Source organism: Lacipirellula sp., from assembly GCF_965279485.1.
In the GTDB taxonomy this organism is placed as follows: domain Bacteria; phylum Planctomycetota; class Planctomycetia; order Pirellulales; family Lacipirellulaceae; genus Lacipirellula.
In genome coordinates this window covers 631792-747134 of record NZ_CBDIIC010000002.1, presented here as the reverse complement: position 1 = coordinate 747134, position 115343 = coordinate 631792, and the positions used below count along the sequence as shown (strand labels likewise).

The window sequence follows — 115343 nt, the reverse complement described above, 5'->3', positions numbered from 1 at the left end:
GTCGAGGGCTTGCCGCTGCTCGCGAGCGAGCCCTACGGCGCCACGAAGGTGTCGTGCGAAGCGATGTTGCGGGCGTTCAACGCTCAAGAAGATATCGACGCCGTGTCGCTGCGGATCAGCATTGTCTACGGCGCGGGGCGGACGGCTTACTGCGGCATTAGCGAGATGTTCAAAGCGGCTTTGGCTGGGCAACCGATCGTACTCGATGCAGGTTGCGACGTGCCGCTGCCGTGGGTGTACGTCGATGACGTGTGCTTTGCCCTACAGCGAGCGTTGAGCGTGCCGCGCGAGCGCATCGGCGAGGTCGACACGCTGGCCTACAACGTCACGGGGCCCGGCTTCCCGACGTTCCGCGAAATTGCCGAGTTGGTGAAAGAGTATGTGCCGACGGCAACGATTCAGCCGACTAGCGATCCCGACAAGTACGCGATGAACGCGCGGAAGATGTCGCTCGTCGCCATCGAGCGAGATCTCGGCTGGAAGCCGCAGGTTGATATTCGCCAAGGGGTGAAGCTACTGTTCGAAAGTTTCGTCGGCGAGCACGAGCGAAAACAGTCGCTGGCAACGGCTGGAGCGTAGGACGTGATATTCCATTTTTGTGATGAGAAGAGAATCGCCCCGCGCTACTGAGGCGTTGCCGGGCCAACCGCGTGGAGAGTAGCCATGGATCGCTTTGTTTGTGATTGCGTCGTCATCGGCGCCGGTTACAGTGGCTTGGCCGCCGCGACTAGGCTGCGGGCGTTAGGCGTCAACGCGATTCTGATCGAGGCTCGCGATCGGGTGGGCGGTCGGACGCTCGAACTGCCCGTCGCCAAGATGCCGCGGCTCGAACTCGGCGGGCAGTACATCAACGATGCGCAAGTGCGCGTGAATCGCCTCGTTCGGGAGGTTGGTCTTCAGGCCGTGCCTGCCTGGACGGAGGGGGATTCATTCCTGTGCGTGGGCGATCGCGTGGCGCGGTACACCGGCACGCCAGCGAAGTGCCTCACCGAAAAGCTAAACTACCCGACCGAGGTCGGCGCCGAGATTGAACGGACGCTCGATGAATTGAATCGGCTGTTCCCGCTCGTTTCCGCGGCGGAGCCTTGGATTGGCGGCGACGCGGAGAATTGGGACTCCATCACCTTCCAGAGTTGGTTGGAAACGCGCGTGCAGTCCGATATGGGGCGTGAGTTCTTCAAGTTCCTCACGAATCAGGCGTACTCCACCGAGCCTGGCCAAGTCTCGCTGCTGCAGATGCTGTGGTTCATCCAAACCAGCCACGGTTTGCCGCCATGGGCGATTGGCGGAGCCCAAGCGAATCGAGTCGCCGGCGGGACGCAACTCGTGGCCCAGCGACTGGCTGAGCGGCTTGGCGACGCGCTTCATCTCAACCAGGCGGTTCAGGCCGTTGTGCAAACTGAAGCGGGCGTTTGCGTCGAGACTGGCGAACGCGATTACTTCGCACAGACTGCGATTATCTGTTTGCCGCCGCAACTCGTGCCGGGGTTGATCTTTAGCCCGGCGTTGCCGCCTGATCTCTACCGTGCGTTCGCTGCGATGCAGACGGGCAACACGATGAAAGTGCAGGCGGTGTACGATCGTCCCTTCTGGCGCGACAAGGGACTGTCGGGGAACGGCATCAGTTGGGATGGGCCGCAAACGTTCACCTACGACAATACGCTCGGGGATGGGCCGGGCGTGCTGCTCGGATTCTTGACGGCACGTCGTGCGACGGAAGCGTTGCGTTTACCGCTGCACGAGCGGAAGCAGGCGGTGCTTCAAGCGTGGGCCGATGTGTTCGGGCCAGAGGCGCTTGAGCCAATCGACTACATCGAGCACGATTGGACTGCCGACCAATTCACGCGCGGCGGCTACGGCTGCCACTTTCCACCCGGCGCGTGGTGTGAGTTTGGGGCTGCGTTCGGCGGCGAATCGATGCCACGATTCCAGAACGTGTGGTGGGCGGCGTCTGATCTAGCCAAAGACTGGAACGGCTACCTCGAAGGGGCGCTGTTCGCTGGCGAGCAGGCCGCGGAAGAAGTGGCGGCGTCGCTGACTTGCGCTGCGGTTGGCTAACGCGAACTTGGCTGGCGGCTGTTTTAGCCGCGGCTGGAGAGAATCTGAGTCTGGCTGACGACATGTGCCGCTTCCGCGAGCGGCTGCCTGCATTCTGACTTCCGGAGCGGCCGCGAGCCGAGTTCCCTCGCCGCCCCCTGTCCCGGGCTTTTTTTATGCACCGGGCGTGACGTTTTGGGCGGCTTTCGGCCTCACATTCTTGGAGACGCGCGCGGCGGTGTAACGCCGGTGGGCGGGGATCCATTTCCAGCGGAGTTACTCGTCCGGTGGAGGGAACCGTCGCCGCCGTTTTTCGGCTTTTTTCCACCTGTCCAACCCGTGCGATCTGCACAACGGGACATTTTGGGCGTCTGGGAAACGAGTTCGGACGCTGGAGCACGCCGATTTGTTGTGGCCTCGGAAATCCGTACTTAGGATGGAAATTGGCTCGCGGGCAATTGACGGGTTTGGCCAGCGGGAAAAAATCTCCCATCGCTCGTCTCGTAGATCCGGAACAGGCATCGACGAACTTCCTCGCTAGGGCGGGGGCATCGACTCAGGCAACTATGAAGAAGCACCGATCGCAGATCAGCCGCCGCGAGCGCCGGCGTCGCCAAGCTCAATCTCTTCGTCAGCAAGGCGTTCGCGCGTTGGGGCTTGAGTCGCTCGAATCTCGCTACGCGCTGTCGAGCGTGCCGATTCTGGTCGATCTCAACCTCACAGGGGCGTCGACGCCAACAGACTTCACTCAAGTCGGCGGCGTGACGTACTTCGCTGCGAACAATGGAGTGAATGGTCGGGAGCTCTGGAAGACCGACGGTACGCCGCAAGGGACGTCGATGGTCGTCGACATCCGCGCCGGCGCGGGATCGTCGGAGCCTTCGAGCCTCGTGAACGTCGGCGGCGTACTGTACTTCGCGGCGAACGACGGCGCCAATGGCGTCGAACTGTGGCGCACCGACGGGACCGTCGCGGGGACGCAGATGGTGAAGGATATCTTCACCGGAACGTACGCGGCGAACTATCAGGCGATTCCCAATTCGTCGCTGCCGACGCAGTTGACGAACGTCGGCGGGAAGCTGTTCTTCACCGCGCGCAACGGCGTCTCCGGCATCGAGCTATGGACCTCCGACGGAACGGCGGCCGGCACGACGATGGTGCGCAATATTCATGCAGACGGTGGAGGAACTCCTTCGTCATCCAATCCGTTGCAACTCACCAACTACAACAGCCAACTATTCTTCACCGCCGACGACGGCGTGAATGGTCGCGAGTTGTGGAAGTCGGACGGGACCGAGGCGGGCACCGTCTTGGTCAAAGACATTCGCGTCGGCACCTACGAGTACACGCCGAGCGGCGGCGGTTCTGCGCAGACCCGCCCTGCGCCTTCGAATCCCGGCCTGCTGCACGTGATGAACGGCACGCTCTACTTCGTGGCCAACGACGGCACGCATGGCGCCGAGCTCTGGAAAAGCGACGGCACTGCCGCTGGCACGTCGCTGGTGAAGGATATTCGCTCGGGAGCAGATAGTCCGTTCACGACTTCGAGCGTGATGGAAGTCGTCGGCAATCTGCTGATGTTTACCGCCAACGACGGCACGCATGGCGACGAGTTGTGGAAGAGCGACGGCACTGAAGCTGGCACGACGCTGGTAAAGGACATTACGCCCGGCGCCACGGGGTACCTTTCCGCGTTCGCTGGGTTCGAGGTGATCGACGGTGTTCTCTATTTCGCCGCCGATAATACCGTGAACGGCAAGGAGCTCTGGAAGTCTGACGGCACCGAGGCGGGAACGGTGATGATCGCCGACGTGTTCCCCGGCACTGCCGCGAACTCGAGCTTTCCGATTTACATGACGCAGGCGAACGGCACGCTGTATTTCTCGGCGTTCACGTCGGCGGCTGGTCGTGAATTGTGGCAGTATACACCGGCTGGAGGTGCGAAGATCGTTGCCGACGTCGTCACTGGCGTCGATTCATTCGATCCGAATCAACTCGTCGCAATCAACGGCAAGCTGTTCTTCTCGGGATTGGTCAACAGCGGCCGCGAACTATTTACGCTGGTCGATGCGGAGCAGTATCAGCTTTCGATTTACGTCGACGGCGTTGCTGTGACAATCCCGTCGACGATCGGCATCAAAAGTAACGGCGTCACTACCAGCAGCTTCACGTCATCGCAGGGCGGGAAGATCAACTACACCGGAGGCGCCGGGACGACGCTGGGGCAATTTTTCGACATTTGGCGGACCGATGCTGGCCTCGCGGGAAACAACGCTAATGCGGTTTTCAGCGCGACGCAAATCCTCGGCAACGTCGCGACTTCGCAGAAGACGGTGCAGATGTTCGTCAACGGCCAGGTAGTGCGCGACTTCGCAAGCTACCAGGTCCAAGCGGGCGACGACGTCGTTATCATCTACGGTTCAAATCCGGTCGTTTCGCTGAATACGACGTACGGTTCGATTTTGATCGAGTTGTACGAGACCGATACGCCGATTACCGTTGCGAACTTCCTCAACTACATCAAAGACGGCGACTACCTCAATTCGCTGTTCCACCGGGTCGATAGCGACTTCGTGATTCAGGGCGGCGGGTACAAGACGTCTTCAACGACGTACTCGGGCTCCGGAACTTCGCAGTTCACTGAGATTCCGACCGATCCGCAGATTCAGAATGAGTTCAAGCTGTCGAACGTGCGCGGCACGATCGCGATGGCGAAGCTTGGCGGGCAGGTTAACAGCGCGACGAGCCAGTTCTTCGTCAACTTGAGCGACTCGAACAGCTTTCTCGATCTACCGGCAAACAACTCGTTCACCGTCTTCGGCAAGATTTTGTCGATGGCGACCGTCGACGCGATCGCGAGCTTGCCAATCAATACGAGCAATGCGTCGCCATTTGGCGAATTGCCGGTCGGCGCCGACGGGAAACTGGCAGTGGTGCAGTCGATCGAAGGGCTCGGCGACGTCTCTGGCGTGCGGTTCGTCGATCTCAACGGTAACGGAACGCAAGATTCCGGCGAAGAGGGCTTGGCCGGCGCGGTGATTTACGTTGACGCCAACAACAACGGCGTACAGGACAGTAACGAAGTGTTCACTGTCACCGACGACGACGGCAAGTATCGCCTGCAGCTTGAACCGGGAACGTACACGATCCGCATGGTCGTGTCGGCGCAGGGGACGCAGACGTCGCCGGCGGCAGGCGCTGCTCATACAGTAACGGTTGAAATCGGCGTCGATCTCAACAACCGCAACTTCGGCGAGTCGATTATCCTGGCGCCCACCGGCGTGACGCTTGCAGCGCCCAGCGACACGGGTAGCTCCGACAGCGACCGTATTACGACGCTCAACAACTCGGCCGGACGCCAACTGACGTTCGTCGTTAGCGGCGTCGCTCCTGGCGGCGAAGTGCGGCTGTACGCCGGCGATACGCTGATCGGCTCTGCGGTGTCGACGGGATCGACGGTAACGATCGTCACCAACGGAACCGTTACGCTGACGGATGGCGTGCACGAAATCTCTGCTCGGCAGACCCTAAGCGGCTCTGAGAGCTCCGCCAGCAGTCCGCTCTCGGTCACGATCGATACGACGGCGCCGGCTCCGATCTCGACGACGCCTGGAGCCACGGTCGCCTTCGGCGATACATACGAATACGACCCGGCAAGCACCAGCGAAGGGCTTACCGGCGTCACCTATTCGTTGCTCAACGCTCCCACGGGAATGACGATCAATGCGGCGACTGGTGCGATCCAGTGGACGCCGACGGCTCAGCAGGCAATGACGCACCAATTCGTGATCCGCTTGAGTGATGTCGCGGGCAATGCGGCGCTGCAGACTGTCGTGCTCACGGTGACGGGCGATATCGTCGTGATGCCCGACAACTATACGGTCGCTGAGGATGGAACGCTGACCGTTCCGGCGGCAACCGGCGTTCTCGACAACGATGGCAGCGGCGAGACGTTGACGGCTGTCTTGGTGACCGAGCCAGCCAACGGGACGTTGACGCTCAACGCAGACGGCTCGTTCACCTACACGCCCGATGCCGATTTCTTCGGGACCGACACGTTCACCTACAAAGCGAAAAACGGAGCCATCGAAGGCAACGTGGCGACGGTAACCATTAACGTCACTGCCGTGTCGGATCCGCCTGTCGGAGTCGCAGACAACTATACGACCAATGAAGATACGCCGTTGACCGTTCCGGTCGCGGACGGCGTGTTGAAAAATGACAGCGATCCGGACGATGAGACCCTCACCGTCACTGTCAATACGGCCCCGGCGCATGGCACGCTGGCGCTCAATCCGGACGGTTCATTCGTCTACACCCCGGCGGGGAACTACAACGGAACCGACACCTTCACCTATCGTATCTCCGACGGCACGAACACTTCGGATCCGATTACGGTTACGATCAACGTCACGGCAGTGAACGACTCGCCCGTTGGGGTCGCGGATCAGTACACGGTGAACGAAGAGACGACGCTTACCGTGAACGTCGCTGACGGCGTGCTGAAGAACGATTCCGATCCCGAAGGGGACGCCATGACCGTTGTCGTGGCGGAGAATCCGTCGTCGGGCACGTTGACGCTCAATGCCAACGGATCGTTCACTTACGTGCCGGCGGCGAACTTTCAGGGAACAGTAACGTTTAAATATCGCGTTAAAGACGCCACTGGCCAGTCTGAGCCGGTGACGGTGACGATCAATGTCGTCAATACGAACGACGCGCCGACGGCAACTGCTGACGCCAAAACGGTGGCTAACGATGGAACGACTCAAACCGTCGACGTTCTGGCCAATGACACTGATCCCGACGGCGACGACTTGAAGGTCACCGCGGTGACGCAGGGCTCTCAAGGTGGCGTGGTTGCGATCGGCACGAACGGGGCAAACGTCACCTACAAACCGGCCAGCGGTTTCACCGGGACGGAGACTTTCACCTACACGATCACCGACGAAGGCGGCGCGACGAAGACAGCTACCGTGACGATGACGGTCACCGCTTCCACGTCGACGGGCGTCATTTCTGGATTCGTCTACTTCGACGCCGACAATGACGGCGTCAAAGACACGGGCGAAACGGGCGTCCCCGGCGTGCTCATCACGCTCACCAGCACCAGCACCGGCACCAACATCACCCGCACGGCGATCACGAAAAACGATGGCAGCTACTCGTTCACCGCGTTGCCTGCCGGAACCTACAAGGTCGTTGAATCGCAGCCGGCGGCGATGAACGACGGCATTGAGAAGAGCGCTGATACGGGAGCGACGATCACGAACGACTCGATCGCGAACATCGTGCTGACTGCCGCTGAAACGGCCGCTAACAACAATTTTGGCGAGCGATTGCTGAAGTCGGAGCATACCTCGATCCGCTGGTTCTTCGCTTCCAGCTATGCAACCAACGACTACTTCCGCCAAGTGATCGCGCGAGGCGAAGATGCGGCAGGCAACGGCGAACTTGCCACGGCCATCCGCAACGGCGACACGACGTTTACGCCTAGCAGCGCGAGTGCGGCTACTCTGACTTCGGCGTCTCTGCTCGCCGAGGAAGAGGCGGCGAACGTTGCTGAGGATAGTAGCTCGGATGAGTCGCTCGCGGGGCTCGCCTTCGCGTCGCTAGTCGGCGCGGATGAAGACGGCGACGAAAGCGATGTCGTCGCGGAACGGACGTTGGATGAGTCGGCGGCTGACGATTCGAGCAGCGACGAATTGCCACTGTCGTTGCATGAGGAAGGCGCGACGAGCGGAGATCTTATCGACGCGGCCAATGAGTCGACGGACGGCGAGATTGACGCGATCGACGCAGCGTTTGCCGAGTTGCAAAGCGGGCTCGCGGCTTAAGGTCGCAAGCGACTGTTCGACTTAGAAGCGAGACTCAAGCCCGACGCTAATTCCCTGCGTCCAGAAGCTCGACTTCTCGCCGGGGAACGCCGGTCGGGCTAAACCGCTCAGGTTGCCGGGCGGGATTTGCGAAACATTGACCGCGAGGTCAATCTGTTCGCCGGCGCGTTCGACGTGGCTCAGCAAGAACCAGGTGTAGCCGATCGTAAACGACGTGCTGCTCGTCAGCTTGCGGCGCGCTCGGAGTCCGAACTCCCACGCGGAACTGACGTACCCTTCGCGATGAATGCCGAGGTTGGTCGTCTGCGTGAGCAGGCCGCCGGGGTTCGTCGTGGTCACGTTGTTGAGCGTTGTGGCCGTCTCGCCGGTGATATTGGTGCTGCTGGCCACGCCGCCGATCGATCCTTTGCCGTAGACGTCGCCGGTCCAATTCTCGTTTAGCTGCTCGTGCGCCGCGAGCCCGAGGAGCGCTCCGTGGAACGCGTTGGACGAGTCAAAGGCGTCGTACAGGTTGATCGCCGTTCCTTGCGTGACGCCGGAAAGCGACAGCGTCGAATCGCGGATGGTGATGTTCTCATCGAGCTGCGCGAACTGGTATCCGAACAGCCAATCAATTTTGTAACGGCCCGAGTTAATCGCCCGGCGGCGGTATTCGACTGACGCGGCGTGAAAGTTCATTTGCGAGGCGATATCGACCGTGCCTGTCACTAGATTCGGGTAAGCGATGAGCCGCGCGTCGCCCGCTTCGTCTTCCACGTTGTAGAATGGGCGCGCAATGATGCCGTTCTGCGCCGGATCGACATGGTAGCCGGACGACCCCTCGCCAATGAAGAAGTACGTTGCAGCGATCGAGTCGAGTTGTTCCGAGTCGAGCCAGTAGCCAAATTCAAACCGGGCGCCGGAGCGAACGTCGCCGTTGAAGTGCGATTCGCCTTTGAGAAGCGTTGTCGACGAGCCGTCCAAGACGCCCGCTTGGCCGGACGCAGTCCCAATCGGGCTAGTACTGACCAGGGCCGGGAAGTACATCCCCTGCGTCCCCCACAGCAAGTACTCCGCGGTGAACCAGAAGCGCGAGTTCATCGGCGCGAGGTTGCAGCCGTCGGCGCACTCAGGCGATTCCGAGAATTCCTGAACGAGCGTTTCATCGTAGTAATCCGTTGGCTCCATCGCCTCGCCCGCGAGAGGCGTTGCGTTGCTCGTAGTTTCCAATGGTGCTTCGAGCGGCGCCTCGAGTGAGAGCGTTTGAACCGTCTCTTGGTCGTCGGCGTCGATCGGCACGTCGCTGCCGTACGCGCGGCCGCCGATGGCGGTCGCCGCGAGGGCGAGCATCAGCAGGCGGATTATCGGCGGCGAAAGTCGCGACATGCCGTTGCGTGGAGAAGAGGGATCGGACCGAGACCGTCGGCGAAGGAGGCTTCGCCCCGATCATTATCGAGCGTTCGGATCGCAATCATTAAACTTTATGCAGTCGAAGCAGTTTGCCCGACAGGAAAATTCGCATTCGCGAACGCGGCAAGTGCTAGCGTTGCCGGCGCGTCGGCAAAATTGCCTCCGGGAGCGGCCGGCTAAGAACGCCGACGGCGCTCCATGGCGGCCGGCCGCTCACTCGGCGGGGGCGTCGCTCGAAGTGGCCGCTGATTGCCGCAGCGAGATGGGGGGCACGCCGAAGCGGCGCTTGAACGCGCTGCTGAAGGCCGACACCGACTCGTAGCCGACCTGAGCGGCAATTCGCTTCACCGGGGTATCAGTCAGTTCGAGCAGTTCCGCGGCCTTCTGCATACGGATTTCGGTGACGTACTGCAGCGGCGGTTGGCCTACCACGGTGCGGAATCGATCGGCGAACGCGGAGCGCGAGAGGCCCGATTCGCGGGCCAGCGAATGGACGGTCCAATCGCGGTGTGGTGAGGCGTGTACCAGTCGCATCACCGGACCGAGACAAGCGTCGAACGTTGCCTGATAGGCGCCCTTCGACGCTGGCGCTTGAGCGGTTTCGAGACTGTTGCTGGAAGCGAGGTAGTCCCGCAAGAGGTCGACTAACAGTGACTGCAGGAAACGGCTCGCGACTGCAATGTTGCCCGGGGCGTTCGACGTCGCCAGGGTCGACAGCCAACTCAGCAATCCCGAGTCGCGAAGTGGTCCGGGCGAATTGCGACCGGCCGATGAAACGCAAGGCGGCAGCAAACCGGCGAGCGGCAGTCCGACGGCACTAGCGTCGAAACGAGCGAAGAGCAGCGCTGGCCACGCTGCATGGTGTTCGTAGGTTGGGCCGGTGGTTGCCAGCGAAGCCCGCAACGACCCACTCGCCGACAAGAGAACAAGTTCGCCTGGCTTGAGTTGTAGTCGAGAATCCCCCGCGGATTCGACGTCGACCGAGCCGCTCATGACAAGCGCGATTGCCGTTGCGCCAGCATCGACCAGCACGACTGATTCCGGCAACAGCGTCGTCGTTTCGCAACGCCAGCCTGGGAAATGGAGCCTTGCCAAGAACTCGCTGAGCGGGTCGCCGCCGCCAGCACCGCGACACGGCGCTAAATGAGCTGCGGAAGACCGCAGGGGCGGATCAAGCGCAGCCGGAGCGTGTAGCCGGAAAGGCGTCGACGGGTTGGCGCCTTGCGGCTCGGCGAATGTGGTTTGGGCGCGACTCACTATCTAGCAAGATCGAAAAACGAGGTCTGCGCAACGCTGCAAGCGTGGAAATAATTAGAAGTAACTCCGCCAACAGACTCTTGGCGTCGGGGATTACTGAATTGTCAGCGAATTCGACGGATGCGACGAAATTTCGGATTGCCCGATATGCGGTCTGCGATCGATCTCGACCGATAGTTAGCCGAGGAATCTTATCTTTTGCACTCTGTTCTGGTTTTTTCTTGGGAGGGCTCGTCATGGCTGGGCTCGGCAGCGTCGGCTCGACGCCGAATCTATTCTCGTACCTAAAAACCTCGTCAGAGGGGACTGCTGAGAGCGCACTGCCCGAGATGCCGACGGTGGATGTAGAGTCGTTGCGTCAAGGGGCGCTGGAAGACCGCCTCGATCAGGCGCTCTCTGCGGCGGGCGTCGACGAAAAGACCGCCGACGCTCTGAAGAGCGATTTGCAAGAAGCGTTCGACAAAGCCAAATCGGAGGGGAAGCTATCGGATCCGGAGTCGATGAAGTCGACGATCGACGCGATCTTCGCCGAGCACGGGCTCGATGCGAAAGAGATTCTGGGCGGTAAGTTCGGGCCACAGGCTCTGAACGAGGCCGTCGGCCCGAAGGAAGGCGAAGATAGTCGTAAGACGCTGCTCGATCTGCTCAACCGGATGGCAAAAGAGGGAAGTAGCTCCGCCGACCTCTCGGAGCTGCTGCTCGATGCGGTCAAGGGATTCGACCAAACGGCTTGAGTTTGAATTACGTCTTGCTGCTCCACTCAGCCGTCCCGACCGCGACCTGATTTCAAAGGAGGCTTGCCGTCGCGACGTTAGCCGCGGAGAATCGGGGATTCAACGCATGGCAGACAACTGGAGAGCTGAATCGTGACGACCGCAATCGGAAACATCATCGCCGACTCGCTGCAACTGGGCCTAAGCAAAACGAAAGGCCTGCTCGTCGGCGTCACGGAGGAGATGTTCGCACGACTGGCATCCCCAGGCGGCGTGGTAGTCAAGTCGAACCACGCTTCGTTCGTGCTCGGGCATCTGGCGATCTACCCGGCGCGGATTGTCGAACAGTTGGGCGGCGATGCGACGGCGTTGAAATTGCCGGAGAGCTTTGTCGAGGCCTACTCGCCGACGGCGAAATGCCTCGACGATCCTGAGGGGACGATCTACCCGCCGATGCAAGAAGTCGTCGATCGCTTCTTCGCCGGCTACGAGGCGGCGCTCGTGCAGTTTCGCCGGAGCGACGACGAACTCTTTCTGCGGCCGAACCCCACGGGCGGTCGGTCGACGGAACTCTTTCCGACCATCGGGTCGATGCACGCATTCTACGCGGGCGGCCACATGATGCTGCACTTGGGGCAGCTGAGCGCGTGGCGGCGGATGTCGGGACTGGGCGAAGCTTGATTCAGCGTTCAATTTTGCTGGCAATCGGCATGCGAATCGGTTACGTTCGGGCCTGACTTTTCCGCAATCAGGCCAATCAGGGGCGTTCCGTCGTAAGCTCGATGACCGTCAGTTGGAAGCTTCACAATGCGATGGGCCCGGGTCTCGTCGGCAAAGAGCCAGGGACCGATCACCCGCCGATTTCGCTGGAGCGGATGCTCGATCTCACTCGCGGCGCTGCGGCGGGGACTCGTCGCTTCGACGGGGTCGATCTCTCGCTCTACGCGCCGCACGTCGACATGGATGCCGACGACGGCGCATTTCAGGCGCTGGTCGACGCCCTAAAGTCACGCGGGCTGGTTTGCGGATCGGTGGTCGCACCGGTCTGGGGCGATCTCGGCGGTGGCAGTGCGATGGGCGATGCCGAGCAGCGCAAACGCTTTCTAGCTGCGGTTGAAAAGTCGTGTCGGTACGCAAGTCGCCTGCGTGAGGCGGGCGTGCGGCCGTACGGCGCCGTGCGGATCGACTCGGCAGACAATCCCACGCGCTGGGCGGAGAGCCCGCGCGAGAATTCACGGCGGATTGCTGATACATTTCGCGAAGCGGGCCGGATTGCCGACGGCTGCGGCGAGGTCCTCGCGGCCGAGGGCGAAATCTGCTGGGCGGGGATGCACTCGTGGCGTCACATGGCCGAACTGCTCGAGGCGATCGATCGGCCGGGGCTCGTTGGGTTTCAAGCCGACCTGGCCCACACCTACCTCTACATGCTCGGCTACAACGCGCCTGAGCACCGCCTGCTGAATCGGGATTACTCAGTCGACGAATTCTGGGAAGCCTATGGCGCCATGACGCGAGCGCTGGGCCCTTGGACGCTCGACGTGCATGTCGCGCAAAGTGATGGGACGGTGTTCGGCAGCGGCGCTCACGACAAGACGGGCCGGCATTGCCGCGCCGATGATCCGCGCGGCAAGCTGAACGTCGCGAAGTGCGCGCGGTACTGGCTGCTTGATGGCGACGGCGTGCCACGCCCCGCGATCAAGCATATCTGTTGGGATGGATGCATGATTTCTAACGAGGTGCTCGAAGCGCCCGCGACTTGGGACAAGATTCTAGCGCTGATGGTCGAGGCTTCCGACAGCACGGCTGCCGTGGCAAAACGAGGCTAGGCCCGACTGGCCGGTTCGCCGCGACCCACTTATCTACACTCTTGTGAGTTCCCAATTGCGGGTCTCGCCTAAACTCAATCGCTATGTCGACGAACCCCCTCTCCTTTCGCTTCGGCAACGAGTGCTACACGTGGTTCATGAGCGGCGCGGGCGCCACGCATGCGAACCGGCTGGAGCACATGATCGAGATCACCGCTCAAGCCGGCATGACGGGCATTGAGCCGATTCACTTCTGGATGGGCGATTTGGCCGATCCGCAACGGCTGACGGAGGCATTGCAAAAGTATCAGGTGCAGTTGGCCGCTATCGCGTTGGTTTTGGAGTGGAATCATCCAACAGAGACCGAGCACGAACGAGCCGAGGCAGATCGCGTGATCGACCTGCTCGCGCAGTTCCCCGGGGCCCTGCTCTGCACGGTGCAGATGCCGACCAGCCGCGATGATTTGTCGCAGCGGCGAAAAAACCTTGTCGCGAATCTCAACGCTGTCTCGCGCCGTGCCGCAGAACGCGGCGTGAGAGCGTCATTCCATCCCAATTCGCCGCCGACGTCGATCAATCGCACGGCCGAAGATTACGAGGTCATCCTCAACGGTCTCGATTCGCAGGCGACCGGTTGGACGCCCGATGTGGGACACATCATCAACGGCGGCATGGACCATCTCGCGACGATGCAGCAGTGGCAGCCGCTGATCAACCACGTCCATTTCAAGGATTGGGACGGCCAGCCGGAGTTTGCGCTGATGGGTGCCGGCAAGGTCGACCTTGTCGGCGTGACGAAGTGGCTGAAGTCTTGGAACTACGGCGGTTGGATCATTTGCGAAGATGAAGCGGAACAAGCGGTCGACGACCCCGACGGCGTGACGCTGCATGATGGCCGTTGGATTCGCGAGACTCTCATCCCTGCGATTGCGTGAACGATTGGTGATCCCGAGTAGATCATGCCATCTAGCTTGGAACGGTACACGATGCCTCACGTAAAAACTAACGGAATCAAGCTCTACTACGAAGAAGCAGGCGCCGGGCCGCCGCTCGTCTGCATCATGGGGATCACTGGGCCGGGAAGCGTTTGGTCCAACCATACAGCGCTGTGGAGCAAGCGCTTTCGCTGCATCCTGGTCGACAATCGCGGCGTCGGCCAAAGCGACATGCCGCCGGGGCCGTATTCGTCGGCAATGATGGCCGACGATTATGCAGGTCTGATGGACGCGTTGCAGATCGATCGCGCTCAAGTGATCGGCTGTTCGATGGGGAGCGCGATCGCCCAGCAACTCGCCATTCGCCATCCACAACGGGTGGAGAGCCTCGTGTTGATGTGCCCCTGGGCGCGGTGCGACCGCTACGCCCGCGATGTGTTCGAGCATCTCCGAGTTGCCAAAGCGAAGCTGACGGCGGCCGAGTTCGTGCGCTACATTCAACTCCTCATCTTCACCAAGCCGTACTGGGACAGCGACGCCGGCTACCAGACGCTGCTGGATGGCCGCCTGCTCGCGACCGAAGACCAGGCGCCGCAGCCGCTGCATGCCCTCGAAGCGCAAGCGGACGCCTGCGTAACCCACGATGTGCTGGGCGACTTGGGCCGCATCGGCTGCCCAACGCTCGTTATCGGCGGCAAGGACGACATCTTCACGCCGCGATGGATGGCTGAAGAGGTCGCCGCAGCGATTCCGAACTGCGAACTCTACCTCTACGCCGACGCGGGGCACGCCTTCCACTGGGAACAGCTCGAGGATTTCAATCCCCGCATCGTGCGGTGGTTCTCGACACGCTAGCATTCGACCTTCTGAGCGTTACCGCTGCTGAAAATCAGCGTCGACGACGTTGCTAGCAATTGCTACTCTCCGCACGCTTGTTGCGCGTGTCGCAACGTCATGCGGAGATGCGAGCGATGGAACAAAAGCGACGATGGTGGACGATCGGCGGCGGCGTGCTAGGCGTGTTGCTGCTGGGCATCGCTGCCTACAACTATTGCCGTTGCTACTGCGGCGGGCCAACACGACTTTCCATGAGTGCCGGCAATGTCTGTCCACTGCGCTCGGAAATGGCCAGCCAGATAGCCGCAAGCATCAGCGGCGACGTCGAAGTCGCCGTCTGCGCGGGAACGAACTCCGATGGGATCTGTCAGGCGGTGAATGAAGGCAAGCTCGACATGGGGCTCGTCCTCGGCGGATTGCCAGCGACCCAGTTCAGTAATGTGCGACAGGTGGCGGCACTCGGCGTCGAGCCGCTTCATCTGGTCGTGCGGCGCGAAATCGCCAGCGCGTCGGAGGGGCCGTCGTTGGAAATGCTTCGCGGCCGGCATATTTCCCTCGGAGAAGCAGGCTCCAACGGTTGCCGACTCGCACTCGATCTGCTTCGGTTGGCGGGGCTTGAGGCCGGCTCGGCGACAACGCCGGCTGATTTCGGGGCCGACTACGCCACCGAGCGTCAACTGCACGATCAGGCAGTCGCGTGGCGCTCGGCGTCGGTCGGCGAGCGTTTGAAGCTTGAGAAGCAGCTTCCCGACGCGGTGTTCATCGTTGATTCGTTGCCGTCGGATCTTGTGGATGAATTGGTTCGGCAGTGCGACTATCAACTCATTTCGTTGCCGTTCGCGACGGCGTTGCACCTCGATAGTCGTCGACACCACGGAGCAGAAGCGGGCGGGCTGCGGAACGATCGCGTCGAGAAGGTCGTGATTCCAGCGTTTTCGTACGGGATTCATCCCGCGATGCCGGCCGGCGATTGCGAAACGATTGGGCTGCGGTTGCTGCTCGTCGCCAACGAAGCGACGCCGAGCGACGCGTTGCGGGACGCCTTAAGATCGTTCACCGACGCCGTCGCTCGACACGCGCAGATCAAACTCGACGTGACGAACGCGAATCCAGAGTTTCCCGTTCATCCTGGCGCCGAGGCATTCTTGCGAGCGCGGCGGCCGATCAACGTCGACGAGATTTTGGGGCCGACGACTGATGCGCTAAGCGTTTTCGGCGCGACGATCGCCGGATCTCTAGCTATCTGGGGATTCGTTCGCGGGCTGCGGGCAGTGCCTCCCGACGTCCACATGCGGCAGGTCCAGCGGGTGGAACGACTGCTGCACGGCAACGAGCTCGACGAAGCGGCGCCCACGCTCCCCCGTGAGTTTTTGGATTATTTGGAGTCTCGACTGGCGCAAGTGAAGCAGGCGGCCATCGAAGATTATACCGCCGGAAAAATGCACGGAGATGAAGCGCTAGTCGGCATCCTCACGCTCGTCGCCGATACGCGGCATTTGCTGGCGATGCGCCGCAAGCAGCTCGTCGGCGCCAGCCCGGCGGTGGAACTAGGACTGGTGCGGCGCACCGGAGCCGCGTGAGTGTTCGCGCGAGGCGCCGGCGCTGCTAGCTGGCAAAGCCTCTGGAATCGTTAAACTCCGCCAGCTCGACGGGACGAACTAGAGCATGAGATCGCAGATCGTGCGATCATGCCACGCGCCTCGTCGGACAGCTGCTTAACGTGCCACGCCTCATCCCCATCTTGCGCCGCCTGGCGGCTCGCTTGTCGCGCCGCGGCGCGCCGTGGGCATTGGCGGCGTGGAGCCTCGTCTGGTTCGCTGCTGCGGGATCGGTTCGCGGCGAAGGGACGCTGCTGGAGTACTTACAAGGGGCCGAGTCGCGGTCAGTGAGCCCAGCGTCTGCGAATATGGAAACCATCGTCGAAGGCGAGCCGACGCCGCTCGCCGACGAGATCGCTCTCGAACAGCCGCTCAGTGCGGCGAGCAGCGTCGCCGGCTCGCCATACTACGACGATCACGAACCGCCGTTCGGCGTCGGTCCAGAGGACCAGCCGAGCTACCTGCCGGGGAACATGCCGATCAACTGGATCTCGGGGCCGTACCTGCGGTACGGCGTCGACTTCACCATCGGCGAGGGGATTCTCGAAGGGGGCCAAAAGCTCGGTTGGGGCGTCAACGGCGGCTTCCGTCAGGCGCTCGCCCCCGGACTCGCGCCGGGCAACATGTTCTTTGATCTCGGCGGCGGCTACCTTTCGGCGGTCGGGCAGACGACGCGCGTGGTCGACGGCGTGGAGACGAACACGATCACCAATACAAAAACGCCGGTCGCCGATGCGTTCACCGTCAACCTGCTCGAAGTGAAACGCTCGTCGGTGAATCTCGCTCTCGGTTGGTATTGGGGCGACGTCGTGGACCGCCGCGGCCAAGATCCGCGGCTGCGGTTTGCGACGCGGTTCGGCGGTCGGATGGGCTCGGTGCGCGGCCGCTTCATCAAGCATCTCGACGTCGTTCCCTCGGCGAACAGCAACATTCAGTCGACTTTTCTGAATACGGACACCTTCGGCGGCCTGCTGTTAGGTACCGAGGCAATCCTGCTCAGCCGCAGGTATGACACCTGCAACATTCTGCTGACCGCCGACGTTGAGTTCGCCAACGACTGGATTGAATTCGGCGGGTTCGACTCCGGCAGTCTCGGCACGGCGTCGCTGATGACGGGCTTTATGCTGACGCGGTAGAGCTAGCTGGCGGAATTTCTGGTTTCCGCCCCGCGGCGATGGCGGTTCCGGCGGTTCCGGCTGTGCCGGTTCTACCGATTCAACTCGGCCATTTCTGGCCTGAGCGTCCTGATTTCATCACTTTGCGCAATCGCCGTCTTCGCCAGCGTTTTTCACGCGGCGTGGCCGTGGGGAGTGCCGCAATCGTCGCGTGGCAAGTCGATCTCGTGGCCTATGGTTGCCGGTCAGGCGACCGAAGGGCGCCTTCCACGATGATTGGCACTGGCTCGATGAGCACACTTACCTACGAACTTTACGGCGACGCCCTGCTTGCGACGTTCAGCGGCGCGATCACGCGGCACAACGCCCCCGGCTATCAGGAAGAACTCGCGGCGGCGCTCGAACCGGCGCAGAGCCTCGTGCTCGATATGTCGGAAGTTGAAGACGTCTCCGGCACGGGCTTTCGAATGATGCTCCACCTCTACCACCTCGTCTGCATTCGCGGCGGCGAGCTGGCGCTGGTAGGCATGAATGGCGACCTCCGCGACACCGTCGAAGCGACCGGTTTCGGCGAGTTTTTCGTCGTGTGCAAGACGCTCGACGAAGCGATTGAGCGGGTCTGCCGCGACTCGCAAGGCCACGCGAGCGTGCGGTAGTAACGCCGTCACGCCATGATGCCGTCGACCACGTGGCCGGCGACGTCGGTGAGGCGGAAGTCGCGGCCTTGGTAGCGGTAGGTGAGCCGCTCGTGATCGATCCCCAGCAGCCGCATCATCGTGGCGTGGAGATCATGAATGTGGACCGGGTTTTCGGCGGCGTGGTATCCAAGCTCGTCAGTCGTCCCGTAAGTGACGCCCGGCCGAATGCCGCCGCCGGCGAGCCACATCGAGAAGCCGCGAATGTGATGGTCGCGGCCGACCATGGGGGCCTCGACGTCGCCTTGGGCCATCGGCGTGCGGCCAAACTCGCCGCCCCAGACGACGAGCGTATCTTCCAGCATGCCGCGCTGCTTGAGATCGGTGATGAGCGCTGCGCTCGGCTGATCGCTGGAGAAGCAAGCCTCGGGGATGTATTTCTTGATGCCGTTGTGGTGATCCCAGCCGCGGTGGTAGAGCTGAATGAAGCGCACGCCCCGTTCGGCCATGCGGCGCGCTAGCAGACAGTTGTAGGCGAAGGAGCCGTCGGCGCCTTTCACTCCGTACATGTCGAGTACATGCTGCGGCTCGTCGGAGATATCAACGAGACCCGGCACGCTCGCCTGCATGCGGAACGCGAGTTCGTACTGGGCGATCCGTGTGGCAATTTCGGGGTTCTGCTCCGAGAGGTCGCGAAATTTGTTGAGGCCGTTGATCGTCTCGACCACGTCGAGCTGGCGCTGGCGATCGACGCCCGGCGGATTGCTGACGAAGTGGACTGGATCGTTCTGCGAGTAGACCGGCACGCCTTGGAAGCGACTCGGCAGGAAGCCGCTGTGCCACTGCCGCGAGGAAATCGGCTGCGGCGGCCGGCTGTCGGAAAGGCTCTTCATCACGATGAAGCCGGGCAGATCGTCGCTTTCGCTGCCGAGGCCGTAGTTGATCCAAGCGCCCATGCTGGGGCGGCCCGACACGCTGGTGCCGGCGTTGAGGAACGTTTGGGCCGGGTCGTGATTGATTTGCTCGGTCTGCATCGAGCGAATGATGCAGATGTCGTCGGCGATTTTCGCGGTGTGCGGCAGCAGGTCGCTGATCTGCTGGCCTGATTGTCCGTAACGCTGGAACTTCGCTTGCGGCCTCAGTGCCAGGAGTGCGCTCCCCTGCAACTGCGCGATTGGTTGGCCCTTCGTAAACGACTCCGGCATCGGCTGGCCGTGGAGTTCGGCGAGCTTTGGTTTGTCGTCAAACGTTTCGAACTGCGACGGACCGCCCGCCATGCAGAGGAAGATCACCCGCTTCGCCCGCGGAGCGTAGTGGAGCGGATTGACGACGCCGCGCGATGTCGCGAGCGGCGCGGCGCCCCCCTGCCCTGCATCAACGCGAGCGGCCGACGCCTGTCGCTGCAGCAAACCGGCCAGCGCCATCGTTCCCAGCCCGAGCGAGGCCTGTCCCACGAAGGTACGGCGGTCAACCAGGCGTTCCCAGGCTTCGAAAGGCGTTGGCTTCATGGCAGTCGGTTCGTCAATCGGAACAGCGCGTTCATCAGTTGCGCGAGATGGTTTCGTTGAGGTTGAGCAGCGCGCGACTCACCGAGGTCCAGGCAGCGAGTTCTGCCGGGACGAGCTTCGGATCTGCCTCGGTCATGCCGACGCGAAGGAGCGCCGCGGCCTCGTCCGGGTTCGCAGCGAAGTGGTTGCGATGCTTCGTCAGCAGTTGCTGCAGTAACTCCAACTCTTCGACCTGCGGCGCGCGGCCGACCGCGGTTCGCCAGGCCCATTCCAGTCGACCGGCTTCATTGGCGGCGTTGCTTGTGAGCACGCGCGTCGCGAGGGCTCGAGCGGCTTCGACGAACGAGGGATCGTTCAGCAGCACGAGCGCGGCGCTCGGGGTGTTCGAGATCGGACGCTGAGCCGTGCATTCTTCCCGCGTGGGGGCGTCGAACGCCAGCAGCCACGGGTGCAGAAACTGCCGCTGCCAGTGGACGTAGACCGAACGGCGGAACTGCGCCGAGTCGAGGGTTGGCTGATATTCCCGCTCGGGGAAGTTGAGCGGTGCGTAATATCCCGCCGGCTGGTAAGGCCGCGAAACGCCGCCACCGGTTTGCATCACCAGCAATCCGCTGACGGCCAGGGCATTGTCGCGAATCTCTTCGGCGTCGAGTCGGAACCGCGACTGCCGTGCGAGGAGGCGGTTTTCGGGATCGATTGCCTCCAACTCTTCACGCGGCAGCGACGACTGCTGATACGCGGCTGAAGTGACAATCAACCGCATCATGTGCTTGACGTCCCAGCCGCTCTCCATGAACTCGACGGCTAGCATGTCGAGCAACTCCTGGTTCGCGGGCCATTCGCCTTGCGAGCCAAGATCGAGGACCATCTTTGACAGGCCGACGCCGAACAGCCGCTGCCAGAGGCGATTGATTTCGACGCGGGCGGTGAGCGGGTTCTCGCGCGATACGAGCCAACGAGCCAAGTCGAGCCGGCTCACCCGGCGGCCGTCGGTCTCGATTTCACCCATGAACGCCGGCACGCGCGGCGTTACGACTTTGCCCGATTGATCCATCCAATTGCCGCGCGGCAAGATGCGAACTTCGCGAGGCGTCGTCGCGGCGGTGATCATGGTGGGCTCGAACTCGCCTTCAAGCTTGGCACGTTCGGTCCGGAGCTTCACCAGCCGCTTTTGCTGCTGCGGCCACTTAGCGTCGACGTTGCCGGTGAGTTGCTTCTCGACTGAGCTAATTTTCGCGTCGACCTCAGCGATTTTCCGATACGTCGGCAACGTCCAAGCCAGCATTTCAGGCGGACGTTCGGTCGGGGTCGTATTCTTGGAAATCTTGTCGAAGGCTCCCCAGTGGTCGACGTCGGCGAAGATAGCGCCGAGACTGTAGAAGTCTTCGGACGTGTAGGGATCGAACTTGTGGTCGTGGCACTCTGCGCAACCGACCGAAGCGCCCAGCCAGGTTTCCGAGACGTTGCGAACGCGATCGGCGAGATGCTTCGCACGGTATTCGGCGTCTTGGGCGCCCCCCTCGTGCGTCGTTTGCAGGAGCCGGTTGTAGCCGCTCGCAACCTGCTGCCACATCGTGGGATTGGGGAGTAAGTCACCGGCAAGCTGTTCGACGGTGAACTGGTCGAACGGCAAGTTGTCGTTGAACGACTTAATCACATAGTCGCGATACGGCGTGATGCGATGCTCCTGGTCGCCGTGGTAGCCCACGGTGTTGGCGTATCGCACCAGGTCGAACCACCACGACGCCATCCGTTCGCCATAGGCTTCGGAGGCGAGCAACCGGTCGACGAGTTGCTCGTACGCGTCGGGACGGGCGTCGTTGACGAACTCATCAACCTGAGCCGGCGTTGGCGGCAGGCCAGTGAGATCGAAGTAGACGCGGCGAGCTAGCGTCGCGCGGTCGGCAGCTGGCGAGGGGGAGATCCCTTCGGCTTCGAGCCGCGCCAAGATAAACGCATCGATCTCGTTGCGAGGCCAGTCGCCCTGCTTCACGGCGGGCGGTTCGCGGCGAACTGGCGGGACGTACGCCCAGTGAGGTTCGTACTTGGCGCCGGCGTCGATCCAGCGGCGGAGGACGTCGATCTCACGCTTGGTGAGCCGGGGCTTCTTCGCATCCAACGGCGGCATCTGCAGATCGGGATCGTCGGTTGCGACGCGGTTGATTACCTCGCTCGAATCGGCGTCGCCAGCCATGATCGCCCATTCGTGGGCGCCCTCTTCGGTGTCGAGCCGCAGCTCGGCCGCGCGGTTTCCTGAATCGGGGCCGTGGCAAGCAAAGCAGCGGTCGGAAAGAATCGGCCGCACGTCGCGGTTGTAGCTGGGGGCTTCAGCCGCGATGGCCGCAGAGCCGCAGCAGGCGAACGCCAGCGCAGCCGCCCAGTTGCTGATCGTGAGCAGCTTGCCGCCTCCTGGGGCGCGGTGTTCTCGGGTCCGTGTGCCGTCTGCTCCCAACGTCGATTTCCCCAACTAAGACAAGGTCAGCACCATCCCCGGCGGGCGTGGCGGCGACAGTAGCCATGATACTCGATTCCGCTAAAACGCGGCGAGCGGCACGGCTCCATCCTTAATGCCAGTTTGTGGCCGATCTCCCCGCGAAAAGTGGGCGATTTCCCGGATTTTGCGGCTCGTGGAATGCCCGAATCGCCAGCCGCGACTGCGCTAGCGGGGTCTGCCGCCTTCCTCGCGGTGTTTCCGGCGGCTTGCGAAGGCCTTCAGTCGCGCCAGCTGCTACAACCGGCCTGCATCATCCCGCGGCCTCCGATTGCACCGAAGTGACCTACATTTTCGAGGTTTCCCGCCCTCCGCGGCGATACCGCCCGCCGCCCGAGTGCGCCGCGGGGTCGTCCATTTGCTAGACGCGGCGCCAGCCGGAATTGAACAGCTAAGCACCAACGCCGGCGGCGGGATTAGGACTTCGAGATGATCGTCATTGTGGGATGCATCGTGGTGGTGGGCGCCGTGCTCGCCGGCTTTACTTGGGCCGGCGGCCATATTGGCGCGCTGATCCATCCGTCGGAAATCGTCACGATCGGCGGCGCCTCGCTCGGCGCGCTCATCGTCATGTCGCCGAAGAAGGTGCTCATCGACTTGATGAAGGGGATCATGCAAGCCATCAAAGGCTCCCCCTTCAGTAAAGCGATGTACGGCGACCTGTTTCGACTGATGTACGACTTGCTACGCACGGCTCGCCGCGAAGGATTGTTGGGCCTGGAAGTCCACGTCGCTCATCCGCATGAGAGCTCGATTTTTACCAAGTACCCGCGCGTGGCGAACAACCACCACGTCTGCGACTTTATCTGCAGCGGTCTAACGCCACTTGTGGAAGGCACGGCGCGCAAAGAGCAATTGCCGGCGCTGTTCGCCGCAGACCTGAAGGTGATCGAGGAAGAACATCACTTGCCGACGCATGCGTTGTCGAAGACGGCCGACGGTTTGCCGGGCTTCGGCATCGTCGCGGCGGTGCTCGGCATCGTCATCACGATGGGGCACATCGACGGGCCGCCGGCTGAAATCGGTCACAAGGTCGGCGCCGCGCTCGTCGGAACGTTCCTCGGAATTTTGATGTCGTACGGCTTCGTCGCTCCGCTGGCGGCTCGTATGGAGTTGCTCGGCCTCGCCGAGATCGCGTTCTTCCGGACGATTGCGACGATCATCACCGGCTTTGCGAATGACTTGCCGCCGAAGGTGGCGATCGACCAAGCTCGCCGCGGCGTCGCGTCGGAAAATCGGCCGAGTCGGGAAGAGCTAGAGACGATGTTCCAGGAAGTCGACGCGACCTAATTTCGTTCACCACGAAGGCTGTAAATCACGAAGAACGGCACGAAGAGCATCTAAAATCGCAATTCACCTTTGTGAATCCTTTGAGCCTTCGGGACTTCGTGGTTCGCATTCAACCACTCAAAAAAGTAAAGCAGAACTTCAATGGCAGCTGGCGGCGGTGCATGGAAAGTGGCCTACGCGGACTTCGTGACCGCGATGATGGCGTTTTTCATGGTGATGTGGCTCACCAGTCAGAAGCCCGGCATCAAGGAAGCCGTCGCCGGCTATTTCCGCGAGCCGTTCGCTACCTACAAGAGTCATCAGAAGGGCGCCGCGGGCACCGCCAAGCCGATCATCGATCCGATGTACGGCCACACGGCTCAACCGCAGAAGCGGCGGCTGGCGATCTCCGGCGACGTCACCGACTACCAGTTCACCCTGTTGTTTCCGGAAGGCTTAGCCGACCTTGAGCCAGAGCAACTGAAGGCGATCCAGGAGTTCGCGCCGATGATGGCCGGCAAGCTCAATCGGATCGAAATCCGTTCCCACTGCATCCGCAGCCCGTTGCCCTCGGATAGTCCCTTCGGCGATCACTGGGATATGTGTTTCGCGCGCTGCCAGCGCGTACGCGAAGAGTTGCAGATTCTGGGTATCGAGCCGGAGCGGATTCGCCTGAGCCAGGCTGAAGGCAACGAACCGTTAGCAATCAATCTGTCGCCGGAGGAATTGAAACTCAATTCTCGCGTCGACGTGATCTTGTTGCCCGACCTGGCGGAGATTCCCTGGGAGCGACGACAAGCCGAACAAGAAGCCGTGGAGGAATCGACCGAGCCCGCCGCGACTGAGCAGCAGGCGAAACCCGCGTCGCACAACGCCCACGATGTGGCTCCGCCGCAGTCGGTGGAGCACGATGCGCATGCCGTGCCAGACGAGCATGCGGTCGAACACCACGAATCGACGAGTGACTCTGGTCACGGCGAACAGCACCATGCGGATGCTGAGCCGGCGGTTGAGCCAGCTCACGATCTCCACGCCAGTGAGGCGCGCGGGGACGAACATGAAGACCAGCACGATGCCCATGCCGACGAGGCGGTAGAAGCAAATCACGGAGCAGCAACTGCTACTCCTGCACCAGCGACCCCGCACTTGCCGGGACACGAAGCTCCGCCACACTAAGTCGCGCTTACTACGGCGTGGAAGTCGACGATGTAGTCGCGCCATTTGCTGGCTGCGCAGGCGGCAGGTTTCGCGCCGCTTTCGGCGGAACAGCGAGGTTCTGCAGTGCCGCCAGATCGTCGTCCGACGGGACGTCGCCGGTGATCAGCCGCGCCGAGCGGTCGTGCGTGAAGTAGTTCCACGACCACTGCGTGAGCACGAGCAGTCGGTTACGGAAGTTCGCGATGTGCATCAAGTGGACCACCAGCCACAGCCACCAGGCGATGAAGCCGGAGAAGTGGACGCCCTTGATGTCGGCCACCGCAGCGCTCCGGCCGATCGTGGCGAGGTTGCCGAGGTCGTGGTAGTGGAACTCTGGCAGCGTCTTGCCGCGTAGCTTCGCATTAATTAGCCGAGCAACGAAGCGTCCTTGCTGGATCGCCGGCTGCGCGACCCCCGGCAGCGGCTTGCCTCCTTGGTGCGAATAGCTCGACATATCGCCGAGGACAAATACCTCGGGCCGGCCGGCGAGCGAAAAGTCCTTCTCGACGATCAACCGCCCGGCCCGATCGAGATCGGCGTTCGACGACGAGGCGAGCGACTTGCTGAGCGGCGACGCCTTCACGCCGGCCGCCCACAGCACGGTGCGAGTCGGCCAATGCTCGACGCCGGTCGACGATTTCATTTCAATGCCTTTGTCGTCGATGGCCGTCGCCATGGTCTTCGTACGAATATGAACGCCGAGTCGCTGCAGCGTGGCGTGCGCTTTCTCTGAGAGGTCTTCAGGAAACGAGCCAAGCACGCGGTCGCCGGCCTCGACGAGCGTGATGCTTGCTTCAGACGGATCGATCTGGCGGAAGTCGTGCTTCAGGCTATGCCGTGCGATTTCAGCTAGCGCCCCGGCGAGCTCAACGCCCGTTGGACCGCCGCCGACGATCGCAAAGTTTAGGAGCGCTCTCCGGACAGCGGGATCTTGCTCCGTTTCCGCCTGCTCGAACGCCGAGTAAACGCGGCGGCGAATATCGGTGGCGTCCTCGATCGTTTTCAAGCCGGGGGCGAATTGCGCCCAATCGTCGCGGCCGAAGTAGCTATGCCGCGATCCAGCCGCCACGATCAGGTAATCGTAAGGTACGTCCCCTTGGGTGGTGTGGACGCGCTTCTGATCGAGATCGAAGCCGACCACTTCGGCGAGCATCACCTCGCAGTTCTTCTGCCGGCTGAAGATCCACCGCAGCGGCGCGGCGATGTTCGCCGGCGACAAGCCGCCCGTTGCCACCTGATAGAGCAACGGCTGAAACAAGTGGAAGTTACGTCGGTCGATCAGCACGACGTCGACCGCGGCGCGCTTCAGCGACTTCACCGTATTCAAGCCGGCAAACCCTCCCCCGACGACAACGACGCGGGGACGTGGCGTGGCGGCTGGGGCAGGCATGCGAAGTTACTCCGGGAGGGGCTTGTCTTTGGTTTCCGGCGCGAACGGTAGGATGGCGATGCCGAGCACGAAGATCGCGCACATCGTCATCGCGGCGTAGCGTTCTTTCAACGGCGTGGGGAACTGGCCGTATAGGTCGGTTGCCAACTTCGCTGAAAACAGGCTGCCGCCGGCCGCGGCGAATCGCCCAATATTGTAGCAAAACGAGGTTCCTGTGCTCCGCATGCGGCTGGGGAAGAGTTCCGGCAGATAGATGGCGAAGCCAGCGAAGGTGGCGAGGTGCGTGGCGCCCATCAACGGCATCATCCAGTAGGCGTCGAACGGCGTCTTCATTTGCCAGTAGGCATAGACGGTGACGATGAGCGCGGCCGTAAAGCCGAGCGCGAAGGCAGGACGACGGCCGAGCCACATAGCGACGCGCGTGAACGCCCACATGCCGCAGGCGGCGCCGATCATGTTGAACACATAAGCCCATGTAATCGCTTGATTGACGCTGGCCTTCACGTCAGCTTCGGAGAGGCCTTGCTCTTGGAAATGTTTGGTAAAGATGTAGCGCTGCACGTCGGGCGCGTATTCGCCAATCGCCCATAGACCGACGACGCCAGTTGAGGCGAGCACGGTGCCGACGAGGAGATTTCGCCGCCACTGCTTGTCGCCGAGCAGCGAGAAGTAGGGCGTCAAAATTCCATGACCGCCGAGGCGACCTTCAGCCTTCGCCTTGAGCCACGGCTCAGGCTCACGGAGGAATTTGGCAGTGAAGATAACAAGTACAGCCGGCAACGCGCCGACTAGGAACATCCAGCGCCATGACTCGCCGGCTTCGATGACTTTGTTCGTTTCGAGCGCATCGAACAGCGTTTTGAAGGCGCCCGCGGAGAGATTGCCAATGGTTGAGAGAACCTGCAGCATCCCCAGCGCGCCGGTACGAGCGCCATTGGGAACGGTTTCAGCGATGAGCGCCACGGCCAAACCAAAGACGCCGCCCACGCCGAGGCCGGTCATGAAGCGAAAGAAAGCGAAGCCGGCGAACGTCTGGCTGAAGTACGTGAAACCAGTGAAACCGGAATAGAGAAGCACCGTGACGGTGAGCATTCTCGCGCGGCCGTACTTGTCGCCAAGGGCGCCGAAGATCAGACCGCCGATACCCCAGCCGACGAGAAAGATGGCGGTGACGTCTTTGCCTTTAGCCTGGACGACGCCGGGATCGGTTCCATCGGGCATCAGGGCTGTGACCGCTGGAACGCGGGCCAGCGTAAACAGCCGCTGATCCAGACAGTCGAAGCACCAACACGCCGACGCGACGAGAAAGACGAACCAGTGGTACGGCGTCAGTTGGCGAAACCAGGCGACACGCGGTTCTTGCGTCATGATCGAGAAGACGACGCCGGTGGGCGCCGAGCCTAGTTGTGAATCTGTCGTTTCGCGCGGCGAATCGTTCGCGCGCGGCGCTATTCAGCGTGGTCGGCTCCCTGCTCGGGAAGCACCGCGGAGAAAATGAGATTCGCGAGGAAAAGCACCAACGCCATCCCCGCAGCAACCACGGCAGTCTTTGCTGCCGGGGTTGCGCCCGGTATGAACGAGAACAGTGCGATTTGTTGAGTGAGGAACGCGAACGGAGTTCCGAACATCCGGCCGCCGATATTGGCGGCAAAGCTTTCACCAGTACCCCGTAGGTGAACTGGATAGGCCTTCGGGAGGTAATTCCCCCAGAAGCTGAACTGTGCGACCGTGAAGAACCCAGCGATGAAGATGCCGAGGCCGAGCAGCGAGACGTTCACTTCATGGAAGCCGGGGAGCCAACTCATATCGAAGCTGAAGAATATCTTTTCCTCGCCGCGCGCGAAGGCCCAGAAAATAAGCGGCGTTAGGATCAGGCCAGGAACTAAGAAGATTCGCAGCAATGCCCGGCGACTAGCGATGTGGGCGACCAGCATCGCGAGCGCGAAGCGGCCGAAGAGTCCGCCCGTTTCTTGTGACTTCGTGTAGTTCGCGACGGTTTCGCCAACGACGCGTCCGCTGGCCACGGCCGCTGCTTTCTCATTCGGGGCTGCCTTGGCGGCGTTCGCGACTTTCTCTTTCACGAGGTTGATGCCCGGCACGATTTGCGGCATCTGTTGGATGGCGCCGAACGCCACGCCATAGCTGCACGCGAACATGATCGTGGTGACGATTGTCGTACGGCGCAGTTCGGGAGAGAAAAGTTCGCGAACACTGGGGCGACGGAGCGTGCCCGCGTCCTTCTTCTCTTTCCACTTCGGCGATTCGGGGAGGAACGGTCTGATAATGATCAGCGGAATGGCGGGGATCAGCCCGCTCATCAACGTGTAACGCCAGTCGGCGTGCTGATAGTTGGGGCCGATCGAGCCGAACAACGGCGTCAGGAATGAGGGCATCTGGATGGCAGGGAAGCCGGCCGAGTGTCGCACGATCAGGCCGTTGACGACCGCGATCAGCAAGCCGCCGATCGACGAGAAAGCTTGCGTGTAGCCGAGGACTTTCTCGCGCCGCACCGGGTCGTCGAACAATTCGGCCAACCAAGCGACCGCGGCGACGAACTCCACGCAAACGCCGATGAACGTCGTCGTCCGGAAAAACAGCAACATCCACAGGTTCGTCGAGAACCCGGCAAAGAACGCTGAGAAGGCGTAGAGCAAAATGCTCCAGGTGAGCACCCGGCGACGGCCGTACCGATCGGTCAGGTAACCGCCGAGCAAGCCGAAGATGCCGCCGCAAACCGCAGGAACGTAAAACAGCAACCCGAACCACTTCGTGAATTCGGGAGTGCCACGCGCGAATCCGCCAAGCTCCTGCAATGCCGGGCCGATGATCAGCGGCAGCATCAATAGTTCATAGATGTCGAACGCGAACCCAATCGCGGCGATAATGCACACCGTCCATAAAGCGAACGTCATGCGTTGAGACGATGCATCAGACATGGGCAGTCTCTGCGGGGCTGCCCTGTGCTGCGATGCGACGGGCGCGGCTTACACCTTCAGACTCGCCCCATGTTCCCTGAGCGCGCGCCGGCGGTCAAGCGGTGAAAGGACCGAATCGACTCGCCCGCGGACGTCGATCGGCTCCGTCGCCGGCCGCGATTTGCGCTTCTTCAAGTCGAACACGCGGCCGATCGGACCGAACATGATCGACGGCAGCATGATGAGCTCGGCAACAATGCCGGCCACGAGAATTGTCAACATCAGCCAGCCAAATCGCTGCGTCGGCGTGAACGAGCTCGTGGCGAACACGGAAAGCCCCAACCCGTTGATCAAGCCGGCTTGCAAGGTCGCGTTCGCCGAACGGCGGTACGAGCAGAGCGTCGCCTCGGCGCGATCGCCGAGGTTTTTGAGATCGTCCTTGTACCAGGCGAGGAAGTGAATCGTATCGTCCACGGCGACGCCGAGCGCGATACTCGCCGCCATCATCGAACCGATGTCGACCGGAATGCCAAGCCAACCCATGCCGCCGAAGACGACGAGCACCGGCAGCGTGTTCGGCACCATCACGACGGCGCCCGCGGCGAACCCGCGGCAGACGAACATCATCAGCGGGGTGATCGTCATAAACGACCACCAAGTACTGGAGATCAAGCTTTCGAGTAGCGCGTGCTGCGCTTTGTAAACGACTGGAATCACGCCGGTGAAGACGACGTCGACGCCCGCGGCGCCATGTTCGGCGCGCACGTCGTGCTCAACCGCTTTCGCCGCGGATTCGAACGAGGCGAGGATCGGAATCTCAGCGCTGCGTAGTCGCTCGTAATCGTGCGCGCCGTAGCCGCCGGTCAGGATGACTCCGTCGAACGGCGCGAGATTCTTCCGAATCTGCTCGTCGCTCAGCGCTTCCAAATTCACCGCCGCGCTCTGGGCCACGACGTTCTTGGTGTTGATGAATGCCACGACGTCGTCGGTGGCGCCTTTCGCTTCAGGAAGTCGTAACGCCACCACCTTCGCGCCGTTCGGCTGACCGTGGCGACGCTGTGAAAGGCCCTCAAGGGCATCGACGCTGGCAGTACGTGCGGTGAGCACCGGATTGACGGCGTTGCGCATTCTGGTGACGAGTTCACCGTGATTAATGTCATGGAACGCCGCGACGCGGACGCTAATGCGCCACAGTTCATCGCCGGCGCGCTCACCCGCGTCGGGGCCTTCGACTCTCAGGAAGCCCGACTCTTCGAGATCCTTGCGGGACGCAAGCAGCCGTTTGTTGACGACGCCGCGATAGGTGGCGGCGCCGACGCCGCTTTCATCGCCGCCGAGGTCAGGCGCGAACGTCGCGGCGCTCATCGTCGCACCGATCAGGTCGTCGCCATCTTTGCCGAGCTTACGCTCAATGCTCTTCTCGATGCGTTCGACCAGCTTCATCCGCTCGAAAAACGTGTGGCGGTTGACCTTCTGTCCCGGGGCTAGGTTGTCGGGAGCCGCTTCGAATTGCGTTTCGCGCGGGAATCGGACCACCAGTTCCATCGGCACGATGCGGCCGAGGTTGTTTTCGAACCAACGATAGTCGGCCAGCAAGCGGGCGTCGTCGCTGAAGAGTTTCAGCAGGTCGATCGACGTCGTAATGCGCGGCAATCCAGCGCACAGTACCACAATCGTGGCCATGCTCGCGCCGAGCACCAACGCATGATGCCGACGGATGAAATTGCCGAACCGCGTCCAACCGGCCGCGCCGAACTCCGGTTCGTCGTCATGCTTCTGAACGGCTTTGCCGGCTTGCATCGCCTTCAGTTCGGGCGGCGTCCACGGCCATTTCTTCATCGCGGCCGGCAACACCATGAACAGCACGATCAGCATCGTGAAGTTGCCGAGAGCCGAGAAGCCGCCGAATTTGGCGATCGGCAGAATATCGCTGGTAAGTAGCGAGGCGAGGCCGATGCCGCTCGTGACGGCACAGAGGATGGCCGGACGCCACGCATGCACGACGGCGTGCTCGATGGCATGGTCGAGGTTCCCCTGCTCCATGCAGGCTTGACGATAGTAGTTGATAATATGCACGGCGCCAGAAACGGCCAGCACGTAGATCAGCGCGGGCATCGACATCAAAATCGCATCCATGCGATGCCCCAGCAGCGGCACCATCGCTAGCGACACCGCGGCGGAAATAATGCCGCACATGAACACGAGCGCCGTCATCCAGACGTTGCGCAGCGACCAATAGGCGAGCGAAATGCCGAGCAACCCGGCCAAGCCGGCGAGTCGCAACAACGTCTTTTCGCCTTCGTCATCGATCGACACGTTGTCGATCGGCGGACCGCCCAACCGGATCGTCTCGCGATCGAGCCCGACTTTGTCGAGGGCTTGGTACAGCGGCGACGTCGGCCACTTCTTGAGGCCGAGGCCAGCTTTCGGTTTGCTTACCGAGTACTTCAAATTGGCTGACGCTTCAGGAGAAAGCGTCGCCATCACAACCGTTTGCTTTCCGTTGGCTCCAATGAGGCCGCCTGCCAGTCGTTCGGTCGCCTGCTTGCGGGTGAGACTCTGCGGGGGCGACATCAACTGCTTGAGAACACTGCGGGCGGTCGTGACCGTGGTGAACGCCTGCCCTCCCCCTGCCTTCTCCGGCAGCTTTACCTCGAGTAAGGCGTCGGCCAGTTTCTGAATCCGCGGATCGTCTTGAGTCCCGTCGTGGGCCTCGCCGAGTTCAGCGCCGTCCCAACTCACCAGAATGAACTGGTCGGCGGCGAAATGCTTGCGGAACCAGCGCAGCTCGACCGTCTCCGGATAGCTCTTCGGCAGCCAGTCAGAAACGTCGTTGCGATTGTTCGCAATCGCCTTGATCGCGCCGTAGCACGCCAAGGGCGTCAGCAAGACGGCGAGGATCAGAATCTGATTCTTATAGCGATCGAGAATCGAGGACTTGGCCATGTGTTGCAATTTTCGCAGGCGAGCCAAAAGACTCGCGCAAAGGGGGCGTCGTGCCCGCGACGGGCGGTTCGTCCAAAAACCAATTGGCCCATTCTGGCCGGATTGTAACGATGGCTCAAGATGAACCGCTATCGCGGGCGGGAGTGGTTCGCGACCGTTTTCTCCGGAGGCTTGGCTCCGCAAGCGGCGCAGAAACCAGCTCATTTCTCGGTGAAAACGCGTCACTTCGCTACTAAGTGCAACGGTGTGCGCCTCGTTACCGCCGACCGCGAGAAAGTTTGCTTTTTCCGGACGAGCGCCCACGTTGATTGAGAAGCTGCGACGATCAGATCAACCTTGACGGCGTTAGAGCAGCTCCATATTCTCCCGCCAACCGTGCAGCATTTACTCGTGCCGGCGATGATCGCCTGCCTGACTGCCGGGACTATTTAAGAGTGGAGATTCCTCCGATGGCTCAGCCGAAGAACACCGCCAAGAGCACCAAGCAACAACCGGCCGGAAAGGGCAAGCCCGCTGCGGCTCCCAAGAAGGGCAAGTAAGCTTCGTGCGGCGGTTCACGTTGCACTGTGCAACGTATATTGAACGCCTTGAGGGGCCGTGGACTTAGGTTCACGGCCCCTCTGTTTTTGCGCAGTCCTGCGCCTGCTGCGAACAGCCATCGCAGTCACGCGCTCTTGCTTTCGATTCTCGATCTCTCCAATGAGTCATCTGCGGTGATCAACGCGATGCTAAGAGAATCAATCCTCGCGGAACTCCGACCAATCGATCCCCAGCTTGCGCATCCGCGCGCGGAGCGTGTGAGGGTTGATCTCTAGCATGGCCGCCACGCCGCGGGGGCCTTCGATTCGTCCGCGGGCTCGCTTCAGGGCGGCGCGAATGTGCTGCCGCACGGCGTCGTCGAGCGTCCCGATCCCGCCGGTCGACTCGACCACGATCGGTTCGTGGAGTCTCAAGCTCGGCGCCGCTGCATGGTCGCCGTTGGGACGCCGATCCGAATCGACGCTGAAGCCAAGGGCAGCAGCCAATTCCAAAGTCTGCCCTTCGCCGAGAATAGCGGCTCGGTCGATGACCGCTCCTAGTTCACGAATATTGCCCGGCCAGGAGTACGATCGCAGCGCCTCGATGTCTTCCATCGTTGGCATCACCGGAGCGAGGCTGAAGCGAACTGCTGCGCGTTCAGCAAAGTGGGAGGCGAGTTCCGGGATGTCGCTCAGGCGTTCGCGCAACGGCGGCAGTAAGATGGGGAATACGGCGATGCGGTACCACAGATCTTCGCGGAACTTGCCTTGCCGCACCATCGCGGACAAATCGCGATGAGTCGCCGCGATCACGCGCACATCGACTCGAATCGGCTCGCGACCGCCGACGCGTTCGACGAACGAATCTTGCAGCACGCGTAGGAAGCGAACTTGTGCGTCGTGGGGGAGTTCGCCAATTTCGTCTAGGAAGAGCGTGCCGCCATCGGCGCGCTCGAACCATCCTTGACGAGTTTCCGACGCCCCGGTGAAGCTTCCTTTTTCGTGACCGAACAACTGCGAGTCCACGAGCTCCGGCGGAATGGCGCCGCAGTTGATGCGGATAAACGGCCCGTCGCGCCGATCGCCGCGGGTGTGAATCGCGCGGGCGACGACCTCCTTTCCAGTGCCAGTTTCGCCTAACAGCAGTACCGGCGCATCCGAAGAGCAAACAAGATCAACCCGCTTCATCACTGGGGCGAGGCCGCGCTTCTCCCCGACGATGTGGTCGTTGATTTCTTGCCGACCGAGCCGACGAAGCAACGATCTCCGATCGGCTTCGGCCGCTTCGCGCAGCGCGGCAAGCTCATGCAACCGCCGGTCGTTCTCGAGAGCGACGGCCAGAGGTTCTTGCAGCCAGGAAAGCATCTCCTCGTGGGCGAGCGTAAACCGTTCGCCGCGCTTGGCGGCAACGACGAGGGCGCCCATCGCTTCGCCCCGGCTAGCGAGCGGAGCGACGCGGACATCGTGAGCACCTCGCGGAATTGCCAGGACGTCGAGCGTCGCTTCCGGAGCGCCTCCCGGTACATAGGGGGCGCTCAATTTACCCAGCTTGATCCAGGCGAGGAGCTTCTTCATCTCCTCGGGGGTGCATTCCCGGCTTGCTGCCATCCCGGAGGGGGGATGATGGGGAGCGGCAGCGACCGAGGCGATGAGGCGGTGTTCGGGGACGATCCGCTCGACCGTCATGAAGTCGAGCGGGACGTGGGCGGCGAGGAGCTCGGCGATTCCGGCAATCGACTCGTTGATCTCGATGTGCTGGCATGCTTCGCGCCAGACAGCGAGCAGGATCTCTCGGAATCTTTCCATCGTGCGTCCATTGGGTTCCAGCAAATAAGCTGACATTCCATTATATCTCACGGATTTTTTCTGTCTTATATCACGGATCGCGGCTCGGCTTCCGTTTGTGTGGTTTTTGCAAGTTGTTTCTAAGCAATCACTTACGTCGTGGCACCTAGCTTGGCATTCAACCTGCATAAGCGGGGCCCCGTCTCTCTAAACGCAACCCAGGCGCCTATATGAAGTCACTCAAGAAATTCGCGACCTTCCTGATCCTCTCTGGCCTCACTGCAGGCTGGGCGGGTTGCGGTTCTTCGGGCGCATCGAGTTCAGACGGAGCGAAGGAACGGATCACGTTGCTGAACGTCTCCTACGACCCGACCCGCGAACTGTACGAAGAGGTCAACGCCGAATTCGAGAAGCAGTATGAAGAAAAGACCGGCACGCCAATCAAGGTCGAGCAGTCGCACGGCGGGGCCGGCAAACAAGCTCGCGCCGTGATCGACGGACTGAAGGCGGACGTGCTGACGCTCGCGATCGCCTACGACATCGATCAAGTCTCTGAATTGACGCAGCTCTTCCCGAAGGACTGGCAGAAGCGGCTCGACAACAACAGCTGCCCTTACACTTCGACGATTGTCTTCCTCGTCCGCTCAGGGAATCCGAAGCAGATCAAAGATTGGGACGACCTGGTGAAGGAGGGCGTCGAAGTCATCACACCCAACCCGAAGACCTCGGGCGGCGCCCGCTACAACTACCTCGGCGCCTGGGGCTACGCCCTCAAGAAGTTCGGGAACGACGAGCAAAAGGCCCGCGACTTCGTGAAGAAGTTGTACGAGAACGTGCCGGTGCTTGGGTCGGGAGCCCGCGATTCGACGACGACGTTCGTCCAGCGCGAGCAAGGCGACGTCCTCATCACTTGGGAAAACGAAGCTCTGCTCGCTCTCAAGGAACTTGGTCCCGAAAAGTTCGAGATCGTCGTCCCCTCAATCAGCATCCTGGCCGAACCGCCGGTGACCGTTGTGGACAAGAACGCTGCTGCCCACGGAGCGCAGGAAGCAGCCCAAGCCTACCTCGAGTACCTCTACTCCCCCGCTGGCCAAAAGTTGGCGGCCAAGCACTTCTACCGTCCAAGCCTCGAGCAACACGCCGATCCTGAAGACCTCAAGCGATTCCAGAAGGTTGAGTTGTTCGACGTCGACGACGTTTTTGGCGGCTGGTCTGAGGCTCAGGCCAAGCACTTTAATGACGGCGGTATTTTCGACGTCATCCAAGAAGAAATCGCGAGCAGCAAATAGCGCAGCGAACACTTGAGTCAGCGTCATGGGCGGTTCGGAGCCGCCAGGGAACGCGACTCGCCGAATAATTCAGCATCTCCCCCCATGTCTAACACATTCGCCAAACGACAAGTGATTCCCGGGTTCGGGATCACGATGGGCTACACGGTGACCTACCTGAGCCTGATCGTGTTGATCCCGCTTGCCGCACTCTTTATCAAATCTGCCGGCCTCGGCTGGGATGATTTCTGGAAGGCAGTCTGGAACCCGCGCGTCATCGCTTCTTACAAACTCACGTTCGGCGCCTCGCTGGTGGCGGCTATCATCAACGCCGTTTGCGGCTTCGTCGTCGCCTGGACGCTCGTTCGGTACAAGTTTCCCGGGAAGGCAATCATCGATGCGATGATCGACCTGCCCTTTGCATTGCCGACGGCCGTCTCGGGCATCGCGCTCACGGCAGTCTATTCCTCGCACGGTTGGTTTGGCCAATACCTGGAGCCGCTGGGTATTAAGGTCGCGTACACCCCGCTCGGCATCACGTTGGCGCTGGTGTTCATCGGCCTACCGTTCGTCGTTCGGACCCTGCAACCCGCACTTGCTGATCTGGAACGTGAGAGCGAGGAAGCCGCGGCCAGCCTAGGCGCCAACCGCTTCCAAACGTTCACGCGAGTGATCCTGCCGACGATCCTGCCCGCCTTGCTCACTGGCTTCGCGCTCTCGTTAGCTCGCGCGATCGGCGAGTACGGCTCGGTCGTCTTCATCTCCGGCAACATGCCGATGCGGACGGAGATCACCTCGTTGCTGATCATCTCGAAGCTGGAACAATACGACACGGCGGGCGCCGCCGCGATTTCGGTCGTCATGCTCATCGCGTCGTTCGGACTGCTGCTAGCCATCAACATGCTGCAGCATATCGCCGGTCGTCGCTACACGGCGGGGGCGTAACGATGAACGCACAAACGCTTCCCGTCACGCTTGAGTCGCCCGAATCGTGGCAAGTCGCCGGTCCGCAGCTCCGCAACGCGACCGATGAGTCGACGTGGGTCCGCTGGTTGCTAGTTGGTACGACGCTCACCTTCCTGGCGCTGGTATTGTTCGTGCCACTCGCCGCGATCTTTGCTGAAGCGCTCCGCAAGGGCTGGGGCGCCTACTTCGCCAGCTTCGAGAACGCCAATTTTTGGGCGGCCGTAAAGCTGACCACGATTGCCGCCGGAATCGCCGTCCCCGCGAACTTAGTGTTCGGCGTCGCGGCCGCTTGGGCGATCGCGAAATTCGACTTCCGCGGCAAAAGCTTGCTGATCACGCTGATCGATTTGCCGTTCGCCGTCTCACCGGTTGTTTCGGGTTTGATCTATGTGCTGTTGTTCGGCATGACAGGCTGGTTTGGGCCGTGGCTCGCCAGCCACAACATTCAAATCATCTTCGCTGTCCCCGGCATCGTGCTGGCGACGATCTTCGTCACGTTCCCGTTCGTAGCCCGCGAGTTGATCCCGCTAATGCAGGAGCAAGGGAGCGAAGAGGAGCAAGCGGCCATCTCACTGGGCGCCAACGGTTGGCAAACATTCTTCCGCGTGACGCTCCCGAACGTGAAGTGGGCCTTGCTTTACGGCGTCATCCTCAGCACGGCTCGTGCCGTGGGCGAGTTCGGCGCCGTGTCGGTCGTATCAGGACACATCCGCGGCAAGACCAATACGCTGCCGCTGCATATCGAGGTTCTTTACAACGAATACAACTTCGTCGCGGCGTTTGCCGTGGCGTCCGTTCTGACGCTTCTGGCTTTGGTGACGCTCGTGTTGAAGACGACGCTGGAATGGCGGATTCAACGCGATCTCGTCGAGGCCGCCAAGAGCGAGTAACGAGTGCCCTCTCTCGTGGAGAGGGCGATCGCGGGATTCGTGATGACAAGCTTAAAATCGCAGAACGCCGTCGCCGTACAAGCAGGGTCGTCCTTCGCGCCGCACTTCACTGCCGCCGAAGTCCTTCCCAACCTTCGCTTTCACCCTTCGCACAAATCCGAGCGCCAACAGGAGCAGGAATCAGCCGTCATGAGCATCGACGTTCAACACATCTCGAAAACGTTCGGAACCTTTCGGGCGCTTAACGACGTTAGCTTGAAAATTAACGACGGCGAACTGGTCGCATTGCTTGGTCCCTCGGGTTCCGGAAAGACGACGCTGCTTCGCATTATCGCTGGCCTCGAAGCTCCCGATCCGAACCCCGCCGCCTCGATTCGCTTCTACGATGAAGACGTCTCGCGTCGGCCGGTCGGCGAACGGCAAGTCGGCTTCGTGTTTCAGCACTACGCGTTGTTCCGCCACATGACTGTGTTCGAGAACGTTGCGTTCGGTCTGCGGGTGCGGCACAAATCGTCACGTCCGTCGAACGAAGAGATTCGCGACCGCGTCGAACGGCTGCTCTCGCTGGTGCAACTCGCGCAGTTCAGCAAGCGGTATCCGTCGCAGCTCTCGGGCGGCCAGCGTCAACGCGTCGCCCTCGCGCGAGCGCTCGCCGTCGAACCAAAAGTGCTGCTGCTCGACGAACCATTTGGCGCCCTCGACGCTCAGGTACGTAAGGGACTTCGCGCTTGGCTGCGTCGGCTGCACGAAGAGATCCACATCACCAGCGTCCTTGTCACGCACGATCAGGAAGAGGCGCTTGAAGTCGCCGACCGCGTCGTCGTGATGAATAACTCGAAGATCGAACAAGAGGGGACGCCTGACGAAGTCTTCCACAACGCGAAGACGCAGTTCGTCATGGAGTTCCTTGGCCAGGTCAACGTCTTCCATGGCCGCGTGCAGCGCGGCAAGGCGACGTTGGGCGATCTGACCGTCGACTACCCGAACTACAGCGACGACCGCGAACGTCCTGCCACCGTCTACATGCGGCCGCACGAGTTCGAGATCCGTCGCACGTCCAATGGCAAGCCGAGTTTCCCTGCTCGCATTGTTCGCATTCACTCTGCCGGCGCCGTCGCCCGCGTTTTCCTCGAGACGGAAGACGCATCAAGCGTGCTGGTAGAACTACCGCTCGAAGAATTCGCCAACCTGTCGTTGCAGGATGGCGAGAACGTTCACCTGTATCCCAAAAACGCCCGCGTCTTCGTACCGAGTGAAAACAAATGAGCCAGACGACCGGACTCCAATCTGCCGCTAATTATGCACGGAAGACCATTGCGATGAATCACTCGCCCCAAACTTCGCCAGCACCGGCTGCGAGCCGCATGCCGACCGACGACGAACTCCGCGAAGTCGCGGCGTCGCTGCGCGGGATGCGCTTCGGTTCCGTGACCATCGTCGTTCAAGACGGCGTGATCATCCAGATCGACAAGACGGAGAAACGCCGTCTCCGCAATCGCCGCGATACGCACGAGAATGGCCAATCGTAGGCGCACGCCCGTAGCGCCTGCTCGCCCGCGGAAGCAGGCGAGCATGATTGACTCGCTCACCGTTTAAGTGGAATGGCCTACTCGCTCCCCGAGAGGCGTTCCCAGCACTACATACTCCCCTACTCACTCCCACCGGATATACCGGAGGCTCGATGAGTTCGACGAAATTCCGTCATGCTCGCGCCTCCACAAAAATCTGTACTCAACGGCGATAACTACCGTTTCGCCCTTCGCGCCGCGTTGCTCGGCGGGATTGGCGTACTCGCGGGCAGCTCGTTGTCCAATTCACGTGCATCGATCGAGCAGACGCACTACGCGATCTCTGGCTCGATTTCCATCAACGGCGCTCCCGCCGAGGACGCCATCGTGTCGCTCCATCCTGTGGCCCCGCTGCGCTGGGCCTACGTCGCTCCGCGTTGTCGCGTGCGGAAAGACGGAACGTTTGAAATCAATACGACGCGAATCAAAGAGGGCGCCGATGCGAGCCTGTACGCACTGACGATTGAATCGCCGTGCGTTCCCGCTCGCTATCGCCGACCCGACGCATCGCCGCTGCTGCTACGCGTTGCCGACGGCCCTTACCAGTTGCCGCCGGTCGAAATCGGCGTCGGCGGTGATCGCCTGTAGATCGAACCTGGCAGCGTCGCGGCGGTAGCGACGGACTGCAATGTGTTGAAATATGAGAATTGAAACTGAAGGACCCACAGAAATGAATCTGGAGTGTTGCAAGACGAAGAGCGTCAGCCGCCCGGGAAGGCGGCATGACGTGGGATTGCTCAGTGCAGTGATCGCGGTGGTCGCGCTCGCCGGCTGCGGAGAGGCGAAACCGCAGCAAGTGCAGGTCTTCCCCGTGAAGGGAACGATCACGTTCAAGGGCGAACCCACCGTGGGCGCTACGATCGGACTTCACCCCAAGAATGCGCCGGTGGAGGCGTACCCTTCGCCACGAGCAAGCGTGGGGGTCGACGGATCGTTCAAAGTGAGCACTTATGCTGGCGGAGACGGAGCGCCGGAGGGCGATTACGCCCTGACTGTCATATGGTACAAGCCAGTGAAGAATGGCAACGACGTCACTTCGGGCCCGAACGTCATTCCTGTTAAGTACATGAAAGCTGAAACTACCGAACTCGAATTCAAAGTTACGGCTGGAGAGAACACGATCCCGCCCATTCAACTCTAGTCGCTAGTCGAATACGAACAAAATCACTATTCAGGGGAGGAAATTTATATGTCTCGCAAACGTCACGCATTTACGTTGGTGGAACTACTAGTCGTTATCGCGATTATCGGCGTGCTCGTCGCGCTGTTGCTGCCCGCGGTTCAGGCAGCTCGCGAAGCGGCGCGCCGCGCAGAATGCACGAACAAGATGAAGCAACTCGGCTTGGCTGTGCTGAACTACGCAGATGCAAAGAAGACGTTGCCCGTGAGCGCACGGCAGGTCGGGGCTACCACCGGCCCGCGCATTGCGGCGCTCACGCGGTTGCTGCCTTACTTAGAGCAGCCTGCCATGCTACAGCGGTTCGACCTCACGCAGAACTGGAGCGCTGCGATCAATCTCCCCGTCGTCAGCACGCCGCTCAGCGTTCTCTCCTGTGGTTCTGATCCAGAGGCGTTTGAGCGCCTCGACGGCGTTCCTGAAAACTCGCCGTGGTCGCCGACGACGTCGGCAAATACAGATTATTCTGCAACCGTTTGGGTCGATCGTCGTCTGGGGCCCGATGGTGGATTGACGCTTATCGACGTTACGGGGACTGTGACGAACGAAGGCAATTATCCGGGAATGCTTGAATACAACAACACGGCGGTGAAGTTGAAGGACGTCGTCGACGGTACCTCGAATACGATCATGTGGGCCGAATCGGCCGGACGTCCGTTCATCTATCGTCGCGGCATCCAGTTCACGGGCGACCTGACTACCGCTCGCGTAAATGGTAGCGGCTGGGCTCGTCCCGCGTCGGAATTGACAATTGATGGAGCAACAGCTGACGGCACGACCCACCTGGGCACTTGCGCCGTCAATTGCGCGAACGGTTTCGACGGTGCGACCGAATTTCCGTATAACACTGGATACTACATCACTTACGGAACGAGCGAAGTCTATTCCTTCCATCCTGGCATCGCCAATCACACGTTCGGCGACGGTTCAGTTCGGTCGATCAACGAAAATGTTGACATTCGCGACTATGCCAAACTGGTGACCCGCGCGGGCGAAGAAGTGAATCCGAATCTCTAAGACGTCAGCGAGATCAGCTGATTGCTTTGTCGCGATCGCTAAACGTGAAATCATGAAGGGCCGTAACGGCAGCAGAGGCAGCCAGTTCGTTCGTCCCGCATCGAGCCGCCTTCCCAGCATTGGGGAGGCGGCGTTTTTTATGGCTGCAATACGCCGTCGACCATGCCGATCACCCAGTTGGCGATTAGCGCTGCAATCAGAAAGCTTCCGAACCATGTCGGCCAACGACGCTCGGCGATATTGCCCTGCCGAAGCTGGCGAAGTCGTATGATGCGGTAAGGAATTTGGCTCGCCGTCGCGAAAAACATCAACCATCCGAGCCGATGGAAGCGAAACGATTCGGCGACTTCGCCGGACGCCAACGCAACGAAGCTGCGCGTCAGTCCGCAGCCGGGACACTCGATGCCGAGCAGCGCGCGGCTCCCGCACATCGGCGGCAGCGAGTCGAACGGAAGCCACGAGGCGCTAACCCGACCGCCGCCGTTAACTCGCAGCAGGAATGCCGCGCTGAGCACGCCGACGCTCAAGATGAGCATTGTCCAATGTCTGTCGAGTAGTTCAGCCCGGCGTCGTTGCAGTCGGCTGTTATCGTCCGCGCTATCGACGATGTTCGACGCAGAGATCGCATCGGGGGCCATCGGTCAACTCGCGACGAAAACTTGTTGGCACTTGCGGCAGCGAACGCGACGGCCCGCACTGTCCTGCCCCACTTGATAGGCTGCACCGCAATTAGGGCAGACAATCGAAACTGAATCATGCGCCGCTGGCGGTTGCGCCGGCGGGGCGGAATCACGCGGAGAGGGCGCAACGCTGCTCGCCGCGACCACCGTCGTTGGCGGCGGCGATGGGGGCGCGATTGGCTTCAGCGGAGCCGGTGGAGCGGCTGGAGCAGCAGTCTTCAGCGCTAGTCGTTGCGCCAGTGTGAGCGGCGGCGCTTCATTCGTGGTAGGCGTCGCTGCTGCTGCGGTCGCGGGCGTCGCCGATTTAGCCGCAGGAGCCGTCGTCAGGGCGGACGCTGCCGGCTGCTCATCCTCGACGAGCAAGCTAACGCGATCAAGCGGCAACCGCTCCTTGTTCTCCTCTACCCATCTGGCCGCTTCGCCGTTGAGCGGGCTCTTCACATTGTAACTCTGGTAGGCGAGCATCTCGCCGATGCGAGTGACGATCGATTGCAGCGACTCGCCGGCGCCCCAGTGATCGCCCACGCAGATCGCGTGCGGAGCGATGTTCGGATGGAAGACCGGCGTCAGCATCCGACATTGGGGCGGCGTCCGCGGATACGCGAGCGGGAGCGAGATTTCGACGATGTGACTCTGCACCGGTTGCGGTTCGCCGCCGACCATGCGGATGCTCTTGATTTGCATCTCAAGCTGATAGCGCTCAGGCGGATCGCCTTCCGCCTGAATCAATTTCAGTCGGGGGTGGCGGCGAACATAGTCGCACAGACGTTCGTGATCGGCCTTCAAGCGGCGCAGTCGCACGGCGCTCATTCTGCTGGTTCCTCGGTGACCTTTGAGTCGCGCGACTCCGTTTGATCCTGCGTGCCGGGCAACTCCTCCTTCGCGGGAACAGGAGTCGAATTGATGCGACGCAGGCCGAACTTATCGGGGATGAGTTCCAGCAGCGTCGGGAACGAGATTGCAAATCCTAGTCCCTCGGCGACGCGCTTGTCGCCGGTCATCGTATTGATGCCGATCAGTTTGCCATCGGCGTCGTACAGGCCGCCGCCGCTGTTGCCGGGATTGATCGGCGCCGTGCTCTGAAGAATGCGGAAATCAAATGCTCCTTGCGAGCGGCGGCGGATCTGCGAGATGCTGCCGGACGAGTGGGTCCACCCGAGTCCGTGCGGATTCCCCACCGCAAACACGGCGTCGCCAATGTGCGGCGTCTCGTCGCCGTTCCAGACGGCTTCGCGCACCTGATCGACGGCGCCAATGAGCGGCATCGCGATGATCGCCAAGTCAACGCCGTGCGGCGCCACCCACTCGACGCTCGCGGGCCCTAACGACTGCTCCACCGTCATCACATTTAGGTCTGCCATCTCAGCGACGTCGGGCGCCTCGACTTCAGCCGAAGGGTTTTCGCTGAAATCTTCGTCGATAACATGCCGGTTGGTGACGATGTAAGCGGAGCCGTCTTGAATTTTAAGAATCACGCCCGACCCTAGACCTTGACGTCCTAACCCAAAATTCGACTGGATCAGCACGTTGGCCCGCATCGCGCGGGAGATGCGATCGGGCAACTCATTGAGCGACTCTGGATCGATGGAAAATTCGCTCATCGCCACGACGCCGGTCGCGGAGCCGCCGTAGTACTTGTACAGTGCGAACGACCAGCCAACGACGTCGAGCATGCCGATGAAAATGGCGGCGACGGCCAGGGGCATCCCCTTGCGATTGGAGGCGTGAGCGACCAGCGCGATGCAAGCGACGACGATGGCGGCGAGCCCCGTCACGAGTCCGAACAACGGAATCCCCGCGATCGCTATGCCGAAGGCCCAGAGCGCGATCCGATTCCAGCGCGGCGGCGGTTCGGGCGCCGGCTCGTAGGTACGATGCTGCACTGGCGGCGGCAACGGCGTCGCGGCCGCGAGGTCGGCATGAGAGATGGCGATCGTTTCGATGGGCCGCGGTTTGGCGAACGTGCCGGAGCGGGCGCATTGGTACGACCCGCATCCTCCGCCAGCCTGCCAGCACGCTTCGTGATGGACGGCGCCGCAGCTCGTGCAGAGCGCCGTCGAATCGTGGAGCTGCAGCTCTCGGCTGCAGTGCGCGCAAAGAGCTCCCGCTTCTCGTTCGCCTGCTGTTAAAAGTTTTGGATTTGCTTCGCTCACACGAATGTCCTGAATCGTATCACGTCAGCCATGCGGCAGATTTCACGGCAGCAGAGCGATCACTATGAACAATAACGAATAAACGCACGACAGGCCGAGCGCCGTCCATCCCATGATCTTATACAGCGGGCCGCACTTCGCGAGTTCCTTCCGCCGCGGCAGCAGATAAATCAACGAAATCAGCAGAATGAGCGGCGCCAACACGCCAAATAACGCTACGACGAACAGAGCAGTGACGCTCTGCTGAACCTTTTTCAAATTTTCGCCATCGACCATCTGCAGGTGCAAATCCGTCAATGACATCGGATCAACGGTATCGAACTCCGTCTGGCAGTAACGGCAGCGCAACGCGATCGCTTTGATCGTTTCGCCGCAGACCGGGCAGCGTTTCGTATCGCCCCAGGCGGTCAAGGGAGCCTGAGTCGTATGTTCCGACTTATCAATCGCCGGCGCTTGCTTGCAAGCAAACGTGCCGCAACCGCCCACCTCCCCCCAGCACTCTTGGTGATGAACGATCTGACAACTCGGGCAAGTGACGCACTTTTCCGTGGCGCCGATCGCCGTCTGGCAAATCGGGCAAACAATTTCATGCGTCGCGTCGAGCGTTGTTGCCGTCAGCGTCACCGCGTCGGCGGTTAACGCTAGCGGCGTTTTGCACTGCGGGCAGCGAAAGGCGCGCTCGCCCGAGCCGGCCGGCACTCGGATTTTCGCACCACACTCGCACTGAACGCTCGACGCTTCCATCGATGTGCTCTCTTAATTCGCTTGGGTCCAGGCGGCTTAGCGAGCCATCGATTCGATGATGACTCGAAGCGCTCCGAACAGAAACTGCACCGCGATGGAGACTAGGAACATTTTCTTTCCCTTGGGCTTACCTTGGATCATCCAGACGATGCCGATGATGCAGCCAATGCCAGAGCAGAGAATCGCCAGGATCCATTCGCCCGCCGTAAGGTCGGAGTCGCCGTCGGCCGCTGCCCGGGCCTTCTTTTCCTTCTTCCTTAACGCGGGATCGAATGTCTCCCCGCAGTAGCGACACTTTACCGCGTCGCGCATGATCATCTCGCCGCAGGCGGGGCAAGGTTTACGATCATTGGCTTCCGGCACGACTGGCCCGCTGGAGAGCTCGTCGTCGGTGAACGCCCCCAAAGGGTTAGGCTCCGCCTCAAGCTCGTATCCCCCGTCGGCCGGCGCGGGGGGCATGGGGATTTCGATGACGCCGCCGCACTTGGGGCATTTGGCCCGTTTGCCGGCGGAAGAATCGGCGGTCTTAAGCGTTGTTTGACACCCGGGGCAAGTAACTTGGATTGGCACGGCAATGCTCTCCGACGCTGAAGAAGTATGAATGAGTTATCGAAAGGCGGAGCGGGATGTCGTCCCTCATGCCCCGCAGGATTGTGCATCAACGCTGCTTGGACGATTCCTTCACCGAGAATTCAAGAACCGTCTTTCCCAGAACGATTTGGTCGCCGTCGCTCAAGGTCGTGCGACTGATTGCGACGCCGTTCACATAGGTTCCATCGGGGGTTTGGCAGTCTTCAATCTCGAACCGACCACCGCGATTCGTGATGATGGCGTGCCGCGGTTCGATCGCATCATCCTTGAACAAGTAGATATCGGCCTTCGGCGAACTCCCCAGGACGGTCGTGTCTTTGAACATAATGAACTGCTTGCCTGCGAGCGGACCCTTGCGCATGAGGAGCCAGGCCGTCTTCGTCCAACCCTCGACTAGTCCGACGAACAACCCGACGAACAGCCCGATGACCGAGAAGCCGACCGCGCGGCTAATTGCGGCGTTGCCATCTTCGGTGAGAAATAGCAGATAGATTGGATCAAACAGCAAACCGCCGACTAGCCCCCCGAGCACAGCGCCGACGACGCCGTTGATGATCACCTTCTTTTCTTTCAAGGCGATCCCTTGGCCGACGCCGGCGGGGATGCTGGCGACGCTCCAGGCCGAAGCGCGGCCCATCATTAAGATCAGCAACCCGATGCCAGTGGGCATGTTGTCTTCCGTCACTTCCGGAGAAACGTTGACGGCGATGGCGCTCATAATCGCAAACACAATTTCGGATGGAAGAAACGCGAGTAGCCCGCCGACGAAGCCGATCCCCAATCCCATCGAGCCGCACAAAGTCGCTCGGCGAAGGTTGCGGCACATGATCCCTTCCGCAGCGCCCAAGAACAAACCGATCCCAGCCGTCACGATCGGAAAAAAGAGGACGTCAATCGGATCCAAGTTCTCAGGATCTCGAATGGCGTCGTCGTACCACGGCTCGATACAAGCCCACGCGGCAAATCCGCCAAGCGCCGAGGCAATGGCCAGGTAAAACCAGTTAGCGTAGATCACTCGAATCAGCCAAGGCTGACGGCCAATCTCGCCGACGTCGCGTTGCAGATATTTCTGCATTTCGACGTAGTCGTTGATCTCAGGGCGTTGGAGATCGGCAGAGGTGATGCGAATGGGGTCGGACATGGCGACGTATAAAAGAGGATATGGCTTGCGGCGCTGAATGCAGACTCAGGCGGCGATCAGGGCGACTTCGTCTCGGCGCCAGAAGCGGGGGCAGGAGTGTTTTTCGATGGCGATTCCGCCGCAGGAGCTGGGGTAGCAACCGGAGCAGTAGCTTCTTTCTTTGGAGCGGGAACCGCAGGGGCCGTACCTCCAGCGCCGCTAGCCGTCGGATTTTTTCCCGTTGCATCCTGCGGAGGCCGCGCCTCGACTAAGGCTTGATGCTGTTGCTGAATGAGCCGAAGAGCAGTCGCTTTTTCGTCGTCAGTCAACGTGTATCGCTCTTCCACGCGCTCCAGCATCTTTTCCGTGAACATCAGACTGTCGTTAAGGCTTTTCAGTTGCTTCGCCGCAACTACCGCTTCCTCTTCGGAGAGTTTATCCGTCGGTTGAGGTAGCTTCTGGGCGGCGAGGGCGATTGACTGAGCGTTCTTCCGCAAGAGCGTTAAATCATTTTCTAGGCCGATGTTCATGACCTTGTTAACGCTGTAGTGGGAGAGCAGCCCCTCCATCAGCGTTTGTTGTTCCGAGCGATCGCGCGTACTGGCAAGCAGATAGCCCAGCAGGAATACGCCAATCCATCCGAGCATTGTCGTCGCCGTGCCCAGCGACGGCTGGCTGCCGCTTGAAGGAAAAACTGCCGTCGAAGCTTCGCCGTACGCGACTGCCCCTCGACTTGCGGGTGCGCCTTGCTCTCGCGCCACGTTCCGCTGGCTCGCTTCTACCGTGCAAACCTCTGATCCAATCCAGTAGTGCGCGAGCGGAGTCGGCTTGCCCTTCTGCCAGGCGAAGACTCCTTCCAGATCCCGCACGGGGTCGACGACGTAGGCAACCTGCCCTGCCCCGGAAAAGAAATGTTCGTGAATGAAACAGTCGCGGTCGGAAAGAAAGATGCCAAAGTCGGGATGCGAATGGTACCACCCGACGATCCGCTTGTCGGCATACTTCGAGTCCATTTCCTGATTGATCTGCGCCCACGATTCGTGCGTGAAAGTGACCTCAGCAACCTTGCTTGAAGCGTTGTCGCAGCGAATAAAGTTGCTTACCTGGGCGAACGGGCCTAGCTCGTCGCGTCCCCACACCCCGACCAACACGCCGCAGATCTCGACCGACGTATCTTCCTTCGCGTGAGCGTTGACGCCGCGGTGGACTTCGGGCGCCAAGTAAAATCGGAACGGCGCGTGGTAATCGACGGGGAAACGGATCTCCGCTAGCCCTTCGCTCGCCAGATTGCTTACGTCGGTGGTGCTCACATCGATTCCTTGTCGTTTGATAGCGAACGAAGAACGTCGCGCTGATCTCCAGCTAACTCGTAGTAAACGAATCGATCGCCGGCTCTCGCTCCGAGAATATCCCACGCCGGGACGCCGAGCTCTGCCAACGTTCGGTCCGCCAGCGGCGAGTCCGCTGCGAGCGAGTGGTACATACCAGGCGCCCGCGGGGCGCCGCACTTGGGGCAGACGGCGGCGCGCTCCGTCACTTTGCCGAGCGACGCGAGGTGCGGCGTCGTTTCTTGGCACGCTTGGCAGGTGAGCGTCGCCAGCAAATCGTGGTTGAATTCCAGCACTGCGTCGGCGTCCAAATCCTGCTGCGCTCGTTCTAAGACTTCACGCGGAGTTGTGCGATCAACGCTCCAGGGCCTCGCCGTCACTGGCTCCAACGCTTCGTGGCTTGGGCAATCATCGAGCCGCGTGTAATTCACGACATAGCTTTGGTGATACGTCCCATCGAAGACGAACCCCTGACCGGATAGCGTTTCCAAGCCATGCAGTAGCTTCACCGCTTCCTGGACCTGAATGCCGGCGATCACCGACGACGTGGTCGGCGTCGTCGGCGTCTTCCCCTGCTCCATTTCGTTACGCGTCAGCAGTGCGCAGCTTCGCCGCGCTTCGAGCATCTTCCAATCGACCTCGCTCATCGTGCACTCGTAGCATGGCCCGATCGCAGGGTCGAAAACGCGGGCGACGCCGTCGAGTCGCTCGATGGCGCCGTCGATCCAAGGCTTGCCGACCCTTGCCGCAGCGCGGTTAATAGCGACGCGAGCTTCGCGATTGTCGAGGCCGCCGAGAATCACGTCGGCCCAGCGGTACGGCCCCAAGCCCAAATCATAGACGACGTTCGCATACAGCGGCTCGATCCGCAACTGCGGGTAGATTTCCTTCGCTCGCTCCGCGGCGGCGTCGGCCTTCCGGCGGCCGCAGTCGCTTTCCCGGTATAGCACCGACCGCGAAAGATTGCTGTGCTCAATTTGGTCGAAGTCGACCACCAGGATCTGCCCGACGCCGAGCAGCGCGAGATTTTTGATGATTTCGTTGCCGAGGGCTCCGGCGCCGATGACAAGCGCCTTCGCTGAGGCCAGCCGCGACTGATCCCACCAACCGATGAGTTCGAAACGCGAGAAGCGACCGTCGCGTTGATTCGGATCGATGTGGAGGATGTCGCTCATTGCCAGCGCCGCGTGCGAAGTTAAGTAGTTTCAGCCACTACGATGGAGATCACCACAAACATCCAGCAAAGCGTCATCAATCCGCCGGCGATGATCCCGAACCAGGCTCGCCCGCGGCCATGCAACAGCGGGTCGCTGTTGATGCGACCCAACGCGACGACCCCGCAGGCCACCGCTGCCACCCCAAAAGCGATTCCCACCAATGGAAAAAATGCCAGCAGTCCCAAGTAGCCTGCAGCTATGGCCGAGGTTGGACGGCCGACTGGCAACAGCATGCGATCGACCGTCGTGACGGAAGAATTAGCCGCTGCAAGTTGCTTGTCGAGATACGAACGGCAGTGGCGACATTTCTTCGCCACGGCCAAGATCGCTTCGCCGCAAAACGGGCAGGCTTTAGTCTCTTCGAGAGCGGGCATAGGCGAATGGATTACCGGACTCCTGCCGTAATCTCTGGTTGCAGTCGCAAGATATCACCTTCCTTCACGTTGGCCGATTGCAACGTGTCGGAATCGAGCAGTTGTCGCCCAGAACTCTTGTGATGGAACTTGTAGCTCATCATCTGTCCGTCGGGACTGTGCCGCGGCAGGTTCATTCGTTCGATGAGCACGGCGATCAGGCGGTTCACTTCGGCGTCGGTCGGAACCTCCACCAGCTGCCGTTTGTTGCCGGTGGCGTCCCAAACTTCGATCTTGATCTCATTCATTGCGGGCAATCGGCCATGGCCGAGACATGGAGAGGAATTTTGCGTCTGCACTATAGCCACCTTTTGCTCCAATACCTAGAGAAATTGGCGGATCTGGCAAGGCAATTGGCTACCTTCTGCTCGAAGACCTCGCGGGTGCGCAAACGACGGGTAGCTCGGCGGAATCCCGGTTGACTCGGTCGCTGTGCGATGGACGCCGTGCGATAGCCCTCTGAGCCGATCGCACGTTGCTTCCCCTGGCAGCCGTCCGTTAGCATAGAAGCCAGCGGAGACGGACTCAAAAAATGATGCGTACCGGAATCAACCGAAGCGACTATGGCGAACATTCCTCCCGATGCTGAGAAACCCAGCGGCACGCGCGAGGTGGAGAGCGTGGCGGCAGCCCCCGAGCGGCCGCACCGCCGATGGAAACGACGTATGGCTGGTTGGATGCTCATCCTGATTCTCGGTTGGCTCGGCGGAGCGTACCTGTTGCTTCCGCTGATCTGGAAGATCAAAGAATCGCGCCATCCTGCACTTAATGATCTCCCAGACGTCACCCGTGCTGCCGATAACATCCCGGGTGATCCGCTGAATGTCAGCCTGATCGGCTCGGAAAACGATCTCATCAAGGGAATGGCGGCAGCCAAGTGGCTGGAAGCGAAGGCGCTATCGCTGCGGAGCGATCTCAAAATCGCCGAAGCGACCGTCTTCAAACGTCCCGACGACCAGGCGCCGGTGAGCAGCCTTTACCTGTTTGGTCGCAAGGAAGACTTGGCGTTTGAGAAGCAGGTTGGCGACGACCCGCGCCAGCGGCACCATGTGCGGTTCTGGAAAACTGACAAAATCGACCCCGACGGCCAGCCAGTTTGGATTGGCTCAGCCGCCTTCGACAAGGGCGTCGGCCTCAGCCACCGCACGGGGCAGATCACGCACCATATCGACGGGAACGTCGACCAGGAACGCGACGCCCTCTTTGTCGACCTGAACGAGGCAGGCGTACTGAGCGACGAGTACATCGTGCAGCACTTCCACAAGACGCTCGAAGGAAAGAACGGCGGGGGCGACGAATGGCATACCGACGGCGACCTGTACGTCGGGGTGTTGATCGCGGAGTAGCCGCTGCGGTTTTGCCGCCGGCGAATGCAAGCGGAGCGGCTTGAGACTGTTCTGGCGGCGGTTTACGCTGGAATGAGGCTCGCTTTTCTCGCTTCTCATAGGTACCGCCGCGTTGATGTCGGTGGCTGTCGATGCACCGCCGGTTGTTGTTCGTGGCTCTGCTGCTGTGCGCACCTGGCGTGGCGGAAGAGTGCTTCGTTGGCCGACAAGCCGCCGCCGACGATTTTGCCGTGCAACTGGGGCGCGACGGCCGGTTGCAGTATCGAGCGGATGAACTCGGTAATCGCATTCCCGATTTTTCGACCTGCGGCTACGCCGGCGGCAATCGCGATGTTCCCGACGTGCCGGCCGTCGCCGTGGTGCACCCTGGAGAGGGCGACGACGGAGCGCGCCTGCAAGCGGCGCTCGATCAAGCGGCGGCGCTGCCGCTCAGCGAGAATGGCTTCCGCGGCGCTGTTCAGCTCGCGCCAGGTGAGTTTCAAGTCGCCGGCCAACTCATGCTGAACGCTTCGGGCGTCGTGCTCCGCGGCGCGGGGGCGACGGCAGAGGGAACGATGATCGTGGCCAGAGGCAGTGACCGGCGGTCGCTCATTCGCGTCGCCGGCGTCGACGATCGCACTCAGCCGACCGCAGCAAGCCTTCGTCGGGTCGTCGACGACTATGCTCCCGTCGGCGGTGTGACGGTGACGCTCGATTCGGCCGCCGGCCTCAAAGTCGGCGATGCGATCGTCGTGCGTCGTCCCAGCTCCGCTGAGTGGGTCGAGCAACTTGGCGCGGATGCGTTCGGCGTCGGCTGGCGTCCAGGTTCGCGCGACATCGCTTGGGAGCGAACCATCGCTGCCGTCGATGGCAATCGTGTGACGCTCGATGCACCGATCACGACCGCGATCGAAGCCAAACTTGGCGGCGCAACGGTGGAGCCGCTCCACTGGCCTGGCCGCATTACGAACGTCGGCATCGAAGATCTCGTGCTTGCCTCCACGTTCGACAAAAACCATCCAGCCGACGAAGAGCATGCTTGGCATGCCGTTACCGTCGAGAATGTCGTTGACGCCTGGCTGCGGCGGGTCAAGTGCCGACACTTCGCTGGCGGCGCGGTCGCCGTGTGGGAGACCGGCGTCCGCATCACAATCGAAGATTGCCTGTCGCTCGCGCCAGTCTCCGAACTCGGCGGCCGCCGCCGCATGGCGTTCTTCACGCAGGGGCAGCAGACGCTCTTCCTCCGCTGCTGGAGCGCGGAGGGCATTCACGATTTCGCGACCGGCCACTGTTCAGCCGGGCCGAACGCTTTTGTGAACTGCTTCGCCGCGCGAACGCACGGCGACAGCGGCCCGCTCGAGAGTTGGACCTCGGGGCTGCTATTCGACAACGTCCGTATCGATGGCGGCTGCATTGCTTTCGAGAATCGCTGGGCCGCGCCGGCCGGCTGCGGTTGGGCTGCGGCGAATTGCGTGGCGTGGCAGTGCCAAGCGGCGCAAGTCCGTTGTTTCAAACCTCCCGGCGCGAACAACTGGACGATCGGCGTGTGGGCCAACGTCGTCGGCGATGGCGTGATCGAGGGAATCGGTGACTTTGTCCAGCCGCTCAGTCTATTCCAAGCCCAACTCCGCGAACGCCGCGGCGACGCGGCCGCGCGTCGGATCGATCCGCTCTTGCTCGATCCAATCGGTTCGACGAATCCAACGATCGCTCAAGCCAAAGATTTTACGAGGCAATCCGCCGAGCCGCCGAAGCAATTGATTGATGTGATTCGCGAGCGTATGGAGGCCGCGGTGAAGAGCGGGCTGATTCAACAAAGTCTCATGAAAGAAACTGCGCCGTCTCGTTCCCCCATCGAGAGCGTCGACCAGCAAACGCAAACCAAGCCGCTCCGCGTGCGAAACGGTTGGCTCATGATCGGCAATCGGGTCGCCGCCGGCCGCACGCTAACGCCCAAGTGGTGGGCCGGCAATATTCGCCCCGCCGAGGCGCCCGCCTTCGGGCCGGCCATCACCCGATTCGTCCCCGGCCGCGTCGGCAATGGCTTCACTGATGATCTCCCCGCGCTGGCGACCCGCATGGGCGCCGACGGCACGGTCGCCTACGACCATCACTACGGCCTCTGGTACGACCGTCGCCGCGACGAGCATACGCATGTGCGACAAGTGAATGGCGAGGTCGAAACGCCGTTCTACGAACAGCCCTTCGCTCGCAGCGGCGAGGGCGCCGCTTGGGATGGGCTGAGTCGCTACGATCTCACGCAATTTAACCCCTGGTATTGGAATCGACTGCGCGACTTCGCCAAGGAGTGCGACGACAACGGTCTCGTGTTGCTCCATCAAAACTATTTTCAGCACAATATTATCGAGGCAGGCGCGCACTGGGCCGACTGCCCTTGGCGGCCGGCGAATAACGCCGATGGCCTTCTCTCCTTCCCCGAACCGCCCCCCTACGTTGGCGACAAACGCATCTTTCTCGCGGAGGCGTTTTACGACGTCACGAATCCACAGCTGCGCGAACTCCATCGCGGCTACATTCGCCAATGTCTCGATAATTTTGCCCACCGCACGAACGTCATCCAACTCACCAGCGGCGAGTTCTCCGGGCCGCTTCATTTCGTCGAATTCTGGATCGACGTCATCAGCGAATGGGAACGCGAGACAGGTCGCGACGTGCTAGTGGCCCTGAGCGCGCCAAAAAATGTGCAGGACGCGATCTTGGCCGATCCAGTGCGCTGCAAGGCAGTCGACGTGATCGACATGCGCTACTGGGCTTACACGGCCGACGATGGGCTGTACGCCCCCGCTGGCGGCGAGAACCTGGCGCCCCGCCAACACTTGCGACAGACCAAACTCAAACCTGGCGGCGCCGCGGCGATTGTGCGAGCGGTGCGCGAGTATCGCGAGCGCTATCCAGAAAAAGCGATCACTTACTACGCCGACCAGAATTGCCCCAGCGTTCACGACGGCTGGGCGACGCTCATCGGCGGCGGTTCGCTGGCCGACGTACCGCGACTCCCCGCGGGACTCGCCGAGGCGTTGCCTGAGATGACGCCTGACGCCAAGCTTAAGTTGAGCTCGAACCAGTGGGCGCTCTCACAATCGGGCCGCTCTTACTTGATCTACACTGCCACAGCGAATGAACCACTTAACTTGAAACTGCCAAAGGGCAACGCATCGTACGAAGTCCGCTGGATCAATGCGACGACTGGCGCCATCGCTGAAGGCTCAGACATTCACGGCGGCGCGGCAACTTCGCTGCAGCCGCAAGAAAAGATCGCGTGGATCAGACGGCGGAAGTGATCTTGCGTGCGCGGCTCGCTTACACAGCGCATCATCAGTGTCGCGGCAGCCACACGCTCATCTCGGACGCTCCGCGATTCGCCCACGCGTAGTACGGAATCAGCCGCAGCTGAACTGACCGACTCGCATCGTCGCGCACCGATGGCCGATAGAGCCGCCCCTTCCAATCGCCGCCAGAGCGGACTGTCGCCGTCGTCTCCACAACCGTCACCCCGCCAAGCAGTTGGTCGTCATGCTTAGCGTTTAGCGGCACATCGGCATCGATAACGATTTCATGAACGCGAACGCCGGCAGGCAAGTCGGGCGATTCCAGGCAGTAGACAATCGGCCCGCGCTGTACTGCCAATTGGTTACGAGTTTCCTCCACTTGCGGATGGGCTTCGATCAACCGCGGCGACATCGGCAGTGTGAGCGTCACCCGATCACCTCGCGTCCAGGCACGCTCGATAGTGAAGTACTCACCAGCCACAGCTTTCTCCGACAGCTCCTCGCCGTCGAGACGTACCATCGCACCTTCGCACCAAGCAGGGATGCGCAGCTTCAGTGCGAGCGGCTCCTCGCGACACTCTTCAATGCTAAAATCAATCCGCCCGCCCCACGGGTAGTCGGTCTGCTGCGACATCGCGAACGGCTGGCCGCCGAGCTCCGTCTCGATGCGATTGCCGCCGTACAGATTCACCCACAGCTCGCTCTCGGTGCGGCTATAAGCCATCCCGCCGATTTCCGCCAACGTTCGCAGCACGTTCGGCGGGCAGCAAAACGACGTCACGAATGGCACGCGCGTCCGCGACCAGCGGAGCGGCGTCGGCTGCGGTTCGACGTTCCGCAGCGGATTCACATAGAAAAAATCATCGCCGTCGAGACTCGTGCCCGCGAGGATCGCGTTGTAAAGCGAGAGCTCGATAACGTCGATGTACTTCACCTCGCCGGTCGCCAGGAACATCCGCCAGTTCCACAGCACATTGCCAATCGCGGCGCATGTTTCATTATGGGCCGTCGCGTTGGGAAGCTGATAATTGCGGCCGTAGGCCTGATGAACGCGAGTGAGTTGCTCCTGCTGCTCACTCCCATCGGGCGACGCGCCATCGTACAGAGCCCCGCAGCCGCCTGTGATGTAAAGCTTTTGCTCGACGACGTTGTGCCAAATCGCATTCAGCGGTTTCAGCAACTTCTCGTCGCCCGTTTCCAGATAAAGATCCGCGGCGCCGGCATAAAGATAGTTCGCCCGCACGGCATGGCCGGCCGCTTCGCGCTGCTCGACGAACGGAATACGATCCTGGTTGTCGTCGCCGCCGATCGGCTGGCCCGACTCGCTCACGCCAAGGTTGCGCATGCCGAGAAATGTCTGCGCGAGCGTCATGTATCGCTTGTCGCCCGTCGTGCGGTACAGCTCGATCGCCCCCATGTAGTGCGACGGGCAAACCGAGTTTCGCGCCAATTCCGGCGTCGGCGCTGCGAAGGTGCGGCAAAGAAAGTCGGCCGTCCTCCGCGCCACTTCTAGAAACCGGTCATCCCCAGTGACGCGGTGGTGGAGGCACGCTGCCGTGAGCAGGTGCCCCATGTTGTACATCTCAAAATTGTGCCGGTCCGCAAACGGCTGCAACGACTCGTCGCCGTTGCGATGCGCGATGAGCACTGGCGTATGGAGATACCCGTCATCCCGTTGAGCCTTCGCGATCACTGGAATCGACTCGTCGAGAATCGCCGCGAGCTGCGGATCGCGCGTCACCGCGTAGACCGTCGTCACCGCTTCCAGAAACTTGTAGAAATCGCCGTCGTTCCAGGGGGCGCCGTGATACGCCCCTTCGGCGTCGCCCGCGGCGATCTTAAAGTGCCCCAAGAATGGCTTGTACTCGCCGTCGCGCATCAACTCCCACATCGCGGGAATCGAACGCTCGCGCAGCGTAGCAAAGCGCTCAGCCCAAAACCCCTCGGTCCACGCGACGTCGGCGAGTGGAATCGACTGTAGTTTTGTGTGCGGACTTCGCCGCGTATCGACGACCTCGCTCGCTCTGGCTTGGATAGCGAGAAGGAGCACTGCCGCGAGAGTCCAGACGGGTACGGCGTTGAGACATGTTACATCTCTCGCAAAGGCGCAGAGGCGCAAAGGAATCGCAAAGGAAGAGATTCTTTGCGCTGTCGTTGCGCCTTCGCGACTTTGCGAGAATATTGCACGCATAGTTACCGAAAAATTCATCGAGCGGAGACGACTTTCGTGATTCGCAGCGCCTGCCAAGGCTTCCCCGGCAGCGGCACGCTCCGACCATCTTGATCAACGAAGACATACTCCGACTCGCGCCGCACGACGAACGGCTCGTCGATCGGCGTCACCGCTATGTTCCAAGTGTCGAGCACCTCCACCCGAAACGTGTCGCCATCCTTCAGCTCATAACGCGGCAGGAAAAACTTCCATTCGCGGGGAGTCTCTTTGCCGAAGTAGACGAGGTAGTACTCGCCCGGTTGGCCGACGATGTTCGGGTACTGCCACTTATCGATCGGCTCCAGCCCCAGTTTTGTCGCTGTGCTGAGGATCTCGGCGAGGAACTTGATCCGCGCCGGGCTTTCGCCTTTGAGCGTTCCCCCCTTCGCCCACCAGAGGACGTCGTCGTCAGCGAGGTAACATTCGCCGTGCCCGGGATACGTGCCGGCGACGATGCACTCCCAGCAGCGGTGAACCATTTCCTCTGCCGAGAGATTTCCCCAGCGGCTGGGTATGTCCCCCTCGTACTTGATTTCGTCGAACAAAATTGGCTTGCGATACGCATCGCGATACAGCACCGCCCGGCCCGCTTCCTCAGCCGCGGACCCGTTTTGAATGCTTGCATGCGTGAGCCGCGGGTTCGTGTGGTTGTAGAGCACACGGCCGTTGTGGAGCGACGTCAGCCGATCGTACGGGTCGGTTCGATCGACCACCTCGATCATCCGATCCCAGTCGCTCTCTTGCTTCTCCAACATGAAGTCGTACTCGTTGGCGAGCGACCACCAGACGTTGCGATACGCCGCAAGCCGGGCGACCAAGTACCGCAGATAGCGATCATCAGCCTCGTCGGACATCCGATCAAACCCCCAATGCCCTTCGTCGTATGGGTGCAGCAGAATGACGTCGGCCTCGATGCCGAGCTTTTGCAAATCGACGATCCGCCGTTCCAGGTGCTGGAAGAACGCTGGATTGAATCGAGTAAAATCCCATCGATCGGGCGCCTTCCCCTCGAACGCATAAAGCGGCGGTTCGTTCTCGTTCCACTTGTAGCGCTTTGGGAAGACGCACATACGCAGCTTGTTGAATGGCGCCGCGGCGAGCGTCCGCAGCGTCGCTTCCTCAAGCTCCGCGGGCTGACTCGTCCACGCATAGCAGGTCGTCCCGATGGGGCGGTAAGGCGTACCGTCGGCATAGGCAAAATGAAACTCGTTCTTCACGACGACGGGGCCATGGTTGTCACCGGTCGGCGTCGTTGCGATCAACTCTCCGCTCTTGCCTTGCAGCACTGGTGCGTTGGAACTCGTGCGATAGGTCCACTTGCCGACGCTCGGCGGACTGAAGCGGATAACGTAGCGTCCGTCGCCGTCGTAAAATCCCGGCACGCGCAGTCGACGGTTCGCCTCATCGGCAAAATCGGCCGCCAGGTCGACATCGACAAACGGATTGCCGTCGGCCGGCCCAGCGAGCACGACCTCATGCACACCCCACTGCTCGCACTGCGGCGTCGCCCCGGCCGCAGCGCATGCAGGCAGCGCGAACGCCAAGGCCGCCATCAGACCGAAGAACTGTTTCACGGAAGAGTCGTCCGTCGAGTGACAAGAAGCGAGAAGAGTGCAGCCACTCCAGTCTTAGCGCTTGCCCGCTCTGATTTCAATCGACGCGGCGTCAGAGCCGCCAGATTTCCGAATCGCCGATAGGCATTCGAGAAACGACTTTGTTTGCGTCGCCGCGCCTTAGCGTGAGATCGGCAGAAGAAGATGTCTCTCGCAAAGGCGCAAAGGAATACGCAAAGAAGAATAGGAGGAGTGCGATTGCAGTACGGAAACGCTTTGGCGTTTTCTGCGCCTCTTCGCGGCTAGGCAATGATTTCTTTCACGACGCGCGCCGGTTCGACGCCGGTGAGCTTTTGCTCAAGCCCTTGGAACTTGTAGGTCAGCCGCGTGTGGTCGAGGCCGAGTTGGTGCAAGATCGTCGCGTGGAGGTCGCGGACGTGGACCCGGTCCTGCGTGACGTTGAACCCGAAGTCATCGCTCGCGCCGAGTGTCACGCCCGGCTTCATGCCGCCGCCGGCCATCCACATGGTGAACGCGTTGGGATGATGATCGCGACCGGCGCCGACGTTGTTGGGGTTCCCCTGCACCATCGGCGTGCGGCCGAACTCGCCGCCCCAGATGACGAGCGTCTCGTCTAGCAGCCCGCGCTGCTTTAGATCGCGCACCAGCGCCGCGCTCGGCTGGTCGGTCTTCTCGCAATTCTTCTGCAGGTCCGGTACGAGATTGCCATGCTGATCCCACGACTCATGAAAAATCTCGACGAAGCGGACGCCGCGCTCCACCAAGCGTCGTGCTAGCAAGCAGGTATTAGCGAACGACGGCTTCCCTGGCTCGGCGCCGTACATCTTCAGGACATGCTCTGGCTCGTCAGCGAGGTTCATCGCCTCGGGAGCGCTCGCCTGCATCCGATACGCCATCTCGAAAGAGTTGATCCGCGTGGCGATCTCGGGATCGCCGACCACGTCGAGATGCTGCCGGTTGAGTTCGTTGATCGCATCGAGCGAATCACGCTGCAGGCGGTTGTCGACGCCGCGTGGGTTCGAGAGGAACAGCACCGGATCGCCGCTCGTGCGGAGCTGCACTCCTTGGTGCACCGTCGGCAGGTAGCCGCTTCCCCAGTTGGCGCTGCCGCCGCTGGGGCCTTTGGCGCCGGTGCTGAAGACAACGAAGCCAGGAAGGTTCTGCGATTCGCTGCCGAGGCCGTAAAGGCTCCAAGCGCCGATCGAGGGCTTGCCGAACTGCTGGCTGCCGGTGCTCATCATCAACTGGGCGGGCGCGTGATTAAACGCGTCGGTCGCCATCGATTTGACAATCGTGATATCGTCGGCGATGGTGGCGAGGTGCGGCAGCAGCTCTGAGAGTTCCGCGCCGGATTGGCCGTGCCGCGCGAACTTGAACTTTGGCCCCATGAGCGTCGAGTTCGGATTGATGAACGCCGCGCGATAGCCGGCGAGCAATTCCGCTGGCGGCAACGTGCCGTCGAACTTGGCGAGTTGCGGCTTGTTGTCGAACAGCTCGAGATGGCTCGGCGCGCCGGCCATAAACAAAAAGATGACGTTCTTTGCCTTCGCCGGCAGGTGGGCCTGCTTCGCCGCGAGCGGATCGGCCGCCGCCCGGGCGACGCTACTCCCCAGCAGTTGGTTCAATGCAACCGTCCCGAGTCCAACGCCGCATTCTTTGAGAAACCAGCGGCGAGCCAGCTCCCGCGGCGGCAGACCAACGTGTTGATGCGATTGGCAGTTCATTCTTTACTTTCACCACGAAGGCACGATGAGCACGAAGGAGAGCACAAAGACCTTAAGAGGTCAGTTCCAACCTTTGTGCGTTCTTCGTCTCTTCGAGTCTTCGTGGTTTGTACTACTCTTTGGTTATCGTCTCATCCAAGTTCAGCACCACCCGTGCGAGCGCCGTCCACGCGGCGAGGTCGGCCGGAGCGGCGTCGCCCGGCAGCGGTTTCAGTTTTTTGCTATCATCGTCCGACAGCAATTGCCCCGGATCGGCGCCGTCGGCTTGAAAACGCAGCTTCTGCTCGCCAAGGAATTTGGCGAGCGTCGCCAACTCTGCCGGCGCGGGCGAGCGCGACAGACAGCGGCGCACCGCGTAGCGAATCCGCTCCTCATCCCCCTGCCCTCCCTCCACGACGATCCGTCGGGCAAGTTCTCGCGCACACTCAAGGTAAAGTGATTCGTTGAGCGTCGTGAGCGCCTGCAGCGGCGTGTTTGAGCGTGGCCGCCGGACGCAGGCGACGTCGCCGCGCGGAGCGTCAAAGCTTTCGAACGCCGGGTATGGCACGCTGCGGTAGCGGAAGGTGTAGAGAGCACGGCGATACTTGTCGGCGCCGGCGTCGTAGTCCCAAATCTTTGGGCCGTAACTTGTCGGCGGCTGAAACAAAAACTCCGGCGCCGGCGGGTAGACGCTCGGGCCGCCGATTTTCTGCGTGAGCAAGCCGCTGACGGCGAGCGACACGTCGCGCACCGTCTCAGCGTCGACGCGATACCGCGGGCCGCGGGCAAGCAATTGGTTGGCCGGATCGCGGGCGAGAAGTTCCGGTGACGCAGCGGCCGCTTGCTGATAAGTCGCTGAGCTGACGATCAGCTGGTGGACGTGCTTCTGGCTCCAGCCATGCTCCATCAGCTCGCAGGCGAGCCAATCGAGCAGCTCGGGGTGCGTCGGCAGGTCGCCCTGCGTGCCGAGATCTTCGGCGGTCGTCACCAGGCCGCTGCCAAAATAGGCTTGCCAAATCCTGTTCACCGCCGCCCGCGCGGCCGTCGGCGACTTTGGGTCAACGAGCCAGCGGGCAAAGTCCAGTCGCGTTGGCCGCTCCGCGGCGAGCGGATGGAGGAACGACGGCACGCCCGGCGTCACCGCTTCGGCCGGTTGGAGGAAGTTGCCCCGTTCGAGCCGATGGGTTGGGCGGAGTTGTTCGCGCTCGGCGAGAACGAGCTGCGTCGTTCCGCGGGGATGGCTCTGCCAGAGGGCGTCGAGCCGGCGGTTCGTTTCGGCGAAGTCGGCGACCGTCGTCCGCCAGTAACTGAAGAGCTCGGCTTCCTGGTGAGCAGAGCGCTCAGCGAGGGGAATCGCGAGAATCTTCCGTACGGCGGCGGGGATCGCGTCGGCCTTCGCGCCGTCCGCGCCGGTGACGGCAAAGCGAAACCGGCCCAGGTTATTGTTCTGATTGGCGTCGCTATTCCACCCCCCATGCTGCTGCACGAGCGTGAACGTCAGCTTCGTTCCCGCCTTCGCGTCAATCGGCTTCTCCAGCACGAAGACCGCCTGATGCGGCACGTTGCTGCGACCCGGGCCAATGTCGCCGCTCCAGGCGGTGAGATTGTCGCCGTCGATGGCGTACTCAATCGGTCCGGTAAGGCGACGCTGCTTACTCTGATCGTCGAACGCCACGTCGAGCGGCCGTCCGGGCGGATCGGCGTCGGCTGTTGCCGAAACGATTTTCTGCTCGACGCGCTTGTTGGGTTCTGCCGCGAAGTTAGCCGCGACGCGCATCTCGGTAAGGCCGAACATGCCGTCAATCGACCTGCCTGGCCCGCCATGCGGCAGGTTGGGATCGTTGAGCAATTCGAGCCGCACCGCCGAAACCTTCGCGTCAGCGTCGAGCGTCACGGTAAACTCGGTCGCATGCTTCGTCGGCGCATAACCCGCCGCGAGCACCGAGCCATCCTCCAGCAGGTAGTGTTTCTGCCCGCCGCTGGCATCGAGTTCCGGCCGCACGACGCTCCATTGCGACGAGTCATCGGTAACGCCCGCCTCCCACGCCGCCAGTTTTTCTTCCCAATCGGGCGTTGCCGCTTTGAGCTGATTCTCCAAGCGATCGATTAGTTCACGCGTCGCCGCCCACTCGGCGAGCTCGCCATCGGTGTAAGCCGAGGTTTGTGCTTCGTCGCAGTTGTTGAGAAACGCAAACAGTCGGTAATAGTCGGTATGCGTGATCGGATCGTACTTGTGCGTGTGGCACTGAGCGCACTGCACCGTTAGCCCAAGCACCCCCTTGCCGATCGCGTCAATTCGATCGTACATCGCCTCCATCCGGAACTGCTCAGGGTCGATGCCCCCCTCTTCATTGATCATCGAGTTCCGCAAGTAGCCCGTCGCGACGCGCTGATCTTGCGTCGCGTTGGGTAGCAGATCGCCGGCGACTTGCTCGACGACGAACTGGTCGTACGGCATGTCGGCGTTGAAGGCGTCGATTACCCAGTCGCGGTACATCCAAACAAATCGCGGCTTGTCTTTCTCGAACCCGTCGGAGTCCGCGTAGCGAGCCGCATCGAGCCACAGTCGCGCCCAGCGTTCGCCGTAGGCCGGCGAGGCAAGCAGCCGATCGACTTGCCGTGCGTACGCGCTAGCCACATTTGCCGTCGCCGCGTCGGCCGATGACTTGCCGGCCAGGGCCTCGGCAGTCGCCAGTTCCGCTTCAAACGCTGCGAGTTCCTCCAGGGTAGGCGGCAGCCCGGTCAGGTCGAGCGACAACCGCCGCAACAACGTCTGCGGCGAAGCCGCTGGCGATGGTTTGAGGTTCTCGCGATCGAGCCGATCCAAAACGAAGGCGTCGATCGGGTTCTTCACCCACGCCGCGTCGCTCGTCGCCGGCGCTGCCGGCTTCACCGGCGCCACGAACGCCCAGTGCGGCTTGAACTCCGCCCCCTGCTCCACCCACCGGCGCAGTATTTCAATCTCTTCAGTCTTCAGCTTCTTGCCCGAATCGACTGGCGGCATCACCATCGATTCGTCGTCGCTCGTGATGCGGGCGATTAGCTCGCTTTCCTCAGGCGTGCCGCGCACGATCACCGATTCGGCGCCGCTAACTCCATCGCTGCCTGCTGCTTCGAATACGTCGAGCCGCAGGTCGGCCTCGCGGTGCGAAGGATCTTGCCCGTGGCAATGGAGGCAGTTCGCCGCAAGGATTGGCCGCACGTCGCGGGTGAAATCGACCGGCGGTCGCGCCTCGTCTGCCACGGCGTCGAGCGCACCCAGGCCCAACCACAGCGCGAACGCAGCCGCGCAGCAGAGCGATTCAAAACAGCGACGAGACGAAAAGAGCATGTCGGCGTCTCACGGAGTGAGGCGTGCCGGCGCGGAGCATCCCCGTCGGCAGGTGGCGGCCGTCAATCATTATAGCCAACGACGACGGCAATCATAACCGGCCGATTCAGAACTCGCGGCGACTGCGCCATCATCGTTGAACCAAAGAGAAAAGCGGCGTCTCTCGCTGGAAGAGACGCCGCTTCGTCGTTCAATCGTATCGCCCGCGCATCGCTCGATCGGAACGAGCGCGAGTGCAGTCGTTACGCCTTATCGGAATACTCGCGGCCGCGAATTTTCCCAGGGTTCGGCACTGGGTACCGGCCTTGATCGTCCGGAGTCAGCGGCGCTTCCTTTGTTTGCGCGAAGTCCGCCACGCCCGGCGCCATTTCGTGCTTGCAGTTGAGCATTTGATCGTAAGTGACCTCCTGCCCCGTGTGAGCCGCCATGCGACCCATGCTCGTCACCAAGCTCGCTTCAATGCCGCGCGGCACTTCGTTGTATGGCGTGTCGTGGACGATCGCGTCGATGAAATCCTGCCATTCCAACTGGTAAGGATTCGCTTCGGGCTGCGGGTACGCCCACACCGTGCTGTCGCGATCAAGCTTGTGCCCCTTGAACGTCTTGCACTTGCCGGGGTGATGGCCCGACGCGCTAACGATCGCCGAGCCCTTGCTGCCGAGCACCACGCTCGACATATCGTTGCGACAGCCAAGCATCGTGCGGCCGTCGAAGAAGAACGACGTGCCGTCATCGAACGTGTACTCAACGGCGTACGTGTCGAAGTTCTGATCGACCGCGTCGCCGCGGTAGTGGCGGCCGCCGAGTGCTTGGGCCTTCACCGGCCACTTGTTCTTCATCCAGCAGACTTCGTCGATCTGGTGAATGTAGAAATCGCTGAACAACCCGCCGCTCGCCCACAGGAAGCTGTGGAAGTTTTGCACCTGCCATTCGAGTTCATCCCGTTCGGCCGGCTTCGCGTTGCTGAAGCACGTTCCCACGGGGCCGTGCATCCGATACGCCCGCATGGCGACGAGATCGCCAATCTCGCCATCCTGAATCCGTTGGTGGAGTTCCTGACGGGCGCGGCAGTGGCGAACCATCAGCCCGACCGCCGTCTTCAGATTCTTCTCATCGGCTTTCTTCGCCAACTCCAGCATCCGCTTGCCGGTCGGGCCGTCGGAAACGAGCGGCTTCTCCATGAAGACATGGACGCCCTTGTCGATGGCGTACTGGTAATGCACCCAGCGGAACGCCAGCGGCGTCGCGAAGATCGCAATGTCGCCGGGGCGGAGCGCGTCGATCGCGTTTTTGTAGGCATCGAAGCCGATGAAGCAGCGCTCTTCGGGAACGTCGATCAACTCCGGCTTATTTGCAAATTGTTGCCGCAGGGCGTTGAGGCTTTCGTCAGCCTTCTGCTTGAAGACGTCGGCGACCGCGACCAACTTGATCGGGTAACCCGAAGCCGTCAGCGCATCAACCGCAGCGCCGGTGCCGCGTCCGCCGGCGCCAACCAGCGCCACCTGAAACTGATGGTTCGCCCCCGCCTGTGCAAACACGTGCGGAGCACGCAGCGCGCCGAGCGCCGAGACGGCCCCGGCAACTTTGATGAAGTGGCGACGATCAGCGGGGAGTTCGGGAAGTGGCATGTTGGGCTCCTACCTGGGTTTGAAGCGGTGGGGTGTCATCGGGCGCCGCCGCGAATCACCGCTTGTTGGACGAGCTATTCCAGTAGAAATACATTTCCTCAGCCGAAGGAATTTCCTTCGGGCGCACGAGACGAAAACCGAGCCACGGGGCGTCGGTGAGATACCATTGGCTTTTAGGCAACTGCGGGTCTTGTTCTTGCCAGTCCGCTTCCGAGCCAAGCCGCGCAGCCGCACGCAGCCGCTCCGGCCCATCGGCCCAACCGCCGCCGCGAGCACTGCGCGGGTAAAGCGTCGTCGGCTTCACGAATGGGTTCGCGGCGCCTGGCTTAAGTTGTTTGAAGTAGTTCGGATCAAACTGGTCCGCGGTCCATTCCGCGACATTGCCGTGCATGTCGTAGAGGCCCCACGGATTTGGTTCCTTCTGTCCGACGAGTTGATATTTCTCTTCGCTGTTGCCGGCGTGCCAGGCGTAGTTGTCGAGCACCGCCGGATCGTCGCCGAATGAATACGCGGTCTTTGTGCCGGCGCGACACGCATACTCCCACTCAGCTTCCGTCGGCAATCGGTAAAAGTGCCCGGTCTGAGCGCTCAGCCACTGACAATACTTATTCGCCCCATGCTGCGTCATGCTGATCGCCGGGTAGCCATACTGACCCATCCCGAAGCTCATTTCGACGTACGGAGTCGTCGGCTGGCTCACGGCATCGACGTCAGTATGAACGGCAGGGTCAAAATCCTTACGCATGCCGTTCTTCAGCCGTTCGATCCCAGTGATCATAAACGGCTCGTATTCGTCCCAGGTGACCTCATGCTTGCCGATCCAGAACGGCGCGATCTCCACTTCAACCTGCGGACCTTCCTCTTCGCCACGGCCGGCTTCGTCGGCGGGGCTTCCCATCACGAATTTGCCCCCCGCGACGGCAACCATCGCGTAGGGAGCGGCCGTCTCCGGCACTTCCGCTTCGTAGCTCTCCATCGCGCCGTCGCCATCGGCCTGCGCTTGCGCGACGATCTTCGCGTGGATCCGCTTCACCAATTCCATATCATCCGGCGACGGAATCTCTGCCGGCGGCTTCGGCCGAACCTTGAGCGTCACGCCCTCCGGCCAAGTTGCTCCTTCGGCGATCCAAGTTTTGAGCAAGTCGATCGATTCGGTCTTCAGCGGCCCCCCTTGGTCAGCCGGCGGCATGAGCTGCGGGGCGTCCTTCTCGACGGCTACTAAAGTATAGAGCGAACTCTCTTCCGGCTTGCCCGGCACGAGCAATCCCTCGCTGCCGCGGACCTTCTCGATCGTCGACAAATCAATTTCGCCGTCGGTGTGATCCCCCGAATGGCACGAGACGCAGTACATCTCCAGGATCGGCTGGATCTCACGAGCAAAGTCGACGGCCGCCCACACTGGCGAAGCCGAAAGCACACAGACGCTTGCCGCCAGCGTTGCGATCAGGACGATACGTGAGCCATGCAATCTCATGAACAATATGCTTGCCTGCCTGCGAGCCTCGCGCCATCGGCGCGATCTCAATCGAATCATCGGCGGTGGAAAAGTTGGAGCCGCGCGGCTTTGAACCCTCGATGCGGCGTCTTTTAAGGAGAAGTCTTTATTGTAACGTGAGCAATCGCAGTTGAAGGGCTGGGAAACTACACCTCCAGGCGACGGCTCGCGCCCTCCAAGCCGCGGCAACTCTGCGAAGCCGCTCAGCCAACCAGCGAATCGCTCGGAAAAAAAAGGCGAATCTCAGCGACCATAAGCGTCGCGCGCTGTATCACTGTGGCAAGAAACTCAATTTAGTCCCCGAAGTTTCTATGCAAAATTGTGCTGAATCGTTACGCCGCTCCGCGATAGATAAGCGTTTGCAGCGACTGATCGTAATTGTCGCGGGAAATTCCTTAACGCAGCGCCGCGAGTTTCCTTCGCCGACAAACTGCGATCAATTGGTCGAATATTGCGAAGCATCTGCCAATTCTCACAGTGCGACACGTCGCGGCGAGTGTGACTCTGGGCGATGAACAATGCGTATACGTCGAGGCCATTCACAGGGCGAACGCCAACGACTTCAAGCCAGCCGAAGGCAACGCCTTCAGTCGCAGCGACCGAAAAACGGCCTCTTCGTGGGGCGATTGCTCCCCCGCTCCTGCGAATTAATTGAACCCAATCCCTAGGCTCTCTATAGTAAACGTCGCCTGCTGCGTCGCTGCTCCGCACTGCCTACTTCTCAACGTTGCACCCATGAGCGCCACCATCTTACGGCGACCCCGCGTCGTCGAGCTTCTACTTGTCCTCGCCGCGCTTGCCGTTTCGCGCAATACGGCCAATGCGCAACTTTGCGTGTTCCTCACCGGCCCCTCCTACCTCCAAGACTTCAATACGCTGCCCGCGTCGGGTACGGCAAACAATTCCAACTCGCTTCCCCAAGGCTGGGCGTTCAGCGAAGCCGGAACCGGCGGCACGCTCACTTATACTGCCGACAACGGTGCGCTTTCCACCGGCAACACTTATAGCTACGGTGCGTCGGGAAACAGCGATCGAGCCTTCGGCGAACTCACTTCGGGAACCGTCAACGCGACCCTCGGCGCTTGCTTCCTCAACAACACCGGCCTCGTGATCACTTCCTTCACCATCGCTTACACTGGTGAAATGTGGCGCCTCGGCGCGGCGGACGCCATCGTCGATCGCCTCGACTTTGAGTTCAGCGCGAACGCCACGTCAATCGTGGACCAAGGGCCCGGCGTCGTTTGGACCGCGGTCAACACGCTCGACTTCGTTTCTCCCAACAACACGGCGCCCGCCGGCGCGAAGGATGGCAACCTCGCCGCCAACCGCACCACGACCGCGCCGATCGCCGTCATTCCTCCCGGCGGTATCCCCGCGGGCGGCGTCTTTTACATCCGTTGGCTAGCGAACGCCAACATCGGCGGAACCAACGACGGGCTCGCGATCGACGACTTCAAGCTGAACATCAACCCCTCCGCCGACTTCAACCAGGATCGCGCCGTCGATGGCAAAGACTTCCTCGCCCTGCAACGAGGCCTGGGAACGGCAAGCGGCGCGTCGATCACCAACGGCGACGCCAACCGCGACGGCGCTGTCAACTTTCTCGACCTCGTCATCTGGAAAAGCCAGTTCGGAGCCATCCCGCCCGCTGTGCCTGTCGCTCAGTCCATCCCTGAATCGGCCTCGCTATCCCTCGCCCTCGTCGCGCTGGCTACAGCGATCTCAAGAACCCGCCCTCTCCAATCGGCAACGCGGCTCAAGGAGTGAACGCCGAGGCGGGGTAACTGCCCGTGCCTACTTGCCTAAGAGCGGCCTACTGCTGGGCCGTGGCGTGTTTGCGGAATGTGACCCAACTTGGGCGGCAAACTCGGCGCACAAAAAAACGCCGTAAGTACTTACGGCGTCTTGAGTACCGGAGGCCGGACTTGAACCGGCACGCCCTTGCGGGCACTGGATTTTGAGTTTTCTCGATCCAATCTGTTCAGTCGCAGTTAGCTTTTCTTGTCGGTATAAATGGAGTCGCTGACTCTGCGGCCCGCGTGCTCGTGCCGCGGCCACGTATAGTTTTGGGTATATCGAACCAACTAGGGGAAGTCATGAGCCCCGTTGCTCGCCCGCGGCGCCACACGCCCTCCAGCGTTGGCCGCGGGCGGCAGGTTGGGCTGGAGGACTTCGCATGCTCGTTCAAGTGAGCATTCCTGGCGTAATCGACGACCTCGACGTCCTACTCTGGGCGATGTCGCGACTGGCGGACCCAGAAACACGTCTTGCGGTTCCTATCGCTGCCGACGACGCGTACAGCGCGGCATGGACGGAGTACTGCGGGGCAATCGAACGATTGAGCGTCAGGTTGAACAGTGGAGCAATCCCTGGGTTGGACTGTTCTAACGCCGTGAGATGGAAGCTGCAAACACTGTGGGAATGGCTGCAGAGGTGTGCGTGCGAGAGGCCGGATCTCTACTCGGATGATTGGAGAAAGTTCGTCGCCGCTTCCTCGGTTTGGCACGCGGCCGGGCAGCAAATGCTAATAGGGTTGCGCGGCCGCGGTGCGGTGGCCATTTATTCGATTAACGAGGCCCGCGACGAGTGGATGCACCAGAAGAGACTGGGCGGGTTGACGAATAACGAGATACTCACGGAGCTTCGGAGGGACCACCAGGAGTGGGATGCCCCAGAGAACGAGCAGAGCGTCAGTAAAGCGATCAAGCGATACTGCCAGCGTCACAACATTCAGGTAATCAGCCGAAAGCGAAGTAACGATGAGCCACGATGAGCCATGGCTCATCGTGGCGTTTTTCTCGAGCGAACTCCCCCGTCTAATCCTCCCAGTTGACCGTTAGCAGCACATTAGCTGCGACACCACTGCGAGGAAATCATGGCAACTCAATCCCCGCGGCGACTTGCCGCCATCTGCCCCGAGCGGCTCTACCCGCTCCGCGCTTTCCAGGAGGCCAGCGGCATCGGCTCGACCCGCATGCGTGAGGGCCGATTGGCTGGTATTCACCTCCCGACGATCGACGTCGGCCGCCGGAAGTTTGTCCGCGGCAGCGACGGCATCCCCTACATCGAAGCCCTCGCGACCCTCTCGGCAACTCGGTAGGCAGGAGGGTAGGCCGTGGCCGGTGACTGGATTGCAATTCGATGCGACCTAGCTAACGAGCCCGAGGTGATCTCGATCGCCACGGCATCTGGGCTCGATGAGTTCGCCGTCGTCGGCCGCCTTCATCGGCTGTGGAGCTGGGCAAATCGGCACACCACTGATGGTAACGCTCCGGGCGTTACCTATGCGTGGGCGAATCGTTACCTACAGAGCGACGGATTCGCAGAAGCCATGGCAGCGGCCGGGTGGCTGTCTTGCGAAGGCGGCGCCCTGGTGTTCCCGAAGTTCGACCGCTTCAACTCGCAAGGTGCTAAGAAGCGGCTACTTACGGCGAAGCGAGTTGCTGTTCACAAGCAGAAAACTAACGCGTTAGGTAACGCAGACACTAACGCTCGCAGCGTTAGTGAGGAGTTACCTAAAGAACAGAAGAGAACAGAAGATACTAAGGGGAATACCCCCTTAGAACCCCCCGCCGTGGCTGTCCTGCCTTCGATTCTTGACACCAATGATTTCCGAGCCGTGCTTGAGCGATGGAAGGCATACAAGGGTCGCGGCTACCAGGCCCGCGGACTGAGTTCGCTGATCACTCAAGCGGAGCGTCGTGCAAAAACCCACGGTTTACCAGCCGTGATCGGGGCATTCGAGGCTGCAATGAGCAACGGCTACAAGGGCTGGAACTTCGACGCCGCTTTTACCCAAAGAGTCAGGCTGAACATGTCGGGCACCGGCACCGGCCGATCGGTCTTGGATTCTGGTAAGAGAGGCCCGAACGGCTATCCGCTGGATCGGTATGGCAGAGAGATTATCCCGCTGAGGTGAGGCCGTGTCCGTTGGGTCCGACGTGCCAAAGTGGCAGGGCGGGTCGGAATTATTGCCAGCGCGCGTTTCCGCTACCGCTTCCCCAGGCGTACGCATTTTTTGTCATAAAATGGAGGTTTGCTTGAAAATGGAGCCACGGCGTCAGTGCAATCAGTGCCTCAACGGCAGCATGGAGCCGGCGAAAAAGCGCCGCGCGGGCGGCAAAACACTGCAGGATTTCGTCTGCAGCTTCTGTAATCGCGTTGAGCCTGTTGAAGTTACGACCGCTCCACGCAAGCCGCGGAGCCCCAAGCGATGAGCACTCCCCCGGACTGCGCCGCGTGCTCGATCGGCATGATGAAGACAACGCACAGCCGCAAGCGAGGCGCGGCGCTCATCGACCGAAACCGCCAGTGCGACAAGTGTGGCGCCCGCGATCGAGCGTTGATTCGCCGCGTCGAAGAGGTGGTAAAAATCTTTCCCGCTAAGTGTGGTGCCACACAACAGGGTGGATCTCGCCGTCGTCGCCGCGGAGTAGAAATCTCGCAGGAGAACAAAACCATGCTTACGAACCGAATCACCCTCGCCCACCTGACCGACGCCGACCTCGACACGATGCATGGCGTCGCGATGAACGTGTGGGATAACGCCAACGCCCTCGGTGCCTTCGCATCAGACATCCTGCAGGAGGAAATGATTCGGCGACTTACGGGGCGTGCTCCGGTGGCCGACGCAGTCCCGTCGGATTGGTCCGCACAGGATATCGCCGAAGCGCTCACCACGGCACCGGCGTTCGCGTTTGCCGCGGCAACTGCAACGGCTCGTGAGTTCTCCAAGCAGCTAACCGCGTCGATCTCGGCGGCCGCCGCGGCTCGACTCACCCTCAACTGAGCCGGGCGACACCGCCGGCGATCACAGAAGGAACCTGAATAATGCGAACCCCGACGCTCAAGGGCCTTAAAGAGGCGACGATTGGGAAGGCTCGGCAACTGAACGAGAAGATCAAAGCCGAGGGGCGAGACCCAACTGCCGCCGAGCAGTCGCAGATCGAGGCTTACATCGACGCCTACAACGGCGCGACCGGCGAGAACGTGCCGAAGGCTGAGCACGAGTTCGCCGCATTTTGCTCGGCTCCGGAACGTGGCGGCATCAGTGCAGCCGATCTACTAGCGGCCGCCATTCAGTCGGGCCAAGTTCCGGCCGGCCCAAAGCCCAAGGGCTACCAGGTCGTCGACGAGCACGGGAAAATTATCCGTGCCCTCGGCAAAGGTGAGTCGTTTGCGAACGTCGTGCGTGAGCAGCACGGCAACGATAGCGAGTACTCGCACGGCGAGCAGCTTCAGAAAGATGGTCTCACCCTGGGCGGCTGCATTCGTGCTGCACTGATTGGCCCAACGAGTAGCGTCGAACGGGCGGCACTCTCCGGCGGCTCGTCGACCGGCGGCGGATACACCGTGCCAACCATCCTCGCTGGCGACTTCATTGATAAGTTCCGCGTCCGCACGCGGATGTTCGAAGCGGGGGCAGCGATCGTCCCTCTCGGCAGCGGCGACAACACGTTCGCTAAGCTCACCGGCGATGCGACCGCGTCATGGCGGCAGGAATTGAAGGACATCACCGAGAGCGGCCCGACCTTCGGGGCGATCACGATGACGCCCCGGTCCCTGGCGGTCATCGTCCGCGTTTCACGCGAGTTGCTGCAGGATAGCCAGATGATCGGCCGCGCCGTCGAGCGATCGCTAACTGAGGCGTTTGCCGCAGAGATCGATCGAGTCGGAATGCTTGGGTCTGGTGCCGCTGCGGAACCACTCGGTGTTGCTAACGATCCTGGAATCAACGTCATTCCGACGGCGGGGCAGATCACGAACTACTCGGAGATGCTCGACGCCTATAAGCTGCTGCTCGATGACAACGCTCCAGATCCGACTGCGGCGATCATGAGCAATCGCGAGTGGCGGACTTACGCGGGCCTGACCGATACGACGAATCAACCGCTACAGCGGCCGAAGGCGATTGAGAATCTTGACTTCCTCGCCAGCAGCGGCGTCCCGACCAACGCCGGCGGCGGTGCTAACGAGTCGACGATTGTGCTCGGCCATTTCCCGGACTTCGTGTTCGGAATGCGTGCCGAGCTGACGATCGAAGTCTTGAAGGAACTCTACGCGAAGACGCACGAGATCGCGTTTGTCGCCCACCTTCGAATGGATACCGGTTGTTTTCATCCGGAATCGTTCTGCAAAATCACCGGCATCACGCCGTAGTAATTCACGTCGTCCCGCTCGTAGCGGGGTCTCCGTCGTTGCTTAGTTCGGGGGTTCCTTGGCCCCCGGGCTAGGCAACGATTATTTCTGAAAGGCAAACATGAGTACAAAAGAACTCCTGAGCCAGGTCAAAGTGACCCAGGCGATCACCCCGACCGCCGGCGTCGCGGGTCAGACTGACATTGAAGGCGCAACGCTCGACATGGCGGGCTTCGAAGGCGTGCTCGTTGAAGTCACGCTCGGAGTAATCACCGCCGGTGCCGTGACAGGCGTCGTCATGCAGCAGAGCAACGCGTCGGATATGTCGGGCGCGGAAACGCTCGCCGGCCCCTCGATCACCGTCGCTGATGACGATGACGGCAAGGTGCTTGCTCTCGATCTCTTCCGCCCCACCAAGCGATACGTTCGCGTCCACGTCGATCGTGCGACTCAGAACGCAGTGATCGCGGGTGCGACGTACAAGCAGTACGGCGCCCGCAGCGTGCCGATTAACTCGGCGAGTTCCACCGTCAAAGTGGCCACCGCCGTCTCGCCGTCAGCCGCCTAATTCGAAGCTCACCACAAAGTTGGGTTAGACTATGTCAGTCGGCCGCCTGAGCGTCACCTGTGCCGCCGATATCGGCGAGTTCCGCAACGGCATTGCCGAGATGCGGAACTCGCTGCAGACGCTTCCGCCGGCGATTGATCGTGCCAACGATCGCGTTTCGATCATGCCATCGAAACTAGCTTCGATGGCTACTTCCGCTCTGGCCGCCGCCGCCTCGATCGCGACTGTCACTGCAGTGGCGCACGGGATCGGAGCGGCGATGGAACGCCTTGATCGGCTGAATGACAAGTCGAGTCAGATCGGCATTGATCCCGCCCAGCTCGCACGGCTCGGCTACGCCGCGAAGATGAACGGTGCCGAGTTCGAAACGATGAATGCGGCACTCGCGCAGATGAATCGGCGCGTTTCAGAAGCGGCGGTTGGAACCGGCAAGGCCGCTGGAGCCCTCAGCTACCTAGGAATCAACGCGACGGAGTTGAACGGGCTCGCGGTAGAAGACAAGTTTTCAACGATCGCCGACCGCATCTCCATGATCGAGAACCCGGCGGATCAAGCGCGAGTCGCGTTCAAGCTCTTCGGTAATCAAGGATTGGAGCTGGTTGAGACCCTGCGGCTTGGCGGCGACGGCATTGCCAAGTTCATGAAGGAGGCGGATCGCTTCGGCATTGTCGTTGGTAAGGAAGATCTTGAGCGGATCGGCCAAGCTAAAGACGCGATCGACAAGCTTGGGTTGATGGCCGAGGGGGCTTTCAATCGCATGGCGGTGGCGTTCGCGCCGGCGATCACTGAAGGCATTAATAACTTGATTCAGCTCAACGAGTCACCACTCTTCCAGAGCATCGTGAAATCCACCGGCCCTATGGGGTTCATCACGATGAAGATGCGAGAGTACTCCGAGGAGAGCTTGAAGGCGGCCGACGCGCAGCGGGAGCTGCACGATGCGAAAGAGAAGGCTGCGAAACTCGATCTCGAAGCGTTGCAGCGAGCGGAGAAGCTATCGGAGGAGTACGAGAAGCAAGTCGCCGAGCTTCAGCGACAGGCAAAGGTAGCTCGATTTGGGGAGACTAACGTCAAGTATTGGGAGGACGTTGGCAAGTTCGGTCAGGTGCGGGCCAATCAGCTTGCAGCCGAACGTCGCGACCTTGCCGCCGCTCAGGCTGAAGAGAAGCGGCGCAAAGACGCCGAATCGAACGCCGAGCAGGCCCGCAAGGAAAAAGTGCGGGAAGTCGAGCGTAAGCGCCAAGAGGAAGAGCGAAAGCACGCTGATAACATGCGCAAGGACGCGGAGGCGATGGAGAAACTTCGACTCCGCATTCGCGATTACGGTAAGACCGGCATTGCAAAAGATCGCGACGAGTTGCTCCGGACGCTCGAAGATCCAAGCCAACGCGCCGAAGCGGAGAAGCATTTCGCCACGCTCAAGCGACTGCAGACCGGCGATGATCGCCTGAAGGCGTTGCAGGAAGATCGCAAGACGGTTGAGGGCCGGTCTGGCAAAGACAAGTTCCTCGACGCTCGCACCGTCGAAGGTTGGGCGCAGCTCCGCAGGGGAGCAGAGGACCCGCAGCTTGCCAGGCTCGATCAGCAGATCGAAGAGCAAAGAGAGACTAACCGCTTGCTACGGGACCGTGAGCGAGGGAGCGTGCTCAACTTCTAATTTGCAAGCGATCTTGCATTTTGATCGCTCAGAGTCACAATATCGTTGTCAGCCTCGACGGCTGACCGGCCGTGGAAAGCCGTAACAGGGACAATTCGATGATTGCAACATCAGACCGTAGGCCCGGTAGTGTGGGCGCGTGTAGTAGCTGCGATCCGCGTAGGCGGGGAGCGAAGACACGCGCGGGTGACCTGTTCACCTTTCCAACCGCATTACCGGGCCTACGGTCTTTTACGCGCGTCGCCGGATTGTCGAGGGCGGTCGGGGTAACCGGACCGCCCTCTCTTCTCGCCGGCGGCGCCAAGGGAGCCGCATATGAGAAACAACCCAACTCCCGTCCGCAGAGCACAAGCTCGCGAGCTTGTGAAAGTAGATCACGAGGCGATGGCCCGGTGGTCGTTGCTCAAAGTCATTTCCGACGCGATGAAGCCGCTAGGCGAGTATTCGCAGTCGACGATCCAGAATTACCGCGAAGCCGCTAGGAAGTTTCAGCGGCACATAGGCTACGAGCAGAGCCCGGTTAATGTCACTGAGGCGAAGCTGGCCGCGTTCGAGGAGTGGCTTGAAGCCGAGGGCTACGCGGCCAAGACCGTACGCCTCAACGTCGACAACCTAGCGGCGGTTGTGAGATACGCCGATCCTTCCCTGTTGCCCAGCCGTTCGGCTCCTGAGCGACCAGCCCTCGCCGATTCGGAGGTTAGGGGGACCATCGAGTGGTTCTTCGTCAACGAGTATTTCCCAGTGGCGGAGAAGATCACGAGCGAGGAAACCAAGCGTCAGTACGCGATGGCGGCCGCTAGATTCAGCAAGCACCTCGGGCGCCCCGCGCGATTGGCGGATCTGACCGATGAGCGGCTTGAGGCGTGGGTGGTCGCAATGCAGGGGGAATCGCTCCAGCGCAAGACCATCAACACGTACATGAACTACCTGCGGGCGTTTTGGAACTGGGCGTTCAGCCGAGGCATGATCGTGCAGGCTCCGAGAATTCGAAACGTCTCAGCCAAGGGCGGCGAGCGATTGAAGGAGCCTGCAAAACCGACCGAGGTTCGTAAGTCGAATTCTCCCTACCGCCGCAATTTCGTTCGCCGCGGCTCGCCTGCGGAGAAGAAGAGCTACCACGATCTGTGCGGTCCCAACGGGGCAATCTGGTTCGTGAATCGCTACCTCGCGTCGCGAGAGGTGTGCCCGTTATATGCCCAGCTGCTGCGACTTCACATGACGCAGCTGGCCAGATTCGAAGGGAAAGCGGACATTGAAAGTCTATTTCAGGAAGACGCCGTCAATGAGTACACCGCTTCGCTGAATGGCCAGGACGGTGGCAAGAAGCTCAGCGCTTACACGATCAAAGCGAGGCTGAGCAACATTATTTCGCTGTGGAACGCGGCGGCCGACGAAGATCTCGTGCCCTACCCGCGACTTCGCCGGCTGCGGCGTCCGAAGTGCCCCGCGCTGGTGATCGAGTGCTATACGACCGAAGAGGTGCAGCGATTGCTGGCGGCAGCTGCACAGCTCAAGAGGCAGTACTCGAACGGCGTCCGAGCCTGCGACTACTGGACCGCCGCAATTCGGGTCGCATGGGATAGCGGGCTTCGCCGAGGCGACGTCATTCGGCTTCGGAAATCGGCGATCCGCGAAGACGGTGCGCTGCGGGTGGTTCAGAATAAGACCCGCCAGATTGTTTCCGTCCGCTTTCGAGAAAGCACGATGGCAGCGCTGGCGGCGATTCAGTACGACGACGCTCTTGCCTGGACGATGGATCTCACCTACTTCGGCCGTCACTTCAAAAAATTGGTGCGGGCGTCGCGAATTGGCAAGGGGTCATTCAAGTGGGTGCGGCGATCAAGCGGCACCTACGTCGAAATGATTCAACCTGGGGCTGGGACGAAGCACCTCGGGCACCGCACGCCGCAGGTTTTCGATCGGCACTACGACGGCAAGCTCGGCCCACACCTCCTCCCGCAGCCGCCTGAGCTGGTGTAACTACTCCCCCCCTGGAGCAATTTCGATGATTGATCAGATCAAAGTGCACGTCGTTCGCTACAGCGCGCAGACGAACCTCATCATGCGCTATCGAGATCCGGTGACCGGCCGGCAGGTGGTGCGGTCGACGGGCACCCCAAAGAAACGCGACGCCGAGCGTGCTGCGGCGAAGTGGGAGGCGGAGCTGCGCGAGGGCCGCTACCAAAAGCCCTCACGCGTCACGTGGGAGGAGTTCCGCGAGCAGTATAGCCGCGATGTCCTCGACGGGCTGAAGCCGAGCACGGCGACGACATACGACGCCACGCTCAACGTCTTCGAGCGGCTCCGTCGTCCGGTGAAGCTGGTCGAGGTCACCACGACGAACCTGACGGCGTTCGTTACCGATCTGCGGGCTCAGGTGAGCTCGCCGGCGACGATCGCCAGGCATCTCCGCGCGTTGATGGTCGCCATGCGGTGGGCTCACCGTGAGGGGCTGTTGTTGAAACTCCCCGAGGTGAGCATGCCGAAGCAAGCGAAAGGGATGCGTGGGCGCCCGTTGGCTGGGGAAGAGTACGAGCGGATGCTCGACGCCGTCGCCAATGTGGTCGGTGAGGCCGCGTCGTCGTCGTGGAAGTTCTACCTCCGCGGCCTGTGGGCGTCGGGGCTGCGGCTGCAGGAATCGATCGAGCTTCGCTGGGATGACGCACCCGGCGCCATGGTCGTCGACTTCAGCGGCCGTCGGCCGATGCTGCGGATTCCGGCGGAGAGTGAGAAGGGAAACACCCACCGGCTGCTGCCGATGGCGCCGGAGTTCGCCCAGCTGCTCGAAGAGGTTCCCGTCGAGAACCGCCGAGGACGCGTCTTCGCGCCGCTCGACAAGTCCGCCCTGCCCTACAGCCCGAGCCGCAACGCGATCGGCCCCCTCGTCACGGAGATCGGCGAGGCCGCCGGCGTCATCGTCAACCAGCGTGTGAGGCGGGGAAAGGACGGCAAGCCGGAGACCGTGAAGAAGTTCGCGAGCGCCCACGACCTACGCCGCAGCTTCGGTTTCCGCTGGTCCCGCCGCGTCATGCCGCCGGTGCTGAAGGAGCTAATGCGGCACACGGAGATCGCCACGACGATGAAATATTACGTCGGCCTCAACGCGGAGGCGACGGCTGATGAGCTGTGGCGCGTCGCAGGTATAACTTCGGGTATATCAGCCGAAAAAGAGTCGGCTGAAACGAGCGATGAGAATCGACGTAAGTCGTTGAAGCCAAGATAGTACCGGAGGCCGGACTTGAACCGGCACGCCCTTGCGGGCACTGGATTTTGAGTCTGCACTGACCCGTCCTTGTCGTTGGTTGCCGCTCCGAAGCTCCGAGAAACAAAGCGTCGAGCCAGTAGCCGGATCGTAACCTGTCGCCCAAATCAGGAGAAGAATGTAGAACTGATGTATCACTCATCGTCCTCTTGATCGCACCTCTTCGGATTGACCATTCCAATGTCGCAAGGCTTCTCGTCAGACCTGACAAAGGGCACGCCAAGGACCGCCTGTAACGCTCTTCGAAGGTTTGAGTGGACAGACGAATACCAACAAATGGCTAATGCGGAGGCATCTTCATTTTCGTGCGTCTTTTCTCTTGCCGACATCGACCCAATTGAAATACGGAGACTGATAGAAGACTACAATCGGCTACAGTACCAGCCGCTCAACGAAGCTGAAGAGGACGCGTTCGTCGCACGGGAAATGTGTGTACGAGGTGCAGATCAGAACGCCGACCGTTTTTCTTTGCTAACGGGGTTAGCCTATCAGTTCGTAACTCACTTGAAGGAAGCTGGCGAATTGCAGCGTCTGGGGCGGCTCGCGGACTTGCCACCTTCCGGTGAAATCGAACATCAAACAAACCTACCGTTTCTGACGCCAGCAGTTCCCCCTGCGGAGTCGTTTCGTCTCGTCGCTTATCAGAACCAATTGGGGCACCCCCTCGTTTTGGGGGCAAGGCTGTTGTGGTGGTGTGCTGCTGCTCACAATCAAGGAGGAGGCTTCGAACATTCCGCAATAAATGTGGTGGGATTAAGACAGCACCCCATTTGGATCACTTACGTTGGTTCCAGGTTTGCTTTTGACTCTCCGCCTTTTTGCCGGTTAGAAGGATATCCGCTTAGAGTTATGAAGGATGCGGCAGGATTTCTCTTAGATCACGCGGAAACAAAGCCAACACAAGTCGCTGAGGTCCCTAAGAATGCCGGCCCGCAGCAGGACGGCTTCGATGACAGCGGGGTATTCTGGCGAAATGGGCGTACCGTCAACGGAGACCTATCAAAACAGTCCTTGGACGTTCTAACCATCCTCTTCAGCAGCAACTCGCTCACGATGAGGCGAGACGAATTCTGTAAGAAGCTGTTTGAGACAGATGACAAGGTGCCGGACAAGACTTTAGAGGCCGCCCTCCGTAGATTTACTACGAGGTGCAGGGCGAAGCACAAGATGCTCGCAAGAGAAAAGAGCGGCTGGGTCATTCTCGAACTCCTGTGAAGCCCTACAGACATTAAGGCCTACAGTCTTCCTTCGTTTTTCCTGCAGCGTTGCGGCAGATAGCGGCGAGAGAGTATGGCACACTTGGTTCCTCGGGTAACTAAACCAGGAGGAACCAATGAACGAACGCACGATGCGGCTCGCGAATGAGCCGTTTGCCGCCAACAAAGACGCCCCTTCTGCCGTCGTCAGTTTGCAAATCGATCGAGATGCCCTTCGAGGTCTCGTGGCGGAAGTCCTCTCGGCCCAGCCAAACGTCGACTGGCCCAGTGGGCGGTTGGCTCTGACCGAGGAAGAGGCTGCAACTGCCTGCGGGGTCGGCCGTCATGTCCTACGGGACCTACGGCTAGAGGGTCAGCTTTCTTACCGAACGCTGGGGCGGCGGATTATTTATACGCGATCGGACGTGTTGGCAGCCCTCGATTCCATTGCATCGCCGGCCAAAGGAGGTTAGCGATGTCTCAAAGCACGGGTTCGCAAAGTAAGAAAGTCCCTGCAACGACAGTTAGCGATCGGAAGATTCTCCGCCGCATTCGCGTGGCTGGCCTACGCGTGTTCGTTGACGAACTCAACGGGCCGAGCGTCATCTTGCCTGTTACTTCAGGTCGTCTCCGTTGGCCGGTGGACTCTGATAGAACCAAGGCGTGGCTTGCCAGATTTGTGCACCGCAAACTGGGAGTCCCGATCGAGGCTGCCCAACTTAGGCGAGTCATGCTGGTGCTTAAAGGAGATGCCTATTTGGGCCCGCACGAGAATGGCGACCCCGAGAAAGCCTGGGAAGAAATCGAGGGCGAGCCCGTGTTACGAGCCCTCGTGGCGTTTATTGATGCGGACGCGACGAAAAGGCATTGGGAAGGACCGACTAGCACATTATTGAAACTATTGACGACGAACGCAGCTGCCATGGGCATCTGGACCGATTCCAAGGAGTGGCCGGGCATCACTCGGTTGCTCACTTTGAAGCTCAATAAGAAATCGAAGGCCCTTAAAGCCGTTGGCGTCCAGTATCGCTGCTTGCCCAAACGAGACGCCAGCTACACCTCGCTGACATGGAGCGACGATTTTTGTAACTGCCTGAGTATGGGCGGTGACGCTGGTGACGCTGGTGACGCTGGTGACGCCACTGAGCTAACGCCAACTCAGTCGACGGATGTCGAAGACTCCAGTGGCGGTGACGCTGGTGACGCTGGTGACGCAAGGAATTCAGCGGCCTTGATCGCCGAACGCCTGCGACAATACGCCCTTACATTGGACGGGCAACTGAACGCGTCCGAGAACCTGGAGGTAGTAGATGAGTGCTCTCCCTGATATCGAACGGTGGAACCCCTCGCTCTGGGACGACGATATCGGCAACCCGGATGTAAAGGAGTTTTTCCAGGACCAACTGTACGCCCTGCGTACCGGTCGGATTGAGAAAGGCGTCAACACCTATGTGCGGGGCCTTTCGCGAAGTGGCAAGACCTCGACGGTCAGGTTATTTGCTCGTTGCTTGATGTGCGTTGAACTGAATCTGGAGACTCTGAATCCTTGCGGCCATTGTGAAGCGTGCACCACCCAGCTTGATCGATTTGGCGAGCAGGGCATGTTCTCCTATCTCCGTGGACGCGACGTTCATTTTATGCCGATCGACTGCATGCAGATTCGTGGAGCCGACCATCTTCGCGATTTGATCAGCGGGATGGCCGACTACAATGGCGTGAAGGTCATTCTGTTAGATGAGATTTCTCGACTCTCGTTTCGAGGTTTAGACGAGCTGCTTCTAGGACCGTTGCAATCGCTGAATTATATGTGGATCGCCACATCGATTGATTCACACAAGATTGATGCCGCCGTCCTGAACAGATTCCCGGCCAAGTTCACGACCGTGTTGCCCACTACAGAGGAGTTAGCAATGCTGTTGATGCGGCTGTGCCGACAATGGGGAATTCCTTACGACGATCCCGCAACGCTCTGCCTTTTGGCGGAAGCTTCAAACAATGTAACGGGCATCGCCTTGCATGCTCTCGCTCAGGTCAATGCAAAGCGGGGCGACGCACGGGCACTAACCCGCCACGCGGTCGAAGGGTTTCGTGACCGTTTGGCAGGCTAATTGGCGGACCCTCAGGCTTGTTCTTGAAGTCCAAATGTACTGGCCTTGATATCACCTAGTCGTTGACCGGCGGCTAACTTTGACGTCAGTTGCAACGTCACCGACGCATCGACTTCCGGCTCATCAACCATTTCAACGCAAGGTGCGTGTAGTTGGGAAAGCGAACGTGCATATTGATAGGCGGGGTTCGCCGATAGTCCGATGTCGATTGATGTGCAAAGGCGTGGTATGAGTTGCGGCCCATCTCGAATAGTGGGGTCGCACAAACGAAGCGTGTACCGAGAGTGAACCTTGTCGGCATTAAGTTGGGCGAATTGAGGCGAAATTCCAAGCTCCCGAAACGTCGACTGCAGCACGGTCTCAACATGGGCGGCATTGAGTTTCTCGCCGACTAAATCGCTTGTCGCGTCGGTCTTCCCGACGAACCGGACCATTGGCGTCTCGCGAGAGAACCCAACGACTTCAATCTGGTCGTGAAGCTGATATCGATAGAGGCCGCCCTGAGTTGTGATCAATACTTCGTAGTGACAACCTTCCTCAAGTTCGTGGGCCAGGACTACTACTTCGCTCGAACTGTGAGGGGATGGAGAGCTCGGTCTAAATTCAAAAAAGTGCGAACGAATCGCTAGGGAGGGAGCCGCCTGGGAGACTATCGGCACGCTCACGAATGCCTCGGTTGCTAGGAGGCCCTTTGGCTGAAGTTCAACGCCGTCAAGATATGTTCGCAGATTGTTGACGTACGTACTGGACGGGCCATCAGCCCAACAGCTGACCAGTCCCAGCTCCGGCCAAATTGTACGTATTGAATCTGCGATGTTACGACCATCGCCGAACAGTTCGCGGAGCTCATCAGCTCGCTGCGGTCGAGGCTCAAATGCCCTGTCCCACAAAGACCCTTGTTGAGACGATGCCGGCGATGAAATCCTTCCCCGTTCAACATCTCGGCAGAGTTCGTCTCGATTAGACCAGAGGAACTTCAGTAGCTCCGTCAGATACGTCGGACTCCACACCGATAGTAAACTGAGACGGGTATCTCTAAGCAGAAAGAACAACGTCGCGAATCTACATGAAGCAACATCTGGAGCTAGGGCGACGCTCGAAGGCACGGCCAGCGTTCGTTCCACGAGCATCTTTTCGAAGCTGCTCAGGTAAGCCGCGTCCTCATCGAAGCCGATCGGAATTCCCCCGCTCGTTCTGCGAGGTAAGGAGCCTAGCGGTGAGATGGACCAGTAGGCGGTTCCACGTCGTAGAGCCGGGCGGGCAGAATAGAGATCCCATATCCATACCTTGATCGCTCGCTGGAACGCTTGACGCAACGACGCCGTATACGGAATCAGCTTCTCGCCATGACTTGTGCCGCCTGTAGGCTCTAAAAGGTCGACTCGCTCCGCCGTTAACACACGAGAATCGCCTCGGGCAATCCGCTCGACCGAGTCGCGATAGTCGTCGAAGCTTGAAATCGGAACCGCATCCTGAAACTCTTTAACGCTACTGATCGTTGAGAAACGATGCTGCTCGCCAAACCAAGTCTGGCGATTGTCCTGCACAATGCGTCGCAGTAGGCGTGCTTGAGTTTGCTGCACGGATCCGGTTGATCGCCGAAACGCCTGAGCTTCACGGAAGCAGGCTGCCATCCAGACGGTGTTGCAGAAGCTCGGACCAAACACGAGTTATCCTGCCAGTGGGACGGAGGCGGCTGGATAGATGACGCGAAGAGCCGCGGCAGTGAAGTTCGCTTTCGAGAGCGGAGCGACGCAGCAAAGTTCATCGCCCAATTGATAGCCCGGATTACGAGAAATGAAGTGGCGAACGTGCCGATCCGCTCGCGGTCGATTGCCGGGATCGGCGAGAGTCGCTCGGACGTGTTCTTTGCCCGGCGTCGCCCGGATTATTTGGGACGTTTCATCATAACAGTGCGGAGCCACCTGCCTGGCAAGTGCGTCAATGACGGCACACTCACGTTCCGGCGTCGGTGCGTTGACGTTGGGATACCACTCACGAAAGAACAACGGCAAGTACTTATAAGTGCGAAAACCTTTCGACGTGAGGAACCAGTAGAGAGGTTGCTCGGCGTGCCGCTCGATCAGTGACATTGCTAGTCGACCCCACTCGTGAGCTAGCGCAATGTCGCCCCAGTGTTGCGGATCGACGACGGTGTCTCCCGAGAACAATGCTCTCACCGGCTGTCCGTCAACTTCGACTTGCAGCACCGCCTGCGTCGAAAAACCAGCCAGACAATCCGTCAGCTGATCGTGAACCTGGATCACCCATTTTTTTGCGGCTAAATCGGCTTCAAACTGCTCTCTCTGAACGTTGACGTACGCTCGGTCCATGAGGTCGAACATCGCATCGTGGCCGCCAGCGACCAGATCGTTAACTTCGATAAGTGAACTGCGAAGTCTCACGTCAACTTTCCTAAAGGCAGCCGAGTTCCAGGTAAGGCACTCGTTGGGTCAGTTCAGCGAGATCGGGCACCTGATCGGGCCAGAATACCAGATAGAGCCGAGTCACATACTCTCTGCCGCCGACCGTTCGGGGAATCGATAAGAGCGGGTCGCCAGCATGCATCCCCAGAAATACCAGGCGGTCTCGACGCTCAAGCAACTCCCGACTCATCGCCCCGATCAAACGGCGGCAGATTTCTGCATCATTTTCAGCAACGACTAGGATCGCACCATAGCGTGCGGCCAGGACGCTTCCAGGCGACGGTAAGGTAGCTCGCTTTCTCACCTCGGCAATGACGTTGTAAGCGGGACGAGCCAGCGTCAGCCACCTGTCGTAACTGTGGATGACCATTTGCTTAAAGCGGCTTTGATCCCAGGCACCCCAGGTACCGACAAGCTGATCGTCGCGGAAGGCGAGCATGACGTCGTGGGGCTGAAGTCCTTGTAGCCAGCCTTTCTCTTCAAAGAGATCGGCCGTGTGGTATGCAGGAAAGAATTGCCGTCGCGGCCCGTGAGTGTTGAGGAACGTGATGATTTGTTCGCGGTCATCGATCGTTGCGAGTCGCGTGAGGATCTGTGAAGACCCTCGATCGATGCGACTCGCCGCCGCTGGATTCAGCGAGATCGTGATGTAGTCGCCTAGTGGATGGTAGGTCGGGAGGCCTGCTCTTCCGGCGGCAATCGTCTTGAGTGCGATCACATTGTCAGAGGCTATCGTCGTCAGGTAGTAGGGAGCCACTTGATCTGCGTGTAACTGGCGTAGTAGAAGATACCCGCGTGCAATAAGCCCCCCCTGCCCTCGATACTGCGGTCGCAGCCTGAGTCCGCCGAGGTAGCCCACGCTCGTACGTTGATCGTTGACGTACCGCGGACCCGCGGTCCGGCTACCCATGCCGACGATCCGGCCCTGCTCGACGTCTCTACCGACCACAATTTGCACAAGTTTGCCGTCGACTGGCGTGGCGTCGAAGAAGTTCGGCTCACGAGCGAAGCTGACCGAGATCTGTCCCATCATCGGCGTCGATGAAAGTACCTCACGCAGCTCTGCATCATCATCAGCCGTGGCGAGCGTGAACTCGAACTTTCCCATGACGTTTCACTTGGTGATTGGGGGCGAGTCCGAGCTGCAGTCCTTGGCGTAGATCGATGTCAAAGTGCGAGCCCAGGTTGAGGCCAAGATAAACGCCCAGCATCGTGGCACTACTGGCATTGGCTTCGCGGTCGAACAGGCGTCCGAAGATGGAACTCCACCCGTAGAACTCTCGTCGTGCCCAAAGACATCCTGCTTCGAGTTCAGCAGGAGCCATCTTCTTAGGACGAAAGACCACGTCGCCAACCCGACCCGTCGGTTCGAGCCACCATTTCTGCTGCAACAGTCGTCCTTCCGTCAGCAGCCGGCGGTAGAGCGGCGTGCCGGGGAAAGGCACGAGATGGTTGAACGCCGCCAAGAAGAGTTGATGTTCTCTAGCGAAGTCGACGCTCTCTTCGATCACCGCCCAATCATCCTCGTCGTAGCCGAAGACGAAGGTGCCATAAACGGCGAGGCCATGCTTGCGAAACTGACGCAGGCTTGATTCGTAGGTGGCGTGAGCCGTATTCCAGTCCTTGCCCATCGCCTTGAGATTGGCGGCGTTGATCGATTCCATGCCAATCAGAACGCCACGGCAACCGCTCGCCACCATTGCCGCCAAGAGGTCATCGTCGTTGGCGACGTGAATGCTCGCCTGACCGACCCAGCTGATGTTCAGCGGCAAAAGTTCGCGACAAAGCTCCCGAGCTTTGCCCGGTTGGCTGACGATGTTGTCGTCGACGATGAAGAATCGCCGGCTGCCCGTTTGCTCCATCTCCTCGGCGACGTCACGAGCGGGCCGATGATTTTGAGAGGCACCGTGGACGGCCGTGATGGAACAGAAGTCGCATTTGAAATTACACCCGCGGGCATACTCGACCAGCGTGATATTTTGATAGGAGCGGTCGGCAAAGATCCTGCGGTCAGGTCTCACGTTCCCCAGTTCTCGACGGCCGCGTCCGTCGTAAACCGCCTTCAATTGGCCCGATCTGGCGTCGGCGAGCAATTGACTCCAGACCGGTTCCGCGTCGCCGATGACCATCGCCTCGGCATGCTCTTGAACCTCCTCTGGAATCAACGTCGCGTGATAGCCGCCCATCACCACGGGAACTCCACGCTGACGAAACTCCGCGGCAATCGCATAGGAACGGAGAGCTGTGAACGTTTCGACGCTGATGACGACCAGATCGGTCGGTTCGTCGTAGGGAATCACTTCCATCCGGTCATCGTAGAAGCAAGTTTCCACATCTGGCGGCATTAGGCTGGCGAGCACCGCCATTGATAACGGCTGCATCTGCCAGGCCTTCACATAGGATTTCCCTTCTTTGCGGCCGACGGCTGGGTAGATGAGCGTGATCTTCATGCGTAAGTGTTCGCCTTCCTGATCGCTAGACTGTGACGGGCTCAACCTGATGCGGCTCAGTCAACGACAGGTCGCGAAAAACACCTTGAGCCTTTGAAGGCAAATGTTGAGCGAAGTAACGATATCCGAGATTAGTCGACAACCAGAGCGGAAGAATCGACCAAGGAGCACCACTGAGGCGTCGGAAGAACGACGGCCAACTGTAGCTTTGCTGCCAACTCCACTTGAGTCCTTCCTGCAATCGCTCAGGGCTCATCCCCTTCGGCTGGAACACAACGTGCTCCACGTCGTAGAGTGACCAGTTGCGATGCAGCAATCGGCCGTCGGCTTCCAGCCGGCGGTAGAGCGGCGTCCCGGGAAACGGCGTCGCCACGGCGTATCTCGGCAGATCGATCTTCGTCTTATCGACGAACTCCACGGTGCGTTCGAAGACCGATTCGTCTTCGTCGTCGAATCCGAATACGAAGCAGCCCTGAATGCCGATGCCATGATCGTGCAAACGACGGACATGTTCCGCGTAGCGGGACGCGGCGTGAAAGTGTTTTCGAGTGCCGTTAAGCGTTTGCTGACTGACCGATTCGAAACCGATCAAGACGCCTTTGCAGCCGCTTTGAGCTGCCAGCTTCAAGAGTTCGGCGTCTTCGGCCAGCCGAGTCGTTGCGAGGCCCAACCAGCGGATCCGCAGTGGGATCATCGCCCGGTACAACGCCTTCGCGTAATTCACGTCCTCCACGGGACTCAGGTCAATGAAGATCGCATGTCGGCCTGTAAACGTTCGTAACTCCGCAATGACCTCTTCGACGGGGCGATGAGCGTAAACTCCTTTCCAGGCCGTGGGAACGACGCAAAAGTCGCACTGATGGGGGCAGCCTCGCGTCGCCTCAATGCTGTTGACTGTTGCATACCCTTTCTTCTTCAGAAGCTCACGCCGTGCGATCGGAACGCCTCGAAGTTCACGCCCGGTTGGTGCAAAGTAATGCGGCTGAAGACTTCCTGCCGCATAATCTCGCAGCAGTTGCGGCCAAGTCTGTTCTGCGTACCCGGTGACCAGCGAATCGGCATGCCGGGCGGCCTCCTGTGGCATGAGCGTCGGGTGGACGCCTCCTAAGACGACGGTGTGACCGCGAGCCCGCAATTCATCCGCGACATTGTAGGCTCGTTGAGCGGTACCGGTGATCGCAGTGATGCCCACGACGTCGGCGTCGAAATTGAGATCGAGCGGTTGCACCCCCTCGTCCTGGATCGTCACCTCGGCTTCCAACTCTTCTGGCACCATGGCCGCGAGCGTCGTCAGTGTCAGCGGTGCATAGCGGAGCGAACGTTTGAAGATCCCCGTCGAGTTGCGATGGATCTCTCCCGCCGGTGATAGTAATTGGATTTTCACGAGGGGCGGCTCGGGCTAGGTGATGGGGCGGCGGCGGGACGACGGCGAGTTACCAGCCACAGCAGTAGGGCACCGACGAACAGGCCGGCAATGCCTCCGATGATTCCGGAGTATGTGGAAGCCCGTTGGAGCGACGTGATTGCAAACACATTCGTGAGGGCGTCCATCGACCCGTGGACGCGGACGATTTTCCACTGGTCGCCCTCTCGACGGCAAACGGCCGTCCAGAAACCTTCGAACGGATACTCTTTACCATCGGACGTGACGGCTAAGTCCTTCGTCGTGCCGGTGGCGTACGCCAGATCTCCCACGATGACCGCCGGCTGCGGGACCACTACCTCAACGGTGTATTTACCCCCTTTGCCGAGGTAGCCCTGAATCTTCTGCCAGTACGCATCCAACCCACCGAGGTTCGTGACCTCTTCGCCTGTCACCATCACCCCGGTGAAATCGTCGGCGAGATGCGGCTTCAAACTATTCGGGTCGCCTGCGGCGATCGCTTGTTCATAGGCAGTGACAAGCTCTTTTAATGCCGCATGATCCGCATCGTCATCGGCGACCGCCGATCCTGATAGCGACCATCCGCCCAGCGTCACACAGAGGGAAAGTAAGAGAGGCCGAATCATTCGAATTCCTTTCTGAACCGCTGCGTGCGGCGATGCGAGCCGTTACGAAATTCGGTAAATGGAGCAAAGGGACGACCGCCCGGCGTCTGCTCACACGCGTTAACGACGACGCCCGCAGGCAGCAGCGTGCAGCCGCCGACCAGTGCGTCAGAACCAATGTTGATCGGGGCCAAAATGAGCTTCGTGGAACCCGATGAAAGCTTGGCGAGAAAGTGCGGGTAGAGCTTCGAATCAATCCCGAACACGACGCGGTCTCCAATGTGTAAGTAAGGCCGATCGGTGACCCGCATGCCCGGTGACCAATAGACAAGACTGCCGATTTTAGCTCCCCACAATCGGAGCCATGCCGAGTAGAGACTGGGAACAAGTCGCAAGAACTCTTCTAAGATCGGGAGGCGATTGAAGACGACTTGCCACTGCGTTGCGTACCACCAGGCGAGGAAGCCGCGTGAACCTAGTTCGTGCGAAGTAGGTTGAGCCGGGCCGGTCGATCGGCCGATAAGGCGGACTGCCAGAGGCGGAAGCAAGTAGAGAACTCCCACGGCAGCCACCGCGAGCCAGGGGGAGCCTCCTTCTAACTGCGAAAGTACCAGCAAGCCGATTACCGTGCCGACATGCAGCAATGGCACATAACCGAGCAGCACCATGCCAAGGCGGTAGCTATTGGTAACAACGATTGCCGGTTGGACGGCGGGCTGGTTAGCGGATAACTCGGCCGGCATAGCGGTTCTCCACTCGTTCGGTTGCCTGTCGCGGACCACGCCACATCCGTAAGTAGTGCCAGATCAAGAACTCTCGCGTCGCTCCCTGTTCCCGCGACAGCCGCGGCAAGTAGAACCACGAGATAGTCGGTCGCTGGTGATGAGTGTGATGCCAATTGTGATTGAGCCACATCCAGTCGATGGGCTTCCAAATCCACAAGTTTCGTGAGCCATCGACGACATCCCGTTCCGTCCCGAAATGATGGACGTATTGCATCGCCGACCAAGTGACGCCGAAGCCGACGTAGACGAAGAGGTACGAGAGCACCGGAATGCCGAATGCCCAGACTATCGCTGCGTGAAAAGCGATGGCCGCTCCCCCTTCGAAGCGGATCCGTCGCAGCACGCTGCGATTGAGCGAATCCATGAACGCCGCGGACGGACGGTCGAACTCAAAGAATCGACGCTCTAGTAGTGACGGAATGAGCAGGACGATCACGTTCGATAGGACAATGGTCACCCAGAAGAAGCCGGACAAGATTCCGTAGAGTTGGAGCCACTTCCATAACGGCGTTTCGCCTTCAAAGTAAAAATCGAACGCTTCGTCGTCGGAACGATTTCGCAGGTGATGCCCGAGATGTCCCTGACGCAGCAGATGAAATGAAGCCGGAAAGAACAAAGCCAGAAACGTTCCCATGCCGTCGTTAAGACGCCTTGATGGGCAGAAAATGCCATGTTCTGCTTCATGCATCATCGCATAGATAGAATTGCCGATGAGTGCGAAACTCAATGAGAGGAGCGTGAGCTGCCACCACTGCGTCGCGAATGCAGTCAACCGAAAGATGGTGAAGGCGACAGCGACCTGAACCGCGGCGATCGCGAAATTCAGTCGCCATGGAATGGGAAATTCGCTCATGTCGCAGCCTCGTACTCACTGCGAGGCAGTGTCGTGAGCCACTCGAAGAACGCGATCATGTCACGATCCAGTGGAGTGAATCCCGACGGTTGATAACGGACGCCGCTCAGTTTGTCGATGTCGTATCGCATGAACGCCTGCGTGAACCGCCGTCGCACTCGGAGATTGAGTCGGTCGACGACCGCTGCCTTCAAACGATTGCGGCTTCGCTTGGCGAACACAATAACGTCCGACAGAGTCCGGTTCTCGCCGAGAGGTTGGCTCATGACCAAAATGCGACTGTGAGCTCGCCCGAACACCCCCTCAACCAGGACATGCGGACCGCCCCAGCTGGTGATGCTGATTTGCACTTCTCTGCCGACGAAACGCTTGAGTAGCCGGTCGTAGATTGAAGTTCCGGTGACCTCCGCATCAAATCGCATTCGCCGAGCGTACTCGTGCGGGCAGTCGACCTGCGGAACTCCCTTCAACTTCCTGTCGTGCACTGCGTAAAAGTGCTGGGTATCAAAGCCATTGCCGGAGAGCATATACCAGGGGCAATCCATTTCGAATCGAAACGGAGAGCTGGCAGACATTTCACGGGGATCGCTTCCGGGAAAGAACGGCAGCGGAAATAACGCCCGAGGACCAAAGAAGAAAAAGATGTAGCCGTGTCGCTCGACGACCGGATAAGATCGGAGGCACGCTGATCGCGGCACGTCGCCGTGATTGGGAACTGAGATGCACGTGCCGTTCGCGTCATAGTTCCAGTGGTGGAACGGACATTGGATGGATTCGCCGACTACCTGGCCTCGTCCGAGGTCCGCCCCTAGGTGAGCACAATTGGCGTCGAGGATGGCAACGCGACCGGCGGCAGTGCGGTAGGCGACTAGTCGCCGCTGCAGAATGGGTTTGGAGAGCGGTTTTTCAGCAACCTCTGCGGACCGACTGAATAAATACCAAGTCGCCGGAAGCGTGGCGAAGTCCGCCGAATCAGGAACGACCGGCGTGATCGCGGTGGCAGGTTGGTCTGCGGTGTGAATCATCCGTGTTCCGTCGCAGCGTTGCCCAATCAAGGCGTGTGCTCCTTCGCGGCGGCATTATACAGCATTTAGGACGAAGGCGAGTACGTACTCCTCCCCATGCCTCTAAAAGCCTCCCGACTCACTAGGCCCGATCGAGACCGCGTCGCCGCGTTCGTCGGTTACGGATCGCTGCTCTGTGGCTTGTGGGTCGTTGTCTACGGCGGTGCGTCATGGCTCACCGGGTTACACGGCTATCGAATTGGTTTTGGGTGGAACGAGGAGTCGTACATCCCCTTCTTGCCGGAAATGGCGGTGATTTACCTATCGCTGTTTCCCATGATTTGGCTATCGCTATTCATTCTGCCAACCCCGGCGGACATCAAACAGTTCGCGGTGACGCTGGCTTGTCTCTTTGTGGTCTCCGGGATCGGTTTCTTGATCTTTCCCGGCCGGACGTACTCCCCGGCGGAACCGGCAACAGGGCCGATTCAGCCTGTGTTTGAGTTCGCAGACTGGATCAATCTGGAGCACAACTATTTGCCCTCCCTTCACGTTGGGATGGCAGTCGTTTGTGCGTACGCATATGGGCGACAACTCCCCCGACGCGTCGCTCTTTTCTTCTGGGCATGGGCCGCGGCGGTTGCACTTTCGACCTTGCTGACGCATCAGCACTACCTCGTGGACGTCGTCGGGGGCGGAGTCGTGGGGTGGATTATCTCTGGTTTCTGCTATCGCGTTCGACTGGAATAATTTCATGTGAAACAGTAAGTGATAGAGAATAGCGAGCAGCATGGGTAGATTTATGGATTGAGGACATGAAAGGGGTTAAGTTCGATGAGACTCTCGACTTTGGTCGCTCTGACGCTCGTGATCGCGATCGCTACCCCGTTGCGGGCGGAGAACGCCGTTAGTCCGCCAGCGGAGATCCCGCTTGATACGATTTGGGGGCTCGATCTGCCAGGGACGCGAGATATCGAGGGCGTCGATCTACCCACAGTGCCGCAGGCTTCCTCTCCAGGCTGGGGATATCCAGAGTTCAAGCGAAGACGCCAAGAGATTATTGAACGGGTGCGTACCGCAATCTCAAGCAAGCCGCCCGTGGACCAAGCCCTCACTGGTTTCGTCTACTCCGTCGCTCCGGACATGGAAACGCTCACCGTACTGATGCGAATTGAGAACGCGTTTCGAAACAATAAATCGCAAGTGCGGAACAACTTCATCCATGGAGACCGCGATGCGTTTCTCGTATTCTATAGCCACCCATCCAGTTACTACCTTCGTCTGAAGAAGGTCACGCGAGACGGCACCGACATCGACGTCAGCTATGTATTTGAGCCGCATTACACCGCGGATAGTACTGTCCACTTGGCGTTGATCCCCCTCGGCAAGCTACCGCCGGGCGAATACAACGTGCGTTTCACGCAGCAACCGATGGAACGGAAGTACATCGACGCAGGATTCGTACGGGTGTTCGGCAGCCAAGAGAAGCAGATTGTCTGCCAGCCGTTCACGTTCCTCGTGAGCGATCCGCCTCCCTTTGTGACGAGCGAAGATCCTATCGAGGAACGGGTTCCGCTCGATCGCATTTGGGCGTTGAGTATGCCCGGCACGAAGAAAGTCCGCGAACTAGATCCAAGAGAGTCGCCGGACCAGGAAACCGCAGTCTCCCAAATTGCTCGTGGCCTCCTTTCCAAGATCGGGCAACAGACGGACGCCGGTCCCTGTTTCCTAGTCGCAGGCGAGGGGAAGGAAGCACTAGAGAACGCCGCGAGCGTGATTGCCGACAATGCGTCTCCGCTGACGGCCCTGACGACGGACGACGAGATTTCGCTAGTTTTTTACTCGTATGCAGCACCTGGATACGTCGCCCTTCACTCAGTGCGAAAAGCAAAGAATCAGGTGACAGTTCGATACCATGTGATGATGCATGCAACGTCCGATGTCAGTGTTCACTTCGCTCTCATCCCGCTAGGCAAGTTGTCGCCGGGTAAACTGAATGTCGACGTGATGCAGGTCGGCCGAGATAAACCGTCGCCATTGGAGGGCGTGAGTCGCCCCGAGCCAAAATTAGTTGCCCGTGCTGTCTGCAAATCGTGTGCATTCGAGATCCGCGAGCCGGACACGACGGACTAAAAAAGCCGTGACTGGTGGTTCGCGGGGCGACGTACGACTCTTTGCCGTCTGGGCCACCCACCGTTCGTTGTAGCGGACACGCCAATCTGCTTAAATCTGACCATTCGCTTGCCTAGAACGTCGATCTTCTGAGAGAATAGAGGATCGAAACCCTGAACGGGAAGAGCAGCGTGAGTTAATCCTCGCATCTGGAAAGAATTCTTCACATGCAACGCGTCCTCTGGGTTGCAGTGGTTCTGTTCTCCGTTGCGAGTCTGCCTGCAGCCGCAGAACTCCCGGACGCTGCCACCATTCTGGACGGTGACATCGCGTGGGATGTTGCTAACGTCGATAGTTTCTCCATCTCTCCCGACGGCCAGCAGGTCGCCTACATCAGCGGCGGAGCCCTGTGGGCCTGCAGCCTCACGCAAGGGCCGCCCAAAAAACTGGTCGACCTGCCCCAGTCGATCACTGCCTATCTGGTGATGCCAGGAAACGAACTGATCCGTGAGCAGGCCGCGGGAATGCCGCCCACCCCCTCTTACAGGCCGATTAACGGCATCTCGCAAGCGGTAGTAATGGTCTTCAATGTCGCTTGGTCGGCAACCGGCGACGGCATTTACTACACCAGGCGTACTGGACTAAAACAGAATTCAACCCTCGCATCATTTAAGGTCACGCTCGTGTCGCTTGACGGCAAGGTGCGAGAGATCGCCGACATTCACCGAGAGTTCGCGGTCGATCACGAAAGTCAGATATCCTTTCGGGTCAGTCGCGATGCCAGTTCCGTCGTTGCCAGCAACCATGGAATCCCCTTGATCTGGGATGCCGCCAAGAACAAGCCACGAGCGACCTGCTTCGACTACCTCACGCCTTCGACCTCCAGCGGTCGCTGGCTCGGGGTGGAGATTGACTCCCGCGAACTCGTGCTCGCCGATGAGAACTTGGCAATCGTGAGGCGATTCGAGGTCTTCTTGCCTCAGCAGCGTCGCTGCGAACTAACGTGGTCTAGCGATGAGCGGTACGCCGTCTGCCTGAGTCACTTGGAGCATCCGTCGGATAAGACTGAAGGCGTTCGGGTTGACCTCCAGACGGGGACGCAAACGCAGCTTAACCCTGGTGTCATCCGTGACCAGTTCTACTTTACGGGCCGAGGAGGCGAACTGGTGCGGTTGGGGATCACGGGCATCCCGCCCAAGGGATTGGGGGACGGCAGTTATGGGGCCTACATCTCCATGCTTCCCGACGGCGATACCAAGGAAACAGACGTGATTCGCTTTGCGGGTCCGCCTCGAACTCCTACGGCTTGGCGAGATCAACGGCCTTACCCGGCTATCCTGGGGAACGATGATGGGACCCTGTTCGCGATCGCCCTGCCCCGGCCTGTGAGTCAAGCCGCCGGGTTCCACTACCACCTCGTGGATCACAACGGTCAGACGTGGCCATTCCTTCCCAAGATTGATTCACCATACATCACGCCCTTCTATCCTCTCGCGTTTATCGACGAAGGGCAGGCGATCTTAGCCCGTGACGGCAAGACGCTATTCACCTTGCCGGTTTCGAGCATCCAGCAAGCTGCGGGAGACGATCGATGACCGGTCACGGATTCGGCTGGCTGTGGGCAGTGCTCGTTATGGCGACGCAGGTTTCCTACGCTGCGGAAACGCCATTTGAATTGCCGGCCGACGCGAAGATCCTCGACCCTGACGTAATCATCTACGGCGGTCCTCGCCCAGTCATTTCCCCCGACGGCGAATGGGTGGCTTACGTCAGCCGCGGGTTTGTGTGCGTGAGCAGCGTTGATGGAGGGAAGCCCACACGCCTCTTCGAGGTGCCGGAATCATGGACCCACTTCTTGGCCCTACCGGAGAATGAGTTTGCGGAGGGCGACTTCGGTACGCTCGCGAGGTCGCTGAGCCAGGACGAGTATCGGCAGATGCTCAAACAGATCAAGCAGGAACTGAGTGGGTTGCAATGGACTATCGAAAGCGATGGGGTTGTGTTTGGCGTCCTATCACACGATCCGGCCAAGCAACTCTCGCGTTCTGTCTACCTCGCTCCGCTGACGGGCGATGTGATTCGGATTTCGCATTCTGAACAGTCTACGCCTACCCAGGCACGAGGCGTCGGAGGCGATTTTAAGATGACTCGTGACCGACGCTATATGGTGATGAGCTTGCAGTGGGGAAAGGCACTGATTTGGGAGGTCGAGCGTGACCGACCCCGAGCCACTTGCTTCTTGAATATGACGCCTTCATCCACCTCCGACCGCTGGATCGCCGTGGAGAAGGATACGCGAGAACTGGTGATCTTGGATCGGGAGTTCTCAGTCATCCGGCGTTTCGACGAAGTCATCGAACCGAATCAGTTCGGTTACAAAATGTATTGGTCGCCCGATGAACGTAACGTCATCTGCCAGACGCAAGTCGGTTTCGACCACTTCAGCAACTGGGAAGGGTTCCGCTTGGATCTGCAGACGATGGAGCGGCGGCCGATGAGCGGGAGCTTCATGAACGAGCTGATTGAATTTACCGGCCAAGGCGGAGAGTTCGTGAGGGTCGGTTCCGCTGGCGACATGCAAGGTAGGGAAGGCATCCAACCGACCACTTCCTACCTTAAGGTCGTTCCGACAGGGCCCGGGGCCACCAAAGATCTATGGCAAATCCGAGCGGACTCCACGAATCCTAGGAATGGCCCCCGACTCACGTACGAGCCTCAAATGACTCATTCGCCCGACTTTAGTTTGTTCACGCTAGGCTTGCCGCGACAGGGTGTGGGCCCCCATGGCGTCGTCCAACATCTACTAGACCGACAAGGCCGCCTCTGGACGCTGTCGCCGCACGATCTCGGGGGCTACCGTACCCCGTGCGATGTCGTGGGATTTGCCAAAAAAGGGCAGATGATCATTGGGTACGATCAGCACCGGTTGTTTGCGATCCCCGTCGGCTCAATCCAGACGCCCGCAAACAAGGTTCCGAATGTCGTGGAGTGAGAATGCAGGAACTCTTCGTATCCGTCCATGGCATTCCATAAGGGTTAGCATTAGCGAGGCTCGACCGGTCCATGAATAAGCTCGCTTGTTTCTTACTCTCACTGTTCGCAGGACTGAACTCGCACATAGTACATGGAGCGGAGGACGCGTTCACCCTCCCCGCGTCGGCGAAGATTCTGGACCCTAACCTGATCATGCACAGCTGGCCCTACCCGGTGATCTCTCCGGATGGCGAATGGGTGGCGTACATCAGCCGTGGGTTCGTGTGCGTCTGCAGTCTCGAGGACGGCCAGCCACGGCGATTGCACGAAGTTCCCCGTTCCTGGACTCACTTCTTAGCATTGCCTGAGAACGAGTTCGTAGGCGGCCAGTTCAGTGCGTTAGCGAGTTCGCTCGACCATGAGGAGTACCGGGAGATGACGAAGAAGATCGATCATAAGATCTTCGGTCTGCGGTGGACGCCGGAGAGCGACGGCGTGGTGTTCGGCGTGCAGTCATATGATGAGCAGAAAGAACTTCTTTTCGCTGATGTTTTCTACGCCCCCCTTGAAGGTGACGTCGCTCGCCTTGCCCAGGCGGAATGGCCGTTTTCTGGCAGAGGGATTAGCGGCGACTTTCGAGTGACGCGAGATCGACGCTTCATCGTGTCGGGCTCGGAATGGGGCCGGTCGCTGATCTGGGGTGTCGAGCGGAACCGGCCGCGTGGAAGCGTCCTGATGAATCTCACCCCATCTCCCACGTCAGATCGCTGGATCGCTGTTGAGAAGGACACGCGAGAGCTCGTAATCGTCGATCAGGACTTCTCCGTAATCAAACGCTTCGAAGAGGTAGTGGCTCCCAACGAGAATGGCTACAAGCTTCACTGGTCGCCCGACGAGCGATTCGTCATTTGCCAGAATCCGATCGGCATGGATCACTACAGCAACTGGGACGGCTTTCGACTTAATCTAGAAACGAACGAGCGTCGCGAGTTCAGCGGTGACTATTGGAATGAGATCATTGCCTTCACCGGGAGTGAGGGGGAGTTCATTCGAATTGGACTGGATGGGGAATCAGCCCTGATTTCTGGCCTCAATGAGGTTGGGGCGTATGTTCAAATCGTCCCTACGAACGATGATCCATCAGAGTACGTCTGGCGACTCCCGGCCGATTCCAAGAGAGCGGAGGAGTACGTGGCCCTCGGGCTGGAGCCCCAGGTCACCCACACTCCCGACTTCTCTCTGTTCACGATTGGCTTGCCCCGTGCGAAGAGCGGTAGACCTGGCGTCGTTTATCACCTGCTAAGTCGGAAGCATCAGCTCTGGCGAATGTCCTCTCATGATGCTGGCGAGTATCAGTCACCCTACCAGGTCATCGGGTTTGCTAAGCAAGGTGAGATGATCTTGGGACATGACAAGCATCGCATGTTCGCGATTCCAGTGGCGGAGATTCGGACCGACGAGAATAAAGTCATGCCCGCTGGCGATTGACTAGTAGGTCAGGCCCCTCGTATTTCGGAATCTCGCTCCGTTTTGATTGAGAGAGGTCAGTGATGACGCAGTGGAAGCAAAATCGTCGACTGACTTTTCTGTTTTTACTTGCGGCCAGTCTCGGGACAATGGTCGCGAATACCGCAGAGAGTAAGCATCCGAGCATCCTGCCAATCGTATGGAAAGGGAAGCACGGCCTGATCGATCGGGGCGGCAACTTGCTACTGAAGCCGGTCTTCGATGATTTGGGCACTTACCACGCCTCGGGGCACGGCATGGTCCTTCGACTGCCACCTATCGACACTGAAGCTTGGATGGCTGTCCAAGTCGGACCTCATTATGGGTATGCAAATCGCCGTAGCGAAATCGTCATTGAGCCTAAGTGGTCGAAAGCATCTGCCTTCCGAGATGGCCGGGCTCAGGTTTGCCTCAACGAACGGTGGGGACTCATCGACCTGCAGGGCAACTACCTTGTCGAGCCGACGTTCAGCTATCTCGGCGATTTCTACGAAGGTCGGGCCCGTGTTGCCGTCGGTGAGCGATCTCGTCCCTCCGGACGTAAGTGGGGCTTCATTGACGAATCGGGCAAGGTTATCGTTCCGCCGACGTACGACGATGTGCGAGACTTCGATCAAGGTCGGGCTCTTGTGAATGTGGGAGCTAAACGAGGCGGCGAGTCGGGCAATGCACTACGCGGGGGACTTTGGGGCGTCGTTGATCAGCAGGGCTCCGTTCTGATCAAACCGCAGATGGAAGTCGATCAGCAGCTAGACCTGAAAGCATTTGATCCGCAACGCGGGTTCTTACCGGTCACGCATCAGCAGGATCGCAGGCGAATCAAAATCGAGGGTCGGTATGGGTTCGCGGATAAACGATGGTCGATTGTCATCGAGTCTCGTTTTTCCGATGCCGGGCAGTTCAGCGAAGGCTTCGCCGCCGTGAAGCTTGGACAGAAGTGGGGGTATGTCGATGGCCAAGGTCGCATGGTAGTTGAGCCTAGCTACGATCTGGCCGGGCCGTTCGGCGAAGGGCTTGCCCCTGTTCAGCTTGGGGGCGAAGTCCGCTACATCGATGCCGCGGGCAATGCGGCCCTCATCATCAGGGCCGAGGCGGGCGAGCCGTTTGCCAACGGCGTCGCTCGCGTTCGCGTGGGCGAACTCTGGGGCTTCATCAATCGGACCGGAGAGCTTCTGTTGTCGCCGCAATTCACGCGTATCATCCCTCGGGATGGCGGCTATCAGGTTACGGGCACCGACGGTAAGCAGGGATTGGTGGACGAGGCAGGGAGATTGATCGTCAGCCCGCAGTACGATTTCATTGGCGGGTTTCAGTCAAATGGCTTGGCGTGGGCTGGCGTCGGCTTCATGGGCGAGCAACTGGTACACACCCTGATCGATCGTTCCGGCAAGGTCGTCTCCTCCGCAGAGACTTATCGGTATCAACCACGCAAGCAGGGCGACCTGTGGGGAATCTGGGATTCGCAGGAAGATTGCTACGCGATCGAACCACGGTTTAGCGATTTAAAGCAACTCGACGTCGGCATTCTTCAAGTCACTGTGAAATCGCGGTATGGAATGGTCGATCTCAACACCGGAACGATGCTGCTCGAGGCGAAGTATTTCTCGATGCGTCCCTTCTACGAAGGGCTGGCGTTAGTCCAAGCCCCCAATCAACGCCATCCCTTTGGTTTCGTCGATCGGACGGGCACGTTCGTCATTCCGCCCATTTTCGACGACGCCAGCAATTTCGAGGACGGATTAGCGAGCGTCCGTTTCTTTCGCCGACCCGTGACCGACCTTCTATGGATCGATAAGACAGGACGTTATCTCTGGGACCCTAGATCTCAGTCGGAGGAGACTTCCGAGCCGGCGGGGCTGATCGGCGAACAATAGTCGGAGGCATCGAACTCTTCAGGTTCCGCTTGGCTCGTTTTTGCTTGACGAAGTCGCGATCGCCTGGGGCGAGTAATGAGGATCGTGTCTATCGCTCCTTGTCGGTCACTTTGAAAGTAAATGAACCGCTGACTAACCGCTCAGCTGAAATCTTCGCCATTCGAGTAACGACCACCTCGGGTCCCGTGTCGGCGGAGCGTTGCATCGTGAGCTTGATTTTTCCAGGGCCAAGCGTCGGCAGCGGAATCAGAGCGAAGTGAGCCGACGAACTCATTAGCTCATTGCAGTTGAGATGATAGGCCACCACGATCTCTCCGTCCGAGTGCTTTACGTCGTCCAAGCGAAGTGAGCGGCCGGAAGCATACGCAAACACGATCAACGACGCTTCATCGCCAGCTGAAATCTGCTTGAGCGGCTTAGCCTTCCCAGCAAGGACTTCCCAGGCATTTTCTAAGGCTTGCTTGCCGCCGCCGGGCACGAGAAACCCTTCGCCTGCGGTATCTCCTACCGGCGGTAGATACCGGTAGCTGAGGCGATGTCGGATTTGCTCGACGACGCTGCTGTTGATGAACTCCTCGGCCGAACTAGGGTCCTGCTTCGGGGGCGGAATAAGCTCCCTGGCGTCGCGAATGCCAGCGATGTTTATCCCCCATGCGTTGCATAGCCGGATTTCATCAGCATAGATAGGCGAAGCTAGCGAGGCGGCAAGTGCGACGATGCTCATGAAATGTTTGATATGGAGCGTCATTCGCAGTGATGTCCGTTCGCAAGTGCCATTTGCACAGGCTTTCTAACACAATCAGAACGACCTAACGGCAAATTTGAGCTACCTCTTTCCTTATGTCAATTCCGTGAGATATCGAGAATTCGAGATTAACTCCAACGGAATGTGAACCAGGAGTGAAGGTTGTTGGTCCATTGTTTCAACAACCTTGCCCCGACAGTGAAGGAGGTGCCCCATGCCACGTAATCAGCAAGAAGAATCATCCTTTCGAGCCGATGAGCAAACGCCGGCGAGGATATCCTTTTGAAACGAAGGTGAAAGTCGGCGTTCGCGTCGTCCATGGCGAGAAGCTCTTGGAAGAGAAGCTAGGCCGCAATGACCTCTGCCCTTGCGGCAGCAGTAAGCTTTTCAAAGGGTGCTGCCTGCGATCGGGCCGCTTTTGACGGGGTCGTTCGCGATCATTATTTTTAGAGATCGATAATCAAACTAATCGCGGGCCGCGTCCTACGGGCGTTGGCCCTTTTTTGTTACAACTCATCTTCCGACGACGAACTGCCTGGTAGGATCCCGGAAGCTCTTCGATGCTGCTCACCATCTCCACCGACCGCCAGCCGGCGACCGATCTCGGATATTTACTGCATAAGCATCCCGATCGCTGTCAGACGTTTGACCTGAGCTTCGGGCAAGCCCACGTCTTTTACCCGGAGGCGACAGACGTATGCTGCACGGCCTGTTTGCTGCTCGACGTCGATCCTGTGGGTCTCGTCCGCGGCAAAGGCGATTGGCAAGGCGGCTCGGCGGATCAGTACGTGAACGACCGCCCCTACGTGGCGTCCTCGCTAATGAGCGTCGCCATCTCGCAGGTGTTCGGGTCGGCACTCGCCGGTCGGTCAAAAGACCGTGCTGATTTGGTCGAGACGCCGATGCCGCTCACCGCCAAAATCGACGTCTTGCCGGTCCGTGGCGGTGAGCCGCTGCTCAAGCGATTCTTCGAACCGCTCGGGTACGAAGTCGAGTCGAGCCACCATCCGCTCGACGAGCAGTTTCCAGAGTGGGGAGAGAGCGTCTACTACTCTGTGACGCTGACCAAGACGACGACTGTCAGCGAACTGCTGCGGCACCTCTATGTTCTCATTCCGGTGTTCGACCATCGCAAGCACTACTATGTCGGGCAGGACGAAGTCGAAAAGCTGTTGACCAAAGCTCAGACTTGGCTCGCCGATCATCCGGAGCGAGAACTAATCACTCGCCGATACCTGACAAAGAGCCCAAGCTTGGTCCGACAGGCCCTCGCTCGTTTGGCGGAAGAGGAAACGCCGCCGATTGAGGAAGAGAACATTGCCGACTTAGCGAACGAGAGTGTTGTTGCGAAGCGTGAGCGATCGCTTCACGAGCAGCGGATCGACGCTGTCGTCGACGTGCTGAAAGAGGCTGGAGCCAAGCGAATCCTCGATCTAGGCTGCGGCGAAGGAAAACTACTTCGCCAGCTCTTGAGCGAAAAGCAGTTCACCGAAATTGTCGGCATGGACGTCTCGATCCGTTCGCTGGAGATCGCTCATCGGCGACTGCGTCTCGATCGGCTTCCCGAACGACAGCGGGAGCGGATCCGACTGATTCATGGCAGCCTTACCTACCGCGACGAGCGGCTGACCGGCTTTGACGCCGCGGGCATCGTCGAAGTGATTGAGCACCTTGATCCGCAGCGGCTGGCTGCGTTCGAGCGAGTCGTCTTCGAGCAAGCTCGACCGACGACGGTTGTCCTGACGACGCCGAACCGTGAATTCAACGTCATGTGGGAATCCCTTCCTGCCGGCACCATGCGGCACGGCGACCATCGCTTCGAATGGACGCGAGAGGAGTTTGAGAATTGGTCGAACGGCGTCGCAGCTCGCTTCGGCTATATCGTTCGATTTCTACCAGTCGGCCCTGAAGACGCGGCAGTGGGATCTCCTTCCCAGATGGGTATCTTCGAGAGAAGCCATTATGACAATGTTTGAACAACTCCTGCCATACGCTGGGAGCAAACAAAAAATTCGCGTCGAGCGAAGCCTTCCGGGAACGCCCAGTTTGAGCGGATATTTGATTGGACTTACCAACGAACTCGGCCTCATGCATTGCTTCGACGACTTCGAGCCGGACGGCTACACCCTCTTCCGCGTCGCCCACGTCATTGATGTTCGCTCAAATGAGTACGAACGACATTGGGAGCGGATGCTGGCCGGTGAAGGATTGCTTGGCGGACTCAACCTGGACGCAGACATTGATCTCTCATGTCTGGAGAACGCTATCGAGTCAGTAGACCGTCACTTCCATCGCATGATCGTCGAGTGCGAGGCGGAAGATGAAGAGCTCGATGATTTCTACATTGGAAAGCTGGTTAGTATCGACAACGAAGAACTTCGCTTCGACCATTTTGACGGAGTGGGACGTTGGGAGAGCGAGGCCGCAGTTATCTCGCTGCCCACGGTAACGCTCGTGCAATTTGAGACGCCGTACATTCAGCGATTTTGGAAGTATCTTGAGAGTGCGGCACCCTGCGACGGTGAATCGGGAGCACAACCTTGAAGAACCGCGTCCACAACAGTCTCAACCTAATTTATTCCGTCGGTACACAGGTTGTGGCGTTGAAGCACATTCAGGGGACTGACGGCCAAACCGTTCATCCCGCCGGGGCCGTGGGCGTCGTTATCCGCTCACCGCAGGACCGGTCGCATTCTTACCGCATCCGTTTCGTCGATGGTTTTGAAGCTGCAATTCATCATGATGGGCTGGCTTTGCTGGCTGAGTACAAGCTGGGGGCGATCAACGATTCCCAGCAAGTGCTTGCGACGCATGGTCTCTTTCATCGAGTGATCCTGCGATGCGTCATCGGATCGAGAGCGTATGGACTCGACACGGAGGAATCAGATACCGATCGTCGAGGCATCTATCTCCCGCCGGCCGATCTGCATTGGTCGCTCTACGGCGTCCCGGAACAATTAGAGGACGAGGCTACCCAAGAGGCTTACTGGGAGCTGCAAAAGTTCCTTGTCATGGCACTCAAAGGGAACCCGAACGTATTGGAGTGTCTCTACACTCCGCTGGTGGAGTTCGCCTCGCCGCTGGCTCAAGAGCTGCTCGACATGCGGTCAATCTTTCTGTCGCGGCTCGTGTACCAGACGTACAACGGCTACGTCATGTCGCAATTCAAGCGAATGCAAGCAGATGAGCGTAATCACGGCCAAGTGAAACCTAAACACGTGATGCACCTGATCCGGCTCCTGCTCTCGGGCATTCACGTACTGCGGGAAGGTTTTGTTCCCGTGGAGATAGGCGAGCACCGAACCCAGCTGCTGGCCATCAAGTCGGGTGAAATGCCTTGGGACGACGTGGAGGCGTGGCGATTGCGGCTACATCAGGAGTTTGATCGAGCCCTGGAAACGACCAGCTTGCCGGAACGGCCTGACTATGAGCGAGCTAACGTGTTCTTGGTGAAGGCCCGTCGGCAGGCAATCGAAGAGGCCCTGCCGTGAGCGATACCGTGACGCTATTTCGACCCGTTGGCCAGCAAGAGCTGGATCTTATCCGCGATGCCCAGTGGAGAGCGTTCCCGCCCCGGCTCGTCGGCCAGCCGATCTTCTACCCAGTGCTCACCGAGGACTACGCCGTTCGCATTGCTCGGGAGTGGAATACGAAGGATCCCAATTCCGGTTTCGTCGGTTATGTGCTGCAGTTTGAGGTGAATGCCCAGTTCTTAAAGCAGTACGACGTTCAACAGGCGGGCGGCCGTGACTTGCTGGAGTACTGGATCCCAGCGGAGGAACTGGCGATTTTCAATGCGAACATTGTCGGACTGATTCGCGTCCTTCGTGAATTCCGACCGAGTGGTGAGAAAGCTTCATGATCGATTACGCCAAACTTCGCCGACAAGTCGACGCCCATCCTTATCCGCTGGTTTTCGCGACCATCAGCGGAGCTCATTTGTATGGCTTCCCCTCGCCTGATTCCGACTTTGATCTGCGAGGCGTTCACTTGCTTCCGCTGGAGCAAGTCGTTGGCATGACGCCCGGCGAGGAGACGGTCGAGAAGTCGGGCGTCTACGACGGGATGGAAGTCGACCTCGTGACCCACGACGCCAAGAAGTTCTTCTGCCTCATGCTGAAGAAGAACGGCTACGTTCTGGAACAGCTCCTCTCGCCACTGGTCGTTCACACGACGCCGGAGCATGAGGAACTTAAAGAACTGGGCAAGCGTTGCGTCACCCGCTTTCACGGGCACCACTACCTGGGATTCGCGGCGACCCAGTGGAAGTTGTTTCGTAAGGAAGAACCTCCTCGGGTAAAGCCACTGCTGTACGTCTACCGGGTATTGCTCACCGGAATCCACCTCGTGAAGTCCGGAGAAGTGGAAGCCAACCTACTGACGCTCAATGAATCGGCCAAGCTGCCGTACATCGATGAGTTGGTGGAACGCAAGCGATCGGGACCGGAGAAGGGAAAACTCGATGCAGCGGACGTGGCCTTCCACGAGAAGGAGTACCAGAGGCTCGTGGCCGCTTTGGAAGCCGCGGGAGCAGCGTCAACTTTGCCAGAACAACCGAGGTGTGCGGAGCAGCTGAACGATTTGTTAGTACGCCTCCGTATGGCTGGCAGACAAAGGTGATGAGACAGAGAGAATAAACGATGGAGGCCGTGATCTTCACCGGAATTCAAGCTTCGGGCAAATCGACCTTCTATAAGGAGCGATTCTTCGATACCCACGTGCGGATCAGTCTCGATCTCTTGCGAACTCGCCATCGAGAGATGCTCCTGCTGAACGCTTGCCTCACGAGTCAGCAGCCGTTCGTCGTCGACAACACGAACCCGACGCGTGCGGAACGGTCGCGGTATATCGAGCTGGCCCTGACGCATGGCTATCGACTCACGGGCTTCTACTTCAGAGCCGAGGTCGAGGGATGCAAAGAACGCAATGCAGGGCGGTCCGAGCGTCAGATCGTGCCGCTACCAGGACTGCTAGGAACCTACAAGCGACTTGAATTGCCCCAATTGAAAGAAGGCTACTCGGCCCTGTACTACGTGATGATCGCTGCTGACGGCGGCTTCCAAGTTTCGGAATGGCAAGATGAAGTTTGACGAACTCGATCAGAAGATGCGGGTCTTCGAAACCGTTCACGACCAGTGCGTCCTGCCGGGGCTCTGGATGGTCGCTCGTTTGGACGGCCGCAACTTCACGCGATTGACCAAAGAGTTGCAGAAGTTCGAAGTCCCGTTCGACGAGCGTTTCCGCGATCTAATGGTCCGCACGACCGAGCACGTGATGAACTGCGGGTTTCGTATTATTTACGGATTCACCGAAAGCGACGAGATCTCGCTGCTCTTGGACTATCGCGATCGATCGTTCGGCCGGAAGACTCGTAAACTTAATTCCGTGCTTGCCGGCGAGGCGAGTGCCAAGTTTTCGCTTTTGTTGGGCGAACTTGCCTGTTTGGACTGTCGCATCTCGGAACTGCCGACCGTGGAGAACGTCGTCGACTACTTTCGCTGGCGAAACGAAGACGCCCACCGGAACGCTCTCAATGCTCACTGCTACTGGAGTCTGCGGCAGGAGGGCGAGTCTGCCAATGCGGCGAATGACCAACTGCTCCGCCTGTCGACGTCTGAAAAGAATGAAATGCTCTTCCGGCGAGGCACCAACTTCAATGACTTGCCTCGGTGGCAGAAGCGAGGAGTCGGCTTGGTCTGGGAGAGATACGTCAAAGACGCGACAAACGCTAAAACGGGTGAGGCGGTAACAGCCAGTCGACGCCGGATTACGCCAATCTACGAACTGCCGATGGGCGACGGGTACAGTGATTTCGTAAGAAAGCTGCTCGCTGACGAAACGAGTGAATCTTGATTATGTCCGACGTCTTGAGCGTTCCGAACCTGTCGTTGGTCGTCTTGATCGGCCCCAGTGGCTCCGGCAAGAGCACCTTCGCACGTACCCAGTTTCTCCCGACGGAAGTGTTGTCGTCGGACTATTGTCGCGGCCTCGTGAGCGACAATGAAAACGACCAAGCGGCCACCAAAGACGCCTTTGAAGTCCTGCAGTTCATCGCTGCCAAGCGACTCGCTGCTGGACGGCTGACCGTCGTCGATGCGACGAATGTGCAACAAGAGGCCCGCCAGCCGTTGGTCGCCCTCGCTCGGCAGTACCACACCCTGCCGGTGGCGATCGTTTTCGACTTGCCAGAATCCGTGTGCCAAGCACGAAACCGTGATCGGGAGGACCGGAACTTCGGCGAGCATGTCATCCGCCAGCAGCGGTCGCAACTTCGCCGTTCGCTCAAGAGCCTGAAGCGTGAAGGTTTTCGCCATATCTTCGTGCTACGGTCGCCGGAGGAAGTCGAGGCGGTTCGTATCGAGCGGACGCCCCTGTGGAATGACAAGCGATCGGAGCATGGACCGTTTGATTTTATCGGCGACGTTCATGGCTGCTGTGACGAGTTGGAAGAACTTCTCGCTCGTCTCGGATATGTTGCAACGCCGGTGGAAACTCCGGGGCCAGGCTGGTCGCCGCTCTGCTACGCCCACCCAGAAGGCCGCCGTGCCGTCTTCGTTGGCGACCTCGTTGACCGGGGACCGCGAGTAGTCGACACGCTGAGCCTGGTGCGAAACATGCTGCACGCTGGGAGTGCGTTCTGCGTCCCCGGCAACCATGACATGAAACTCCTCCGCAAGCTCCGCGGCAAGGACGTGCAGATCTCGCATGGGCTGGCCAATACGCTCGCCGAAATCGACGCGATTGCAGAACCCGATCGAGTTCCATTCGTGCGTGAATTATCCCAGTTTCTCGACGCCTTGGTGAGCCACTACGTCCTCGACAACGGAAAGATTGTCGTAGCTCACGCCGGAATGAAAGAGTCGATGCAAGGCCGTGGTTCCGGCAAAGTTCGGGACTTCGCCCTCTACGGCGAGACGACGGGAGAAACCGATGAGTTCGGTCTGCCGGTACGGCTCAACTGGGCTTCGGAGTATCGCGGCCGGGCGATGGTCGTCTACGGCCATACCCCGGTGCCGCATCCCGAGTGGCTGAACAAGACGATCAACATCGACACGGGATGTGTCTTCGGCGGAGCCCTCACCGCACTTCGGTATCCTGAGCTCGAAACGGTTTCTATTCCGGCACGTCAAACCTACTGCGTACCGGCACGGCCGTTTCTACCGGATGCAGATGGTGGGTCTGCACTCTCATCCCAGCATCAAGACGACGACCTGTTGGACATGGCCGATGTCACCGGTAAGCGGATTATCTCAACGCGATTGCGTCATAACGTGACGGTTCGCGAAGAGAATGCCACCGCGGCGTTGGAGGTGATGAGCCGATTTGCTGCCAATCCGAAATGGTTGATCTATCTGCCGCCGACGATGTCGCCGTCGGAGACGAGCAGCCGGGATGGTTACTTGGAGCACCCTGAGGAGGCCTTTGCGTATTTTCGCAGCCAAGGTATCGAACAGGTCGTGTGCGAGCAGAAGCACATGGGATCGCGGGCTGTCGTCGTTGTTTGTCGAGACGAGGAGGCTGCCCGCCGTCGGTTTGGAGTCGCAGACGAATCGGGCATCATCACTACCCGCACGGGCCGGCGATTCTTTGATGACCAGTCACTCGAAACGGCTCTCCTGGATCGCGTTCGCAACGCCCTCACGGCCAGCAACTTTTGGAGCGAGTTCAGCACCGACTGGGCCGTACTCGACTGCGAGTTGATGCCGTGGTCGGCGAAGGCTCAGGAACTATTGAAGTCGCAGTACGCGGCTGTTGGGGCCGCAGCCAACGCCGCTTTGCCGCACGTTATCGACGCTCTCGCAACCGCCAAAGGCCGATTGAACGGCGACGCTGTTGAGACGATTGAGGCCCTGGCCGCTGACTTCGGGGGACGCAAGCATTCGGCGGAGAAGTTTGTTGCAGCCTACCGCAGTTATTGCTGGCCGGTCGACTCGATTGCTGACTACAAGCTGGCTCCCTTTCACCTGCTGGCCACGGAAGGGAGCGTTCATTTTCATCAGAACCACCAGTGGCAGATGGAAACGTTGGCCCGTGTCTGCTCGCATAACAGTGAACTACTTCTCGCGACGCCCTATCGAATCGTCGACGTACATGACCATGCCCAAGTCGAGGAAGCCACGGCATGGTGGACCGAACTCACCGAGTCCGGCGGCGAAGGGATGGTGCTGAAGCCGCTCGATTTCATTGCCAACGGCAAGAAGGGGCTCGTGCAACCTGCAATCAAGTGCCGCGGTCGTGAGTATCTACGGATCATCTATGGTCCTGACTATACCGACCAAGCCAATCTCGCACGGCTCCGGCAGCGAGGGCTTGGTTCAAAGCGATCACTCGCCTTACGAGAGTTTGCCTTAGGAGTGGAAGGGCTGGAGCGGTTTGTTCGACGTGAGCCGCTGCGGCGAGTTCACGAATGCGTGTTTGGGGTGTTGGCCATGGAGAGCGAGCCCGTTGATCCGCGGCTTTAACTTGCAGAGTCACATGGGGGCTTCTGTTTTTTTCCGTCAGTCATGATGCCAGAAGCGAATTGATGCAAAAACCTAATATTCGCCGCGGATATCGCCATCACTCTAGGGAAGAGGCTTGCAATCATCGTGATCTCCGCTGATCCCTCCCGTGGACGGGAGCCGGTGCAGAAACTTCATCCCTCATGACCGACTAAACTTAGGACACAAAAGATAAATGGGCTGTGCAGATCAGTTTGAAATAGACTTTATCAAAAGCACCAGGGATATGATGGTGCATTACCCCCGCCCGTACGATCCGACGATGTTACTGAATTGCTCTGTCGGACTGTTGATCATGTCACGGGAGCGGATGTTTGACCGAATTCCGACTTGCCCCCTTAAAGGATGGGGCGGTCGTCCGGGGGAAGTTGTTGATTTCGGCCCGTCGCTGATCGACACTCCCGACTCAGTCAGGAACTTCATGCGGCAGTTGAGAAACTGTCTTTGTCACAGTTGCTTCACGCTCTATCACGAGAATGGACAGTGTGCCGGCGTCCATTTCAAAAGCAACATGAAGAATAATTCCTTTGAAGCACGCCTCTCGCTTAAATCCCTCAAGTACTTAATGATTTCACTCGCCCATGCTCTTATTGAGCCAACTACAGTTAGCGATTGAACCAAGGGCCTAGCCAGCTTCCAAATCGCTGATGCCAGCAAGCACATGTTCACCCGAAAAACCATGCGGAATTGACATGTCGATATCATAGCTGAACTTTAGGCAAGGGCATCGGTCCGGCTTTAGTTCGTCGCCGCCTGAATGATATGCCTGCCACCTCTCTCCTTGAGGAGATGCCGCCCGATCGGCGGCTTCAATTGGGTCAATCGTCAAGAGCCTCACCTCTCGGCAGACCGCGGGACGCATTCGTCCGGCTTAGAATTGCACGCTCCATTCTCCTCCGTCACAATGGTCTGGGCAGCCCGGGGCAGAAGGGCGTCGCTTTCGGCTTTGCAGATGCTCTTCCTCCGTTCCGTGAGCCAATTTTTATGTCCCAGGTTGATCTGTCCGCGGAACTCAATCGGTTTCGCGAACGTCTTCTCGATCTTTCAAATCGTAACCCGCTGCTGAATTATCGCATCAGTCGCACACGAACGTTGGAGATCATCGATGAACGCCCCGAGCAGGTTTATCAGCGGTTAGTCATTGATGGCAAGCGATTCCGCTTTGACCCGCTTCCAGAAGTGGATGTCGAGGAAGATTCGGAAACATCTGTCGTCGCCCTCACGGTTTACAATGAGGAGTTCGCTGCGTCGGCCGAACGAACTGCAATGCCATCGGCGGTTCAGGAGAGCCCATCGAATGGCGAACGTGTCGTTGACGAGGCACGGTACAACGACGATCGGCTCCAAACTCGCCTTTCTGCCGCTCGGTTGGAGACTGTCGCCAAAGGAATTGCGGGCGAAGCCGTCACGATCATTGAGGAAACGGGCGTCAATTACCTCTTTCTTGCCATGGGGATGCTCGGATGGCGAGAAACAGATCAAGCTGAAAAAGAGCACTTGGCTCCGCTCCTGCTCGTGCCCGTCACGATCGATCGGTCATTCAACGGACGCACCCTCAAATACGAATACGCCGTTTCCTGGCAAGGTGACGAACTGCAATGGAATCTGTCGCTCAGCAAGAAGCTGGAGCGTGATTTCGGATTGCGGCTGCCAGAGTACGACGGAGAGCAGCCTCCCGAGAGCTACTTCCTAGCGGTCGAGCAAGTCATCCGCTCCAAGCCCAACTGGATCGTAAAGCGAGAACAACTCATTGGGTTCTTCGCGTTTCAGAAGATGTTGATGTACCTCGATCTTGAGCCTGACGCTTGGGAGAATCGAGGGGCACTCCACCCTGACGGCATCGCGGCTACCATCATCGCCGGACACGAGTCGGATGCGGGATCGAATCTCTACGCTCCCGATTACGATATCGACGAGCTCGTTGAGGCTAAGCGAATCAGCCTCATCTCCGATTGTGACAGCTCACAGCATTCCGCATTAGTCGACATTATCAACGGCAAGAATCTCGTTATCGAAGGACCGCCTGGCACCGGAAAATCGCAAACGATTACCAATGCCATCGCCGCGGCCCTCCACGAAGGAAAGACCGTGCTCTTCGTCGCCGAAAAGCTGGCAGCACTGAAGGTAGTGAGCGATCGCCTCAGCGAGTTAGGGATGGGAGGATTCTGCCTTGAACTCCACAGCGACGCCGGACCCAAACGCGTCTATCAATCGCTCAAAGAGCGAATGAACGCGATCTATAACAAACCTCACGCCCTGGAGGATGTGCGGCGAGATTTGGAACGGAAAAAGGCGACCGTGGCCGATTACTTGTCCGCTTGTGCGACCCCTATCGGTCCTTATCAAGAACCGTTCTATCAGGCCGTCTGGCGAACGATCGAACTCCGCTCCAGGGGCGTTCGCTCTGCTCGCCAAGTTTCGTTCAACGCGGATGTCAATCGAGCAGATTTTGATGAGAACGCTCAGTTGCTAGAGGCGTTCGTCGAGACTCTCAACGAGGTCGAGTCGCCTCGGCAGAACCCCTGGTGGGGATTTTGGACAACGACTTTCAATCCTAACGATCTGGAACCTGTCGCCACGCTCCTCAAACGATTGGGAGAGTCGGCGGCAGACGCTCGTCGTGAGTGCGACGCATTACATGCCGATTGCGGGGAAGGATTGTTGCAATGGATCTCCGCGAGCGATCATGGGTGCGTAAAGCTGGCGTCCGCGTTGGGGGATGATGCGAACGATCTGCCGTCCCAAGTCCCGTTGAAAGTATTACGCGAACCAGCGGTTCGTGCGTTGGCCAAGGAGTTCCACTCGCTTGTGCTAGCCGCCAAAGAGCTTGCGAGCGAGTCATCTCAGTACATGGCCGGGGAACGAGCTGATGCGGAACTATCCTCCGGCGAGGTTAGGCGGCTCATTGAGCGTCAACTCATGCCCACCGCTGGCGATACGTCTATCAAGATATTGCGAGTGTTGAAGTCGCGGGTAAGTACGCTGCTCACCGTATTGAACTCAGTCGACGCGATTGTTGGACAGCTTCAATCCCAAGGCTTAGAGCCGATTCGGAACCTGAAGGAGTATCAACAGTCGGAGGAACTGTTCCGACTGCTCAGGCATCCCATTCTCAAGTTAATCACTGAGCTGCCTCCGTCACTATTCCTCGCGAACGCTCCGGTCATCTTTAAGCAGGCACGCAGCGAAGCGACTTCTCTCGTCGCAACTCGGGAGGAACTCGGTAAGGCATTCCAGCTGGACGCCCTCCCGGAGTTCGAGAAGCTCCGCACCGTCTCCCAGCGACTTCGTCCCCATGCCGATCGCTGGTGGCGATTTCTTTCCAAGGACTTTCGCACCGGCAAGAAAGAGCTCCTGACATTCTCGCGGAGCGGGATCGGCAGCACGCCCGTCAAATGGATCGAAAGGCTTGAAGAACTTGAAGATCATCTGGCCTCGGAACGGAAGTTCGGTGATCGCAACGACCTGAAGCAGATTTTTGGGAGTCTATTTAATGGAACTAGCACCGACTGGGAGCAGGCCGGGACGCTTTTGAAGTGGGCGGCCACTGTCACCAATCGCGGGCTCGACCACGCATCGGCCGGCGAACTGCTTCGACACGCCTCCGGGGCGTTGCGAGCCCAGCAGATCATTGAGGCACGTCAGCAGTTGGCGGCTGAACTGGCTCAGCCCGGCGTCGCCAAAGCACTCGGCGTCGCCACGCCTTTTGAAACGGAATCGCTGGTCGAATTTCGTCGACGATCCGATGCCTTGCTGGCAGACATCAAATCATTTGAGTCAGCTGCCAATCCGCTGACGCTATCTGATGAGTTGACGTTGAGCGAGATCTCTCGTCGTGTAGACGTTATTCTCGAAAGTAAAAAACTTAGGGAGCGGTGTCTGGATCCATCGCTGTGGAAGTCCTTAGAGAGCTGGAATGGCGGTCTCGAAACTGATTGCGAGGGCCTTTGGAGAGCCGTCGATTGGGTGGAGCGAGCCTCGACACTGAAACTTCCAGCGGAGGCTATGGAGCGTTTGGTCGGTGAATCGGCGGCACCCGCCTGTCGACTGTTGGCGACGAGAGTCGAATCAGTGCAACGTGTGATGGAACGTTGGAAACAACTGCGAGAGCAACTCAGTGCCTCCGGGCGAGCTGACGAGAGCTGGCTGCCTTTGATCGATGCGGAGTCGGGGGACGTTATTGGGGGCGGGCTGACAGAGGCATTGGCCCAGCAGATCGACGAGCTGCCGGAATGGTCCGCGTTCTGCCGCATGCTTCTAAAATGCGAATCGGCACGACTTGCCACATTCACCAACCTGGCGATGGATGAGCAAGTCGAAGTCGCTCACCTTGCTGATTGCTATCGCCTTTCCGTGATGGAACGTGCGGTCGAATCAAAACTCTGGTCGACTCCGACACTAAAGGAATTCTCCCGGCAATCGCTGGAAAAGGCTCGTGAACAATTCAAGCATCTCGATCGGCAGCTTTTGCAATTCACCCAAGATCAGATTGCTCATGATGCGTCGAAGCGGCCTGCCCCCCCTGGCAATAGCAAAGGCCGCGTCGCAGAGTACACCGAACTGGGACTTGTCCGTCATGAGATTCAAAAGCAGAAGCGGCACTGTCGCATTCGTGATCTCCTATCACGGGCAGGGACTGCCGTTCAGTCTTTGAAACCCTGCTTTATGATGAGTCCCCTCTCGGTGGCCCAATACCTTGCTCCTGAGGGCGTACAGTTTGACCTGGTGATCATGGACGAAGCTAGCCAGATCAAACCCGAGGATGCTCTGGGAACTCTCCTGAGAGCGAAGCAGATTGTCGTTGTGGGCGATCCGAAGCAGCTGCCGCCGACATCGTTTTTTGATCGAGTCGACGACGGCGTCGTTGATGAGGAAGCGACGCCTCTCGACAATGCCGAGTCTATCCTAGAAGTGGCGATGAAGACCTTTCAGCCCGTTCGCCGGCTCCGTTGGCACTATCGTAGCCAACATGAAAGTCTCATCCACTTCTCCAATGATCGCTTCTATGATCGCGATTTGATCGTCTTTCCGTCCGCATCGACGGAGTCTTCCTCGCTTGGATTCCGCTATCACTTCGTCGAGAACGCATCGTTTGTCGGCAGCTGCAATGTCGAAGAGGCGAAGGTCGTTGCCGCGGCGATCATCGAACATGCCAAGAGAGCTCCGCACGAGACGCTCGGCGTCGGCACGTTCAATATGAAGCAGCGGGACTGCATCAGAGAGTGCCTCGACAAGCTTTGCGAACAAGATGCCACTGCACGTGAAGCAGTCGACCGACTGAATGAGAATCACGACAAGCTGTTCATCAAGAACTTGGAGAATCTCCAGGGTGACGAACGTGACGTCATCTTCATCTCGTATACGTACGGACCCGATCGTGACTCCGGAAAGGTGATGAACCGGTTTGGGCCCATTACCGGAGTCTATGGTTGGCGGAGGCTCAACGTCCTGATCACCCGAGCACGACGACGAGTCGAAGTCTTCACGTCGATGCGAAGTTCCGACATCTTAGGCGGGCCCGATCGAAGTCTCGGCGTCAATGCGATGAAGGACTACTTGGAATTTGCAAGAACTGGAACCCTCCCAGATCGTGGCCTTTACACCGGAAAAGCCCCTGACTCTCCCTTCGAGATCTCAGTGGCGAGCGTGATTACACGGATGGGGCTGAAGGTCGTGCCACAGGTCGGCGTCGCGGGATATTTCATCGATATGGGCGTGCTCCACCCTGAAAAAGAGGGGGACTTCCTGCTAGGAATCGAGTGCGATGGGGCGACCTATCACTCGGCCAAGTCGGCACGCGACCGCGATCGACTGCGTGAAGAGGTGATCAAGCGGCGAGGTTGGACTCTGCACCGCATCTGGTCCACCGATTGGTTCCTAAATCAGAAGCACGAAGAAGATCGTTTGACGAAGGCTATTCAAGCAGCCCTTTCATGCTGAATCAGTTACCCACGAGCAAAGCAAACATGTGGTCAAGCCGACAAGAAGCGTTATCAGTGGCGTCGGGAATGCGGATCGAGCTTGATCGAAACTCTCGCCCAGCCAACTTCAGGGAAGTGATCAACGCTTGGCAAACGGACGAATCATTCCGGGACATGTTCGGCTCACTTTTAGCATCGTCTCCGTTCACCGCATTCCGGTGGGAGACTCCAGGCGTCAATCAGTCAACGCTCGATCGTCCATTCGAGTTCGTCCTGCTCGACGATCCGCGATTGGCTCGCCAACCGGACGTGAATGCCTTTGCGAAACATTTTCCGAATGCTAACGAAGGGATCGCCACGTTCGCGAACCTCAGGGGGGACGCCCTATTAGTCGTTCCCACGCCGTTGACGGAGCAGAGTGCTTATGGGCACTTAGCGGCGTTCGTACGTCAAGCTCCTGAGCAACAACGGCACGCCTTGTGGCGGGCGGTTGGGATGGAAATGTCCCAGCGGCTGAGTGCAGAGCCGGTTTGGTTAAGCACCGCTGGAGCAGGAGTGTCGTGGCTCCATGTTCGCCTGGACGATGTGCCTAAGTACTACGGGCATCGCCCGTATCGACAAGCACCAGCTTGATCGACAACTGGCAATCACTCGGCGGCGATCCATGCTTGGCTCGACTTTCGGGGAAACGCATAGACGGATTCCGCCGAACCTGTTGGAGAGAAGCGACTGACGCCTTCGTCGGTAACAACCCACATGGCGTCATCCCCTGGGCCGCCAAATGCCATGTTGCGAGCATTCAACGAAGAAATCTCTACTGGCTCGCCCGAAGCCGACACTCGGCGGAGCGGTCCTTTGTAACTGCAGAAAATAGCATCGCCGTTGGTCGGATCGCATCCAACGACGAAGGGAGATTGGTCTTCGAGTGAAATCTCTCGGCGAACGCTCCCATCGACGTTACGTAGCCATAGTCGGTTTTTGCTCTTCGACACGTCGGGGTGTTCACGCTCGGCTAACCAAATACTGCCATCTTGAGGGTTCAAGCTGATCGACGCATAGCACCATCCGCCGACTGGCTCACGGAACAATACCTCGCCGCTGGTCGAAAGTTTGATCAACTCATACCCCGCCAACCAAACGGCACCCGCCTTCGCGTCGAACGCGATGTCGATCCCCCGCACGCCGGGGTAGGCTGCGATCTCCTGACCTTCTGAATCGAATACGACCGTCTGCCCTGTCTTCAGATCCCCACCGCCGGTCACCCAGATGTTGCCGGTTGCCGGATCAACGGCGAGAGCCGACGACTCAATTTTATCTAACTGCCAGATCTTGCTCCCGGCTAAGTCCAACGCCACCAGTCGATCGTCGACGTTTTCGAGGACATAGACGCGATTCCGCTGCCTGTTGA

The 115343-nt window shown here is 59.8% G+C and carries 91 protein-coding genes and 1 tRNA gene (2 of these 92 only partly in view); 55 read left to right on the top strand and 37 right to left on the bottom strand.

Annotation, left to right across the window (positions count from 1 at the left end):
* The 3 genes from ACQY7R_RS10520 to ACQY7R_RS10510 all read left to right on the top strand — a co-directional run.
* Positions 1 to 579 carry the 3' portion of an NAD-dependent epimerase/dehydratase family protein gene (locus tag ACQY7R_RS10520; RefSeq protein ID WP_428305560.1) on the top strand. The gene continues 393 nt to the left of window position 1, outside the view, so only the last 579 of its 972 coding nucleotides appear in the window; the start codon falls outside the window, past its left edge; its stop codon occupies positions 577 to 579.
* Between the two features lie 84 nt (positions 580 to 663).
* Positions 664 to 2058 carry a flavin monoamine oxidase family protein gene (locus ACQY7R_RS10515; protein ID WP_428305559.1) on the top strand — a complete coding sequence of 465 codons (1395 nt, stop codon included), beginning with the start codon at positions 664 to 666 and terminating at the stop codon, positions 2056 to 2058.
* A gap of 545 nt (positions 2059 to 2603) precedes the next feature.
* Complete coding sequence (locus tag ACQY7R_RS10510) at positions 2604 to 7874, top strand: ELWxxDGT repeat protein (RefSeq protein WP_428305558.1); 5271 nt, start codon at positions 2604 to 2606, stop codon at positions 7872 to 7874.
* Between the two features lie 21 nt (positions 7875 to 7895).
* Here ACQY7R_RS10510 and ACQY7R_RS10505 read toward each other — a convergent pair whose 3' ends face one another.
* Positions 7896 to 9239, bottom strand: coding sequence for a BBP7 family outer membrane beta-barrel protein (locus ACQY7R_RS10505; protein WP_428305557.1), 1344 nt, complete (start codon positions 9237 to 9239; stop codon positions 7896 to 7898).
* A gap of 237 nt (positions 9240 to 9476) precedes the next feature.
* Positions 9477 to 10520, bottom strand: coding sequence for a helix-turn-helix transcriptional regulator (locus ACQY7R_RS10500; RefSeq protein WP_428305556.1), 1044 nt, complete (start codon positions 10518 to 10520; stop codon positions 9477 to 9479).
* Between the two features lie 236 nt (positions 10521 to 10756).
* On the opposite strand from ACQY7R_RS10500, the gene ACQY7R_RS10495 reads away from it, so the two are divergent.
* From ACQY7R_RS10495 to ACQY7R_RS10460, 8 genes are all read left to right on the top strand, one after another.
* Positions 10757 to 11254 carry a hypothetical protein gene (locus tag ACQY7R_RS10495; RefSeq protein WP_428305555.1) on the top strand — a complete coding sequence of 166 codons (498 nt, stop codon included), beginning with the start codon at positions 10757 to 10759 and terminating at the stop codon, positions 11252 to 11254.
* A gap of 132 nt (positions 11255 to 11386) precedes the next feature.
* Positions 11387 to 11914, top strand: a complete 528-nt coding sequence (locus tag ACQY7R_RS10490) for a DinB family protein (RefSeq protein WP_428305554.1) — start codon at positions 11387 to 11389, stop codon at positions 11912 to 11914.
* Positions 11915 to 12015: 101 nt separating this feature from the next.
* Positions 12016 to 13059 (top strand): sugar phosphate isomerase/epimerase family protein, encoded by a 1044-nt coding sequence (locus tag ACQY7R_RS10485; protein ID WP_428305553.1) that lies wholly within the window; start codon positions 12016 to 12018, stop codon positions 13057 to 13059.
* A gap of 83 nt (positions 13060 to 13142) precedes the next feature.
* Entirely contained in the window at positions 13143 to 13973 is an 831-nt protein-coding gene (locus tag ACQY7R_RS10480) for a sugar phosphate isomerase/epimerase family protein (protein ID WP_428305552.1), read from the top strand.
* A gap of 51 nt (positions 13974 to 14024) precedes the next feature.
* Positions 14025 to 14828 (top strand): alpha/beta fold hydrolase, encoded by an 804-nt coding sequence (locus tag ACQY7R_RS10475; protein ID WP_428305551.1) that lies wholly within the window; start codon positions 14025 to 14027, stop codon positions 14826 to 14828.
* Positions 14829 to 14944: 116 nt separating this feature from the next.
* Positions 14945 to 16390, top strand: a complete 1446-nt coding sequence (locus ACQY7R_RS10470) for a hypothetical protein (protein ID WP_428305550.1) — start codon at positions 14945 to 14947, stop codon at positions 16388 to 16390.
* Positions 16391 to 16530: 140 nt separating this feature from the next.
* On the top strand, positions 16531 to 17544 hold the full coding sequence (locus tag ACQY7R_RS10465; protein ID WP_428305549.1) for a hypothetical protein: 1014 nt from the start codon (positions 16531 to 16533) through the stop codon (positions 17542 to 17544).
* A gap of 269 nt (positions 17545 to 17813) precedes the next feature.
* Positions 17814 to 18179 carry an STAS domain-containing protein gene (locus tag ACQY7R_RS10460; protein ID WP_428305548.1) on the top strand — a complete coding sequence of 122 codons (366 nt, stop codon included), beginning with the start codon at positions 17814 to 17816 and terminating at the stop codon, positions 18177 to 18179.
* A gap of 8 nt (positions 18180 to 18187) precedes the next feature.
* Here ACQY7R_RS10460 and ACQY7R_RS10455 read toward each other — a convergent pair whose 3' ends face one another.
* Positions 18188 to 19666, bottom strand: coding sequence for a DUF1501 domain-containing protein (locus tag ACQY7R_RS10455; protein WP_428305547.1), 1479 nt, complete (start codon positions 19664 to 19666; stop codon positions 18188 to 18190).
* Positions 19667 to 19700: 34 nt separating this feature from the next.
* On the bottom strand, positions 19701 to 22118 hold the full coding sequence (locus tag ACQY7R_RS10450) for a PSD1 and planctomycete cytochrome C domain-containing protein (protein WP_428305546.1): 2418 nt from the start codon (positions 22116 to 22118) through the stop codon (positions 19701 to 19703).
* A 468-nt stretch (positions 22119 to 22586) separates the two neighbouring features.
* On the opposite strand from ACQY7R_RS10450, the gene motA reads away from it, so the two are divergent.
* Both motA and ACQY7R_RS10440 read left to right on the top strand, forming a co-directional pair.
* On the top strand, positions 22587 to 23447 hold the full coding sequence (motA, locus tag ACQY7R_RS10445; protein WP_428305545.1) for a flagellar motor stator protein MotA: 861 nt from the start codon (positions 22587 to 22589) through the stop codon (positions 23445 to 23447).
* A gap of 141 nt (positions 23448 to 23588) precedes the next feature.
* Entirely contained in the window at positions 23589 to 24602 is a 1014-nt protein-coding gene (locus tag ACQY7R_RS10440; RefSeq protein ID WP_428305544.1) for an OmpA/MotB family protein, read from the top strand.
* A gap of 10 nt (positions 24603 to 24612) precedes the next feature.
* On the opposite strand, the gene ACQY7R_RS10435 is transcribed toward ACQY7R_RS10440, so the two are convergent.
* The 5 genes from ACQY7R_RS10435 to ACQY7R_RS10415 all read right to left on the bottom strand — a co-directional run bounded on the left by ACQY7R_RS10435 (position 24613) and on the right by ACQY7R_RS10415 (position 34198).
* Positions 24613 to 26013, bottom strand: coding sequence for an NAD(P)/FAD-dependent oxidoreductase (locus ACQY7R_RS10435; RefSeq protein WP_428305543.1), 1401 nt, complete (start codon positions 26011 to 26013; stop codon positions 24613 to 24615).
* Between the two features lie 6 nt (positions 26014 to 26019).
* A complete protein-coding gene (locus ACQY7R_RS10430; RefSeq protein ID WP_428305542.1) occupies positions 26020 to 27381 on the bottom strand; it encodes an MFS transporter in 1362 nt (453 codons plus the stop codon).
* Between the two features lie 80 nt (positions 27382 to 27461).
* Positions 27462 to 28949, bottom strand: coding sequence for an MFS transporter (locus ACQY7R_RS10425; protein ID WP_428305541.1), 1488 nt, complete (start codon positions 28947 to 28949; stop codon positions 27462 to 27464).
* A gap of 48 nt (positions 28950 to 28997) precedes the next feature.
* Positions 28998 to 31874, bottom strand: a complete 2877-nt coding sequence (locus ACQY7R_RS10420) for an efflux RND transporter permease subunit (RefSeq protein WP_428305540.1) — start codon at positions 31872 to 31874, stop codon at positions 28998 to 29000.
* Positions 31875 to 32611: 737 nt separating this feature from the next.
* The gene (locus ACQY7R_RS10415; RefSeq protein WP_428305539.1) at positions 32612 to 34198 is read right to left on the bottom strand and encodes a sigma-54 interaction domain-containing protein; all 1587 of its coding nucleotides are present in this window, start codon (positions 34196 to 34198) and stop codon (positions 32612 to 32614) included.
* Between the two features lie 209 nt (positions 34199 to 34407).
* On the opposite strand from ACQY7R_RS10415, the gene ACQY7R_RS10410 reads away from it, so the two are divergent.
* From ACQY7R_RS10410 to ACQY7R_RS10375, 8 genes are all read left to right on the top strand, one after another.
* Positions 34408 to 35466: a sulfate ABC transporter substrate-binding protein gene (locus tag ACQY7R_RS10410; protein ID WP_428305538.1), complete on the top strand. Its 1059-nt coding sequence runs from the start codon at positions 34408 to 34410 to the stop codon at positions 35464 to 35466.
* 84 nt (positions 35467 to 35550) lie between these two features.
* Positions 35551 to 36390, top strand: coding sequence for a sulfate ABC transporter permease subunit CysT (gene cysT / locus ACQY7R_RS10405; protein ID WP_428305537.1), 840 nt, complete (start codon positions 35551 to 35553; stop codon positions 36388 to 36390).
* A gap of 2 nt (positions 36391 to 36392) precedes the next feature.
* A complete protein-coding gene (gene cysW, locus ACQY7R_RS10400; protein WP_428305536.1) occupies positions 36393 to 37301 on the top strand; it encodes a sulfate ABC transporter permease subunit CysW in 909 nt (302 codons plus the stop codon).
* 42 nt (positions 37302 to 37343) lie between these two features.
* Positions 37344 to 38567 carry a sulfate/molybdate ABC transporter ATP-binding protein gene (locus ACQY7R_RS10395; RefSeq protein ID WP_428305535.1) on the top strand — a complete coding sequence of 408 codons (1224 nt, stop codon included), beginning with the start codon at positions 37344 to 37346 and terminating at the stop codon, positions 38565 to 38567.
* A 53-nt stretch (positions 38568 to 38620) separates the two neighbouring features.
* Positions 38621 to 38830: a YezD family protein gene (locus ACQY7R_RS10390; protein WP_428305534.1), complete on the top strand. Its 210-nt coding sequence runs from the start codon at positions 38621 to 38623 to the stop codon at positions 38828 to 38830.
* Between the two features lie 174 nt (positions 38831 to 39004).
* The gene (locus ACQY7R_RS10385) at positions 39005 to 39457 is read left to right on the top strand and encodes a hypothetical protein (RefSeq protein ID WP_428305533.1); all 453 of its coding nucleotides are present in this window, start codon (positions 39005 to 39007) and stop codon (positions 39455 to 39457) included.
* A gap of 139 nt (positions 39458 to 39596) precedes the next feature.
* A complete protein-coding gene (locus ACQY7R_RS10380; protein ID WP_428305532.1) occupies positions 39597 to 40010 on the top strand; it encodes a hypothetical protein in 414 nt (137 codons plus the stop codon).
* A gap of 48 nt (positions 40011 to 40058) precedes the next feature.
* Complete coding sequence (locus ACQY7R_RS10375; protein ID WP_428305531.1) at positions 40059 to 41063, top strand: DUF1559 domain-containing protein; 1005 nt, start codon at positions 40059 to 40061, stop codon at positions 41061 to 41063.
* Between the two features lie 137 nt (positions 41064 to 41200).
* On the opposite strand, the gene ACQY7R_RS10370 is transcribed toward ACQY7R_RS10375, so the two are convergent.
* The 10 genes from ACQY7R_RS10370 to ACQY7R_RS10325 form a co-directional block, all read right to left on the bottom strand.
* The gene (locus ACQY7R_RS10370) at positions 41201 to 41701 is read right to left on the bottom strand and encodes a DUF2752 domain-containing protein (RefSeq protein ID WP_428305530.1); all 501 of its coding nucleotides are present in this window, start codon (positions 41699 to 41701) and stop codon (positions 41201 to 41203) included.
* A gap of 3 nt (positions 41702 to 41704) precedes the next feature.
* Positions 41705 to 42553 carry a ubiquitin-conjugating enzyme E2 gene (locus ACQY7R_RS10365; RefSeq protein WP_428305529.1) on the bottom strand — a complete coding sequence of 283 codons (849 nt, stop codon included), beginning with the start codon at positions 42551 to 42553 and terminating at the stop codon, positions 41705 to 41707.
* Positions 42550 to 43896 carry a trypsin-like peptidase domain-containing protein gene (locus tag ACQY7R_RS10360; protein ID WP_428305528.1) on the bottom strand — a complete coding sequence of 449 codons (1347 nt, stop codon included), beginning with the start codon at positions 43894 to 43896 and terminating at the stop codon, positions 42550 to 42552. The genes ACQY7R_RS10365 and ACQY7R_RS10360 overlap by 4 nt, the downstream gene beginning before the upstream one ends.
* A gap of 42 nt (positions 43897 to 43938) precedes the next feature.
* Positions 43939 to 44640: a hypothetical protein gene (locus tag ACQY7R_RS10355; RefSeq protein ID WP_428305527.1), complete on the bottom strand. Its 702-nt coding sequence runs from the start codon at positions 44638 to 44640 to the stop codon at positions 43939 to 43941.
* Positions 44641 to 44676: 36 nt separating this feature from the next.
* Positions 44677 to 45210 (bottom strand): zf-TFIIB domain-containing protein, encoded by a 534-nt coding sequence (locus ACQY7R_RS10350; RefSeq protein WP_428305526.1) that lies wholly within the window; start codon positions 45208 to 45210, stop codon positions 44677 to 44679.
* An 88-nt stretch (positions 45211 to 45298) separates the two neighbouring features.
* The gene (locus ACQY7R_RS10345) at positions 45299 to 46372 is read right to left on the bottom strand and encodes an FHA domain-containing protein (RefSeq protein WP_428305525.1); all 1074 of its coding nucleotides are present in this window, start codon (positions 46370 to 46372) and stop codon (positions 45299 to 45301) included.
* Positions 46373 to 46428: 56 nt separating this feature from the next.
* Complete coding sequence (locus tag ACQY7R_RS10340; protein ID WP_428305524.1) at positions 46429 to 47661, bottom strand: Mov34/MPN/PAD-1 family protein; 1233 nt, start codon at positions 47659 to 47661, stop codon at positions 46429 to 46431.
* On the bottom strand, positions 47658 to 48854 hold the full coding sequence (locus tag ACQY7R_RS10335; RefSeq protein WP_428305523.1) for a HesA/MoeB/ThiF family protein: 1197 nt from the start codon (positions 48852 to 48854) through the stop codon (positions 47658 to 47660). The genes ACQY7R_RS10340 and ACQY7R_RS10335 overlap by 4 nt, the downstream gene beginning before the upstream one ends.
* Before the next feature lie 20 nt (positions 48855 to 48874).
* Positions 48875 to 49213 (bottom strand): hypothetical protein, encoded by a 339-nt coding sequence (locus ACQY7R_RS10330; protein WP_428305522.1) that lies wholly within the window; start codon positions 49211 to 49213, stop codon positions 48875 to 48877.
* Positions 49214 to 49281: 68 nt separating this feature from the next.
* Positions 49282 to 49557, bottom strand: coding sequence for an EsaB/YukD family protein (locus ACQY7R_RS10325; protein ID WP_428305521.1), 276 nt, complete (start codon positions 49555 to 49557; stop codon positions 49282 to 49284).
* Positions 49558 to 49872: 315 nt separating this feature from the next.
* On the opposite strand from ACQY7R_RS10325, the gene ACQY7R_RS10320 reads away from it, so the two are divergent.
* Both ACQY7R_RS10320 and ACQY7R_RS10315 read left to right on the top strand, forming a co-directional pair.
* Positions 49873 to 50655: an LssY C-terminal domain-containing protein gene (locus ACQY7R_RS10320; RefSeq protein WP_428305520.1), complete on the top strand. Its 783-nt coding sequence runs from the start codon at positions 49873 to 49875 to the stop codon at positions 50653 to 50655.
* Between the two features lie 131 nt (positions 50656 to 50786).
* Entirely contained in the window at positions 50787 to 53936 is a 3150-nt protein-coding gene (locus ACQY7R_RS10315; RefSeq protein WP_428305519.1) for a DUF6298 domain-containing protein, read from the top strand.
* 34 nt (positions 53937 to 53970) lie between these two features.
* Here the strand turns inward: ACQY7R_RS10315 and ACQY7R_RS10310 are convergent, their stop codons facing one another.
* The 6 genes from ACQY7R_RS10310 to ACQY7R_RS10285 all read right to left on the bottom strand — a co-directional run bounded on the left by ACQY7R_RS10310 (position 53971) and on the right by ACQY7R_RS10285 (position 65846).
* On the bottom strand, positions 53971 to 55974 hold the full coding sequence (locus ACQY7R_RS10310) for a glycoside hydrolase family 127 protein (protein ID WP_428305518.1): 2004 nt from the start codon (positions 55972 to 55974) through the stop codon (positions 53971 to 53973).
* Between the two features lie 155 nt (positions 55975 to 56129).
* On the bottom strand, positions 56130 to 57710 hold the full coding sequence (locus ACQY7R_RS10305) for a DUF5060 domain-containing protein (protein ID WP_428305517.1): 1581 nt from the start codon (positions 57708 to 57710) through the stop codon (positions 56130 to 56132).
* 281 nt (positions 57711 to 57991) lie between these two features.
* Positions 57992 to 59434 (bottom strand): DUF1501 domain-containing protein, encoded by a 1443-nt coding sequence (locus tag ACQY7R_RS10300; protein WP_428305516.1) that lies wholly within the window; start codon positions 59432 to 59434, stop codon positions 57992 to 57994.
* 112 nt (positions 59435 to 59546) lie between these two features.
* Complete coding sequence (locus tag ACQY7R_RS10295; RefSeq protein WP_428305515.1) at positions 59547 to 62744, bottom strand: PSD1 and planctomycete cytochrome C domain-containing protein; 3198 nt, start codon at positions 62742 to 62744, stop codon at positions 59547 to 59549.
* Between the two features lie 242 nt (positions 62745 to 62986).
* Positions 62987 to 64372 (bottom strand): Gfo/Idh/MocA family protein, encoded by a 1386-nt coding sequence (locus ACQY7R_RS10290; RefSeq protein WP_428305514.1) that lies wholly within the window; start codon positions 64370 to 64372, stop codon positions 62987 to 62989.
* Positions 64373 to 64427: 55 nt separating this feature from the next.
* Positions 64428 to 65846, bottom strand: coding sequence for an SUMF1/EgtB/PvdO family nonheme iron enzyme (locus ACQY7R_RS10285; RefSeq protein WP_428305513.1), 1419 nt, complete (start codon positions 65844 to 65846; stop codon positions 64428 to 64430).
* A gap of 756 nt (positions 65847 to 66602) precedes the next feature.
* Between ACQY7R_RS10285 and ACQY7R_RS10280 the strand changes: the two genes are divergently transcribed.
* The 10 genes from ACQY7R_RS10280 to ACQY7R_RS10235 all read left to right on the top strand — a co-directional run bounded on the left by ACQY7R_RS10280 (position 66603) and on the right by ACQY7R_RS10235 (position 77453).
* Positions 66603 to 67634 carry a dockerin type I domain-containing protein gene (locus ACQY7R_RS10280; RefSeq protein ID WP_428305512.1) on the top strand — a complete coding sequence of 344 codons (1032 nt, stop codon included), beginning with the start codon at positions 66603 to 66605 and terminating at the stop codon, positions 67632 to 67634.
* A gap of 409 nt (positions 67635 to 68043) precedes the next feature.
* Positions 68044 to 68640 carry a hypothetical protein gene (locus ACQY7R_RS10275; protein ID WP_428305511.1) on the top strand — a complete coding sequence of 199 codons (597 nt, stop codon included), beginning with the start codon at positions 68044 to 68046 and terminating at the stop codon, positions 68638 to 68640.
* 102 nt (positions 68641 to 68742) lie between these two features.
* On the top strand, positions 68743 to 68967 hold the full coding sequence (locus ACQY7R_RS10270) for a hypothetical protein (RefSeq protein ID WP_428305510.1): 225 nt from the start codon (positions 68743 to 68745) through the stop codon (positions 68965 to 68967).
* Between the two features lie 15 nt (positions 68968 to 68982).
* Positions 68983 to 69786: a hypothetical protein gene (locus tag ACQY7R_RS10265; RefSeq protein ID WP_428305509.1), complete on the top strand. Its 804-nt coding sequence runs from the start codon at positions 68983 to 68985 to the stop codon at positions 69784 to 69786.
* Between the two features lie 540 nt (positions 69787 to 70326).
* Entirely contained in the window at positions 70327 to 70656 is a 330-nt protein-coding gene (locus ACQY7R_RS10260) for a hypothetical protein (protein ID WP_428305508.1), read from the top strand.
* 41 nt (positions 70657 to 70697) lie between these two features.
* A complete protein-coding gene (locus ACQY7R_RS10255; RefSeq protein ID WP_428305507.1) occupies positions 70698 to 72026 on the top strand; it encodes a phage major capsid protein in 1329 nt (442 codons plus the stop codon).
* Between the two features lie 100 nt (positions 72027 to 72126).
* Positions 72127 to 72573, top strand: coding sequence for a hypothetical protein (locus ACQY7R_RS10250; protein ID WP_428305506.1), 447 nt, complete (start codon positions 72127 to 72129; stop codon positions 72571 to 72573).
* A gap of 31 nt (positions 72574 to 72604) precedes the next feature.
* Entirely contained in the window at positions 72605 to 74230 is a 1626-nt protein-coding gene (locus ACQY7R_RS10245) for a hypothetical protein (RefSeq protein ID WP_428305505.1), read from the top strand.
* 315 nt (positions 74231 to 74545) lie between these two features.
* Positions 74546 to 76210, top strand: a complete 1665-nt coding sequence (locus ACQY7R_RS10240) for a phage integrase SAM-like domain-containing protein (RefSeq protein ID WP_428305504.1) — start codon at positions 74546 to 74548, stop codon at positions 76208 to 76210.
* A gap of 25 nt (positions 76211 to 76235) precedes the next feature.
* Positions 76236 to 77453 (top strand): tyrosine-type recombinase/integrase, encoded by a 1218-nt coding sequence (locus ACQY7R_RS10235; RefSeq protein ID WP_428305503.1) that lies wholly within the window; start codon positions 76236 to 76238, stop codon positions 77451 to 77453.
* Here the strand turns inward: ACQY7R_RS10235 and ACQY7R_RS10230 are convergent.
* Positions 77454 to 77553 (bottom strand) — tRNA-Leu (locus ACQY7R_RS10230). It abuts the gene before it with no gap.
* Between the two features lie 119 nt (positions 77554 to 77672).
* Between ACQY7R_RS10230 and ACQY7R_RS10225 the strand changes: the two genes are divergently transcribed.
* The 4 genes from ACQY7R_RS10225 (at position 77673) to ACQY7R_RS10210 (ending at position 80796) form a co-directional block, all read left to right on the top strand.
* Positions 77673 to 78707 carry a hypothetical protein gene (locus ACQY7R_RS10225; protein ID WP_428305502.1) on the top strand — a complete coding sequence of 345 codons (1035 nt, stop codon included), beginning with the start codon at positions 77673 to 77675 and terminating at the stop codon, positions 78705 to 78707.
* Between the two features lie 118 nt (positions 78708 to 78825).
* On the top strand, positions 78826 to 79161 hold the full coding sequence (locus tag ACQY7R_RS10220) for a helix-turn-helix domain-containing protein (protein ID WP_428305501.1): 336 nt from the start codon (positions 78826 to 78828) through the stop codon (positions 79159 to 79161).
* Positions 79162 to 79163: 2 nt separating this feature from the next.
* The gene (locus ACQY7R_RS10215) at positions 79164 to 80015 is read left to right on the top strand and encodes a hypothetical protein (RefSeq protein ID WP_428305500.1); all 852 of its coding nucleotides are present in this window, start codon (positions 79164 to 79166) and stop codon (positions 80013 to 80015) included.
* Entirely contained in the window at positions 79999 to 80796 is a 798-nt protein-coding gene (locus ACQY7R_RS10210; RefSeq protein ID WP_428305499.1) for a hypothetical protein, read from the top strand. Before ACQY7R_RS10215 ends, ACQY7R_RS10210 begins: the two co-directional genes overlap by 17 nt.
* A gap of 11 nt (positions 80797 to 80807) precedes the next feature.
* On the opposite strand, the gene ACQY7R_RS10205 is transcribed toward ACQY7R_RS10210, so the two are convergent.
* Genes ACQY7R_RS10205 through ACQY7R_RS10165 form a run of 9 tightly spaced genes read right to left on the bottom strand, consistent with a single transcriptional unit; the run spans position 80808 to position 90324 of the window.
* Positions 80808 to 82463, bottom strand: coding sequence for a GH3 auxin-responsive promoter family protein (locus tag ACQY7R_RS10205; RefSeq protein WP_428305498.1), 1656 nt, complete (start codon positions 82461 to 82463; stop codon positions 80808 to 80810).
* Positions 82464 to 82466: 3 nt separating this feature from the next.
* Complete coding sequence (locus ACQY7R_RS10200; RefSeq protein WP_428305497.1) at positions 82467 to 83201, bottom strand: hypothetical protein; 735 nt, start codon at positions 83199 to 83201, stop codon at positions 82467 to 82469.
* A gap of 10 nt (positions 83202 to 83211) precedes the next feature.
* Positions 83212 to 84330, bottom strand: coding sequence for a hypothetical protein (locus ACQY7R_RS10195; protein WP_428305496.1), 1119 nt, complete (start codon positions 84328 to 84330; stop codon positions 83212 to 83214).
* On the bottom strand, positions 84296 to 85672 hold the full coding sequence (locus ACQY7R_RS10190) for a B12-binding domain-containing radical SAM protein (RefSeq protein ID WP_428305495.1): 1377 nt from the start codon (positions 85670 to 85672) through the stop codon (positions 84296 to 84298). The genes ACQY7R_RS10195 and ACQY7R_RS10190 overlap by 35 nt, the downstream gene beginning before the upstream one ends.
* A 25-nt stretch (positions 85673 to 85697) precedes the next feature.
* The gene (locus ACQY7R_RS10185) at positions 85698 to 87056 is read right to left on the bottom strand and encodes a B12-binding domain-containing radical SAM protein (RefSeq protein WP_428305494.1); all 1359 of its coding nucleotides are present in this window, start codon (positions 87054 to 87056) and stop codon (positions 85698 to 85700) included.
* Entirely contained in the window at positions 87053 to 87682 is a 630-nt protein-coding gene (locus ACQY7R_RS10180) for a YybH family protein (protein WP_428305493.1), read from the bottom strand. The genes ACQY7R_RS10185 and ACQY7R_RS10180 overlap by 4 nt, the downstream gene beginning before the upstream one ends.
* A complete protein-coding gene (locus ACQY7R_RS10175; protein WP_428305492.1) occupies positions 87679 to 88404 on the bottom strand; it encodes an acyltransferase in 726 nt (241 codons plus the stop codon). The genes ACQY7R_RS10180 and ACQY7R_RS10175 overlap by 4 nt, the downstream gene beginning before the upstream one ends.
* Entirely contained in the window at positions 88382 to 89299 is a 918-nt protein-coding gene (locus tag ACQY7R_RS10170) for a fatty acid desaturase family protein (protein WP_428305491.1), read from the bottom strand. Before ACQY7R_RS10170 ends, ACQY7R_RS10175 begins: the two co-directional genes overlap by 23 nt.
* Positions 89296 to 90324, bottom strand: coding sequence for a Rieske 2Fe-2S domain-containing protein (locus tag ACQY7R_RS10165; RefSeq protein WP_428305490.1), 1029 nt, complete (start codon positions 90322 to 90324; stop codon positions 89296 to 89298). The genes ACQY7R_RS10170 and ACQY7R_RS10165 overlap by 4 nt, the downstream gene beginning before the upstream one ends.
* A gap of 96 nt (positions 90325 to 90420) precedes the next feature.
* Between ACQY7R_RS10165 and ACQY7R_RS10160 the strand changes: the two genes are divergently transcribed.
* From ACQY7R_RS10160 to ACQY7R_RS10135, 6 genes are all read left to right on the top strand, one after another.
* On the top strand, positions 90421 to 91053 hold the full coding sequence (locus ACQY7R_RS10160) for a phosphatase PAP2 family protein (protein ID WP_428305489.1): 633 nt from the start codon (positions 90421 to 90423) through the stop codon (positions 91051 to 91053).
* An 84-nt stretch (positions 91054 to 91137) separates the two neighbouring features.
* The gene (locus ACQY7R_RS10155) at positions 91138 to 92436 is read left to right on the top strand and encodes a hypothetical protein (protein ID WP_428305488.1); all 1299 of its coding nucleotides are present in this window, start codon (positions 91138 to 91140) and stop codon (positions 92434 to 92436) included.
* 206 nt (positions 92437 to 92642) lie between these two features.
* A complete protein-coding gene (locus ACQY7R_RS10150; protein WP_428305487.1) occupies positions 92643 to 94010 on the top strand; it encodes a hypothetical protein in 1368 nt (455 codons plus the stop codon).
* Positions 94007 to 95407, top strand: a complete 1401-nt coding sequence (locus ACQY7R_RS10145; RefSeq protein ID WP_428305486.1) for a hypothetical protein — start codon at positions 94007 to 94009, stop codon at positions 95405 to 95407. The genes ACQY7R_RS10150 and ACQY7R_RS10145 overlap by 4 nt, the downstream gene beginning before the upstream one ends.
* A gap of 71 nt (positions 95408 to 95478) precedes the next feature.
* A complete protein-coding gene (locus ACQY7R_RS10140; protein WP_428305485.1) occupies positions 95479 to 96876 on the top strand; it encodes a hypothetical protein in 1398 nt (465 codons plus the stop codon).
* 62 nt (positions 96877 to 96938) lie between these two features.
* On the top strand, positions 96939 to 98768 hold the full coding sequence (locus ACQY7R_RS10135) for a WG repeat-containing protein (protein WP_428305484.1): 1830 nt from the start codon (positions 96939 to 96941) through the stop codon (positions 98766 to 98768).
* A gap of 88 nt (positions 98769 to 98856) precedes the next feature.
* Here the strand turns inward: ACQY7R_RS10135 and ACQY7R_RS10130 are convergent, their stop codons facing one another.
* Positions 98857 to 99492: a hypothetical protein gene (locus ACQY7R_RS10130; RefSeq protein WP_428305483.1), complete on the bottom strand. Its 636-nt coding sequence runs from the start codon at positions 99490 to 99492 to the stop codon at positions 98857 to 98859.
* Positions 99493 to 99767: 275 nt separating this feature from the next.
* Here ACQY7R_RS10130 and ACQY7R_RS10125 point away from each other — a divergent pair, with 275 nt between their 5' ends.
* The 12 genes from ACQY7R_RS10125 (at position 99768) to ACQY7R_RS10070 (ending at position 114568) form a co-directional block, all read left to right on the top strand.
* Complete coding sequence (locus ACQY7R_RS10125) at positions 99768 to 99935, top strand: SEC-C metal-binding domain-containing protein (protein ID WP_428305482.1); 168 nt, start codon at positions 99768 to 99770, stop codon at positions 99933 to 99935.
* Between the two features lie 138 nt (positions 99936 to 100073).
* Positions 100074 to 101489 carry a 3' terminal RNA ribose 2'-O-methyltransferase Hen1 gene (locus ACQY7R_RS10120; RefSeq protein WP_428305481.1) on the top strand — a complete coding sequence of 472 codons (1416 nt, stop codon included), beginning with the start codon at positions 100074 to 100076 and terminating at the stop codon, positions 101487 to 101489.
* A complete protein-coding gene (locus ACQY7R_RS10115; protein ID WP_428305480.1) occupies positions 101482 to 102057 on the top strand; it encodes a hypothetical protein in 576 nt (191 codons plus the stop codon). Before ACQY7R_RS10120 ends, ACQY7R_RS10115 begins: the two co-directional genes overlap by 8 nt.
* On the top strand, positions 102054 to 103004 hold the full coding sequence (locus tag ACQY7R_RS10110) for a nucleotidyltransferase domain-containing protein (protein WP_428305479.1): 951 nt from the start codon (positions 102054 to 102056) through the stop codon (positions 103002 to 103004). Before ACQY7R_RS10115 ends, ACQY7R_RS10110 begins: the two co-directional genes overlap by 4 nt.
* Positions 103001 to 103375, top strand: a complete 375-nt coding sequence (locus tag ACQY7R_RS10105) for a hypothetical protein (protein WP_428305478.1) — start codon at positions 103001 to 103003, stop codon at positions 103373 to 103375. The genes ACQY7R_RS10110 and ACQY7R_RS10105 overlap by 4 nt, the downstream gene beginning before the upstream one ends.
* On the top strand, positions 103372 to 104133 hold the full coding sequence (locus tag ACQY7R_RS10100; protein ID WP_428305477.1) for a nucleotidyltransferase domain-containing protein: 762 nt from the start codon (positions 103372 to 103374) through the stop codon (positions 104131 to 104133). Before ACQY7R_RS10105 ends, ACQY7R_RS10100 begins: the two co-directional genes overlap by 4 nt.
* A 20-nt stretch (positions 104134 to 104153) precedes the next feature.
* On the top strand, positions 104154 to 104603 hold the full coding sequence (locus ACQY7R_RS10095; RefSeq protein WP_428305476.1) for an AAA family ATPase: 450 nt from the start codon (positions 104154 to 104156) through the stop codon (positions 104601 to 104603).
* Positions 104593 to 105366, top strand: coding sequence for a tRNA(His) guanylyltransferase Thg1 family protein (locus tag ACQY7R_RS10090; protein WP_428305475.1), 774 nt, complete (start codon positions 104593 to 104595; stop codon positions 105364 to 105366). The genes ACQY7R_RS10095 and ACQY7R_RS10090 overlap by 11 nt, the downstream gene beginning before the upstream one ends.
* Before the next feature lie 2 nt (positions 105367 to 105368).
* Entirely contained in the window at positions 105369 to 107975 is a 2607-nt protein-coding gene (locus tag ACQY7R_RS10085) for a polynucleotide kinase-phosphatase (RefSeq protein ID WP_428305474.1), read from the top strand.
* Between the two features lie 214 nt (positions 107976 to 108189).
* On the top strand, positions 108190 to 108630 hold the full coding sequence (locus tag ACQY7R_RS10080; protein WP_428305473.1) for a HEPN family nuclease: 441 nt from the start codon (positions 108190 to 108192) through the stop codon (positions 108628 to 108630).
* Between the two features lie 146 nt (positions 108631 to 108776).
* Positions 108777 to 113954 (top strand): DUF4011 domain-containing protein, encoded by a 5178-nt coding sequence (locus tag ACQY7R_RS10075; RefSeq protein ID WP_428305472.1) that lies wholly within the window; start codon positions 108777 to 108779, stop codon positions 113952 to 113954.
* Positions 113948 to 114568, top strand: coding sequence for a DUF6940 family protein (locus ACQY7R_RS10070; protein ID WP_428305471.1), 621 nt, complete (start codon positions 113948 to 113950; stop codon positions 114566 to 114568). Before ACQY7R_RS10075 ends, ACQY7R_RS10070 begins: the two co-directional genes overlap by 7 nt.
* Before the next feature lie 14 nt (positions 114569 to 114582).
* On the opposite strand, the gene ACQY7R_RS10065 is transcribed toward ACQY7R_RS10070, so the two are convergent.
* Positions 114583 to 115343, bottom strand: the 3' end of a protein-coding gene (locus tag ACQY7R_RS10065; RefSeq protein ID WP_428305470.1) for a carboxypeptidase regulatory-like domain-containing protein. 4159 nt of this gene lie beyond the right edge of the window; the window shows 761 of its 4920 coding nt (coding positions 4160–4920); the start codon falls outside the window, past its right edge; the stop codon is at positions 114583 to 114585.

What these genes read in the sequence shown, in the direction of transcription:
- ACQY7R_RS10515 (WP_428305559.1), top strand. Translation starts at nt 664, where the DNA reads ATGGATCGCTTTGTTTGTGATTGCGTCGTCATCGGCGCCGGTTACAGT.
- ACQY7R_RS10510 (WP_428305558.1), top strand. Translation starts at nt 2,604, where the DNA reads ATGAAGAAGCACCGATCGCAGATCAGCCGCCGCGAGCGCCGGCGTCGC.
- ACQY7R_RS10505 (WP_428305557.1), bottom strand. Translation starts at nt 9,239, where the DNA reads ATGTCGCGACTTTCGCCGCCGATAATCCGCCTGCTGATGCTCGCCCTC.
- ACQY7R_RS10495 (WP_428305555.1), top strand. Translation starts at nt 10,757, where the DNA reads ATGGCTGGGCTCGGCAGCGTCGGCTCGACGCCGAATCTATTCTCGTAC.
- ACQY7R_RS10485 (WP_428305553.1), top strand. Translation starts at nt 12,016, where the DNA reads ATGACCGTCAGTTGGAAGCTTCACAATGCGATGGGCCCGGGTCTCGTC.
- ACQY7R_RS10480 (WP_428305552.1), top strand. Translation starts at nt 13,143, where the DNA reads ATGTCGACGAACCCCCTCTCCTTTCGCTTCGGCAACGAGTGCTACACG.
- ACQY7R_RS10475 (WP_428305551.1), top strand. Translation starts at nt 14,025, where the DNA reads ATGCCTCACGTAAAAACTAACGGAATCAAGCTCTACTACGAAGAAGCA.
- ACQY7R_RS10470 (WP_428305550.1), top strand. Translation starts at nt 14,945, where the DNA reads ATGGAACAAAAGCGACGATGGTGGACGATCGGCGGCGGCGTGCTAGGC.
- ACQY7R_RS10460 (WP_428305548.1), top strand. Translation starts at nt 17,814, where the DNA reads ATGAGCACACTTACCTACGAACTTTACGGCGACGCCCTGCTTGCGACG.
- ACQY7R_RS10455 (WP_428305547.1), bottom strand. Translation starts at nt 19,666, where the DNA reads ATGAAGCCAACGCCTTTCGAAGCCTGGGAACGCCTGGTTGACCGCCGT.
- motA (WP_428305545.1), top strand. Translation starts at nt 22,587, where the DNA reads ATGATCGTCATTGTGGGATGCATCGTGGTGGTGGGCGCCGTGCTCGCC.
- ACQY7R_RS10440 (WP_428305544.1), top strand. Translation starts at nt 23,589, where the DNA reads ATGGCAGCTGGCGGCGGTGCATGGAAAGTGGCCTACGCGGACTTCGTG.
- ACQY7R_RS10435 (WP_428305543.1), bottom strand. Translation starts at nt 26,013, where the DNA reads ATGCCTGCCCCAGCCGCCACGCCACGTCCCCGCGTCGTTGTCGTCGGG.
- ACQY7R_RS10430 (WP_428305542.1), bottom strand. Translation starts at nt 27,381, where the DNA reads ATGACGCAAGAACCGCGTGTCGCCTGGTTTCGCCAACTGACGCCGTAC.
- ACQY7R_RS10425 (WP_428305541.1), bottom strand. Translation starts at nt 28,949, where the DNA reads ATGTCTGATGCATCGTCTCAACGCATGACGTTCGCTTTATGGACGGTG.
- ACQY7R_RS10420 (WP_428305540.1), bottom strand. Translation starts at nt 31,874, where the DNA reads ATGGCCAAGTCCTCGATTCTCGATCGCTATAAGAATCAGATTCTGATC.
- ACQY7R_RS10415 (WP_428305539.1), bottom strand. Translation starts at nt 34,198, where the DNA reads ATGGAAAGATTCCGAGAGATCCTGCTCGCTGTCTGGCGCGAAGCATGC.
- ACQY7R_RS10410 (WP_428305538.1), top strand. Translation starts at nt 34,408, where the DNA reads ATGAAGTCACTCAAGAAATTCGCGACCTTCCTGATCCTCTCTGGCCTC.
- cysT (WP_428305537.1), top strand. Translation starts at nt 35,551, where the DNA reads ATGTCTAACACATTCGCCAAACGACAAGTGATTCCCGGGTTCGGGATC.
- cysW (WP_428305536.1), top strand. Translation starts at nt 36,393, where the DNA reads ATGAACGCACAAACGCTTCCCGTCACGCTTGAGTCGCCCGAATCGTGG.
- ACQY7R_RS10395 (WP_428305535.1), top strand. Translation starts at nt 37,344, where the DNA reads ATGACAAGCTTAAAATCGCAGAACGCCGTCGCCGTACAAGCAGGGTCG.
- ACQY7R_RS10390 (WP_428305534.1), top strand. Translation starts at nt 38,621, where the DNA reads ATGAATCACTCGCCCCAAACTTCGCCAGCACCGGCTGCGAGCCGCATG.
- ACQY7R_RS10385 (WP_428305533.1), top strand. Translation starts at nt 39,005, where the DNA reads ATGCTCGCGCCTCCACAAAAATCTGTACTCAACGGCGATAACTACCGT.
- ACQY7R_RS10375 (WP_428305531.1), top strand. Translation starts at nt 40,059, where the DNA reads ATGTCTCGCAAACGTCACGCATTTACGTTGGTGGAACTACTAGTCGTT.
- ACQY7R_RS10370 (WP_428305530.1), bottom strand. Translation starts at nt 41,701, where the DNA reads ATGGCCCCCGATGCGATCTCTGCGTCGAACATCGTCGATAGCGCGGAC.
- ACQY7R_RS10365 (WP_428305529.1), bottom strand. Translation starts at nt 42,553, where the DNA reads ATGAGCGCCGTGCGACTGCGCCGCTTGAAGGCCGATCACGAACGTCTG.
- ACQY7R_RS10355 (WP_428305527.1), bottom strand. Translation starts at nt 44,640, where the DNA reads ATGGAAGCGTCGAGCGTTCAGTGCGAGTGTGGTGCGAAAATCCGAGTG.
- ACQY7R_RS10345 (WP_428305525.1), bottom strand. Translation starts at nt 46,372, where the DNA reads ATGTCCGACCCCATTCGCATCACCTCTGCCGATCTCCAACGCCCTGAG.
- ACQY7R_RS10335 (WP_428305523.1), bottom strand. Translation starts at nt 48,854, where the DNA reads ATGAGCGACATCCTCCACATCGATCCGAATCAACGCGACGGTCGCTTC.
- ACQY7R_RS10325 (WP_428305521.1), bottom strand. Translation starts at nt 49,557, where the DNA reads ATGAATGAGATCAAGATCGAAGTTTGGGACGCCACCGGCAACAAACGG.
- ACQY7R_RS10320 (WP_428305520.1), top strand. Translation starts at nt 49,873, where the DNA reads ATGGCGAACATTCCTCCCGATGCTGAGAAACCCAGCGGCACGCGCGAG.
- ACQY7R_RS10315 (WP_428305519.1), top strand. Translation starts at nt 50,787, where the DNA reads ATGCACCGCCGGTTGTTGTTCGTGGCTCTGCTGCTGTGCGCACCTGGC.
- ACQY7R_RS10300 (WP_428305516.1), bottom strand. Translation starts at nt 59,434, where the DNA reads ATGAACTGCCAATCGCATCAACACGTTGGTCTGCCGCCGCGGGAGCTG.
- ACQY7R_RS10295 (WP_428305515.1), bottom strand. Translation starts at nt 62,744, where the DNA reads ATGCTCTTTTCGTCTCGTCGCTGTTTTGAATCGCTCTGCTGCGCGGCT.
- ACQY7R_RS10290 (WP_428305514.1), bottom strand. Translation starts at nt 64,372, where the DNA reads ATGCCACTTCCCGAACTCCCCGCTGATCGTCGCCACTTCATCAAAGTT.
- ACQY7R_RS10285 (WP_428305513.1), bottom strand. Translation starts at nt 65,846, where the DNA reads ATGAGATTGCATGGCTCACGTATCGTCCTGATCGCAACGCTGGCGGCA.
- ACQY7R_RS10280 (WP_428305512.1), top strand. Translation starts at nt 66,603, where the DNA reads ATGAGCGCCACCATCTTACGGCGACCCCGCGTCGTCGAGCTTCTACTT.
- ACQY7R_RS10275 (WP_428305511.1), top strand. Translation starts at nt 68,044, where the DNA reads ATGCTCGTTCAAGTGAGCATTCCTGGCGTAATCGACGACCTCGACGTC.
- ACQY7R_RS10270 (WP_428305510.1), top strand. Translation starts at nt 68,743, where the DNA reads ATGGCAACTCAATCCCCGCGGCGACTTGCCGCCATCTGCCCCGAGCGG.
- ACQY7R_RS10260 (WP_428305508.1), top strand. Translation starts at nt 70,327, where the DNA reads ATGCTTACGAACCGAATCACCCTCGCCCACCTGACCGACGCCGACCTC.
- ACQY7R_RS10255 (WP_428305507.1), top strand. Translation starts at nt 70,698, where the DNA reads ATGCGAACCCCGACGCTCAAGGGCCTTAAAGAGGCGACGATTGGGAAG.
- ACQY7R_RS10250 (WP_428305506.1), top strand. Translation starts at nt 72,127, where the DNA reads ATGAGTACAAAAGAACTCCTGAGCCAGGTCAAAGTGACCCAGGCGATC.
- ACQY7R_RS10245 (WP_428305505.1), top strand. Translation starts at nt 72,605, where the DNA reads ATGTCAGTCGGCCGCCTGAGCGTCACCTGTGCCGCCGATATCGGCGAG.
- ACQY7R_RS10240 (WP_428305504.1), top strand. Translation starts at nt 74,546, where the DNA reads ATGAGAAACAACCCAACTCCCGTCCGCAGAGCACAAGCTCGCGAGCTT.
- ACQY7R_RS10235 (WP_428305503.1), top strand. Translation starts at nt 76,236, where the DNA reads ATGATTGATCAGATCAAAGTGCACGTCGTTCGCTACAGCGCGCAGACG.
- ACQY7R_RS10225 (WP_428305502.1), top strand. Translation starts at nt 77,673, where the DNA reads ATGTCGCAAGGCTTCTCGTCAGACCTGACAAAGGGCACGCCAAGGACC.
- ACQY7R_RS10220 (WP_428305501.1), top strand. Translation starts at nt 78,826, where the DNA reads ATGAACGAACGCACGATGCGGCTCGCGAATGAGCCGTTTGCCGCCAAC.
- ACQY7R_RS10215 (WP_428305500.1), top strand. Translation starts at nt 79,164, where the DNA reads ATGTCTCAAAGCACGGGTTCGCAAAGTAAGAAAGTCCCTGCAACGACA.
- ACQY7R_RS10210 (WP_428305499.1), top strand. Translation starts at nt 79,999, where the DNA reads ATGAGTGCTCTCCCTGATATCGAACGGTGGAACCCCTCGCTCTGGGAC.
- ACQY7R_RS10195 (WP_428305496.1), bottom strand. Translation starts at nt 84,330, where the DNA reads ATGGGAAAGTTCGAGTTCACGCTCGCCACGGCTGATGATGATGCAGAG.
- ACQY7R_RS10190 (WP_428305495.1), bottom strand. Translation starts at nt 85,672, where the DNA reads ATGAAGATCACGCTCATCTACCCAGCCGTCGGCCGCAAAGAAGGGAAA.
- ACQY7R_RS10180 (WP_428305493.1), bottom strand. Translation starts at nt 87,682, where the DNA reads ATGATTCGGCCTCTCTTACTTTCCCTCTGTGTGACGCTGGGCGGATGG.
- ACQY7R_RS10175 (WP_428305492.1), bottom strand. Translation starts at nt 88,404, where the DNA reads ATGCCGGCCGAGTTATCCGCTAACCAGCCCGCCGTCCAACCGGCAATC.
- ACQY7R_RS10170 (WP_428305491.1), bottom strand. Translation starts at nt 89,299, where the DNA reads ATGAGCGAATTTCCCATTCCATGGCGACTGAATTTCGCGATCGCCGCG.
- ACQY7R_RS10165 (WP_428305490.1), bottom strand. Translation starts at nt 90,324, where the DNA reads ATGATTCACACCGCAGACCAACCTGCCACCGCGATCACGCCGGTCGTT.
- ACQY7R_RS10160 (WP_428305489.1), top strand. Translation starts at nt 90,421, where the DNA reads ATGCCTCTAAAAGCCTCCCGACTCACTAGGCCCGATCGAGACCGCGTC.
- ACQY7R_RS10155 (WP_428305488.1), top strand. Translation starts at nt 91,138, where the DNA reads ATGAGACTCTCGACTTTGGTCGCTCTGACGCTCGTGATCGCGATCGCT.
- ACQY7R_RS10150 (WP_428305487.1), top strand. Translation starts at nt 92,643, where the DNA reads ATGCAACGCGTCCTCTGGGTTGCAGTGGTTCTGTTCTCCGTTGCGAGT.
- ACQY7R_RS10145 (WP_428305486.1), top strand. Translation starts at nt 94,007, where the DNA reads ATGACCGGTCACGGATTCGGCTGGCTGTGGGCAGTGCTCGTTATGGCG.
- ACQY7R_RS10140 (WP_428305485.1), top strand. Translation starts at nt 95,479, where the DNA reads ATGAATAAGCTCGCTTGTTTCTTACTCTCACTGTTCGCAGGACTGAAC.
- ACQY7R_RS10135 (WP_428305484.1), top strand. Translation starts at nt 96,939, where the DNA reads ATGACGCAGTGGAAGCAAAATCGTCGACTGACTTTTCTGTTTTTACTT.
- ACQY7R_RS10130 (WP_428305483.1), bottom strand. Translation starts at nt 99,492, where the DNA reads ATGAGCATCGTCGCACTTGCCGCCTCGCTAGCTTCGCCTATCTATGCT.
- ACQY7R_RS10125 (WP_428305482.1), top strand. Translation starts at nt 99,768, where the DNA reads ATGAGCAAACGCCGGCGAGGATATCCTTTTGAAACGAAGGTGAAAGTC.
- ACQY7R_RS10120 (WP_428305481.1), top strand. Translation starts at nt 100,074, where the DNA reads ATGCTGCTCACCATCTCCACCGACCGCCAGCCGGCGACCGATCTCGGA.
- ACQY7R_RS10115 (WP_428305480.1), top strand. Translation starts at nt 101,482, where the DNA reads ATGTTTGAACAACTCCTGCCATACGCTGGGAGCAAACAAAAAATTCGC.
- ACQY7R_RS10100 (WP_428305477.1), top strand. Translation starts at nt 103,372, where the DNA reads ATGATCGATTACGCCAAACTTCGCCGACAAGTCGACGCCCATCCTTAT.
- ACQY7R_RS10095 (WP_428305476.1), top strand. Translation starts at nt 104,154, where the DNA reads ATGGAGGCCGTGATCTTCACCGGAATTCAAGCTTCGGGCAAATCGACC.
- ACQY7R_RS10090 (WP_428305475.1), top strand. Translation starts at nt 104,593, where the DNA reads ATGAAGTTTGACGAACTCGATCAGAAGATGCGGGTCTTCGAAACCGTT.
- ACQY7R_RS10085 (WP_428305474.1), top strand. Translation starts at nt 105,369, where the DNA reads ATGTCCGACGTCTTGAGCGTTCCGAACCTGTCGTTGGTCGTCTTGATC.
- ACQY7R_RS10080 (WP_428305473.1), top strand. Translation starts at nt 108,190, where the DNA reads ATGGGCTGTGCAGATCAGTTTGAAATAGACTTTATCAAAAGCACCAGG.
- ACQY7R_RS10075 (WP_428305472.1), top strand. Translation starts at nt 108,777, where the DNA reads ATGCCTGCCACCTCTCTCCTTGAGGAGATGCCGCCCGATCGGCGGCTT.
- ACQY7R_RS10070 (WP_428305471.1), top strand. Translation starts at nt 113,948, where the DNA reads ATGCTGAATCAGTTACCCACGAGCAAAGCAAACATGTGGTCAAGCCGA.